Consider the following 111068-nt stretch of genomic DNA (forward strand, 5'->3'; position numbering starts at 1 on the left):
CGGCAACAGGCATGTGCGCGCCGGACGCGCCGGGCCGCGTGGCATCCTCTTCATCGTCGCAGCCATCGTGGCTAAGTTCGATCCACATCTCAAAGCGTTCGCTCAAAGGTTGCAACTGGCGGGAAAGCCCAAAATGCTCATCCGCATCGCGCTTGCCAGAAAACTTCTCGTCATCCTCAATGCAAAAGCACGCGACGCGAGAAGTGAGTTCGCAAATGCAACTTGACCCCCCAGATAGTCGCTCTCCCCTCGGGGAGAGGTCGGATTGCCCCGAATTGCCTTGGCAATTCGGTCTTGGCAATCCGGGTGAGGGGGCTTCGCTACCCCGCACTGTTCTGCGGATAACAAATAATCGACAAATACCGCATCGGCAGCTTTGTCAGCTGCTCCGGTCCATGCGGCGCGTCGGCGTCGAAGAACAGGCTGTCGCCCGGCTTCATCGGATAGAGGTTGCTGCCGTGGCGGTAAACCACTTCACCCTCCAGCATGTAGAGGAACTCCATGCCTTCATGCTGGAAGGTCGGGAACACATCCGAATCCTCGGTCAGGGTGATCAGATAGGGCTCGACGACCACACCGCTGGTGTTGGAACCGATATGTCCCAAGAGATTGTACTGGTGGCCGGCGCGCGTGCCACGGCGCTCGACATCGAGGCCTTCGCCGGCTTTGACGAAGACGGCGCTGCGCTCTTCCTCGAAGCGGCGGAAGAAGGCGGTGACGGGAACGCCAAGCGCTCTGGACAGCGCCTGCAGCGTTGTCAGCGACGGCGAGGTGATGCCGTTTTCGATCTTCGACAGCATGCCCAGCGAAATGTCGGTGGCAACGGCGAGATCGGCGACAGTGATGCCGAGCTTCTTGCGGAAAGCGCGCACCTCGCGGCCGATCGCCACCTCCAGCACCTTCTCGCGCGTGTCGCGGATGGCGTGCGGGTTCTGCGTCAGCGGCGTACGGATGGTCTTCCCGTCCCCCGAGACCTTCGGCAACGGCTTGGCCTTGGCCGGACCGGCGCCGGGCTTGAGATCGGATGCTGTCTTCGCCATGTCGCCGCTCCCAAGAATCGCAGATTTATTTCACTCAAGGTGAACATATTCGCTGCCGATACAGAAACGCAACCGCGACAGCAAGCCCTTAAGTCGAATGGTGTCGGGTCCGGATTTGCGCTGTCATCGGTTTTTGCGGAAAATCCGCTGGGACGAAACGCGGTTTCACCACAAGCCCTGTTGACAGCATCGAAGGGGCAATTACTGTCACTGTGAGTGAAATTTGTTTCGTAAGAGCAATCCTGGGAAAAGCGTGAAACGGTTTTCCCACAGGAATTGCGTCAAAGTTGAAATGAGACCGGGAGGCCTGCCATGAACACTCGCGTTGCCGTCATTGGAGCCGGGCCGTCCGGCCTGGCCCAGCTCAGGGCCTTCAAAGCGGCCGAAGACAAGGGCGCCACCATTCCTGAAATCGTCTGCTTCGAAAAGCAGTCGGACTGGGGCGGCCTGTGGAACTACACCTGGCGCACCGGCCTCGACGAACACGGCGATCCCGTCCACGGCTCGATGTACCGCTACCTCTGGTCGAACGGACCGAAGGAATGCCTCGAATTCGCCGACTACACATTCGAAGAGCATTTCGGCCGCCCGATCGGCTCCTATCCGCCGCGCGCCGTTTTGTGGGACTACATCAAGGGCCGTGTCGAGAAATCGGGCTTGCGCAAATGGGTGCGCTTCAACAGCCCGGTGCGCATGGTGACCTTCTCGGATGTGACGAAGAAATTCACCGTCACCGCGCATGACCGCACCAACGACGTCACCTACTCCGAGGAATTCGACAATGTCGTCGTCGCGTCCGGCCACTTCTCCGTGCCCAACGTTCCCTATTTCGAGGGCTTCTCCACTTTCAACGGCCGCATCCTGCACAGCCATGATTTCCGCGACGCGATGGAGTTCAAGGGCAAGGATATCCTGATCATCGGCCGCTCTTACTCGGCCGAGGACATCGGCTCGCAATGCTACAAATACGGCGCCAAATCGATCACCTCCAGCTACCGCTCCAAGCCGATGGGCTTCAAATGGCCGGAGAACTGGAAGGAGGTGCCGCTGCTGCAAAAGGTCGTTGGCAAGACGGCGCATTTCAAGGACGGCACCACCAAGGATGTGGACGCCATCATCCTGTGCACCGGCTATCTGCATTCCTTCCCCTTCCTCACCGACGATTTGAAGCTCAAGACCGCCAACCGCATGTGGCCGCTCGATCTTTATGAGGGCGTCGTATGGGAGAAGAACCCGAAGCTGTCCTATATCGGCATGCAGGACCAGTTCTACACTTTCAACATGTTCGACGCGCAGGCGTGGTTTGCCCGCGACGTCATCATGGGTCGCATCAAGCTGCCGTCGTCGCAAGCGATGGCCGAGCACAGCGCGAAGTGGCGTGCCCGCGAGGAGACGCTCGAAGACGCCGAACAGATGATCTGGTTCCAGGGCGACTACACTAAGGAATTGATGGACCAGACCGACTATCCCGGCTTCGACGTCGAGGCTGTCAACCAGACCTTCATGGAGTGGGAGCACCACAAGGCGGAAGACATTATGAGCTTCCGCGACCACGCCTACCGCTCGCTGATGACCGGCACCATGGCGCCGCTGCATCATACGCCTTGGCTGCAGGCGCTGGATGATTCCATGGAGAGCTATCTCGAGGTGAAAGGTGTGGCGGCGGAGTAGCATCCACAAGCCAAGGACGAGCCTGCCGTCACGCCGGCACCGCGACCCAACTGTGGCGGCGCTTGTCATAGACTGACTTTGTCGGCGCCGGGAAGGACGGATCGGCGAAACAGCCGACGGCCACTGCGACCGCCTCCAGTTTTCGTGACGGATACCAGAACACGGTCGACCCGCACGTTCCGCAGAAATGAAAGCTGATCGGGAAGCCGCTGTCGGAAACGCGTTGGAATGTCTTCGATGTGCCCCGGATATCGGTCGCGGCGGCGTCGAAGAAGGCCGCGATGCCAAACGGGCTGCCGGTCCGCCGCTGACAGTCGAGGCAATGGCAAAGCGACACCATGGTCGGCTCTTGCGGGCAATGTATCTGCAATTGTCCGCAGGTGCAGTTGGCCACCCTGCTGCTCATTCTCTTCTCTCCTTTTGGTGGTATTGGCGGTTGAGTTTTACCCCAGCCTCGCCCGTGCCTTCGCGGTCCAGGCATTGAACAGCCGGTCGGCGACGATGCCGATGAAGGCGATGGCCAGGCCCGCGACGATGCCGCGCCCGGAATCGGCCTTGGACAGAGCGATGAACACCTCCTGGCCGAGATCGCGCGTGCCGACCATGGCGCAGATGATGATCATCGCCAGCGCCATCAGGATGGTCTGGTTGACCCCCAGCATGATCTCTGGCAGCGCCAGCGGCAGCTGCACGCGAAAGAAGGCCTGGCGCGGTGTGCAGCCCGAAACCTTCGCCGCCTCGATTAGTGCCGGCGGCACCTGGCGGATGCCGTGATTGGTGTAGCGGATCGCCGGCACCACGGCGAAGGCGATCGTTGCGATCATGGCGGTGACGTCGCCGACCCGAAACAGCATCACCACCGGAATGATGAAGCAGAAGGACGGCAGCACCTGTAGCGTGTCGATGATGGGCGTGACGATCTTTTCGAAGCGGTCGCTGCGCGCGGCCATCAGGCCAATCGGAATGCCGATCAGGCAAGCGATGAAGGCCGAGATGCCGCAGAGATAGACCGTCGCCATGGTCTTTTCCCAGAGACCGGTGATGGCGCAGAAAGCGGTCAGCGCAGCGACCAGTGCCGCCAGCCGCAGGCCGCCGAGCTGATAGCCGGCGAGGCCGAGCAGCGCCACAGCACCCATCCACGGAAAGCCTTCGCAGAAGGCGCGCAGCGGGTTCAGCACATTGAGGATCAGCGCGACGCGAAAAGCTTCGATCACGTCGAAGAAGTTGATCGTTATCCAGTTCACCGCCGCCTTCCACAAAGGTGCGGTGGTGAAGGTGATCGCCTTCGGCACCGCCGCGAAGGCCGGCACGTAGAGGCTGAGCAATGTGGTGACGGCAAGGATGGCGAGGGCGAGCGTCAGATTGGGATAGCGGCGCCATAAGGCCGGTTGCAAAACCTGATGCGTCTGGCCTTTCGCCTGCTTGTGGGCGATGGCCTGGCTCAGCCGGTCGAGCGCGATAGCCAAAGCCACGATGGCAAGGCCGGCTTCCATCGCTTCGCCGACCTTCAGCGCGCGCAGCGCGAGCAGCACGTCGTAGCCGAGGCCGCCGGCGCCGATCATCGAGGCGATGATGACCATATTCAGCGCCAGCATGATCACCTGGTTGACGCCGACCATCAGTGTCGGCCGCGCCGAGGGCAGCAGCACCCGCCACAATTTCTGCCGCGCCGTGCAACCGGCCATCTCACTGAAATCATCGATCTCGGACGGTACGCGCGACAGACCCAGCATCGTCGCCCGCACCATCGGCGGCGTGGCGAAAATGGCGGTGGCGATCATTGCCGACACCGGGCTGTTGCCGAACAGGAGCAGCATCGGGATGAGGTATGCAAAGGTCGGGATGGTCTGCATCAGATCGAGGGCAGGGGAGACGATCAGCCTCTCGGCCCACGGCTTGCGCCAGGCCCAGATGCCGGCAAACAAGCCGGTGACGATGCAGAACGGCACCGCGATGGAAATCAGCGCCAGCGTCAGCATGGCGCTCGTCCACTGGCCGAACAACGCAATGTAGAGGAAACAGCCGCCGACCAGAATGCCGAGCTTGCGGCCGCCGACGGCATGGCCGGCGATGAAGGCGACAGCGCAGACACCGACCCAGGACAACCGCGGCAGCACAGAGGCGTCGGCGCCGTGGCCGATCTTGAAGCTCTTGGCGAGCAGATTGAGCGCGAAATCGAGGGGAACGCCGAGCACCGCGGTGATCGAGCGGGTCAGCCACGACAAGTGCGATTTGATCCAGCGCATCAGCGCGCTGACCCAGTCGGCGACGGGGACGACCGCCTCGGCCGGATAGTTGACCGCCCAGGGCAGCCTGTCCTGCAGCAGGAACACCACCAGTACGGCGGTCAGTGCCAGCGCCCAGATCACAAGCCAGCGCTGAGCCGGCGGTCTTGTCTCGCTGGCGCTTGCCGTCACCGTCATGCGCCGGCTCTTGGCTTGTCCAGGCCGGCCAGCAGTCCGATCACCGCTTGCGGCGTCACTTCGCCGATCGGCTTGCCGGTGCCGTTGACCACCGCGAACGGTTTTCCTGAGGCAACGATGCTGGCGGAGAAACTGGCGATCTTGGCATCGGGCGAAACCGTGCCGCCATGCTCCGAGCCATCGCAGGCGCGCATCAGGCTGCGCGCCGAAATCACCTTGGCGCGGTCGACGTCGCGGGTGAATTCGGCGACATAGTCGGTCGCCGGATTGACCACGAGCTGTTCCGGCGTGCCGATCTGGATGACCTCGCCATCCTTCATGATGGCGATGCGGTCGGCGAGCCTGATTGCCTCGTCGAAATCATGGGTGATGAAGACGATGGTCTTGTGCAGCATCGTTTGCAGCCGCATCAGCTCATCCTGCATCTCGCGGCGGATCAGCGGGTCGAGCGCCGAGAACGGTTCGTCGAGGAACCAGATCTCCGGCTTGGTGGCAAGGCTGCGGGCGATGCCGACACGTTGCTGCTGGCCGCCGGAAAGCTCGCGTGGATAGAAATGCTCGCGGCCACGCAGGCCGACCAGTTCGATAACCTCGCGCGCCCGCGCTTCTCGCGTCGGCCGATCCTGGCCCTGAATACTCAAGGGGAAAGCGATGTTCTCCAGCACATTGAGATGCGGCAGCAGCGCGAAATTCTGGAACACCATGCCCATGCGATGGCGCCGCAGTTCAATCAGCGCGGCATCGGAAATCTTGAGCAGATCGTTGCCTTCGAACTCGACCTTGCCGTGGGTCGGCTCGACCAGCCTGGACATGCAGCGCACCAGCGTCGACTTGCCGGAGCCCGACAGCCCCATGATGATGAAGATCTCGCCCTGGCGTATTTCGAGATCGACGGCGCGGACCGCGCCGACCAGTCCGGCGGCAGTGACATCGGCCATGCTGGCCTTGCCGTCGCGCTCGCGAATGAAGTTCGCGGCGTTCGATCCGAACAGCTTCCAGACATTGCGGCAGGCAAGCTTTATCGGCCGCGCATCCTTTGGCGTGCCAACTGCCTGCGGTTCAGTCGCTTCCGTCATCCAATGGTCCTTCTGGAAAATAGGGAAATAGACCCGGCCGCTACGGCCGGGTCTGGCTTCCAGTCGGAACGATCACTGCGCCCAGGCTTTCCAGTCGGCTTCGTGGGCGGCGATCCAGGCGGCAGCGACTTCTTCAGGCGTCTTGCCGCCGAGGTCGATCTCGCCGCTCATCTTGTTGAGCTCGTCGGTGTCGACCGTGTAGGCTTTGGCCACCTTGTAGGCGAGCGGCCATTTGTCCTTCATGCCGGACCAGGAGTATTTCCAGATCTCGCCATGCGGCTTGCCGCAATCATATTTGGCGTCGGGGTTGGTGCCCCATTTCGGGTCGGTGTAGCACTCGGGCGTGTATTCGGGGAATTGCACCCATTCGCCCTTGTACTTGGCCGGCGCCCAGTGCGGCGAATAGATCCACAGCATGATCGGCGCCTTGCGCTGATAGGCCGAGTCCAGTTCGGCGAACATCGCCGCGTCGGTGCCGGCATGGATGACGGTGAAGGGCAGCTTCAGCGCCTCGACGCGCTCGTCGTCAAAGCCTTCCCAGGTCACCGGGCCGCCGAGATAGCGCCCCTTCGGTGCGGTCTCCGCTGTCGAAAAGGCTTCGGCGCATTTCGGGTCCTTCAACGCTTCCCAATTCGGCAGGCCCGGGCATTTCTCCTTCATGTATTCGGGAAACCACCATTCTTCCTTGGCCTTCGGTCCGAGCTTGCCGAGCCGCTCGGTCTGGCCGGTGGCGTCGGAGGCCTTCATCGCTTCGCCGGCCGTCGTGTCCCAGAATTCCAGGCCGACATCGATGTCGCCATTGGTGAGGCCGGTGGTCAGGCTGGAGAGGTAGTCGGCGGTCGGATATTCGACGGTGTAGCCGAGTTTTTCCAAAATGCCGCCAAGGATCTTGGCGTTGAGGTTGACGCTGGTCCAGTCGAACAGCGCGATCTTGATCGGGTCGTTGGATTCAGGCGCGGCCGCTTGCGCCGCCGGTGTCAGTACACTTGCCGAGGCAAGTGCGAAGGCTCCCATTGATAGGTTCGAAATCACACTGCGAAATGACATGCTTGTTCTCCTGTCAAACCATGTGGAAGTTCTTAGTCGTTCCCTTCTTGCGTCTTTTCTTGATTGTGTTGGAAAGGCGGGTCGTTACGCAAGCTCGTTCGCGCCATACCATCTCCATGGCCGCAACCGGCGCAGGGAGATGGTGCTCAATCTGGTGGTGGTATGGTGCTGGATAGGCCCGCGTCATGGCATCGCATGGATTGCTGCGCGAGCAATCGTCAACAAATCGATCGCCGCTCCGGCGGCGCTCTGTGACTTCAGAGCCATCAAGGTCCCATGATCTCGGCCGGCGAGCCCCATCCCCACCAAGGCCGTTTCATGGGATGAAATTATATATACCAACGTTCATGCGGCGCAACGGCTGACGGCTCGTGCACTGCGGAATTTCAGACTGGTCGATTGCCAACCGCCAGAGCGGACTTCACGACATGATCAGGCCGCCATCGACATTGATCGTCTGGCCGGTGATGTAGGTGGCGTCGTTGCTGGCGAGGAAGCTGACCAGGCCGGAGACATCCTCGCCGCTGCCGGCGCGGCCCATGGGGATGTTCTTCACCCATTCGGCCATCAGCTCGCCGGGCTTGTAGTCGCCCATCAGCTTGCCCCAGGCGGCGTCGTTATAGGCCCACATGTCGGTGTCGATGATGCCGGGGCAGATCGCGTTGACGGTGATTTTCTCCTTGGCCACTTCCTTGGCCAGGCTCTGGGTGATGCCGACGACGCCGAACTTCGACGCCGCATAATGCGGCGTGTAGATGAAGCCTTGCCGCGCCTGGCCCGACGCCGTGTTGATCAGCCGGCCGCCATCGCCATGCTTGCGGATGCGGGCGATTGCTTCCTGGCAGCACAGGAACACGCCCTTGGTATTGACCGCCATCACCTTGTCCCACTCGGCCTCGGTCATCGCCTCGATCCGGGCGATGGTGATGACACCGGCATTCTGCACCGAAATGTCGACACGGCCGAACTCACTTTCGGCGAGGTCGTAAAGAGCGGTGACCTCATCCTTCCTGGTCACGTCCATGCGCATCGAAGCGACCTTGGCGCCCGCTGCTTTCAGGCTGGCGGCGACCTCTTCGACGCGGGCATCGATGGCGCTGACCACGACCGCAGCACCTTCCTTGGCAAAGCGTTTCGCCATTGCCGCGCCGATGCCGCCGCTGGCCCCGGTGATGACAGCCGTCTTGCCTTCGAAACGCTTCGGCACTTTTGTTCTCCTACCAGCAGACAAAACCGCCATCGACGATCAGGTCGATGCCGGTGACAAAACTCGCGGCGCGGCTGGCCAGGAACACGGTCGGGCCGACCATCTCTTCCGGTGTCGCCATACGCCCCATCGGCGTATCGCGCTTGAATATCTTGATCTGTTCGGCGACTTCCGGCCGCTTGTTCATCGGCGTCAGCGTGTAGCCGGGGCTCACCACATTGACGCGCAGGCCGCGATCGGCCCACTCCATGGCAAGGCTTTTCGACATGTGGATGACGGCGGCCTTCGACGAATTGTAATGCGCCTGGGTGAGCCCGCGATTGACGATCGAGCCGGACATCGAGGCAATGTTGATGATCGAGCCCTTGCGCCGGGTCAGCATGGCGCGCGCCTCCGCCTGGCAGGACAGGAACACGCCGCTGACATTGACGTCGTAGATTTTCTGCCATGTCTGCAGCGGCAGCGTTTCGGCCGGTTCGGCTCCAGCGATGCCGGCATTGTTGACGGCAATGGTCAGCGCGCCGAGTTCTCTCTCCGTGCGCGCGACCGCCAACGCCAGGTCTTCCTCCGACGTCACCGTGCCGGTCAGCACCAGCGCCTTGCGGCCAAGTGCTGAAATCTTGTGTGCCGTCTCGTCGAGCCCGCCCTTGGATGTGTGACCGAAACAGACGACATCGGCGCCGGCTTCAGCCAGACCAATTGCGATCGCTTGCCCGATGCCGCTGCCGGCTCCGGTCACCAGCGCCACGTCCCCGTGAAGATCGAATAGTTTCATTCGTCGGTCCCTCTGCTCCAACCACCGGCCGTCTGAAATGAAGGGGCGCCAGTCCTTGCTGGCGCCCCGCGCGGTCGATCCTTGGGAGGATATCACCTGCTGCGCGTTATTCTAGCTCGTGGCGAGTTCCATCACCGCGACATTGCTGGCGTCGCTGCGGTCGAGAATGCCGCGCTGGCGGCCGCGGCTCAGCACCAGCACGCGGTGCGACAGCCCCAGCACTTCCTCGAGATCGGAACTCACCACCACCACCGCCATGCCCGAGCGCGCGAGGTCGGCAATGACGTCGTAGATCGCCGCACGCGCGCCGACATCGATGCCGCGCGTCGGCTCATCGAGAATGAACACCTTTGGTGGCCGCGACACCCATTTGGCGATGATCACCTTCTGCTGGTTGCCGCCGGAAAGTTTTGAAACCGCCTGGCCAGGCTTGCCTTTGACACCGAGCCTTGAGATGCCGGCCTCGGCAAATTTCTGCACCGCTTTGGGAAACACCCAGCCCTTCGGCGCGACATGATCGAAATTGCCGAACGCCAGATTCTCGCCGATGGTCTGGTCCAGCACCACGCCTTGCGCCTTGCGGTCTTCCGGCACCAGCACGACGCCGGCCTTGATCGCCGCCGCCGGTCCGCTGAGATGCACCGGCTTCCCGGCAACGCGTACCGCGCCGGAGGAAATCGGATCGGCGCCGGCGATCGCCCGCACCAGTTCCGTGCGGCCGGCGCCAATTAGCCCGGCGATGCCGAGAATCTCACCAGCTTTGACCGTGAAGGAGACGTTATTGAAACTTCTCTCCGGCGAGGACAGATTCTCGACCTCGAGCAGCGTCTCCTCGCGCGGCGGCGACAGATGCGGAAACATCCGCTCGACCGAGCGGCCGACCATCTGCTCGACCACGGTGCGCACGGGAATGTCGGAGCGTTCGTGGCGGGCGACGATGCGTCCGTCGCGCATCACCACAACGCGGTCGGCAATCTGCGCGATCTCGTCGAGACGGTGGCTGATATAGATGAAGGACATGCCTTCGGCCTTGAGCTTGCGGATCTGCTGGAACAAAAGCTCCGTTTCCTCACCGCCAAGCGCTGCGGTCGGCTCATCGAAGATCAGCAATTCGGCGTTCAGCGTCAGCGCCTTGGCGATCTCGACCTGCTGCTGGGCGGCGATGCGCAGCGTGCGCACTTTGCGCTCGGGCGAGACATCGAGGCCGAGCCGCTTCAACTGTGCCGAGGCGTTGGCATTCATCGCCGCACGGTCGATGCGGCCGCCGCGCATCGGCAGGCGCCCGACATAGACGTTTTCCGCCACCGACAGGTCCGGCAGCAGCTTCAGTTCCTGGTGGATCATGCCGACGCCGGCATCAATTGCCGCGGCAGGCGAGGCGGGGGAGTAGTGCTTCCCCCGCCAGACGATGGTGCCGGCATCGGGTCTGGTCGAGCCGGCGATGATATTGGACACCGTCGACTTCCCGGCGCCGTTTTCGCCGAGCAGCGCCACGACCTCGCCCGGCCGCACCTCGAAGCTCGCATCGGCCAGGACCTGGACCGGTCCGTAGCTCTTGCAGAGGCCGTTGACGAAGAGTCCGTTATGCGGGCTTTCGCTGTGGCGTGGGGCAGTGGACATCGTGGCGCTCTCTTGACCGGTGCGAGCTGTTACGGGTGCTTGGCGATGAACTGCTCGACATTGTCCTTCGTGGTCAGCGTCGCATCCTGCAGCTGTTCGGCCGGAATGCTTTCGCCGGCCACCAGCTTGATCGCCGCATCGACGGCGAGCCTGCCCATGCCTTGCGTCTGCTGCGTCGCGGTGACGTCGAACACGCCGTCCTTCAGCGCCTTCAGCGCCGCCACGTCACCGTCGAAGCCGGCAACCCAGACCTTGTGGCCGGGATTGGCGACCTTGACCGCCTGTGCTGCGCCAAGCGCCAGCGCATCGGCCTGGCCGATGACGATGGAGACATCGGGATGCGACTGCAAAAGATCCTGCGTCAGCTTGAAACCTTCGTCCTGGTGCCAGCCTTCGCTCCAGAGCTCACCGACCACCTTGATGCCGGGATAGGCCTTGAGCGCTTCGCCGCAGCCCTTCGAGCGGTCGACCTCGGGCGTCGTGCCCTTCTGGCCATGGATGATGATCAGCTCGCCCTTGCCGCCGGCCTGCTTGGCGATGTAGTCGCACACGGCCTGCGCCGAGGCGACGCTGTTGGTGGCAATGAAGGTGTCGCCCGGCGCGCCGTCGGCGTTGCGGTCGACATTGATCACCGGGATGCCGGCGGCCTTGGCGGTCTTGGTCGGCACGGTGGCGGCGGTGGCGCCGGCCGGGATGTAGATCAGCGCGTCGATGTTCTGGGTGATCAAATCCTGCACCTGGCTGACCTGCGTTGCCGAATCGCCCTTGGCGTCGACGGTGACGATCTCGATGCCCTTCTCCTTGCCGTAGGCTTCGACCGACTGCTTGATCTGGTTGAAGAAGTCGGCCTGCAGATTGGCGACAGCGAGGCCGAGTTTCTTGGCCTCTTTGGCCGAGGCCATGTCGGTCAGGCCGAGCAGCGGAATGATTGCGGCCGCGGCAAGCAGCAGTGAACGTTTGGTCAGCATGTGTTTCCTCCGTTGATAGTCAAACTGTCCCGCCTGCGCATCGCGCTCCTTGGAACATCCCAGTTTCGGATCGACCGATCCGTCTATCGCCCGGACGCTCCGGGCGAATTCCTCATTGAGCTCGCCGACGCCAGGTGTCGGTCGCGACGGCAAGCGCGATCACGACGCCGATCACCACCTGTTGGATGAAGGGCGAGACGCCGAGCAAATTCAGCCCGTTGCGCAGCACGCCGATGATGAGCACGCCGACCGCTGTGCCACCGATCGAGCCGACGCCGCCCGAGAGACTCGCGCCGCCGATCACCACCGCTGCGATGGTGTCGAGCTCATAGCCGAGGCCGGAACTGGGCTGCACCGAATCGAGCCGCGCCGCCAGCACGATGCCGGCAAGCCCGGCGAGCACGCCGCAGATCGCGTAGACCCAGTTGGTCAGCGACTTCACCGGAATGCCGGAGAGCCGCGCCACCTCGGCGCTGCCGCCGATGGCGTAAAGGCTGCGGCCGGTGGCGCGGTAGTTGAGGAAGATGGCGAAGATGATGGCCAGCACCATCATCAGCCCGACGGTGACCGACAGGAAGCCGAAATGGCGGATGATCGACAGGTTGGTGAACCAGTCGGGGAAGCCGACGATCTGCGAGCCGTCGGTGATCATGTTGGCAAGACCGCGCGCCACCGACATCATCGCCAGCGTGGCGATGAAGGGCGGCAGCCGGGTGACGGTCACCAGCAGGCCGGACACCAGTCCGCAAAGGCCGGCGACGACCAGTCCGGCGATGACGCCGGCCGCAAGGCCGAGATTGAGATAGTCGGGGTGGGCGACAAAGCCCATCACCATGGCGGCCAGCGCCAGCACCGAGCCGACCGAGAGATCGATGCCGCCGATCAGGATGACCAGCGTCATACCGATCGCCATGATGCCGAGCACGGTGATCTGGTCGAGCACATTGAGGATGTTGCGAACGGTGAGGAATGTGTCGGTGGTTAGCGTCAACGCCAGGCAAAGCAGTGCGAGTCCGATCAACGGTCCCATGGTTCCGGCGAACAGCGCGGAAAGCTTTGTACCCGTCGCGCCTCGAGCGCCGGGCGCGGCTTTCAACTCGCCAGCTTTCGAGTCGCTTGCATCATTGCTCACGGCCACTTCGTCTCCTCCGTCAGCGAAACGGCGATGGCCTGCCGCCCGCTCTTGTTCACCAGGCACCTCCCTGTGAACAATTTATCTTTGATATGCAATTTTGTTCAGCTAAACTGTTCGTTAGAAAATTGTCAAGTGCCGTCGCGCCATGCAGACGGTTTGCGCCACCTGGGGGTTTGTCCTAGGGAAGGCCAGGGGCGGCGCTCTGCGGAAAAGATTCCGAATCTGCCGTGGGAGGGCAAAAAGATGGCAACCGTCGAAAACGAGAAGGCCTCGCGCTTCCCCGATGCCGAACTGAAGGCTCGCGCTGCCTGGCACTACTATGTCGAGGGCCTGACGCAGGAACGGATATCCGAGATCCTAGGCGTCGGCCGCATCAAGGTGCATCGCATCCTCTCCGCCGCCCGCGAGGAGGGCATTGTACAGTTCCGCATTCGCGACAGTGTCGTCGAATGCGTGCAGCTTGAGGAAAGCCTTAAGCAGCGCTTTGGACTCAGCCAGGCCGTCGTGGTGCCGTCGGCCGCCGACCGCAGCAACGCGCCGCTGATGATCGGCCACGCCGCCGCCGCCTATCTCGCCGACAACGTCAATGCCGGCGATGTCATTGCGCTGGGCTGGGGCCGCACGCTGAAATTCGCCATCAACGAGTTGCCGAGGCGACCGATTGCCAGAACCACCGTCGTCTCGATGCTCGGCGGCCTCACCCATGCACAGCCGCTCAACCCGACCGAAAGCGCCTGGGAATTCGCCGAGAAGATCGGTGCCGAATGTTTCCTGCTGCCGGTGCCGGTCTATGCCGACAGGCCCGAGCAGCGCGATGCCTTCATGAGCCAGCGCAGTGTCCAGGACGTCGTCTTCCGGGCGCGGCGGGCCAACATCGCCGTGCTCAGCGTCGGCTCGTTCTCCACCGACAGCCCGATCGCCAATTACGGTTTCATCAAGCCGAGCGAGCTCGAGGAATTGCAGGCGGCGGGTGCTGTCGGTGACATCCTCTGTCACTTCATCGACGCCGAGGGCCGCCCGGTCGACCATGAGGTCAACCGCCGTGTCTGCGCCTATCCGCTGCAGGAACTGTCGGACATCCCGAACATCATCCTGGTCTCGGGGGGGCAGGAAAAGGTGGCCATCATGCGCGCCGCGCTGGCCAACACCAAGATCGCGGTGCTGATCACCGACGAGGACGCCGCCAAGGGCCTGCTCAATCGCTGATCCTCGATGCCCGGAACAGTGGCAGCGATTTTCCGTCAGGAACCTGAGAAAAAAGTCTTTTCAGAATTCGCAAGCCTTGGGGCGCTTCTCGTAGGACCAGTCCTTCAAGGGCACCGGTTTGAACTTGCCCTTGATCGGCCGGCCGGCCTCCAGGTCCTTGGAGACGGTGGCCTTGCCGGTGAGATAGTTGATGTCGCAGCCGCCGAGCGTGGTCTCGACGGTCCCGTCGGCTTTGTGCTCGCCCCAGTCCCAGCTGCGGCTGTAGCCGCCGACCAGGAACTTGCCGCGGCGATAAACGACGGTCAGCGTCTCTTCCGTCGATTTGCTGGCGCCGCAGCCGAAGCAGGAGGTGATGACAAGCGATCCCTTGCCTTTGCTTTCGAGCGCAAGAATCCGGTCCTCCGTCAGCGCCTTCTTGACGAAGCTCGGCTTGCGCGAAGGGTCGAGCCTACCGTCACCGGCGGCAAGATAGATCGAGAGGTCCGCTTGCCCGCTGTTGGTATCTTGCGCGAGGACGGCCCGATCCGTACGGCCGTCATTGTCCAGGTCGACGGAGACCTCAAGAGACGGTTCGTCTTGCGCGCGCGCCGCCGTTGGAGCTGTCGCAACAGCGACGATCCAGGGCAGGGCCGCGAGGTGGAACGCTGCTTTCATGAGCCCGCTGAGCTTAGCACTGGCCAGACAAGACGCAAATCCGGTAGCTTCAGGCCGGAAGCGACAGGTCGACCTCAAATCGCGCCAAGCCGCGCATGAATATCGCGCGTCGCGTGATAAAGGTCGCGATAGATCGCCCTGCGCGCCCGGTAAGCCGGCACCAGCGCCATGTCCGGATCGACACGTCTGGCGGGCGCCGCCGCCATCGCCTTGGCCGCGTCTTCCGGCGAGGCGAACCAGCCGATCGCCGAAGCCGCCAGCATGGCCGCGCCAAGTGCGGCCGCCTCGTTGACCGGGGACACGAGAAGCGGCCGCTCGAGCACGCTGGAGATGATCTTCATCAGCAGCGCCGAATTGGTGCCGCCGCCGGCGGCAATCATCTCCGTCGGGCTGCCGCCGCTCTCTCCTTCCATCGCCTCGCTTGCGATGGCTTGCTCGAAAGCGATGCCTTCCAGCGTCGCGCGGAAGAGATGCCTGGGCTCATGGTTGAGCGACAGGCCGACGACAGCGCCTCGCGCGGCGCTATCCCAATAGGGGCTCATCACGCCGGCCCAATAGGGCATGACCAGCAGCCCATCGCTGCCGGCCGCGACATCGACCGCAAGCTTCTCCAGTTCTGCTGCGGAGGTCGCGCCGGTGATGCGCACGATCCAGTCGACCAGTTGCATTCCCGAGCGCAGCACGGTCTCCAGCATGAAGCCGGAACCGGTCGGCGAGACCAGCGTGCGAAACGCGTCCGATGTGGTGACCGTGCCGGAATAGCAGCCGCTGACGACGCCGGAGCCGAGCGAGAGATAGCTCTTGCCTGCCCCGTAGACGCCCATGCCGAGACCCATCGCCTGGCCATCACCGGCGCCGGCAACAATGGGCGTGCCCGTCTTCAGCCCGGTCAGCTGCGCAATGCTTTCGGCAAGTCCACCACAGATCTCACCTGGACCGACCAGCGCCGGCAGCTGTCGTGGCTGCAGCCCGGCAGCCGCGACGAGGTCAGCGTGCCATTCGCCTGTCGCGACATCGAGCAGGCCCAGCGGATCGGCGCTTGCCGTGCTGGTAACGAGACGGCCGGTGAGACGGTGGACGAAGAAGCCGTGAACATCGACGAGGGCCGCAGCCTCGGCCAGCACCTGCGGCTGGTGCTCGGCCAGCCAGGCGATGGCGTACAGCGCCGGTGTGGGATCCGGCGGCTTGCCGCTCCAGTCGCGGATCGCTTCGCGGCCGAGCTCGGCCGACAGTCGAGCGACCTGCGGCCGGGCGCGCTCGTCCAGCCACAGGATCGCCGGAATGAGCGGCTTGCCGCCCTGATCGATCAGGGTGAAGCTCTCGCGCTGATGGGCGATGGCGATTGCCGCCACGCGCGCGGCGCCGACCTTGTCGGCAACCTGCTGCAGCGCACTGATGAGGGCTGCCCACCAATGTTCGGCATCCTGTTCGAAATGGCCGGGCTTCGGATTTGAAAGCGGATAGGTTTCGCGCGCCTGGAAAAGCTCGGCGCCATTGCGGGTGAAAGCAATCGCCTTCACGGCCGTCGTCGAGGCGTCGATCCCGATAACGACATCGTCCATCACAGCTATTCCCGAAGGTTCAGGCAGCGTTGGTCACGAACCGTCCGTCCGACTGGTCGAGACGACGGCGGATCTGCGTTATCACCATCGAATCGTCGGGTACACAATTTTCATAGGTGAGGAAGTCGCCTTTTCTGATCGGCTTGACCACCTTGGCGCGTTCGGCAAGCCCGAGCGGCAGCGCACCCTTGGCGCGCGCGTCCTCCCAGGTCATGGCGAAGCCGCGATAGTCCGTCTCGCCGATCATGCCAAGCGATTGGCCCGTGCCGAGATCGCTCTTGGCCACCGCCACCGCTTCGGCAACCGGATGGTCGAGCGGTTCCATATCCGCGCGCTTGTAGACCACGGCGCGCGCCGCCGACAGCGGCACTTCCAGGCTGGTCAGGTGATAGGGCCGAAAGATCGTGAAATAGGGGCCCTTGCCGACCTTGAGGTCGATCATCCGCTCCATGACGCGCGGATGCCGGGTCTCGATGACGCAGAACACGCCGGGCGCCACGCCCTTGCCGATGGAATAGTCGACCACGCCCTTGCGGTGCAGCACGCCGCCATCTTCGCGCGGGCAAAGCACGCTGGCCAGTTCCTCCAGCGTTGCCGTCGGGCCATGCATGCCCGGCACGTCGGGCACTAGCCCCGTGGCGTTGGCGATCGCCACCATCTCGATCGCCGTCTTGGAGCCGTCGACGAACTCGACCAGCATGCGCGCGTTCATGTTGCGCTCGGCTGCTTCCTTGGCGTAGTCGGCCGGCATGGCGTCGAACTTCAGCGGGTTGTTCTTGCCCTTGCCGGCGGCGATGATGTTGAAGCCGAGGCTGCGGGCAAAGCCGATGATCTCCAGCGTGCAGGCAGGTTCGTCGCCGGCCGCACCCGTGTAGACGACGCCGGCCTTGCGCGCCTCTTCCTTGAGGAAGCGCCCGATGGTGATGTCGGCTTCGACATTGAGCATGACGATATGCTTGCCGTTCTTCATCACCTCAAGCGCAAACAGCGTGCCGATGTTGGGATTGCCGGTGGCGTCGATGATGACGTCGATGCGGCCGGCCGCGGCCAGTGCGTGCAAATCCTCGGTGACAGCGATCTTGCCGGCCTCGATGGCGCGGTCGATGGCGGACGCATTGGCGGCCTGGACGATGTCGGAGCGGTCATGGCCGGCAAGCAGGGCGGCATCGATCGCCGCTTGTGGTCGAACCTCGGAAATGGCACCGATCCGCATGCCCGGCATCAATGCCACCTGGACGACGATATCGGTACCCATCTGCCCGGCGCCGGCGAGACCGATGGTGATCGGGCCTTGAGCTTCAGCGCGCTGCAGAAGTTCCGCTGCAAATTGCGGATGGGCCATATCGCTTCCTCCAGTCATGACGCGCCGCAGCGTCAAATCATCATTTTGAACATTCCTATTTCCATTTGAAAAATATTTCAACCGAGAAAGGGGTGAGGCGGGAGGATTTCAAGTTGGAGGCGAAGCGATAGTTGTGATGAGAGCCTGCTGATGCTGGTGGGATAGCGCCCCCCTTTGTCCTGCCGGACGTTCGTCGGAGCCATCTGCTTTTTACTCGCTCGTCCCGCGCGCTCGTCACATCTGCGGGCTTCTCTTGTTGTATCCGTCTCTTGTCGGCTTGTGTGATCACTCCTCGTTGTTTTGACGCAATTGCGGACCGAAAACGGCCTAGTTAAGCGGCAGCCGGCGATAGGTGCCGGGTCTTTCCGGATCATGATATTTGTTGCATGGCCCATTCTCGACGAAGTCGCGATGGCAGGCGGCAAGCCTGTCCTGCGACAGCGTGACGCCGAGGCCGTGGCCCTCCGGCACCGGCACGACATTGTTCCTGGGCGAAAACGGTCCCTCCTCGATAATGTCCATCGGCTGCATGCGAAACAGCGACTGGTTGGGTTCCCGTATCCAGCCGAGTGCAGCGCAGAGATGCAGATAGCAGGCACTGCCGACGCCGGTGTCGCCGCTGTAGCACCAGTAGTCGATGCCGGCATGCTCGCAGGCGCCGACGAAGCGCTGCATGCGGCCGATGCCGCCATGCGCCGTCGGGTTACCGACAAAGGCGTCCGGCACCTTCAGCTCCATGGCGCGGGCAATGTCGATGTTGTGGGTCGAGAACGGGATGGAGCAATGACGGCGCAATTCGCGCATCTCTTCGATGCTCGCCACCGGATCCTCCCAGTTGCGCACGCCAAGCTCCTCCAGCGGCCGCACCAGGCGCCTGGCGGTCGCCAGCGAATAGGCCTGGTTGGAATCGATGCGGATCATCGCCTCGTCGCCGAGCTCTTTGCGGATCAGCTCGACCATCTTCAGCGAGATTTTCGGATCAGCCGTTGAGAATTTGCCTTCGAAGAAGGTTGTGCCGAAGCGCTCGTTGAGTTCGACGCAATAGTCGGCGACTTCCTCGGGTGTCTTCTCGCCTTTCACCTCAGCCCCATCGCCGCGCAGCGAAAAATAGTCGGTGAAAGGGATGTCCTTGCGCACGGCGCTGCCGAGCAGTTGGTAGAGCGGCTGCTTCCACGCCTTGCCGCGCAGGTCCCACAGCGCCACCTCGATGGCGCCGAAGGCCATGATGCGGGTACGGTCGTTGATCGACTGCACGCCGCTCCAGAAGGGCAGACAGACTTCCTCGGCGCCAGCGATGTCGAAAGCGTCGCGGCCGACAAGCCGTGACGCCAGCGCATCGTTGATGACGGCCGCGGCGGCCGGCGTCGGCGCCTCGCCGAGGCCGACCAATCCATCCTCGGTCTCGACCTCGACGATTGTCGGCGAGAAACCGTCGAGTTCGCCGAACACCCAGACATAAGGGGCTTCGAGCCGGTAATTGATCGGCGTCGCCTTGACGCGCTTGATCTTCATCTCAGCCGATCTCGAAGAATGGTTTGCCAAGCAGGCTCGGGTCGACATCGATGCCGAGGCCGGGTCCGTCGGGAATGCCCATATGACTGCCGGTGACTGGCGGGGCGTTTTTTGCTGTGCGCACCGTCACCCATTCGTGGAAGGCAATGGCGTGCAGCCGGCGTTCCTCCGGCGTCGACAGCGACAGATGTGCCATCGCCGCGGTATCGATCTCGGCGCCGCCCGTATCCTCGACGGTGATCATGAAGCCCAGATCGACGGCGACGTCGCGGATCTGCCGGGTCCTGGTCACGCCGCCCAGCCGCGAGATCTTCAGCGTCAGCCCGTCGGCCGCGCCCAGGCGGTGAATCTCCAGCATCGCTTCCAGCGAGATGACGGATTCATCCAGCACCATCGGCTTGTCGAGCATGCGGCGCACCGACATGTTTTCCTCGATCGTCGTGCAGGGCTGCTCGAACGTGTAGTCGATGCCGCGCGTGGCGTCGGCGAACTGGCGCGCCTGATAGGGCGTCCAGCCGGCATTGGCGTCGCAGAAAATGACCGTGCCTTTCGGCACGGCAGAAGCGACGGCCGTCACCCGGTCGATGTCGTCATGCACGTTACCGCCGACCTTGACCTGCAGGCGGCGGCAACCCTCGGCGATGATCCTCTTGGCCAGCGCCGCCATCTGGTCGAGCGTGCCATGGGTGACGACGCGGTAGGTCTCCACCATGTCGCTCTCGCGGCCGCCAAGCATGGTCACCAGCGGCACGTCGGCGGCGCGCGCGGCCAGGTCCCAGCAGGCCATGTCGAGCGCCGACTTGATGTAGGGATGGCCCTTGAACACCGTGTCCATCAGCCGGCCGATGCCGGCGAGGCCACGCGGATCCTGGCCAATCAGATGTGGCGCGATCTCCACCACGCCGGCGCGCGTTCCCGCGGGAAACGCGGCCGAGTAGAAATTGCCGAGCGGCGCCATCTCGCCCCAGCCGGTCACGCCGCTGTCGGAGGTGATGGCGACGATCACCGCGTCGAAGCAGTCGGCCTCCCGCCCTTTCGACATGCGGTAGGGTCCGTCCACGAAGGGCTGGACGACACGATAAGCCTTGATGGTTTTGATCTGCACTTGTGTCTGTCCGTTGTCGCTTGGTGTTAAGGAGGAGGATCAGCCCTTCGATGTCCGCTGTTCGAGGCCGCGCGCATAGGCAAGCAGCTCTTCGAAATCGAGGTCGATATGCTCGCGGGCATGGCGCTGGGCGGCGCGCATGTCGGCGCCTTTCAAGAGCCGCACATAGGTCTCGTGGACATCTTCCGCCGGCACCGGCTCGTTGCGGGCGCGCTGGTGCAGGGCAAAGTACATTTGCAGCCGGCTGGTCAGCCGTTGCCATGTTTCCAAGAGCACCGAATTGTCGGCCCATTCATAAATCAGCCCGTGCAATTGCAGCGCGGTTTCGATCTGGCGGGTGGTGTCGAGCGCGCGCGTCGCCTGCTTCACCGCGTCGTGGCGGCGGTCGAGTTCGTCGAAGAAGCGCTGGTCGCGCAGCTTCCAGGTCCGCTCGATGGCGAACTCGTCGAGCACCTTGTTCAGGGAATAGGCGTCGTCGATGTCCTTGGCGGTGACATCGATCACAAACGTGCCGGCATAGGGGATGCTGGTCAGGATGCCTTCCTGCACCAGCTCGCGCATCGCCTCGCGCAATGGCGCGCGGCTGACCCGCATCTGTTCGGCAATCCTGAGCTCGTTGAGCTTTTGCCCGGGTTCCAGCTGGCCGGTCAGGATCGCGCGCCTGAGCAGCGCGACGATCTCGGCCCGCCGTGTCGTATCCGCGATCGGACTGAAATCCAGCTTGGCCATGTCGCCACTCCAGTGAGAGCCGGAAACAAGACAAGCAGATTGTCGACAATCCTACAACAGGCTTTTCCGGATTCTTGTAGCGGGTGGCGTGTCAGCCTTTCGGCCTCATGCTGCGCGGCCGTAGAAGCCGACCCGCTCTTCGGGGCTGAACATGACGCCCGGCTTCTCATAGTAGGAAAACACCGCGATCATCCGCTCGCGCTCGCCCTGGACGGTGGTGACGCGATGCGCGGTGTTCTTGCCGCGGAAGACGTTCAGCGTCCCAGGCTTCAGGCGCAGGATCTTGGCCTCGGGATCGCGTCCTTCGAGCAGTTTTGCGACGCCGTCATAGTTGGGGTTGTCGTCCGACCGCAGATCGGTGCGGTACTCGAAATCGCCCCCGCGCTCCGGCGCCTGCAGCAGCAGCGTGGTGGTGAATTCCGAACGGTCGAAATGCCAGTTCAGCGCTTCGCCGGAGCGGTAGGCCATGACATTGGTGCGGGCCAGCGGATCCTGCATGACATGCAGCCTGGCCTTGCCCATCGCCGCCGCCAGGAAGCGCAGCAGCGGCTCATATTCATAGATGGCAAGCACTGTGCTGCCGGGAATCTGGTCGGCGCACACCGTGTGGCTGATGGTCTCGACCTTGCGCAGCGCTGGATGATCCGGAGCAAGTTCGGGAAGGTCAGGCTTGAAGTAGATGTTGTGCATGCGCTTGTGGACATGCGAGCGCGCCGCCATCACCGGCTGGATTTCGCCGACCGCCTTCTCGGCGACGCCAGGGCGCAAAAAGCCTTCGAGGTTGAACATGCCGTCGGTTTCCAGCCCAGCAATGGAGGCGTCCACGAGCCGTTGCCATTCAGGGCTGCCTTCGCGGTCGAGCGGGTAGCGGTAAAGGTCGAGAATGTCTTTCATCGTCAAATGCTCCGGTTTCGAAAGCAGAAGACGACAAAAAAATCTTTCTCTCAACGCGGAAAATAATTAGGCTTGCACAAGAAAATATTGAGGAAGCGAAATGGAGAAGCTCCCGCCCTTGAACGCCGTGCGGGCCTTCGAGGTTGCCGCGCGCGCCGGCTCCTTCACGCTTGCAGCCACCGAACTTGGCGTCTCCTCGGCCGCGGTCAGCCAGCAGATCCGAAACCTTGAAAGCTGGTTCGGCAAGCAGCTTTTCGTGCGCAACGGCAACCGCATCACGCTGACCGATGCCGGCCACGCCATCTACCCGCAGACGGCCCGCGCCCTGGGCGACATCGCGGCGGTCGGCCGGCGCATGCTGGAAGGCGGCGTGCGGCCGCGTCTGGTCATCAGCGTGCCGTTCTCGCTGGCCGAATTGTGGCTGGCGCCGCGACTGGCGGAGCTGCTCGACGGCTTCCCGCAAATGGCGATCGATATCCGCGTCGAGGACGATCCGGTCGATGTCGTGCGCCAGAACATCGACCTGCGCATCTCCTATGGCGATTATCACTATCCGGCGCTGCGGATGGTGCGGCTGGTGCATGACGAGGTGCTGCCGGTCGCGTCGCCCGAATTTCTCAAGCGCCACGGCAACGTCCTGGCGGATATGCATGAAAGCCAGTTCATCCACACCAACTGGGGGCCGAACTATGCCTCGCATCCAAGCTGGGCGGACTGGTTCGCGGCCGCAGGCGGCATTCGCGCGCCCGACCCCTCGCACGGCCGTCGCGTCGGCCTTTCCAGCTTGGCGATATCGGCGGCGAGGCTGGGGCTGGGGATAGCGCTTGGCCAGAGGACAATGGCTGATGCCGATCTCGAAGCCGGCCGCCTGATAGCGCTCTCCTCGGTTTCCGTCCGGCTCGGGCAACCCTATTGCGCCTTCATGCTGCCGGCGAAAGCCGAGCGCGCCGACATTGCCTGCCTCGTCGCGCTGCTCGGAGTAATTCCAGGAAAAGTGCACGGCGCTTCATAAAAAACGGCGCCCTCGGCGTGGGTGCCGAGGGCGCCACAGAACCGGGGCTGATGGGGGTTATCAGCTGGCCGGTTTTTCCTGAGGCAATGGCGAGATCGGCATTCCTGGTCCGATCTTCTGCAGATTGCCCGTTATCACCTGGTCGCCTTCGGCAACGCCGGTCAGCACGGCCACCAGATCGCCGCTGTTCGCGCCAAGCGTGACGATGCGCTGGTCGACCGTGTTGCCCTTGCCGACGACATAGACATATTTGCCGAGCTGGCTCGAACCCAGCGCCACCTGCGGCACCATCAGTGCATCGGGCTGCTGCCTGATGTGCAGCCGCACGCGGACATACTGGCCCGGCAGCAGCGAGAACTTCGCATTGCCGATGGTGGCGCGCGCCGTGATCGTGCCGGTCGAGTGGTCGACCGTGTTGTCGATGAAGGTGAGTTCGCCTTTCTGGCTGGCCTCGGTCTCGCCCGGCAGCAGCACCTCGACCTCGATCGGGCCGGCCGCGCGGGCCTGCTCGATTTCGGCCAGGTCCGTCTCGCTCGGATTGAAGGTGACGTAGATCGGGTCGAGCTGCACCAGCGTGTTCAACACCGTGCCGGCAACGCTGACCAGCGTGCCGACGGATGCCTGGTTGCGGCCGACGCGGCCGGCGAACGGGGCGTGGATTTCGGCGTAGCTCAAATTGAGCTCGGCGGTCCGCACCGCCGCCTGGTTGACGGCAAGCGACGCCTCGGCCTGGCGCAACGTGCTGGTGCGCTGGTCGAACCCGTCCTTGGCCAGATAACCGCTCTTGGCGAGTTCTGAACCGCGGCCGAGATTGGAGCGCGCATAGTCGAGGCTCGCCTGGTCGCGCTGCACTGCGGCCTTGGCCTGGTCGAGAGCCGCCTGGAAGTCGTCGGGCGAGATCTTGTAGAGCAGGTCGCCCTGACGCACATCGGCGCCGTCTTCAGCCGTCTGCTCCTCGAGATAGCCGGGCACGCGGGCCTGCAGCGTGACGCTGTGGATCGCCTCGATGCGGGCGGCGTAGTCGAGATAGATCGGGATGGTCTTCTTGACCACGCTCGCAACCGGCACCGGCATGACGAATGCCGCTGGCGCCGGCGTCGCTGCCGCCGTGCCGGCATTGAGGCTGAGATTGGCCATGTCGAGGAAATGAACGCTTGCCACCGAGATCGCCCCCAGGGCGACGGCCGTTCCCAAAGCTATTTTCCATTTACGCATTTTGGTCTCCAATTCTATTCGGCCGCTTCGGCCAGTCGCACGAGCGCTGGGTCGGCAGTCGGTTCATTGTTGTCCTGGTCACTGTGGTCCTGGTCATGTGCGGCGGGTTCGCTGCGCTCGCGGCCTTCGCGCAGCCGTTCGATGACTGCGTAGAAGACCGGCACGAACACCAGCGACAGGATGGTCGCGGCGACCATGCCGCCGAAGACGGTGGTGCCGATCGACTGCCGGCTTGCTGCACCAGCACCCGTCGCAAACATCAGCGGCAGCACGCCGAGGATGAAGGCGAAGGCCGTCATCAGGATCGGCCGCAGCCTGAGCCGCGCGGCTTCCATCGCCGCGTCGACGATGCTCAGGCCATCTTCGCGCCGCCGCCTTGCGAACTCGACGATCAGGATCGCGTTCTTGGCCGCCAGGCCAATCAGCATGACGAAGCCGATCTGTGAGTAGACGTCGATCTGCATGCCGCGCAGGAACAGGGCTGCGAAGGCGCCGAACAGGGCCAGTGGCACCGCCAGCAGCACCATGAACGGCATCGCCCAGCTCTCATACTGCATCGCCAGGATCAGGAAGACGAAGACGATGGCGAGGCCGAAGACGACCGACGCGATCGATCCCGCCTTGAGCTCCTGGAAGGTGATGCCGGTCCATTCGAAACCGAAATCCCTGGGCAGCGCTGTGGCCGCGGCCCGCTCCATCGCGGCGACCGCCTGGCCCGACGAGAAGCCGGGGGCTGCGCCGCCATTGATCGTGGCCGAGGCGTTGTTGTTGTAGTGCGGCACGGTTTCCGGGCCGACGAACGGCACCAGCTTGCCCAGTGTCGAGAGCGGCACCATGCCGCCGGATGCATTGCGCACATAGAGCCGCGAAATGTCGGCCGCACCCGCACGCGCATCCTTGTCGGCCTGGATGGTCACCCGGAAGGTGCGGCCGAACAGGTTGAAGTCGTTGACGTAGAGCGAGCCGAGATAGATCTGCAACGTGTTGAAGACATCGGGCAGATTGAGGCCGAGCAGTTTGGCCTTGCTGCGGTCGAGGTCGTAGTTGAACTGCGGCGTCGAGGTCGAGAACGGCGAGAACAGCTGTTGCGGATTGATTTCCGGCTGCTTGCGCGCCTCGGCGATCACGGCTTGCGTCGCGTCGTTGAGGGCCATGCTACCACGGCCGGTAAGGTCTTCGACGACGAATTCGAAGCCGCCCGTGGTGCCGATACCCGGGATCGAAGGCGGATCGAAAGACAGCGCGAAGGCTTCCGGAATCTGCATCAGCTTGCCGCGCACGTCGGCGACCAGCTTCGACGCACTCTGGTCGGGGCCGCGCTCCTCCCAGGGCTTCAGGATGGCGAACTCGACTGCCGAGTTCGACTGCGCTGCACTGGTGAGGAAGTTCAGGCCACTGATCGAGCCGACAATGTCGACGCCAGGCGTCGCTTGCAATATGTCGCGCGCCTTCTGCGCCACCGCGTCGGTGCGCTCCAGCGAAGCGCCGTCGGGCAGCTGGATGACGACGAAGAAGTAGCCCTGGTCCTCGACCGGAAGGAAGGTCGAAGGCAGCTTCTGCCAGACAAAGTAGGTGGCGACCAGTCCGGCCGCGAACAGGCCGAGCATGATCCAGCGCAGCCGGATGAGGATGCGCACACCGTGAGCGTAGGCATGCGAGAGCTTGTCGAAGCCCGTGTTGAACCAGCGGAACGGCGCGAACTGCGTCTCGCCGCGATGGCGCAGGAAGGCGGCACTCAGCGCCGGGCTGAGCGTCAGCGAGTTGAAGGCTGAGATGCCGACAGAAATCGCCACCGTCAGTGCGAACTGGTTATAGAGTTTGCCGGAGACGCCGGGAATGAAGGCGACGGGCACGAAGACAGCCATCAGCACCGCGGTGGTGGCGATGATCGGTCCGGTGACTTCGGCCATCGCGGCCTTGGTCGCTGCCAGCGGTTTCAATCCGGCTTCCAATTGTCGCTCGACATTTTCCACCACCACGATGGCGTCGTCGACGACAAGGCCGATGGCCAGCACCATGCCGAGCAGAGAGAGCATGTTGAGCGAGAAGCCCATCATCTCCATGACGACCATCGTCGCCACCAGCGACACCGGAATGGCGATGGTCGGGATGATCGTCGTGCGCCAGCTTTGCAGGAAGATGAAGACAACGGCCACGACCAGCACCAGGGCTTCGCCGAGCGTGATCAGCACGTCATGCATCGAGGCCGACACGAAGCGCGTCGTGTCGTAATGCATGGCGTAGGAGACGCCCTTGGGGAAACGCGCCGACAGCTCCTGCATCTTGTCCTTGACGCGCTGCTGCAGATCGAGCGCGTTGGAACCCGGCATCTGGTAGACGGCGAGCACCACGGTCGGGTCCTTGCCGAAGAAGGCCGACGACGAATATTGCAGCGCGCCAAGTTCGATGCGGGCGACGTCGCGCAGCCGCACCAGCGAACCGGTGTCCGTATTGGCGCGCACGACGATGTCGCCGAATTCCTTGGGGTCGCTCAGGCGTCCGACGGCGTTGACCTGCATTTCGAAGGCGGTGCCGGCGGGCGCCGGCGACTGGCCGATCTTGCCGGCTGCCACCTGGACGTTCTGTTCCGAAATAGCGTTCTGGACGTCGACCGCGGTGATGCCGAGATTGGCGAGTTTGTCGGGATCGAGCCAGACGCGCATCGAATAGCGCCGTTCGCCGAAGATTTGCACATCGCCGACGCCGGGCAGGCGCTTGAGCGGATCGACAACCTGCAGATAGGCCAGGTTGCTCAGCGCCACCGGGTCGACCGATTTGTCGGGCGAGGTTAGGTTGACGATGAGGACGAAATTCGGATTCTGTTTCTTGATCGTCACGCCGCCCTGGTTGACGATCGCCGGCAGCGACGAGGCGGCCTGCGAGACGCGGTTCTGCACGTCGACGGCCGCGGTGCTCAGCGGATAGCCGACATCGAAGGTGATAGTGATGGTCGAGGAGCCGTCATTGGAGCTCGACGACGACATGTAGGTCATGCCTTCGACGCCGTTGATCTGCTGCTCCAGCGGCGTCGTCACCGTATCGGCGACCACTTGCGCGCTGGCGCCCGGATAGTGGGCGCTGACCACCACCTGCGGCGGCGTGATGTCGGGAAACTGCGAGACCGGCAAAAGGAAATAACAAATCGTCCCGGCGAGCACCATGATGATGGCGATCGCCGAGGCGAAGATCGGACGATGGATGAAAAAGTTTACCACGACACGCATGCCTCTTTAAATGAATGGGCGGACCGGGACAGCCGCCGGCTGCGCGCCGAACCCGGGTCCTGCAAAAAATACGAAGACGGCGCGGCGCCGCTGAGGCCCTGCTCATCGGCCACTGTCCTCAGCATCGCCTCGAAGGCGCGCGGGTTGACGCGGTCGGCCTTCATCACCAGCCGGATCATCGGATCCCGGATGGCTTCATCGATGGTCAAATCCTTGCGCTGCGACATTGGAGCGTCTCCATTCCAGCGATTCGCATCGGATGATCGCGAACCGGTTTTCATCTCTTCACCGGCCGGAGCCGCATGAACCGCAATTTTCGCCCTTTGTGATCTGGCAGGACCAGTTCACGGCCTTGTTATTGACGGAAGGCTACATAGGTGTTACCAGTAAGTAACATTCTGATAGTTACAGACCGGTAACACCCTAGTCAAGAGGTGGGCCGAAAATTTAGGGAGACAAGGAGACTGCGATGGCAGACGGCATTACGGATCGCGTGCGTCCCCGAGATCGAATCCTGGAGACGGCGCAAGACATGTTTCACAAACATGGCATCAAGGGCGTCGGCGTCGACGCCATTACGGAAGCCGCCGGCACCAACAAGATGACGCTCTACCGTCATTTCGAGTCCAAGGACGAACTCATCATCCAGTGCCTTCGCGCTTCTGCGGCCAAGGGCGCCGCGATATGGGATGAGTTCGAGGCGGAGCACCCCGGCGACAAGCTGGCGCAATTGCATGCCTGGGTCCGCAAGGTCGCCGACATGCTCGCCGCCGACGGTCGTGGCTGCGACATGGCCAACGCCGCCGTCGAACTGACCGAGCCGAACCATCCGGCGAGGAGCGTGATCAAGGAGCTCAAGAGCGCCCAGCGCGATCGCCTCGTTGCGCTGTGCCGCGATGCTGGCATCGGTCAGGCCGAGCTTCTCGCCGATACGCTGTCGCTGCTGTTCGAAGGCGCGCGTGTCAGCGTGCAGACCATGGGCTGCCAGGGCCCCAGCACGCAGTTCGTGCGCATGGCGGAAGGCCTGATCAGCTCTTTCAGGGCGCGTTGAGCTCCAGCGCACTGAGCTTGGACTAAGAACCCCCTCATCCGGCCGCTTCGCGGCCACCGCCCTTCGGGCGTTCGTTGCTCGAAAAGCCAAGCAATTGGCTTTTCGTCCGCTACGCGGACCGCGCCCCGCTCCCGCTGGGGAAAAGAGGAAGCGTCGGCGCCAATCACCTCCTCTCCCCTCGGGGAGAGGTCGGATTGTCCCGAATTGCCCTTCGCAATTCGGTTGGCAATCCGGGTGAGGAGGCTTGCCATCCGGCCCGGCTAGCGAGGCCTTGGCCATCCTCTTGGAATCCATGCAAAAAAGAAAAAGCCCGCTGCCGGGAGGAGGTGGCAGCGGGCTTGATTTCGAATACGGCGCGGGAGGAGGTGCGCCGCACTCAACGCCGGCATCGCATCTGGGAGGAGTAGATGGCCGACCACCAATACCTACGAGTTGCTTAATGATTCGGCAACCATAAAAGATGCATAGCTGCTGTGCAGATTTGCGGCAGCTACCCCGACTTGTCGGACAAATAGACAAGCCGCCACGGCGCAAAATTCACTGCACCGGCACGTTTTCCTTGAAGATCAGCCGCGGCTCGATGAACTTCTTTGTCAGATAGGGCGCGGAAGACGCGATCGAGCCGAGCAGGCGGATCACCGATTGCTCCGCGATCAGCCGCGCATTCTGGTCGATGACGACATCGGCGAGATCGTCGACGAGATAGCCGCGCGTTTCCCTGGTCAGGTCGTGGCAGATGAACACCGGCTTCTTCTTTGGTCTGACTTCAAGCAGGGCGCGCGCCACGCCCGAGCGTCCGGCGCCGACGCAATAGATGCCGAGCAGGTCCGGCTCGTTGTGCAGCGCCTGCATCGTGGCGGCATAGCTGCCCTCCGGCTCGTCATTGATCTCGACGGCGCTGGTGACGGTCAAATTGGGAAACTCTTCCGACAGCACCGAGCGGAAGCCCATTTCGCGCTCCTCATGCCCGCGATAGGAGCGCGAGCCGACCACCATCGCCAGATGGCCCTTATGGCCGTTGAGGAAGCGCCCCATCAGCAGCGCCGCGGTACGCCCGGCGACCCGGTTGTCGATGCCGACATAGGCCGAGCGCGGAGCCGCCGGAACGTCGGAGACCAGCGTGACGAGGCGGATGCCGGCCTCGACCACATCGCGCAATATGTTGCGCGTGCGCGGATGGTCGACGGCGATGACGCCGACGCCGTTCACCTTCAGCGAGATATTTTCGATCGCCGCCTGGAGCGCGTTGGGCGAGATGCCTGCAAGGTTATGGATGCGGCAGGAGGCGACCAGCGGCAGCCGCGCCGCATAGTCCTCGATGTGGCCGGCAAGGTCGATCATGAAGCCGTTGGCGCCGAGCGGCAGGAAGAATTCCAGATGCGCCGGCCGCGACGGCAGCGTCACCTGGTCGACCACCGGCAGATAGCCGAGCTGCTTGGCCGCCTCCATCACCCGTTGTCGGTTGGCCGCACTTGCGCCGGCGCGGTTGTTCAGCACTCGGTCGACGGTCGCGGTCGACAGGCCGCAGCTTCTGGCTATGTCCGAAACGGTGGCTTTCATGGTCATAGTCATAGAGCATGATCCCGAAAAGTGGGAACCGGTTTTCGGAAAAGATCATGCTCCACAACGAGTTAGAGCGGATGCGTTTCCGTGCCAGACGGCGCGAAGACGGTTCAGCCGTGCGATGGCTTGCCTTCGACGATGGCGTCGCGGATTTCCTTATCCGACATGCCGGTGATGATACGCTCCACCTCGGCGACCGTGGTCTTCTTCGGGTCGATGTCGTCGGCCACCACCTTGCCCCGGCGCATGACGACGATACGGTCGACCACCTGGAAGACGTGGTGGATGTTGTGGGCGATGAATATGCAGGAATGCCCGGAATCGCGCGCGTTGCGCACGAAGCTCAGCACGCCTTGCGTCTCGGCGACGCCGAGATTGTTAGTCGGCTCGTCGAGTATGATCAGGTCGCTGTCGAAATGCATGGCGCGGGCGATGGCGACCGCCTGCCGCTCGCCGCCCGACAGCGAGCCGATCGGCGTGGTCGGCGGGATGTTCTTGGAGATGCCGACCTGCTTCAGCAGATCGCGGGCGACCACGTTCATCGCCTCCTGATCCATGCGGTTCAAGAAGCGCGGTGGCTTGATGGGCTCGCGGCCGAGGAACAAGTTTCGGGCGATCGACAGTTGCGTCACCAGCGCCGAGTCCTGGTAGATCGTCTCGATGCCCTGCGCGATGGCGTCGCTGGTCGAGCGCAGATTGACCTTCTTGCCGCGGATGAAGATATCGCCGCTGGTCAGCGGCACGGCACCCGACAGCACCTTGATCAGCGTCGACTTCCCCGCGCCATTGTCGCCGAGCAGGCCGACAATCTCCCTTTCGTTGACGTGGAAATTGGCGTCCTCGAGTGCCTGCACGCGCCCGTAGGACTTTTTGATGTTGGTCATGCGGATGAGCGGTTCAGCCATGGTTCACGTCCCTGCCTGATGCCGGCGTTCCAGCCATGAATGCAGCGCCATCATGCCGAGGATGATCGCGCCGATGAAGATGTTGTAGGCAAGGCCGGGCACGCCGATCAGCACGATGCCGTTGCGCATGACGCGCAGGATCAGGATGCCGAGCACGGTGCCGATGATGGTGCCGCGTCCGCCGGTCAGCGCCGTGCCGCCGATCACCACCATGGCGATTACTTCGAGCTCATAGCCGGTGCCGCTGTTGGGGTTGGCGGCCGATGTGCGCAGCGAGGAGATGACACCGGCCAGCGACGCCATCAGCGAGGACAGGATGAACAGGCCGATCTTGACGCCGTTGACGTTGACGCCGCGGGCGCGGGCGGCATTAGGGTTCCCGCCCGAGGCCTGGATCCAGTTGCCGGTGCGGCTCTGCGTCAGCACGTAGCCGAGTATTGCGGCCGCCGCGATGAACCAGAACAGCGACATGTAGATGCGGAACGGCCCGATGAAGAAATCGCCGACCAGCGCTTCGGCAAGCCAGCTGCCTTCCGCGCTCCAGGTGCGTTGCGGAAAGCCGTCGGTGACGAACAGCGCCGTGCCGCGCACCACCAGCAGCATGCCGAGCGTTACCAGGAAGGACGGGATCTTGAGCTGAGTGACGAACCAGCCATTGACCAGGCCGATGAAGGCGGCGACGACCAGAGCGACGACGAGGCCCATCTCCAGCGAGGTGACGCCGCTGTTGAACAGTGTCCACATCAGCACCGGCGAGAAGCCGAACAGCGAGCCGACCGACAGGTCGAATTCGCCCGATGTCATCAGCAGCGTCATCGCCAGCGCGATCAGCCCGAGTTCGACCGTGAAGGCGAGGATGTTGGAGATGTTCTGCGGCGACAGGAAGTCATGGTTGATGCTCCAGAACACGGCGAGTTCGATGATGAGCAGCACCAGGGGGCCGAATTCCGGCCTCGCGATCAGGCGTTGGGGGAGCGAACGGTTTTCCACTGATGACCCGTGACAGGAAGGGAAGGGCTGAACCTCGCACATACTGCGAACAGTTCGGCGAAAGGACGGTCGCGACCGCCGATGCGGCCGCGACTGTTAGGCACCCAGGTTATTTGCCGGACAGGATGTCGTCGTAGACCTGCGCGGTGTCCTTTTCGTAGAGCGCGCCGGTGATGACGTTGAAGCCCGGAGGAATGCCCGACGCTGCCATGTTGGCGAGCGACAGTGCGACATAGCTGGTCGCCTGCGGGTCCTGCCATTGGCCGGCATTGACGTAGCCGGTCAGCACTTCCTGCGTGGTGTCGAGCGAGTTGCCCCAGCCGACGACCGGGATTTCGCCCGGCTTGATACCGGCCTGGTCGAACACCCGCTTGATCGAGCCGGTGACCAGGTCGCCGAGGCCGATGATCGCCTTGACCTTGGCCTTGTTGGCGGTGAGGTAATCGACCATGCGGTTGATCACTTCGGCCTGGTCGAGCGTCGCCTCGGTGATTTCATAGGTGATCCCGAGCGGTTCGAAGACGCTCTTGATGCCTTCTTCTTCCTGAACGCCATAGGTGGCGCCCGGGACTTCAACCGGCATCCAGACGAAGTCGCCCTTCTTCACCAGGCCCTTGTCGACCAGATACTGCGCCCAATGCTTGCCGAAGGTGACGTTGTCGCCACCGACATAGGCATTGAAGTTCGCCTTCGGATCGGGCGTGTTGAAATTGATGATCGGGATTTTCGCCGTCCGTGCTTCCTTGACGATCTCGACAAGGCTGCCCGGATCGGGGCTGGTGGTGACGATGCCGTCGGCCTTGGCCGAGATCGCGGCGCGCACGGCCTCCTGCTGCGAGGCAACATCGCCATTGTGGAACGAGGTGTTAACGGTGTTGCCGGTGTCCTTCGCCCATTGCTTTGCACCGGCCAGGAAGTAGGTCCAGACCGGGTCGGCCGGGCCGCCATGCGAAATCCAGTAGAACGTCTTGGCCTGTGCCGCCGCCGGAATGGCCAGCGCCACAATCAAGCCAAGCACGAGTAATCGTAGCCTCGTCAGCATTTGCTTTCCTCCCATGTTGAAAAACGACCTCCACGTCCGGCGATGATCCGGGCCATGCCCGATCATTTCCTCCTGCCAGCGCCGACCCGGATGCACAGAGCATCTTCTTTTGCGGCCGATGGCAAGCCTCCATCCGCCCAATGGATGGTGACGCGGTGCAACACGCCATCAGCGATCCCATCAGATCGCATCAGTTCGAGCAATTCCAGGAAAAGTATGAAACGGTTTTCCCGGGAAAAGCGCGCAGCGCTTTCCCTTGGGAATTGCGTCAAATCAAGAGATACAGATATTTCCGAGCAGGCAGGCGGTGCCGGAACTAAGGCGTGCATATTTTCCGGAATGCGCTCGGCCCGGCGGTTGCGCAGCAGCTTGACCAGGCGGTCGAGCGCGAGCGCCAGCATGCGATTCGGCCCCCTCAGACCGTGCCCCGATCTTGGAGCGAATTCCGAAAACAGTCACCGGGATTTCGCCAACAAACGGCTTTCGGATCCCGGACAGGAACGTTTGCTGGCAGTCCGTTCGTCCAGACGGTCGTGAAATTAAATCAGATCGGCTTTGGCGAGGTCGCGCATGAGATGGCTGGCGCCGTAGGTCCAGTGCGGGCAATCGGGCGACAGAAGCACGCGATTGACCAGCGCGCCGAATTTCTCCGACGAAATGGTGACGATGTCGCCGACCTTGTGGGTGAAGCCCTTGCCCTTTTCGCCGCGGTCCTTCGACGGCACGAACATGGTGCCGAGATAAAGCGCCAGCCCGTCGGGATATTGGTGGTGTGGCCCCATCGCGGCCGCGACCAGCTCTTCCGGCGAACGGCTGATCTCGGCCATCGAACTCGCGCCCTCCAGCGAGAACCCGTCCTCGCCCTCGACTTTCAGCCGCACAATGGCCTGCTTCACGTCGTCGATGGCGAAGGTGTCGTCGAACAGCCGGATGAACGGGCCGAGCGAAGCTGAGGCATTGTTGTCCTTGGCCTTGCCGAGCAGCAGCGCCGAGCGTCCCTCGACATCCCTGAGATTGACGTCGTTGCCGATGGTGGCGCCAACGATCCTGCCGGTGCTCGCCGCGATCATTGCGATCTCCGGCTCGGGGTTGTTCCAGGTCGACACCGGATGCAGGCCGACATCGGCGCCAAAGCCCACGGACGCCATCGGCTGGCACTTGGTGAAGATCTCGGCATCGGGCCCGATGCCGACTTCCAGATATTGCGACCAGGCGCCGCGCTGGATCAGCTTCGCCTTGATCTCCATCGCTTCGGGCGAACCGGGCTTCAGCTTTGACAGATCATGGCCGATCAGCCCGGCAATGTCGGCGCGGATGGCGTCGGCCTTTTCGGCCGAGCCGCGCGCCTGCTCCTCGATGACGCGCTCGAGCAGGCTGACCACGAAGGTGACGCCCGACGCCTTCACCGCCTGCAGGTCGACGGGCGCAAGGAGATATGGCTGCGCCGGATCGCGTGTGGCCTGAAAGCTGTTGGCGGCAATCGCCTCGAGAGCGCCGATCGGCTTGCCCTTGGCGGAGCGCACATATCCCGCCGGATCGGTCATCTCGCAGATATCGCGCACGGTTGGCGCGGCGCTTGAGGTGATGTCGAAGACAGTGCCGTCGCGCACCGTGACCACCAGCGGATGCGCGGCATCGCTCGCTTTGGCGCGGCCGATAAAGAGCCCGTCGGCGGGAAGCTGCGTTGGGTTCGTCATGGCTTACGGTCCTTTGAATGATCGCGAATGGGAGCTGGCCTGAAGGGCGCGGCACTTTCACTGGATTCACGCCAAAGGTCTATCCCGTGGCGCAGCCAATTGTCAGTGCTGACATGAAGCCATCTCTTTCAAAAAAATGAAACTAGCACTAGGATTTTCATTTTACGCCATACTCCAGGTGAAGCCTTGCCCACGCCGTTTTCCGTCCCGATCTGGCAAAAGCCGCAGACCGCATCCACCTTTCAGTCGCTCGTCCCGGATGGCATGCTGGTGGATGTCGTCATCGTCGGCGGCGGCTTCATGGGCCTGTCGACGGCCTTGCATGCCGCCCGGCTTGGTCTCGGCGTTCAGGTGCTGGATGCCGGCGAGATCGGCCAGGGCGCCTCGGGCCTCAATGGCGGCCAGGTCATTCCCGGACTGAAATATGATCCCGAATGGCTGCTGGAGCATTTCGGCCCCGAGCGTGGCCAGGCATTGGTCGATTTCGCCGCCTCGACGGCAGATACGGTGTTCAATGTCATCCGTGACGAAAAACTGGCGGTACCGTTCACGCGCAATGGCTGGATCCAGGCTGCGCACACCGAAACCGCTTTGACAGCGGCAGCGAACCGGGATCGCCAATGGCGGGCACGTGGCGCCGATGTCCGGCTTCTCAGCCAAAGCGAGATCGCTGCGATGACCGGCGCGCAAGGCTATCTCGGCGGCTGGCTCGACCGCCGCGCCGGCATCATCGATCCGCTCGCTTATACGCTGGAACTGGCGCGCATAGCTGCCGCGGCCGGCGCCAGCATTGCCGAACGGCAGAAGGTGGTGAAGCTGACCAGGGACGCCGGCGTTTGGCGTGTTTCGAGCGCAAACGGCGCCGAAGTGCGGGCCAAGGCGGTTGTCCTGGCGACCAATGCCTATTCCGATGGACTGCTGCCTGGTCTCGCCGAGACGATCGTGCCGTTGCATTCCTTCCAGATCGCGACCGCGCCACTGTCATCCAACCTTGCAGCGGCGATCTTGCCGGAAGGGCAAGCGGTGTCCGACTCCAGGCGCATCCTCGTCTACTATCGCAGGACAGCCAACGGCCGGCTGGTGCTTGGTGGGCGCGGCCGCATGGCGCTGCCCTCCAGCGAAGCGGACTGGGCGCATCTGCAGCGTGCACTTGTGAGGCTCTATCCGGCATTGGCCGATACCCCGATCGAGAGGCGCTGGTTCGGCCGCGTGGCGATGACGCCGGATCATCTGCCGCACATCCACGAACCTGAAAAAGGCTTGCTCGCCGTGGTCGGTTGCCAGGGCAGGGGCGTCGGCCTGATGAGCGCGCTGGGAAAACGCATGGCGGGCTACCTGGCGAACGGTGATGCGGCACAATTGCCGTTCCCGCTGTCGCCGATCCGGCCGATCCCGTTTCATGCCTTCCGGCAGGTCGGCGTGGCAGCGACCATTGCCTGGTACCGGATGCTGGACGCCTTCGAGCGCTGATTGTGCGCCGGCCGTTCAGGCTCCGCGGATTCAGCTTGACAGTTTCAGGAATATGAAAAAAGTTAAGTCGATTTCATATTTCCATTGAGCAGTCCGATGTCGAGCATCGTTGCGTCTGAAGCGCCAGCAGGGTCCGGGTCGTCCCGAGGCTTCCGCTTTGCCATGTTGCTGCCGGGCGGACTGGTCACCTTCTTCCTGATCCTGTTTGCCCTCGGCCTGGTGCTGTTCCTCGCCTTGCGCGGCAATGACGGTTCGCTGCTCGGCGTCGGGTTCACGGCGAGCAATTTCATCACCGTGATCTCCGATCCGCTGTACTGGACGGTGACGCTGCGCTCGCTGGTGATTGCCGGCCTGGTGACGCTGGCAACTGTCGTCACCGCCTATCCCGTCGCCTACTATCTCGCGTTCCATGCCGGCCGCAGGCGTGGACTGCTGCTGTTCCTGGTGACCCTGCCGTTCTGGACCAGCTATCTCCTCCGCGTCTTCGCCTGGAAGATCGTGCTGGCCTACAACGGCGTGTTGAACTCGGCGCTGATCGAAAGCGGCATCTGGTCGGAACCGACGCTGGCCTTCCTCAACACGCCCGCTGCGGTCGTCGTCACCTTGGCGCACGCCTACGCGCCCTTTGCCATCCTGCCGATCTATGTGGCACTCGACACCATTCCGAAATCGCTGCTCGAAGCCGCGTCCGATCTTGGCGCCAGACCCTTCACTACCTTCCGCCGCGTTGTCTTGCCCAATTCCATGCCGGGCGTGCTGGCGGCGGCTCTCGTCGTCTTCGTGCCGACGGTCGGCGACTATGTCACGCCGGCCATGGTCGGCGGCCCGGCCAGCACCATGATCGGCACGCTGATCCAGTCTCAGTTCGGCAAGGCCAATGACTGGCCGTTCGGCGCTGCACTCTCGGTCTGCGTGATGCTGGTCATCCTTTGCGTGGTGCTGGTCGCGCGCGGCGCCGACCGCAAATTCGGCAGCCGCACATGAGCGCGGCGCGCACGGAAGGCGGTCGCTGGCTTGGCGTCTATGTCATCGCCTATCTCGTCTTTCTCTACCTGCCGGTCCTTTTGATCCCGCTGTTTTCCTTCAACAACTCGATCCAGGCAGCGTTTCCGCTGCAGGGCTTCACGCTCGAATGGTATGCCACGCTCTATGGCAATCCGGCGCTGTCCGGCGCGCTTTTGAACAGCCTCGTCATCGGCGTCGTGGCCGCCGCCGGCGCCACGCTCTGCGGCATCACCGTCTCCTACATGGACCTCTATGGCCGCTCGCCGCTGGCTGCCACCATCAGCGCCATCTCTAGGCTGCCGATCCTGATCCCCGGCGTCATCGTCGGCATATCGCTGCTCATCCTCGTCAACCTCATCGGCCTCGGCCCGTCGCGCATCGCCATCGTTCTCGGCCATATACTGGTGGCGCTGCCGACGACGGTGGTGATCATGCGCAGCCGCTTTGCCGCCATCCCGAAAACCATTCGCGAGGCAGCGCTCGATCTCGGCGCGTCCGACTGGACCACGTTCCGGCGGGTGATGCTGCCGCTCTCCCTGCCAGCGATCATTTCGGCCTTCATGCTGGCGTTTCTGATTTCCTTCGACGAGTTCATCGTCGTCTTCTTCCTCGCCGGCACCGAGCCGACGCTGCCGCTCTACATCTGGAGCCAGTTGCGCTTCCCGCGTTCGCTGCCGACCGTCATGGCGCTGGGGACAGCGATCCTGGCGGCGTCCTTCATCATTGCCGGCACAGCCGAATTGCTGCGCCATCGCGGGCTCAGCGCGAAACCATCCTGATGACAACAAAACAAGAGAGGAGAACTGAAATGGCATTCGACCTGACATCTGGCCTGAAATCGATCACCGGAAAGGCAGCTCGTACCGGGCTTGCCGCCCTTGCAATCGTCCTGTCGTCGACCGTCGCCTTCGCCGCCGACAAGCTGCAATATTTCACCTGGTCGGGCTACGAACTGCCCGACTTCAACAAGAGCTTCCTCGCCGCGCATCCGGACGGCGTCGAAGCCTCGATCTTCGGCGACGACGACGATGCCTTCACCAAGGTCAAGGCCGGCTTCCGGCCGGACATCGCGCATCCCTGCTACGACAAGGTGGCGCGCTGGAACAAGGAAGGTCTGCTGCAGCCGATCGACACCAAGCGCATCAAGAACTGGGATTCGATTTTCCCGGTGTTCAAGAACCTGCCCGACATCCAGGCCGGCGACGGCAAGGTCTGGATGGTGCCGTGGGACTGGGGCAACACCTCGATCCTTTACCGCACCGATCTGGTCAAGAACCCGGAAGCAAGCTGGAACCTTCTGTGGGACAAGCAGTATGCCGGCCGCATGGCGACCATCGATGCCGTACATGACACGCCGATCGTTGCCGCGCTGCTCGCCGGCGTCAATCCGTTCGACATGACGCCTGAGCAAATGGACAAGGTGGCGGAAAAACTGCGAGAGCAGCGCCCGCTGCTGTCCAGCTACACCACCGACATGACCTCGGTCGAACAGGCGCTTGCCAGCGGCCAGCTGGTCGCCGCCATGACCTGGAACGCGTCGGCCACTTCGCTGAAGAAGCAAGGTGTGCCGGTCGAGTTCATGAAGCCTAGGGAAGGCATGCTGACCTGGGCCTGCGGCTTCGTCATGCTGAAGGACGCCAAGAATGTCGACCTCGCCTACGACTTCATCAACAGCCGGCTCGACGCCGACTCGGGTAAGTACCTGATCCAGTCCTACGGCTATGGCAGCTCGCTGAGCACCGCCTTCGCCGGCGTGGCGAAGGACGAACTGGACAAGCTGCAATTGCCGGCGGATCCGGAAGTGATGCTGAAGTCGACCATCTTCACCGGCCCGATGAAGCAGAATGACGACGTGGCGAAGATGTTCGAGAAGGTGAAGGCGGGCGGTTGAGCATTCAATTGTCGACGTTTGGGCTGCCCCTCACCTGCCTGACAGCATCCTCTCCCCGTATAGTGACGGGGAGAGGGGCGCTGTCATCGATCGGTTCGCCAATCTCCAGCGTTGCAGGAAGCGGCACCTGGACTGAAGCCGCCCGTTTCTCCCCGTCACTATACGGGGAGAAATGTCCGGCAGGACAATGAGGGGCGGCGCCGACGGCCGGTAAATTGCGATTAATTTCTTGAAGCCGGCCCATCTCGCCGCGCCCGTAAGACTGCAACAAGGACCCACGCATGGACATGCTTGACGAGACAACCGAGAAGCCCAAAGATGCCGACATCCGCGTCGGCCGCCGTGTGCGGGCGCTGCGGCTGGAGCGCAATCTGTCGCTAGCCGAGCTTGCGGCCAAGGCCGGCGTGTCGATCGGGGCGCTGAGCCAGATCGAGCGCGGCCTGTCCTCTTTGCGCGTCAAGGTGATATGGCCGCTCGCTGCCGCACTCGACATCGAGCCCTCGGCGCTGATCACGGACGGCAAGGATGCCGGCAACGATCTCTATTGCGTGCGTGCCGACAAAAGGCGGCAGCTCCCGGTCAAGTCGGAAGGCATTGCCAAGGCGCTGCTGTCGCCGCCGGGCGCGACGCTGACCGGGCTCCTGGTGACAGTAGAGGCCGATGGTGGCACAGCGGAAGCCTATGCGCATATCGGCCACGAGTTCGGCTACGTCCTGTCGGGCGAGGCCGAGCTGGTGGTGGATTCGACAAAATATGTGCTGAAGAGCGGCGACTCCTTTGCCTTCAAGAGCACGCTTCTGCACGCCTTCCGCAATCCCGGCACCGAGCGCTGCCAGATCCTCTGGGTTAACACCACCAAGCCGTCCGAGGTTCGCGATGGCGCTTGATGCTCTGGTACGTTTGGACAAGGTCTCGAAGGTGTTTCCCGGCGGCATTGTCGGGCTCGATGCCGTCGATCTCGACATCATCAGCGGCGAGTTCATCACGCTGCTCGGACCGTCGGGCTGTGGCAAGACCACCAGCCTGCGTGTCATCGCCGGCTTCGAGAGTCCGTCCAGCGGCAAGGTTCTGCTCGACGGCCGCGACATCACCGCGCTCCGGCCCTTCGACCGTCCGGTCAACACCGTGTTCCAGGACTATGCGCTGTTCCCGCATATGAACGTCGCCGAAAATGTCGGCTTCGGCCTGTCATTGCGCAAACTGTCCGGCAGCGAACAGGCCAAGCGCGTCCGTGAAGCGCTCGACATGGTCGGCCTCGCCGACAAGCTCGGCGCCCGCGTCTCCGAACTGTCGGGCGGCCAGCGCCAGCGGGTCGCGCTCGCCCGCGCCATTGTCTGCGAGCCGCGCGTGCTGTTGCTCGACGAGCCGCTGTCGGCGCTCGACGCGCATCTGCGCGAACAGATGCAGGTCGAGCTGAAACGGCTGCAGTCGCGCCTCGGCACCACCTTCGTCATGGTCACCCACGACCAGACCGAAGCGCTGTCGATCTCCGACCGCATCGTCGTCATGAACAAGGGCCGCATCGAGCAGATCGCGCCGCCGGCCACGCTCTACGACCGGCCGGCGACGAAATTTGTGGCGAGCTTCATCGGCACGATGAACCTGTTGCAGTCGCGCTTCCTCGGCCGCGATGGCGACCGCCTGCGCTTCGCCGCCGGCGGGCTCTCCCTGGAAGCAACATCCGAGACCGGCGATACACCCGCCGAGGGCGCCGAACGCACCATCGGCGTCCGTCCCGAGGATCTGCTGGCCACCACCGATGCCGCTGCCGGCACGGCGCCGGCGCGCGTCAACAGCATCGTCTTCCACGGCCGCACGCTGCGCCTGCATGCCGAACTCGGCCAGGGATTGCCGGTGGTGATCGACGCCCCGCGCCAGGCCGAAGGTTTTCAATTCAGCGTCGGCGATGTGGCGCATATCAGTCTGCGCCGTGGCGCCAACTGCCCTATGCTGCCAAGCTGATCCGCCCCAAGATTCAGCGGCTGATCGGGGCCGGCATCAAGGAAGGCGCGACGCTCGTCACCGGTGACCCCGGCCGGCCGGAGCATCTCAACCGCGGCTATTATGTGCGCCCGACTGTCTTCGGTCACGTCACCCCCGGGCATGACCATCGAGAAGGAAGAGATCTTTGGGCCGGTGCTGTCGGTCATCTCCTACAAGGGTGACGAAGACGCGGTGAAGATCGCCAACGACACCGTTCTATGGTCTCGCCGCCTATGTGCAGTCCGGCGACATCGAGCAGGTCCGCAAGGTGGCCAGACAGCTGCGGCCGCGAATACGCCGACTGGGCGATCCACGACTTCCTCGAGGTCAAGGGCATCATCGGCTACGGGGCGTAGCAGGCCTTAGGTCAAGTTCACCACGGCGGTTGGTCTGCCTTTGCGTCCAACCGCCGGCGGTGAAAAAGGAAGATGGAATTAGGTATGAATTGACTCGACAAGGAACATATTCCTACCTTGTCTTATGCCCGAACTGAGCACCCGACCGCGCCGAAATGTGCAAACCCTGTGCCTGGCGCACGAGGTCGGGCAGCTAATTAGTATCCGATGCCGGCACTGCAACATTACTCGACACTATCTCCCTGGCGACCTCGCAAAGCTGGTCGGTGATATACCTTTTTGGGACGTGGAACGGCACATGCGGTGTGAGCGCTGCAAAGGTCGCGAGCTTGACGCCAGCATCATCCTGCCTAGCGCAGCCGAGCGTTTGAAAATTCGTGTTAGGCGTCTTGTCGAAATCCGCATGGTTCGCCGGGTGATCTGGCGAGACGAGGACTGAGCAAAGGGTTGTCAACCGATCCTGCAGTCGACAGTAGTTCGGTTTGAAATTTTGGTCCGCTTTCACGGTGCCTTTCGCGTCACCACGGCAGCGACTATATCTATCCGATGGCCTATGATCGATATACCGTCACTTATCATCTGACGCCGAATGGATGGGTGACATCTGACGACGCACCTGCCGATCGAGTCCTGACGCGTGTTCTCCGCGTAGAGCAAGCATCGGGATGGTCCGATCGTGAACACCGAACTTGGTCCACAGAATGGGAAGCGCCTGATGAGCTAAAGGCTGACCGCGAGCGCCTAGAAAAGCAGTTTGGAGCCAAACCATGACTACGCCCTCGCGCACGCGCGATCTCAATTAACTCGACAAATTGATCGCAGATATTGCTACTTGCGCTGCAAGTGATAACGTTCTCTCGAAAAGTCCAATGACCTCGTTGACAAAGTCTGGAGGACTTAAGGGGGGCAACGCAGAGGCCGACTGTTTGTCGCTTGAGCGCCGCCAAGAAATTACGAAGCAGGCGGCGTCCATTAAATGGCGAAAAATCCGGCGGTAATAGTCTACCCACAAGCGGTGCCAGTCAAAGCTATGGCCTGTGGCGTGGCTGACCTCAAAAGCCAAGACGCAAACGAAATTTGCTTTTGCGGTGATGACGGCGGGTTCGTCATCAAAAAGAACGATAAGTACCCAGCTCTGCCTCACATTGAATGGTTTTGCTCGTCGCTTGCGCGATCGGTAGGTGTCCCCCAAGTTGACTTCAGCGTGGTCGAGCACACGGACGGCAATTTTTGGTTTGGCTCTAGCTGGAAGACCGGCCAAGTCAAGGATTGGTGGACCCTTGCGGCAAACGGAACCATAGATTTTACGCATTTATCGGAAGACATATCGCGCATTTATGCACTTGACTTATTTATCAATAACGACGACCGCCATCTGAATAACTACTTCGTTGTAAATGAAAACGGCAGGTCTAAGATATACTCTTTTGATTACTCTCGATCGTGGCTCAACAAACCATTCCCGTTAGTTGGGCTGGTGACCGACCCTGCGACCAACACAGTTAAGGTTAGAGAATATCTAAAAGCGAATTTTGGAAATTACATAAATGTTGGCGCAATGACCGAAGTATTGGATAATATAGCATCAATACAGCAACCAAGAGTTTCTGATATAATCGCTGCTCATCCAAACAATTGGTTGACACGGGCGGACACAGATGCTATATTGAACTGGTGGAATTCAGGCGCAGTTCTAACTCGCGTGAACGAAATAAAGGCCGGTATTCAGAATGGCGCACTCTTATAAATTTTCCCTTATTCGCGCTTGCCCAAGCAGTGTGCGTGGTGAGCAGGTGAATGTCGGGATAGTGGTCGCCGGGCCGAACGGTTTGGACGTGCGCCTGCCAGAGATGCGCAAGCTGCAGCATCTTACTGGTCATAAATGGGACGACGTTGCGAGTGCCTACGCGAACGTGTTGGCAAAGCAAGAAAGCCGGGGCGTGCCGCTGGAAACGGCATTGGGGTCGCTGGCCTCTTACAGCGAGGTCTTTCAGATTGGACGGCCGGGGGAGCTGATTGCCAATACGACTGATGAATACGAGGCAGCCATAAAAAAGCTGTTGAACTTCTTTGTAGACAAGCCATCGCTCTCTCGTCGGGAAAAACAGCAGAAGATTAATTCCGAGATATCTTTAATGCTCAGGAGGGGTGGCCTTCTAGGTGATAAGAATAGTCGTATCGAAGACGGAAAGGTTATCCCGAGGTTCGTCATCTCCGAAGAAAAAGAGATAGTTGCCGACTTTGCGTACAAACCGAACGGCCTCAAGGTGGTGTCCACTCTGGACCTCCGAGGTCTTAAGAATGCTGCCCACGGGAAGGCGTGTGAGAAGGGTGCGACCCTATATTTCGCGAGAGAGCAGTTCGGGAAAAACGTAAAGCCCTTGGGGGTCTATGCGGCCGATCCTGCGGAGGCAGTATTGCATAGCAGCGAAATCGAGATATTGAGCAGCTTTGCTGAAGGGAACGCGTATAACTGGCTGGTCCCGAAAGATCGGCAGAAATTTCAGCACGACCTATATTGAACCTTGGTTTCATGTTTGGCCGATGGATGTCCCTGATTGCGGACATGACAAGCTCGCCTCAACTCGTCACATAGCCGCGCTATATCAATCGTCCTGACACCAGTTGTCAGCTACCGAGCGTCCTAACGGTGGCAGGCCGGCGTGCGGCCCCCTACTTGGGATGCGTCTGAACAGGAGGAACATCATGACCACTGCGGAACTTGCCAAGGATTTCACCGAACTCCTCAAGCAGGGCGACAGCCACAACGCTGCCGCGAAATACAATGCCGACGACATCGTCAGCTATGAGGCGATGGAAGGGCCGATGGCTGTCTGCAACGGCAAGGAAGCCGTTAAGCAGAAGGGCGAATGGTGGGAAGCGAACCATGAGGTCCATGGCGGCTCGATCGATGGCCCCTATGTCAATGGCGATCAGTTCGCGCTGCGCTTCAAGTTTGACATAACGCCCAAGGCTACCGGCGAGCGGGCCACGATGGATGAAGTTGGCCTGTACACGGTCAAGAACGGCAAGATCACCGAAGAGCGCTTCTACTACTGAGGGCCGGAATGCCGCCGGCTCCCGGTTCGCTTGCGTGATTTAAGAATGGCGGCCGGGACACTGCCTGGCCGCCAGGCAAATGCGCTGGTAGCGGTCGGGATGCTGGCAAAGCGGGAAGGGCGGTTTTAGGCTGTTGGCGGATTCGACTGTCAGCCCAAGGGGAGCGCGTTTTGACCATCACCATGTACGGCATCACCACCTGCGACACGATCAGGAAGGCGCGCACCTGGCTGGAGGGCCACGACGTGCCCTACCGTTTTCACGACTACCGGGCCGAGGGGATCGACGCGGGCAAGCTGGACGGCTGGATCGGCAAGGTCGGCTGGGAAAAGCTGCTCAACAAGGGCAGCACGACGTTTCGCGAGCTCCCGGACAAGGACAAGGCCGGCCTCGACGAGAAGAAGGCCAAGAAGCTGATGCTGGCCAAGCCGACCATGATCAAGCGTCCGGTGCTGGAATTGGGAGATCGGATTTTGGTTGGGTTCAAGGCCGATGTTTATGAGGCGGAAGTGGGGAAGTAGATCTTCACCGCCGCGATCCTTCGCGCCCCCCTCTGTCCTGCCGGACATCTCCCCCACGAGGGGGGAGATTGGCGGTATTGGCGCCTCGCTTATCCTGCAACGCTGGTGATTGGCGAAAGCTCGCGTGACGTCTGATCTCCCCCCATGTGGGGGAGATGTCCGGCAGGACAGAGGGGGGCGCTGTCCCGCCGGCTTCTGAATTCCGATCGGCTCAGCCTGTCCCGTGCAAATACCCCGCCAGCGCCACCGCATTGTTGTGCGCTTCATCATGCGCGCCGTAGAGCAGCGTCGCAGGCCACGGAGTTGCGCCGTCGCCTCACCGTTCCCGTCCAGCTCGACCGCATACCGCTTCCGAAACTCCGCCCACCGAGCCGGCTCATGCCCGAACCATTTGCGCAATTCGTCGCTCGGCGCGATGTCCTTCAGCCACAGCGTCAGCGCGGCATCCGCCTTGCTGATACCACGTGGCCAGATGCGGTCGACCAGCACACGCTGCCCGTCGTCGGGCGCGGGTGGCTCGTAGATGCGCTTGACCGTCAGGGCGAAGCCCATCCGACCCTCCGCAAGCTCAGGCCCATTCGCCCTTGCGCATCACCGGCACATTGCGGCCATCCTTGTGGACGCCGTCGATGTCGATCTTGTCCGAGCCGATCATCCAGTCGATGTGGATGAAGCTCTTGTTGCCGCCGCGCTGGGCGATCTCGTCCTGGCTGAGCGAGGCGCCGTTGACGAAGCATTTCGAGTAGCACTGCCCGAGCGCGATGTGGCAGGCGGCGTTCTCGTCGAACAGCGTGTTGAAGAACAACAGCCCGCTGGCCGAGATCGGCGAGGAATGCGGCACCAGCGCCACTTCGCCGAGCCGGCGCGAACCCTCGTCGGTGTCGAGCACCTTCTTCAACACGTCCTCGCCCTTCGACGCCTTGGCCTCGACGATCCTGCCGTCCTCGAAGCGTACCGAAATCTCGTCGATCAGCGTGCCCTGGTAGGACAGCGGCTTGGTCGAGGAGACATGTCCGGAGACGCGCCGTGCATGCGGCGTGGTGAAGACTTCCTCGGTCGGGATGTTGGGATTGCAGGTGATGCCGTTCTTGGCCGTCGAGGCGCCGCCCATCCATTCATGGCCGTCCGCCAGCCCGACGGTGAGGTCGGTGCCCGGCCCGGTGAAATGCAGCGCATGGAAATTGTGGCCGTTCAGCCATTCGGTGCGGCCGCGCAGCGCTGCATTGTGCGCCGTCCAGTTTGCGATCGGATCTTCTACGTCGACCCGCGATGCCGAAAAGATGGCATCGGCGAGCTTGACCACGGCGACATCGTCGGCATCGCCGGGGAAGACCTGCTTGGCCCAGGCGAGATCGGGGTAGGCGACGATGTTCCAGTTGATGTCGAAGCCGGTGATCTTCTCCAGCGCCGGCTGGTAGGCCATCGAGTTCGCCTTGTTGGCGCGCGCCACTTTGGCTGGGTCCTGCGCCGACAGAAGCGACGGGTCTTCGCCGCGCACGGCTAGCCGAGCCGCATTGTTGGAAAAGGCTTTCGCCATGCCCTCATACATCCAGCCGGCGGCGCGGTCGAAGCCGGCATCCGCCCCGTAGCGGAAGCGCGCAAGCGTGATCTCGTCGTCGTTGAAGATCGGCGTCACCAGACCGGCGCCGGCCTTGTAGGCGTGCTCGACGATGCGCCGGGTCAGCGGCAGGGCCGCAATCGACGAGGTCAGCACCAGGTCCTGCCCCGGCTGCAACTGCAGCCCGACCTTGATGGCGACTTCGGCCAGCCTGTCGAGCTTCACCGGGTCGATCGTTGCGGAAACGCCGCGCGAATGTGTGGTCATGATCCTGCCTGCCGTGCTGTTTGATCTGACTTTACATAGACCGGGGCCGGCATCCTTTCCACCGCCATTGCGCTGGGCCAGAGTCTAGGCAGCACTCTCCAGCGCACTGAACTGCGCCATGGTCTGCGCGATCTCGTCGCGGATCCAGACCTTGAAATCCCGCACCTTGCGGCTTTCGGCCTTGCTGGTCGAGGTCACCATCCAGTAGCCGAGCCCGCTGTCCACGCGAACGCCGAAAGGCGCGACCAGCCGGCCATCGGCCAATGCGTCAGCGGCCAGCAACTGCCACGCAAGCATCACGCCATGCCCGGCGATCGCCGATTCCAGGCACAGCATCGGGTCGGTAAAACGCGCGCCCTTGCGGAAGGTGACCGGTTCGGCGCCGGCAGCTTCAAACCAGCTCTCCCAGTTGATCATCGTCCGCTCGTCGGTGATGGCGCAGGTCTTCGCCAGATCCTCGATCGCGTGGAGCCTGCTGGCGATCGACGGCGCGCACACCGGGAACACTTCCTGCGCCAGCAGAAGTTCGGCCCTTCCGGCCGGCCAGGTGCCATCACCCATCCGGATGGCGATGTCGACGTCGGAATGGTCAAGATCAGCCAGCTGAGCCGAGGCGTCGATGCGCAGCAGCACGTTGGGATGCCGATCGAAATGCCGCGACAGCCTGGGCAGCAGCCATTTCGAGGCGAAGGCCGGCGCTACCGAAACCACCAGCGTGCACTGGTTTGCCTCGTCGGCAAGCGCCACCGCCTGCGCAAGTTCGCGAAAACCGGCGCCCAGCCTGGCGGAAAACACCCTGCCGAATTCGGTCAGCACCAGACCGCTTGCGGTTCGTTCGAACAGCGCCTGTCCGAGCTGCTTTTCGGTGCGGTTGATCTGCTGGCTGACGGCGCTGACAGAGACGTTGAGTTCGCCGGCAGCCGCCGCGAGCGAGCCGAGGCGGGCAACGGTTTCGACGGCGCGCAAGCCGTTGAGATGGACGCGGTTCAGCATAGCCATTTCAGTTTTTCTAAACCGCTACGGCTGAAATCTCAATTGAAAGACAGCCCGACAAGGCAGATTTTAGCGGGACAGTCAGACCGAGGAGGCGAGGATGGTGACGATCGTATCATTGCTCAAGATCTTTGCGGCCGTGGGCGCGCGGCGAGCCCCGCGCCAAAATGGCGATGCCGTCAATTGGGCGACCGATCCGCTGTCTCATCCGGTGCTCGACACCATGTCGGCGCGCGAACTCGGCGACATTCCGTTCCGCTTAACGGCACGCCGCACCGCTTATGAGACGGCGCAAGCAGGCTGCAGCTGAAAATCGCGGACGCGGTAGAGAAAGAGACGATACCGTTGACATCGGCGCCGCCCCTCATTGCCCTGCCGGGCATTTCTCCCCGTATAGTGACGGGGAGAAAAAGCGTGCGCTGAAGGTTTCGCCAACCACCAGCGCTGCCGGAAAGGGCGCCGAGGCGCACGATTAGCCACCTTCTCCCCGTTCTACGGGGAGAAGGTGCCGGCAGGCGGATGAGGGGCGGCGCTGACGCAGAAGTTTTCGCGCCAATCTGTGCAACCGGGCGTTTCACCAAAGCTCTGCCCTGGCCCAATTCAAGCGCATTGTCTCCCCACCGGGCACCCTTATTGTGCACCGCAATGAATGCCGCGCCGTCACCCCTTCGCCTTGCTCTCGCCGGCATGATTGCCATGGCCGTCGCCATGGGCGTCGGCCGCTTCGTCTACACGTCGATCCTGCCCGGCATGATGGAGGAACTCCATCTGTCGCCGGCCGATGCCGGCTGGATCGCGTCGGCCAACTATCTCGGCTACCTCATCGGCGCGCTTGCGGCAGCCGGTGGCTGGGCGCATGGGCGCGAGCGCCTGCTGATGTTTGGCGGCCTTGCCGCAAGTGCTGCGCTCGCCGCCCTGATGGGGCTGACCGAGACGATGACCGCCTTCATCGTCATCCGTTTCCTCGCCGGTCTCGCCAGCGCCTTCGTCATGGTGTTCATGGCCAGCATCGTCTTCGGTCATCTGGCTGCCGCCAATAGAAGCGATCTGCAGGCGCTGCATTTCGGCGGCGTCGGCCTCGGCATCGCGGCGTCCTCGGCGCTGATGGCGATCCTGGTCACCGAACATGCCGGCTGGCCGGCGGGCTGGCTGTGGTCGGGCGCGATTTCGGCTGGCGGCTTGGCGCTCGTCGCCTGGCTCGCTGGCGGCACCGCGCCCGTCAATGGCGTGGCCGGCCGCGAACCGGCGCTGCCCAAGGACCGGTCGCTGGTGAAGGTCATCATCGCCTATGGCCTGTTCGGCTTCGGCTATGTGGTTACGGCAACCTTCCTCGTCGCCATCGTCCGCCAGGGTGGCGGCGGCCGCGTCTTCGAGGCTACGGTCTGGATGGTCACCGGCCTTGCCGGCTTTCCCTCGGTCTGGCTCTGGCAGAAGATACCGGCACGGATCGGGCTCTACGCAGCCTATGCCGTGGGCTGCCTGGTCGAAGTGGTCGGCGTCACCGCCAGCGTCGCCATGGGCGGCACCGTCGGGCCGCTGCTGGCAGGCGTCCTGCTCGGCGGCACCTTCATCGCCATCACCGCGCTCGGCCTGCAGACGGCAAGGCTGCTCGTGCCACAGGCGCCGCGCCGCATCTTCGCGCTGATGACTGCGTCCTTCGGCATCGGCCAGATCGTCGGCCCGATCGTCGCTGGCCTGCTGGCGCAGGCCTCGGGCAACTTCTTCCTCGCCTCGATCGTAGCTGCTGCCGTATTGCTGGTATCTGCTGGGATAACCTGGTCGGCTGCGCCAAAATCGCCATGATTGTAGTCTTGCTCGATGCCGGGCATCGGGCACGGGCATTTGCTTTCCACCTAATGTGTGACTTTATGCCCGCTGAACCCCGCTGATTTGCGCATCGACCGAGGATTTCACCACAGTGTTCGTATCCTTCTTCCCGCAGCCGAAGTTGTTCTTCTCTTCGGTCGCCATCTGGAGCCTTGCGGCAATTCTGTTCTGGTTCTTTGGAGGTGAGCAGTTGGGCGCGGTCTTCGGCCTGCCGCCGGCAGCCGCCGACGCGCCGCCCATCATCGGCATCGCCATCCTCGTGTCGAAGCCATTCCTTTGGTTCTATCTCTATTTCGCGTTCTGCGTGCTCGTGTTCTACGCGTTCTGGAGCTGGTATTCGCCGCATCCATGGCAGCGCTGGTCGATCCTGATGACGTCGGTCATCCTGTTCTTCATCTATTTCAATGTGCAGGTCAGCGTCGCCGTCAACGCCTGGTACGGCCCCTTCTTTGATTATGTGCAAGGGTTGATGTCGGGGACGGGAAAGTCGACCAATGGCGAATTCTACATAGGATTGGCCGACTTTTCATGGCTCGCGCTGGTTGGCATGAATGTGCAGGTGGTCAACGCCTTCATCGTCAGCCACTGGATCTTCCGCTGGCGCACGGCGATGAACAGTTATTTCGTCGAGAACTGGGGCAGACTTCGCCATATCGAAGGCGCCTCGCAGCGTATCCAGGAAGACACGATGCGCTTCTCGCAGATCATGGAGGATCTCGGCGCTACCTTCGTCCAGTCGATCATGACCTTGATTGCATTCCTGCCGGTGATGATCCAATTGCAGTCCCACATCAGTGAGTTGCCGATTGTCGGTGCGATCCCTCAGCCATTGGTGGTCGCAGCACTGGCCTGGTGTCTGTTCGGAACGATCTCGGTCATGGTCGCCGGTCTGAAGCTTCCGGGACTACAATTCCGTAACCAGCGCGTTGAAGCTGCTTACCGCAAGGAACTGGTCTATGGCGAGGACCATGCGGACAGAGCCCAGCCAGCCACCACTGCCGAGCTGTTCGCGAATGTTCGTCACAACTATTTCAGGCTTTATTTCCACTACATCTATTTCAACGTTGTCCGTTACACCTACCTGCAGGCCGACAACATTTTCTCACTGCTGATCCTGGGGCCGTCACTGGTTGCGCACAAGATCACCTTTGGCGCGCTGAACCAGATCTCGAACGCCTTCGGCAAGGTTACCGGGTCTCTGCAGTTTCTGCTCACCTCCTGGTCGACGATCGTTGAACTTCAGTCGGTTCACAAACGCTTGCGCGCGTTCGAAGCGACACTGCAAGGGGAGCCGTTGCCGCCCATCGATCAGCGTTACCTGGAGCGGCAGAGCGCCGAAGATCCGGCCTAAAGACCGAGGTTTGGAGATCGAACCGGTGGGCGGCTCAGCCGCCCACCGACGCTTGTCTTTCGACGCCACCCTGCCTCTGCACATAATCGCGAAAACTGATGCACTCGACATCGGCTTTGACGCAGGTCTCGCCGGCAAAGCGTTCCAGCGCGTTCCAGTAGGCGCCGTCATTCATCAGCGTGAAGTGGAAGCTGAGCACCAGCGGAATGCGCCTGCCCTGGTATTGCTTGTCGAACGCAGCGCGGAAGGCCTGGTAGGTCCGCTCGCTGAACTCGACCGCCTGGCTCGGTCGCTCGAAGCCGCCGGAATGCCGGACATAGAGATTGTAGTCCATGGCGATCACCGGCCTGCCGCTCGGGCCTTCCGGAATCTGCGGCAATGAAAAGCGGGTCAGGCCGCCACCGGTCGGTGGCTCGACCGGACCTTTCGAAACGCCACTGGCGTCATAGTGGTAGCCGGCTTCAGGCAGGGCCTGATAGAGCCCTTTGCTGGTCGAGAGGTACGGCGCGCGAAAGCCGACCACGGCATGGGCAACATCGTGCCAGCCCTTGGGTTCGGACGTGATGCCGTTGATCGAATAGGCGTTCTCCAGAATGCGCTCGAACGACGCGAATTCCTTCAGCCAGTCGGCCTTGCTCCAGTCCTTGCCGTCGAAATGGCCGCAGCCATGGCTGGCGATGTCATGACCCTCCGCGGCCGCGAGGCCAATCTGGTCGAGGCGGTCCGCGACCTCCTGCTTCGAGACGGCAAAGCCGATGTTGGATTTGCCCGCGGACTTTCCGGGCGGCGTGTATTCGGCGCGCGTCTGCTGCGACAAGAGAAAGACGCAGGACAGAAAGTAGGTGAAATGCGCGCCGGTGCGTTTCGCCAGCGCCCGGCTGCGCTGCCATTGCGAAATCTCGCGGGCGCTGTCGAACGAGATGATGACCACTTGCTTCGGCTTGGCCGGGACGGGCGCGGCCGGCGGGTCGGCGAAAACTGCGCCCGCCGTGGCAAGCATGGCTGTGGAAAACGCAACAACGCGGGACAGAAGAGGCATCGGCAATCTGGGCTTGATCCGGAGGCAGTCAAAGCCGGCTATCGGCAAAATGTGGCGTGGGTACGGTCGGTGCCCGGAGCATGATCCCGAAAAGTGGAGACCGGTTTTCGGAAAAGATCATGCTCAAAAAGGAAGTGGAGCCCCATCCCGACCCCGTCGGGATGGAACAGGCTCCAGCCGCCTGCCAGGCGATTAGCCGATTTTCCTGCCCAACCCCTTCCATGCCGACAAAATTTCGCTAAAACGCGGGCTCAAGAAGCGCCCCTTCCGGGGCAGCAATGGTTTTGATTGATGTCCGACGACAGTTTTATCCGCGAAGTCAACGACGAGATCCGTCGCGAGCAGGCGCAGGCGCTGTGGGACCGTTTCGGTCCGGCGATCCTCGGCCTTGCCATCCTGGTGGTGCTCGGCACGGCTGCCTTCGTCGGCTACCGCTATTGGGACGAGAGCCGCGCCAACCGCTCCGGCGATGCCTTTTCGCAGGCGCTGAAGCTTGCCAATGACGGCAAGAGCGACGATGCGCTGGCAGCCCTTCAGCAGCTGGAAAAGGATGGCTACGGCGCCTATCCGCTGCTCGCCCGCATGCGCGCGGCAACCGTCAAGGCCGACAAGGGCGACTTTGCCGCCGCCGTTGCGGATTTCGATGGCGTCGCCGCCGACACCGCCATTCCCCAGGGCATTCGCGACATGGCGCGCCTGCGGGCAGCCCTGCTGCTGGTCGATCACGGATCCTTCGCCGACGTCTCCAGCCGCGTCGAGGCGCTGACCGCCGACAACAACACGCTGCGCCACACGGCGCGCGAAGCGCTCGGCCTTGCCGCCTGGAAGGAAGGCAAGACCCAGGATGCGCTGAAACTGTTCGACCAGATCGCCGCCGATGACGGCGCCCCGCGCAATGCGCGCCAGCGGGCGACGCTGATGTCGGAACTGATCCGCGGCTCGGGCGCGTCATGATACGCGTCGCCCAAAATGCGCTGCGGTTTTGGGCGATGGATGACGGATTGTAGGGCCGGATGAGCTTCAAAGTCGCCATTATCGGCCGTCCCAATGTCGGCAAATCGACGCTTTTCAACCGGCTGGTGGGAAGGAAGCTGGCGCTTGTCGACGATACGCCGGGCGTCACCCGCGACCGTCGCGTCCACGCGGCCAAACTCTATGACCTGCATTTCGACGTCATCGACACCGCCGGTTTCGAGGACGCGGCCGCCTCGACACTGCCCGGTCGCATGCGGGCGCAGACCGAGGTCGCCATCCGCGAAGCCGACCTGATTTTCTTCACCATCGACGCCAAGTCCGGCCTGTTGCCCGACGACCGCACCTTTGCCGAGATCGTGCGCAGGTCCGGCAAGCCGGTCGTGCTGGTCGCCAACAAGGCCGAGGCCAAGGGCGCCCAGGGTGGCATGCTGGAGGCTTGGGAACTTGGCCTCGGCGAGCCGATCCCGGTCTCGGCCGAGCATGGCCAGGGCATGCCCGACCTCCGCGACGCTGTCATCGATGCCCTTGGCGAGAAGCGCGCTTTCGACGAGGAAGAGAACGACGCCGAGGAAGAGGTCGCCGCCAGCGAGGTGCTGATCGGCGAGGACATCACCGATCCGGACGCCGAACCCGCCTATGACGACACCAAGCCGATGCGCATCGCCGTCGTCGGCCGCCCCAATGCCGGCAAGTCGACGCTGATCAACGCGCTGATCGGCGAGGAGCGGCTGCTGACCGGCCCGGAAGCCGGCATCACCCGCGATTCCATCTCCGTCGACTGGGACTGGCATGGCCGCCGGCTAAAGCTGTTCGACACTGCCGGCATGCGCCGCAAGGCCAGGATCCACGAAAAGCTGGAAGTGATGTCGGTGCAGGACGGCCTGCGCGCCATCCGCTTCGCCGAGATCGTCATCATCGTGCTCGACGCCACCATCCCCTTCGAGAAGCAGGACCTGCAGATCGCCGACCTGATCATCCGCGAGGGCAGGGCGCCGGTCATCGCCTTCAACAAATGGGACCTGATCGACAATCCGCAGGAGTTGCTGGCCGAACTGCGCGAGAAAACCGGGCGGCTCTTGCCGCAGGTGCGCGGCATCCAGGCGGTGACGGTTTCGGCCGAGACCGGCCGCGGCCTCGACAAGCTGATGGATGCCGTCATCAAGACGCACAAGGTGTGGAACAGCCGCGTTTCCACCGGCAAGCTCAACCGCTGGCTGGAAAGCATACTGGCGCATCATCCGCCGCCCGCCGTTGCGGGCCGCCGGCTCAAGGTCAAATATGTCACGCAAGCCAAGACGCGGCCGCCGGGTTTTGTCGTCCAGTGCTCGCGGCCCGACGCGATGCCGCAATCCTACGTCCGCTATCTCTCCAACAGCCTGCGCGAGGCCTTCGACATGCCGGGCGTGCCGATCCGTATAGCGCTGCGGACTTCGGACAATCCGTTCGCGGGGAGAGCGAACAAGCGCAAGTGAGGCAGCCGGCCTTTGGGCACGCCTTCGCTTCTGGGAATCCTCTGCAATGTTTGCGGGACAGCACCCCCCTCTGGCCTGCCGGCCATCTCCCCCGCAAGGAGGGAGATCAGCAGTTCGTTCTAACGGCGCCTTTCTTGCGGGATTGAAGATTCGCGAGAGCACTCGCGCCATGCAATCTCCCCCCTTTCGGGGGAGATGTCCGGCAGGACAGAGGGGGGTGTGCGGGAACTCGACGCCGGATGATCATCGCGTCTAAGCAACCGCCCTCAGCCTCTCATCCATCCTCGCACCCTCCGGCAGCGCCTCTATCGCCGCCTGCAACAATATGTCGGCCAGCCGCGCCGCAACCGGATCCAGTTCGGCGTCCTTCTGGTGCAGCACCAGCGCCATGGTCGGCAGTGCGGGCAAACCGAGCAGCTGCGGTGCCATCGCCCTGACATTGGCCGGCAGGCCGATATCGGTGCGGATCGTCAGGCCGAGCCCGGCGGCGACCGCCGCCCATATGCCGCCAAGGCTGGGGCTGGAGAAGGCCATCCGCCACGGCAGACCGGCGCGGTCCAGCGTTTCCGTCGTCACCGTGCGCAACAGGCAGGGCGCTTCGAGCGCCACCAGCGGCAGCGCTTCACCTTCGCGCAGGCTGGTCTCGATCAGCTTGGCCGGGCCGATCCAGCGCAGCTGCGCATCGCCGACATGTCGGCTGTAGGGCAGCGCCTGGCCGCTGTCCCAGGCCAGCGCAATGTCGAGATTGCCTGATGTGATCCTCTCGGCAAGTTCGTAGCTGCGCCCAATCCTGGCCTCGATTTTGACCTTGGGGTGCGCGCGGGCGAAGCGCCCGAGCACCTCCGGCAACACCGCCTCGCCGAAATCCTCCTGCAGGCCAAGCCTGACCCAGCCTTCCAGTTCGACGTCGTGGATGGCCGAGGCCGCCTCGTCATTCAACTCGAGCAGCCGTCTGGCGTAGCCAAGCATGGTCTCGCCGGCTTCGGTCAGCGCCAGGCCGCGGCCTGACTTGCGGAAGATCGGCGTCGCCGCCTGCTCCTCCAGCTTCTTCAGTTGCGCGCTGACCGCCGAGGTCGAGCGTCCGAGCCGGTCGGCGGCCTTGGCGAAGCTGCCGAGTTCCATGCCAGTGACGAAGCTTCTGAGGACATCAAGGTCGAAGGTTACGCGCCGCATGGAAACAATCCTGATTTCCGGGAATAATAGTCAAAAACTTCCCGATATTCGGGATGAAGTTATGGCGGTAGAGACAAGGCGTCAAGGGTCCGGAAGGGCCATTACAGGAGTTCCGCCATGTCGATTGCCGACGCAAATTGTGAGCAACGCCGGGTTGGTCGAGCCGCCGCCGCCACCGCCATTTCCAAGGCCGAACGATTTCGCGCCAATCATCGCTGGAAGGTGCTCGGCATCGGCGTTGCCGCCAATGCCAGTTTCTCCGCCACCTTCGCCGGCATACCGGCGGCGGCGGTGTTTCTGCGCTCGGGCTATCAGCTCTCCAACGGCAATCTCGGCCTCGTCCTCGGCCTCCTCGGCCTGGGGGTGGCCTTGAGCGAACTGCCCTGGGGCCTGCTCACCGACCGCTGGGGCGATCGCGGCGTGCTGTTGACCGGTCTCGGCGCGACGGCGTCCTGGCTTGCGCTGATGGCGTTTTTCATCGTGCCGTCGGCGACCTATGTGCCTGGCGTTGCCATGCTGGCCGCATGCCTTTTGGCCACCGGCCTGCTCGGCGGCAGCGTCAACGGTTCCAGCGGCCGCGCCATCATGGCCTGGTTCCATGAGGGCGAGCGTGGTTTTGCGATGAGCATCAGGCAGACGGCGGTGCCGCTCGGCGGGGGGCTCGGCGCACTGGTCCTGCCGTCGCTGGCATCGGCGCATGGCTTCGCGGCAGTCTTCGGGCTGCTGGCCGCCGTGAACGCTGTCTCGGCGCTGTTTGCCTGGCGCTGGCTGCATCAACCGCCCGAAACCGACCCGGAGATCGACAATGCCGGAGGCATTGCGACGACAAGGCCGGCCGGCCCGGCGCCGCTGCGCAATGTCGAGGTCTGGCGCATCGCCACCGCCATCGGCCTGCTTTGCTTTCCGCAGGTGGCGGTGCTGACCTTCGCCTCCGTCTTCCTGCACGATTTCGCCGGCATGGGCACGCTGACGATCAGCGCCAGCCTTGCCGCGGTGCAGACCGGCGCCATGATCATGCGCGTCTGGAGCGGCCGCTTCACCGACCGCCATGGCAACCGCCGCTGGTTCCTGCGCCTCTGCAGCGTGACGAGCGCGCTTGGCTTTGCGGCTCTCGGCCTGCTGGTCCTGGCGGCAGGAGCCACGCCGGGCGCGCACGCCGCGCTGATGCCGGCGATCGCGGTGCTGCTGGTCGTTGCCGGCATCTCGGTCTCGGCCTGGCATGGCGTCGCCTACACCGAGCTCGCCACGCTGGCCGGCGCCAGCCGCGCCGGAACCGCGCTCGGCCTTGCCAACAGCTTCGTCTTCATCGCCTTCTTCGTGGTGCCGATGGCCATTCCGGCATTGCTGCTCGTCTGGTCGTGGCCAGGCGTCTGGCTGGTCGGGGCGCTCTGCGCACTCATCGCCTGGCCGATCTTGCTGCGGCCCAACTGACCAATTTGACGGACCCGCGAACGGCGTTCCATTCCGGAGCAGTTTGAAAAAACACCATCGTTAACGTTAACCCCGCATCAAGGTTAATGCTTCATTTTGGCTCTCCAGTGGCTCAGTGGCGTTTCTGGAGAGTTCCCCGTGCATCGACGTGTCTTGAAGCGGCTGGCTGCCGCCGCCGGTGAGAAAAAACGTTCCTTCGTATCGCCACTGGTCATCGGGCTCGGCATCTGGATCGGCTTTCCGACCGTCGTCGCCTACCAGGACATGGGCAGCCTGATTTCCGGCCTCGAAGCGTCGGGCACCCGCTGGAATTCCTATGTCGAGCGCTCCGTCGCCGGTTCGGTCCATGCCGCTGAGATGCCTTTCATCGATTCCGTCACCACCGGTTCGCTTTCGGGCTCGGGCGTGCGCCTGCCCGGCGTTGGCAAGGTCTCGTTTCGCGGCAAGGGCAATGTCGCAGGCGTCACGCCCGACGAGGACCGCATCATGCGCGCCGACAAGAAAGGCCGCATCATCCAGGTCTCGCCGGTTGCGCCGCCGAAGAACTTCAATGCCGGCTCGATCTTCCAGCGCACCTCTTCGCTGCTGCGGCCGAGCATGGACAGCGGCCTGAAGCTGGCCTTCGCCAAGCCCGGCATCAAGGGCAAGGAAATCCAGATCGCCCAGGCCTTCCATACCAATGTGGACAAGAAGCCCGATCCCGGCGTGCCGGCCATGCTTGCCGCCCTCGTCAACAATGACAAGCCGGACGTGCTGGCCACCGCCTATGCCCAGGCCGAACCCGACTATGCCAAGGCCTCGCCCTTCGAGGCGTTGCTGCAGGACGAGGAGCCGAACAGCGGGCGCTTCATTCCGCCGATGGCCAAGGGCGATCACTCGTGGATCCAGAACCCGCTGCCGGCCAGCGTCTTCTCCAAGAAGGAGCAGGCCTGCCTTGCCAACGGCATCTATTTCGAGGCGCGCGGCGAATCCGTGCGCGGCCAGGCCGCCGTCGCGCAGGTCATCCTCAACCGCGTCCGCAATCCGGCCTATCCGAACTCGATCTGCGGCGTCGTCTACCAGAACGACAACTGGCTGAACCGCTGCCAGTTCTCCTTCGCCTGCGACGGCCGCAAGAAGCGCATCGAGAGCCCCGCCAACTACAAGGTGGCGCAGGATGTCGCCATGGCGGTCACCGCCGGCAAGATCTTCATTCCGGAAGTCGGCTCATCGACCCATTACTACGCCAACTATGTCCATCCGGGTTGGGCCCGCACGATGCAGAAGATGACCAAGATCGGCCTGCATATCTTCTACCGCACCTATGGCGGCGGCTGGAGCTGAGCCCTCTGGGCTGCCGTCTGTTACGAGCCGCAAAAGCCCCCGGGCGCCGAAATCGGACGCCGGTCGCCGGAGGGATTCGGGGCATGTGCCGACCCCATAGTGCCGGGCACGATGTCGCACCTCGGCAAGAGATTGATTTCATTAGAAAAAATACATGACTTTGAAGTCCCGCCCGTGGCTTGACGGGCGCGGACCCTCTAACTATGTTGCCGGCGACTTTAGAAGCGGACGGACGGTAACGGTCTGACCGGGCAGGGGGGTTCGATGGCCGACAAGAATGGGCCACACGGAACCGGAGAAACCGGCCGCGGCGGCAAGCACGAACCTGACATCCGCGATGAAGACCTTGAGCGCCGCCGGCGTGAGCTTGGAGCATCGCTTGCGACAAGACGGCCGGATCGGCTAGAGGGGAATGACGGCGCGAAGGCGACGGCCGGATATGGCCAGGCGCTCAAGCTGTCCAGCGAGTTTATCGCCGGGATAGTGGTGGGTGTGGGCCTTGGCTGGTTTCTGGATCGTGTGGCGGGAACCTCGCCATGGGGTCTGGTCGTCGGCTTGCTGCTGGGCTTTGGCGCCGGCGTGCTCAATGTCCTGCGTTCGGCAGGTGTTGTGGCGGAATTCGGAAAAAGCGAGAAGTCGCGCGATCCGAAAGAATGAACTGGCGCCGTCAACGGCGCATAAGGACACTGAGGCCGTTCGCGGCTTTGACGGGGATGCAAATGGCTGCTGACAAGGTCGATCCGATCCACCAGTTCCATATCGTCAAGCTGATTCCGATCAACATCGGCGGCTATGACCTGTCCTTCACCAATTCGTCCCTGTTCATGGTTGCGACCGTGCTCGTCGCATCGGCGTTTCTTTACCTCTCTACCTCGAGCCGCAGCCTTATTCCCGGGCGCCTGCAGTCGGTCTCGGAAATGGGCTACGAGTTTGTTTCCAACATGCTGCGCGACGCCGCCGGAACGCAAGGGATGAAGTTCTTCCCCTTCGTGTTCTCGCTGTTCATGTTTGTCCTTGTCGCCAATCTGCTTGGCCTTTTCCCCTACTTCTTCACCGTCACCAGCCACATCATCGTCACCTTCGGTCTCGCCGCCCTTGTGATCGGAACCGTCGTTGTCTACGGCTTCACGAAACACGGCCTGGGCTTCCTCAAGCTGTTCGTGCCGCATGGCGTTCCGGTCTTCCTGCTGCCGCTGGTGGTGCTGATCGAAGTGATTTCCTTCGTCTCGCGCCCGGTCAGCCTTTCGGTGCGTCTGTTCGCCAACATGCTCGCCGGTCACATCACGCTGAAGGTGTTTTCGGGCTTTGTCGTCAGCCTCAGCGCGCTGGGCGCCGTCGGCGTCGCTGGTTCGGTGCTGCCGCTGGCCATGGCGGTCGCGCTGACGGCCCTTGAATTGCTGGTCGCCTTCCTGCAGGCCTACGTCTTTGCCGTGCTGACCTGCATGTATCTGAACGACGCCCTGCATCCCGGGCACTAATCGAGAGTTTCCGGCATCGGTCGCCGGATGGAATTGCAACGAATTACAGATCCAAAGGAGTTTTAAAAATGGACGCAGAAGCAGCAAAGTACATCGGCGCCGGTATCGCTTGCCTGGGCATGGGCGGCGCGGGCATTGGCCTCGGCAACATCTTCGGCAGCTACCTGGCGGGCGCCCTGCGCAATCCGTCGGCCGCCGATGGCCAGTTCGGCCGCCTGATTTTCGGCTTCGCCGTGACCGAAGCTCTGGGCATTTTCTCGCTTCTCATCGCGCTTCTCGCCCTGTTCGGCTGAGCACTCGAGAAGATTGGACAGGCCGGCCGCTACCCTGCGGCCATGCCTGATATCAGGGGATAGTCCATGTTCGTGACATCTGCCTTTGCGCAAGAGTCCGCACCCGCCGCCGAAGGCGCTCATACCGGCACGGAAGGCGAAACGCATTCCGGCACCGGCGTGCCAGCCGAGGCGCACGGCACGTTCCCGCCATTCGATCCGGCGACGTTCCCGTCGCAGCTTCTGTGGCTGGCGATCACGTTTGGGCTGTTCTACCTGTTCTTGAAGAAGGTGGTGATGCCGCGCCTCGGCGGCATCCTCGACGTGCGCAGCGATCGCATCACCCAGGACCTCGACCAGGCCGCCAGGCTGAAGGGCGAGGCTGACGCCGCCGTTGCCGCCTACGAGCAGGAATTGACGGAAGCCAAGGCCAAGGCCAACGCGATCGGCCAGCAGGCCAACGACGCGGCCAAGGCCGAAGCCGAAGCTGCCCGCAAGAAGGTCGAGGCCGCGCTCGACAAGAAGCTCGGCGAGGCCGAGGCCAGCATTGCTTCCATCAAGGCCAACGCCATGAAGGAAGTCGGCACGATCGCCGAGGACACCGCTTCGGCCATCGTAGAAGCGCTTGTCGGCGGCAAGACCGGCAAGGCCGAGATCGCGGCGGCCGTCAAATCCGTGGCCCGCTGAGGAGCACATCATGGACGCCACATCGCTCGCGACGCTCTGGGCCACCGTCGCCCTTATCATTTTCCTCGGCATCGCCGTCTACATCAAGGTACCGGGGCTGATGGCCAAGGCGCTCGACGCCCGTGCCGCCAAGATCAGCAACGAGCTTGATGAAGCCCGCAAGCTGCGCGAAGAGGCCCAGCAGCTGCTCGGCCAGTACCAGAAGAAGCGCAAGGAAGCCGAGCAGGAGGCCGCGGCAATCGTCGCCGCCGCCAAGCGCGAGGCAGACATGCTTGCCGCCGAAGCGCACAAGAAGACCGAGGACTATGTTGTCAGGCGCACCGCGCTTGCCGAGCAAAAGATCGGCCAGGCCGAGCGCGAGGCAGTCGCCGAGGTGCGCGCCAGCGCCGTCGACATCGCCGTCGAGGCAGCCCGCACGCTGCTTGCGGCCAAGGTCGATGCCAAGGCCGGCGCCGACCTGTTCAAGTCCGCGCTGCAGGACGTGAAGGCCAAGCTGAACTGAGTGGGTTTGAAGCCGCAAGCATGAAGCCGCCCGGGCAACCTGGCGGCTTTTTTGTTGAGCGCGGATAATCTCCCCCCTCGAGGGGGAGATGTCGCCGAAGGCGACAGAGGGGGTCGGTTCGACCGGGCGCGACGCTCTTTCTGCGGCCAAGAAAGGTCAGCGCTTCATGCGCGGCGACCCCTCTGGCCTACCGGACGTTCGTCGCTCGGAAAGCCAAGCAATGGCTTTCCGTCCGCTTCGCGGACCGCTCCTCAACCCCCACAAGGGGGGAGATCAGCAGTGCCGCCGCCGGCTCACTCCAACCCGGCAAAACCCTCTTCTTCCGCCACCTCAACCCCGCCCAGCCTGAACGGCGCGAACGACGCCCGGTGCAGCCTTGCCACCGGCCCATGCGCTTCGATCGCCGTCCGATGCCGGACCGTGGCGTAACCCATATGGACTTCGAACCCGTAGCGCTCGTGGTGGCTGCCGCAACCGCACATCATGCGGTCGCGCATCACCTTGGCGACGATCGAGGCGGCGGCGATCGACTGCGAGCGCTGGTCGCCCTTGATCAGCGCGCGCCCCTCGCAAATGAGACCCGGCGGTACGTCGCGGCCGTCGGCCAGCGCCAGCTTCGCCTGTATCGGCAGGCCGGCGAGGGCACGGCGCATCGCCTCCAGGCTCGCCTTGAGGATGTTGCTGCCGTCGATGCCTTCGGCGCTCACCGAGGCCATCGACACGCCGAGCGCGGAGCCGAGGATTTTCAGGAACAGCGCCTCGCGCTGCAAATGGTTGAGCCGCTTGGAATCGTCGAGGCCGTCGGGAATGTTGGCGGGATCGAGGATCACGGCTGCCGCAACCACCGGCCCGGCGAGCGGACCGCGGCCGGCTTCATCCATGCCTGCGACAGGCCACAGACCTTCGGCCATCGCCTTCGTCTCGAAGGAGAAGTCGGGCTTCTCGACGATTTCGAAAAGAAGCGGAGAATCGGAACGCGCGCGAGCCATGTTGCGGCGAGGTTCGCATCGGCTCCGATTCTCCGCAAGTCCCTCCAGGGTCGAGTGGGGCAAGACCGGGAGGGCACCGTCTGCAGGCCGGGGGACAGGCCGGACGGGATTTCTTCGCCTGCCCAGCCAACGATGGCGGGGCAGGGATGGTCTTCACAGCAGCATCAGCTGCTCGGTCGCATTGGCGGCGGCGACGAACTGGTCGGTCCTGAGCGTCCGCCGCTCGGCATTGAGGCCGAGCCGCTTGGCAGTAATCTCGAAACGTCGGCCGATCTGCCAGGCATAGGGTCCGGCGCCTTTCATGCGCTTGCCCCACTCCGAATCGTAATCCTTGCCGTCGCGCATCGAACGGATCAGCGACATCACGTGCCGGTAGCGGTCGGGATAGTGGCGCAGCAGCCAGTCCTTGAAGATCGGCGCCACTTCCAGCGGCAGGCGCAAGATGACATAGCCGGCTTCACGGGCGCCGGCAGCACGAGCCGAATCGAGGATGCGCTCCATCTCCTGATCGGTCAGGCCGGGGATGATCGGCGCCACCATGACCGAGGCCGGAATGCCTGCATCCGAAAGCTGCCTTATCGCCTCCAGCCGCTTGGTCGGCGTTGACGCGCGCGGCTCCATGGTGCGCGCCAGCATGCGGTCCATCGTCGTCACCGACAGCGCCACCTTGGCAAGCCCGCGTTCGGCCATCCGCGACAATATGTCGATGTCGCGCGTCACCAAGGCGGACTTGGTGACGATGCCGACCGGATGGCCGCGCGCCTCCAGCACTTCGAGGATCTCGCGCATGATCCGGTATTGCTTCTCGATCGGCTGGTAGGGATCGGTGTTGGTGCCGATGGCGATGGTGCGCGGCTGGTAGCCGTCCTTCGACAGTTCCTTGTCGAGCAGCCGCGCCGCATCCGGCTTGGCAAACAGCTTCGATTCGAAATCCAGCCCCGGCGACAGGCCCATGAAGGAATGGGTCGGCCGCGCGAAACAATAGACGCAGCCATGCTCACAGCCGCGATAGGGATTGATCGAACGGTCGAAGGAGATGTCGGGCGATTCGTTGCGGGTGATGATGGTGCGCGGCTTCTCGACCTGCACCTCGGTCTTGAACGGCGGCAGTTCCTCCAGCGAATTCCAGCCATCGTCGAACACATGCCGGCTGACGGGCTCGAAGCGACCGGATGGATTGATGCCGGCCGAACGGCCGCGGTTGCGGTCCGGACGGACGCGCATGCCGCTCTGTTCGATCATCGCATTGGCCATTTCGGCTCTTCCTGCCCCGAAGGCTGCAATGTCCGCACGCACGATATGTTCCATTTTCGCCCTCTCCCAGGGACTGTCGGCTGGCTGTCGATTCGGTCTGTTCATGAAAATAATCCTATTTTGCCGACGAGAACAAAGCAAGAACTTTTTTGTTGTGCAATGCAAAACTGGCGCTGCGCCAGGCTTTCCGCTATTCGGCTAAATATGCTCAGCGTTCTTATCGAAACCCGAGATGACGAAGAGGGCCTTGCCCGCACGCTCGCCTCGCTGATCGGCGGCGCGGTCGAGGGCGTGGTGCGCGATGTCATCGTGTGCGACACCGGCTCGACCGACCAGACGCATCGTGTCGCCGATCACGCCGGCTGCCATTTCGTCGCCGGCGGCATTGCCGCCGGGATCCGGCAGGCGAAAGGCGACTGGCTGCTGTTTCTGGAACCTGGCGCGCGGCTTTCGGAAGGCTGGATCGATGACGTTGTCGCCCACACGGCGCGGCAAACCATGCCGGCGCGCTTTTCCCGTTCGCGCGGCAGCCGCGCACCGTTCCTGGCGCGGGTGCTCCGGGGAAACCGGGCGCTGGCCGAAGGGCTGGTCATCAGCAAGCGCCAAGCTTCGTCCCTGGCTAAAAGCGCCCGTAGCGCCGAGGCCATCGCTCGTGGCCTGGCGACGAAGAGGCTCAATGCCGAGATCTGGGTGGCGCCGCCGAAGTAAGGTGCTTTTGCTCGGCCGTTCGCGGGCGCCCGAAGCTTTGCCCGTTCATTAGCTCGCGTGAATTTTGCAGGTGCGTTGTCTGTTGTGCATTGCACAAAATATGACACGGGGGTAGCATTCCCCTCAGTGCGGGACAATTGGGTTTGGGTATTGCCGGAGCGGTGAGCAACCGACGCTGTGTCGGCTGCCGTTCATACCTGAGGACCCCGATGAACCTTTCGACCGCTGACAAATCCGGCGCCGCCAGCCTGGAAGCCATCGCTCGCAATGGCAGCCTGCTCCGCCGCATCGCTGTGCGCATCCCGACCTATCTCAAGGATATGCGCGAGAACCCGGCCTGGCTGCCAATGTTCATGCTTGCCCGCACCATGCCGGCGCGCAAGCTGCACTGGCTGGGCGCCAAAGCCGCGCGCCCGGCGCAGAGTTTTGGAGCTACGATGTTCAAGGACGTCGAGCTCAACTCGATCGTCGAAACGCTGCGCAGCGATGGGTTGTTCTCTGGTCTGGTGCTGCCGCAGGCGATCCATGAGGAGATCGCCAGCTTCGCGCAAAGCACGCCATGCTTCGGCAATTTCGATCGCCGGCTCGAATTCATGCCTGGGGATCATGCCGAGGCAGAGAAGCGTTTCGGCCGTTCCTTGCTCAGCGGCCACTATTTCGAGCGCATCCTCGGCTGCAAGGCGGCGCTCGCCATCCAGAACGATCCGCTTCTGCTCGACATCGCCCAGCACTATCTCGGCGGGCAGGCAAAGCTGATCACCACGCGCGTCTGGTGGAGCTTTCCGACTGGCGAGGCCTCCGATGCCGACAAGAACCTTGCCTCCCTCGGCAAATACCATTTCGATCTCGACGACTGGCGGATGCTGAAATTCTTCTTCTACCTGAAGCCTTGCGATGCCGGCACTGGCCCGCATGTGTACGTCAGGGGCAGTCACAACATGCGCAGCCTCAAGCACCAGCTGACGCTGCTGGTCGGCCATCCGGCGGAAGAGGTGCTCAAGGTCTATGGCGACGATAGCCCGGTCACGCTGACCGGCGAGGCCGGTCTCGGCTTTGTCGAGGATCCGTTCGGCTTCCACATGGGCACCGTGCCGTCACGCACGCCGCGGCTGATGATGGAGGTCGGCTTCGGTGTGTCGCCGCCCTCGCGCCGCCGCTTCCACGGCGAACCGGTCATCCGCTGACCTTGATCTCCACCGGCATCCAGCGCGCCTGCCGTCGGGCGATGCGGCCCTCGCGGCTCTCGGCATCATAGTCCATTGGAACCGGCTCGCGGCTGAACCGCAGTCGGTCGTCCAGCGCATTGACGATGACGATCGCCCTGGGGTTGCCACCATCGGTGGTCACTGCCGCGACATAGACGCCGCAGTCGCGGCAGATGAGATAGTCGGCGGTGCGCAATCCGAACCGGTATCGGTGCAGTCGGGCTTCATCCTCGACGGAGACGATCAATCGTCCCTGCGGGTCAGCGGCAGCGCGCGAGCCATGCCTGACGCAGAACGCGCATTGGCAGGCGCGGATCTCCATGTCGGATGGTTCGATGCCAGTTTCGAATGTCAGGTGGATGGCGCCGCAATGGCAGCCGCCGCGATACGTTCTCATCGGATCATTCCGCCTTGAGTGACTTGGCCGCAGACTACGCCTTAGGCAACTCGCAGGAAATGACCTCTCGAAGGCGTAGCTGCCATTCCGCCTGACAAAGGCAGCGCTGAACGGCTATCCGCCTTGCTTTACGAGCCGGCCTTGCCGCGGCGCAAATGCTCGTCCAGGCGCGGCATGATCTCGACGAAGTTGCAGGGCATGTGGCGGTAGTCGAGCTGCGGCTTCAAGATGCCATCCCAGGCGTCCTTGCAGGCGCCGGGCGAGCCCGGCAGCACGAAGACGAAGGTGGCGTTGACGACGCCGCCGGTCGCCCGGCTCTGGACGGTGGAGGTGCCGATCTTGTCGTAGGAAATGCGATGAAACACTTCGGAAAAGCCGTCCATGCGCTTTTCGAAGATCGGCTCCAGCGCCTCCGGCGTCACGTCGCGGCCGGTGAAGCCGGTGCCGCCGGTGGTGATGACGACATCGATCTCCTTGTCCCGGGACCATGCCAGGACCGTACCGCGGATCTTTTCACGATCGTCGGTGACGATATCGCGGGCTGCCAGCACATGGCCGGCCTCGGCGATGCGGTCGGCCAGAGTCTGGCCGGATTTGTCGTCGGCGAGGCTGCGTGTATCGGAAACCGTCAGCACCGCGATGCGCACCGGGATGAACGGGCGGCTCTCGTCAATTTTGGCCATCGGCCCCCTCCGATGCGATGCTGCGCGTCGCTGCGACAAACCAGTCCGGTTCGCGGCTGCGGATTTCGGCCGCGGCGCGCTTGGCGACATTGCCGGTCTCGAACAGGCCGAAGCATGTCGCGCCGGATCCCGACATGCGCGAGAATCCCGCCCCGGCCCGGTTCAACAGGGAAAGCGCCCTGCCGATGGGCGGCTGTATCGCCTGCGCCGGGGCCTCGAGATCGTTGCGGGTGATCTCCAGCCAGTTGCGCATGCTGTGGAAGTCGAAGCCGCGCGGCAGCGGAGGCAGCCCTTCATTGTCCCGCTTCCCAAGTGCGTTGAACACGTCGGGCGTGGAAACGGCGACGCCGGGATTGACCAGCACCAAGGCGAGTGCGGGAAAATCCGGCACCAGTGACAGCTCGTCGCCGACACCGCGCGCGACAAGCGGTTTTGCGGAAAGACACATCGGCACATCAGCGCCGAGCGTGAGACCAATCCGCACCAGTTCGGCCTCGCCGATGTCGAGTTCCCAGGTCCGGACGAGACCGCGCAGCACCGCCGCGGCGTCACTCGAACCGCCGCCGACGCCGGAGGCGACCGGCAGGTTCTTTTCCAGCCGGATGGCAACCGGCGGCGTGCTCTGCTGGCCTGCCCGGCTGCGCAGCGCCTCGCGCGCCCTCACCACCAGATTGCTGTCGTCTATCGGCACGGAAGTCGCGTAGCGGCCCGCTGCGGAGAACCGATCGCTGTCGGCAGGTTCGATCTCGACCCTGTCGCCGAAGCGGGTGAAAACGACCAGGCTCTCAAGCAGATGATAGCCGTCGGCACGCCTGCCGGTGACATGCAGCGCCAGATTTATCTTGGCGGGTGCCAGCCATGTCCTGGCTGCGGCATCCACAGTGTCGGCTGTTGACGGGATGATGCTCAGTCCTTGGCCAGGCGGTATTCGCCGGTCTTGGGATCCTTGACCAGCGTGCCGTTGGCGCCGTTGGCCGCCTGCTTTTCGGTGCGCCGGACCTTGGCGGTCACGCGCTCGGCCTCGCGGATGAAGGTGCGGTAGCCGAAATAGGCGGCGGCGCCGACAATCGCGAAGAAAATGATCTGCGGCATCTCAAAACTCCTCCCTCGCAAGGCGGCAAGGCAGACTGTCAAGCCTTCATGCTAGACGCTTTCCCTGCTTTTTCAAAGCCCGAAGCGAGCCCACAATGCGCGCTCTTCCGCCGCATCGATCATGCCGCTGGCCGCAGCGGCAGCAATATCGGGCGCCGAAAAGTTCGAGCCGAACAGGCCGATGCGGCCGAACAGGCCGCGCGGGGCCGTGATCAGCCGAAGCTGGGTTTTCGCCCCGAAACGGGTCTTGAGCACGGTTCGCATATCGTTCAACGCATCGACAAGGCCAAGCTCCAGCCCCTTCTTGCCGGTCCAGAACAGGCCGGTGAACAGGTCCGGATCGTCCTTCAGCTTGGAGCCGCGGCGCTCCTTGACCAGGTCGATGAAGGTCTCGTGCACTTCGAGCTGCAGCGCCTTCAGGCGCTCGACATCTTCCTTCTTCTCCGGCTTGAACGGATCGAGCACTGCCTTGTTCTGGCCGGCGGTGTGGACACGGCGCTCGACGCCGATCTTCTTCATCAGCTCGGGAAAACCGAACGACGCCGAAACGACACCGATCGAACCGACGATGGAGGACGGATCGGCAAAGATCTCGTCGCCGGCGACCGCGATCATATAGCCGCCCGAGGCCGCCACATCCTCGACGAAGACCAGCACCTTCTTGTTCTTCTCAACCGCGAGATCACGGATGCGCTTGAAGATCAGCCGCGACTGCACCGGCGAGCCGCCGGGCGAATTGATCGAGATGGCGACCGCGGGCGCGTCGAACAGGAACGCCTTTTCGATAAGGGCGGCCGTGGAGGCGAGCGACAGGCTCGGCCGGAACTGGCCGCCGCCGGGCATGATGGTGCCGTGCAGCCTGATGACGGGAATGGTGACGACGCTGGAGCGCCAGGATTTCGGCAGCAGGCGGTTGAAAAGGCGTTTCACGAGGTGGCTGTCTCCAGTGGCAAAAGAGCAAGATAGATCAGTTTTGGAAGAAATTCCTCGGGCGGCGCGGATCTTGCTCTGGGCATGTAGGGATTTGCTGGCCAACGGCAATGCCGCGGTTTTGGGGCGAATGCATGTCGCGCTGCCGCTTTGCGGCAACGGAATGCTCAGCCCCAAATCAATCGCTGAACAGCGATGCCAGTCCGTTGTTGATCATCTCGGTCCGTTCCGACGGGCCGTCGCCCGTCTTGGCATGCAGCATCAAAGGCGGGCGGATCGACAATTTTCCACGCGCGCCGAGTGCTGCCCGCACGACAATGCGGATTGCTGCTGCTTCCGGGCGTGGGTGGACGGCCAGCATCTCGGCGTCGCCGAAGCGGCCCGCCAGCGCCTCGAGGAGATCGCCAAGCTGTTCAGGCCGCGCGATGACGGCCAGGCCACCGCGCGGCTTGGCGACCGCGGCCGCACTTCTGATCCAGCTTTCGAACAGGCCGTCTTCCATGACATGCGCCTGCCTGCGCAGCGGGTCAGGTGTGGCGCGGTCCTCGGAGGCGTTGAAGGGCGGGTTCATGATGACGAAATCGAAGGAATTGTCGGCAAGGCCGGCCTGCGTTCGCGCCCGGCCCGACAGCGTGACATCGGCTGTCAGCACCGAGGCGCGGTTGCCGAGATGCGCATTGCCGGGATGGGCGAGTGTCGTCGCGGCGAATCCCGCCATCTCGGTCGAGCGTTCGACAAGCACGACCTCAGCCGCTGGGCAGCGAGACAGCACGGCCAGGCCCGCCGCACCCGCGCCGGCGCCGAAATCGGCCAACCGCCCCGCAAAGGCGGACGGCACCGCCGCCGCCAGCATCATGGCATCCATGCCGGCGCGATGGCCGGTCGTGGGCTGCACCAGCCAGAAGCGCCCGCGATGGAAGGCATCGACCGTGTGTGCCGGCGTGTCACCGGCGAGGGCGCTCGCTTCAGCCATTATTTCTGGCGGATTTCGTTCTCGATGCCGGCGTCTTTCAGGATCCGCCGCGCCTGATCGGCCTGGTCGGCGTCGACCATGACGCGCTTCTGCAAAAGACCGATCGACCCTTCGAGTATGCTCATATTCTGATCGGCGACGAAGCAGGCAATCCCGGCATCGCGCATCAGCGATTCGACAAAGGAGATGATCACGGCATCGTTAGTGCGGACGAGTTCTATCATCGGACGAAGTTCGCAGGTTGCATCGTTGATGTAAACGCTGGAGCATGGTGCCGAAAAGTGTGAAGCGGTTTTCGGGCAACGCCATGCTCTATCTCGAATGTTGACACGTCGTCACCGCAGCCGCGCCAATTCGCCTCTTGCCGTGCCGGTATGTGCCGCCCTAGAGTCCGGGGTGGGACCAGGGTGCCGTCGCACACGTGATCAAGACGGGAGTGTTTGTTGGTGGGTGTCGTTCTCAACATCGAAAACGGGAAGCGGGAACCCGCTTCCATCAAGGATATCATCGAGCTGACATCAGCCGATATGGGCCGCGTCAACGAATTGATCCTGTCCAAGGCCGGCTCCGACGTCGAGATGATTCCGGAGGTCGCCAACCATCTGATCTCGTCGGGTGGCAAAAGGCTGCGCCCCATGCTCACGCTCGCCGCCGCCCAGATGTTCGGCTATTCCGGCGAGGGCCACGTCAAGCTCGCCACCTCGGTCGAGTTCATGCACACCGCCACGCTGCTCCATGACGATGTCGTCGACGAGAGCGGCATGCGCCGCGGCAAGAAGACCGCCCGCATGATCTGGGGCAACCAGGCCAGCGTGCTGGTCGGTGATTTCCTGCTCGGCCAGGCTTTCCGCATGATGGTCGATGTCGGCTCGCTCGAAGCGCTCGACATCCTGTCCAGCGCCGCCTCCATCATCGCCGAGGGCGAGGTGATGCAGCTGGCCGCCGCCAAGAACCTCGACACCACCGAGGACGAGCATTTCGCCGTCATCAAAGCCAAGACCGCCGCACTGTTCTCGGCCGCCGCCGAGGTTGGCCCAGTCATCGCGCTGGCGACGCGCAACGATCGCGCCGCACTACGCTCCTACGGCATGAATCTCGGCCTTGCCTTCCAGCTTATCGACGATGCGCTGGATTATGGCGGCTCCAGCCTGGATCTGGGCAAGAATGTCGGCGACGATTTCCGCGAGGGCAAGGTGACGCTGCCGGTGATCCTCGCCTACCGGCGTGGCACCAAGGCGGAACGTAGCTTCTGGAAGCGCGCCATCGAGGACAATGTCACCGACGATGCCGGGCTGGAAAAGGCGATCGGCCTGATGACCCGCCATGGCGCGATTGCCGACACGATCGGGCGAGCCCGCCATTTCGGCGAGATCGCCCGCGACGCGCTGGCGCCGCTTGAAGCGACGCCGCAGAAATCGGCGCTGATCGACGTCATCGACTTCTGCATCAGCCGGGTGAACTGACCGGCGCCTGGCGCGCCGAGCGATTTGCCGCGAAATCGCACAGCGGCCGGCTCGACAAAGCGGCAAGGGTCAAACTATCTATAAAACATGGCAAAGACCGCAGACGACACCATCGCCGTGCGCATCAGCAAGGTGCTCGCCGACCGCATCATATCGGGCGCGATCGAGCCGGGGGCCCGGCTGCGGCAGGATCACATCGCCGAGGAATTCCAGACCAGCCATGTCCCGGTGCGCGAGGCCTTCCGGCGCCTGGAGGCGCAAGGGCTGGCGATCGGCGAGCCCAGGCGCGGCGTGCGCGTCGCCTCCTTCGATCTCGGCGAGGTCAGGGAAGTCGCCGAAATGCGGGCGGCGCTCGAAGTTCTGGCGCTGCGCAACGCCGCGCCGCACCTGACGGCGGCCATTCTCAACCTTGCCGAAGAAGCCACAAAGGCCGGCGACAAATCCCGCGATGTCCGCTCCTGGGAGGAGGCCAACCGCACGTTCCACCGGCTGATCCTGGCGCCCTGCGGCATGCCGCGGCTCATCGCCACCATCGACGATTTGCATGCGGCAAGCGCGCGCTTCCTGTTCGCCGCCTGGCGTTCGGAATGGGAAATCCGCACCGACCAGGATCACCGCGCAATTCTCAGCGCACTCAGGCAAGGCAATATCGAATCGGCCGCTGCCACCCTTGGCCGGCACGTGCAGTGGATCGGCCAGAAGCCGGTCAAGACCGCCTCCGGCAAGATGCGCGAAGCCTTCGCCATCGTCGGCTAGGAACGCGAGACGCGGACCTACGATCATCGCTATTTCGGATGGCTCCCGACCTTTTTCAGGGCGAGGGGTTGCCTTCGCATCGTAAATATGGATTCGATAATAGATCGAACAACAAAACTATCTATAATTTCAAACCAGCAGGAAAGCCGCCATGACCGACATCGCCTTTTCGCCCTCCAAGCCCTCCTTCAGCCCGTTGCGCCTGCAGACCCGCTCGCTTGGCTGGCAGGTCGGAGCTGTCGTCCTCGGCACGCTGTTTCTGGCGCTGTCCTCCTACATCGAAGTGCCGATGGTGCCGGTCCCGGTAACCATGCAGACCTTCGCCGTGACGCTGATCGGCGCCCTCTATGGCTGGCGGCTCGGCGCCATCACCATCGCCGCATGGCTCGTCGAGGGCGCTGTCGGCTTCCCGGTTCTGGCCGGCGGCGCAGCCGGTATCCAGCATTTCGTTGGGCCGACGGGTGGTTATCTCTTCGCCTTTCCGCTTGTCGGGGCGCTTGTCGGCTGGCTGGCCGAGCGTGGCTGGAATGGCAGCCGCGTGCTGCTCGCCTTCGCCGCCATGGTCCTCGGCAACCTCGCCTGTCTGGTTCTCGGCACCGCCTGGCTCGCCGTCATGATCGGCCTCGAACAGGCCATCACCTTCGGCTTCCTGCCCTTCCTGGTCGGCGGCTTGCTGAAATCGGCGCTCGGCGCCGCGACACTCAAGCTCTTCTCCGGCAATAAGACCGAACCGGCTGGGAAGGCATCATAAGGACCGATGACCGTCAGACTGCGCTCCCATCATCTGCTTTGCCTGCTGACCTATGTCGGCAAAGGGTACAGCGCAGCTTTCATCGCCAACTATGACGCGATCGCGAAACGTCTTGGCCGGGGCGAGGATGTTCTGATCGTCTCCGGCCCAGACGACATCTGCCAGCCGATGCTCGGCGACGCCGAAGCCCACTGTTCGGGGGAAAGCGCCGCCGGCCGGGACGAGCTGGCGGCACGCGACGTCGGCAAACTGCTGGCCCGGCCGATCCAGCCCGGCGCCCGCTTCAGCCTCGACGCGGCAACGCTCGCCAGCCTGCGCGCGGCCTTTTCAACCGGCGTGACGCGTGACGCCTGCCAGGGTTGCGAGTGGGCCGGCCTGTGCAGCACTGTCGCGGCGGGCGGATATCGCGATGTCAGGCTGTAGCTCCCAACCCCGATCTGCTATTATCCCGAACCGACAGTGTGTGCGTCGCCATGGTTTGTTAATCGGGTGACCCGATTGTGAATTCGGCCCGGATTGAAGCCTGACCCCAAAAAGGCCATGCTTTGTCCGGAAACATCGAGTCTATGGCGGTCCCGCCTGTGTGCGGGTCGCGTCTGGCTGAAAGGGATACGATGCGGCAAGGACGTGCGCGCTGGCTCGCGGGGCTGGCAATTGTGGCAGGGATGGCGATTTCTCCGTTGCCCGCCTACGCCAAGGAATCGACCGACCCGGTCAAGATCACATCCTTCTCGGGCGCCTATCTCGCCGCCCGCATCGCCGAAGGCGACAACGACCTCGACAATGCCATCGCCTATTACAAGCAGGCGCTGGCTTTCAATCCCGGCGACACCTCGCTGCAGCAGAGCCTGATGCTGTCGCTGATCGCGCAGGGGCGCTTCGAGGAATCGCTTGTCTATGCCGACAAGCTCAAGGAAGTTCCCGATGTCGAGCGCTTCTCGCGGCTGGCGCTGGCGGTCGATTCCTTCCACAAGAAGGATTTCACCAAGGCGCAGTACTGGCTCAAGCTGTCGCTCGAATCCGATCTCGACCGGTTGATTTCCGGCGTCATGTCCGGCTGGGCACAAGAGGGCGCCGGCAATGCCACCGAGGCGATGGCCTCCATCGACAAACTGCAGGGGCCTGACTGGTTCGGCCTGTTCAAGTCCTTCCACCGCGCGCTGATCGCCGATGCCTCAGGCATGTCGGACAAGGCCGATGCGCTCTATGACGCGACCCTGACCGACACCACGGCCGGAGGTGCCGCGCCCGAGACATGGATGCGCAGCGCCCAGGCCTATGCGTCTTTCCTGGCCCGCAAGGGCGACAAGAACAAGGCGCTCTACGTGCTCGACAAGGCCGAGGCGTTCGCGCCGGGCAAGCTGGACATCCAGGCGCTTCGCGACAGGATCAGCAAGGGCGACAAGATCGAGCCCTTCGTCTCCAGCCCGTCGGAAGGCGCCTCCGAAATCCTGCTTGACCTCGCCATCGCGCTCAATCGCGGCGGCGGCGAGCCGTTCGTGCGCCTTTATCTGCAATATGCGCTGGCGCTGAAGCCCGACAGCGACGCCGCTTTGGTACAGCTTGCCGCCGTTGCGGAGCAGCTGAAGGACGGCGAAGGCGCCATTGCGCTTTACCGCCGCATTCCGGCCTCCTCGCCGCTGAAGGAGCTTTCCGACCTGCAGCTCGGCCTCAACCTTGCCGATCTCAACCGTCACGATGAGGCGATCGCCCATCTGAAGGCCTTCGTCGACGCCCACCCCGACGACATGCGCGCCTATCTGGCGCTGGGCGGGGTCTATGCCTCGAAGGAGGATTTCCGCTCCGCCGCCACCCTCTACGACAAGGCGGTTGAGGTGCTGAAGACGCCGACCAATGCCAACTGGAACATCTACTACCAGCGCGGCATCGCCTATGAGCGGCTGAAGGAATGGCCGAAGGCCGAACCGAATTTCCGCAAGGCGCTGGAACTGTTCCCCGACCAGCCGCAGGTGTTGAACTATCTCGGCTATTCCTGGGTCGACATGAACATGAACCTCAAGGAAGGCCTGGCGATGATCCAGAAGGCCGTCGATATCAGGCCGAGCGATGGCTACATCGTCGATTCGCTGGGCTGGGCCTATTTCCGCATGGGCCGGTTCGACGACGCTGTGCGTGAAATGGAGCGCGCCGTGTCGCTGAAGCCGGAAGATCCGGTGCTGAACGATCATCTCGGCGATGCCTACTGGCGCGTCGGCCGCAAGCTCGAAGCCACCTTCCAGTGGAACCAGGCGCGCGACCTGAAGCCCGATCCCGATGTGCTTGCCACCTTGCAGCAGAAGCTGATGAAGGGGCTGCCGCCGATCGAATCCAACACCGCGCAGGAAACCCCGAAGGTCAAGCCGGTCGCGCCGGCGCCCGCGCCGAAGGGGTGAGGCAAGTCATACGTCTGATTAAACGGGGCTCGCTGGGCCCCGTTTTTATTTTCAGAACATTTTTCGATAGACGACAAACCCCGAAAGCTCCCCGATCTTGTCGTAAAGCTTCATCGCCGTGTGATTGGTCTCGTGCGTCAGCCAGTAGACGCGGCCCGAGCCTGCGGCTTGCGCCCGCTCGTACACACCTTCGATCAGCGCCCGGCCAACGCCTTTGCCGCGCGACGCTTCGGTGGTGAAAAGGTCCTGCAGATAGCAGTTCGGCGAAATCGCCGTGGTGGTGCGGTGGTATAGATAGTGCACAAGGCCGAGAAGCTTGCCTTCGCTCTCGGCCACCAGCGCATGCATTGGCTCATAGGCATCGAAGAAGCGCGACCAGGTCATTGCGGTGATGTCGCCGGGCAGGGCGGTTTCTCCCGAGCGGCCGTAAAAAGCGTTGTATCCGTCCCACAGCGGCAGCCATTGTTCGTAATCCTGCCGCGTGACGGGGCGCACGATGGATTGGCCTTGCATGGCTGAACCTTTGTCGGTGGAACTGAGCTTAGCAGAAGGCCGCCGGCGCCGTCCGGCAATGGGCCAGCCGGAAGCAAAGCGTTCAACCTCTCGGGCAAGGCGGCGTAAGGCGCTGCCTTGACGCTTGCCGGCCCGGCAACTGGATCGGGCCGACGTTCGGTTGAATCGTCGACCTGATCCAGTTGCTTTTTAGAGCATGATCTCTGGACAAAACGTTTCCCGTTTTGTCCGAGAAAACCGGTTTCCACTTTTCGGGATCATGCTTTAAGGGAATGTCTTCTTTTTCGCGCTTTGCGAGGCCGCCGTGACGTCAGACCATATGCATCCCAGCCGCTCGTTCCAGGGGCTGATCCTGACCCTGCACAATTACTGGGCCGCCTATGGTTGCGTCATCCTGCAGCCCTACGACATGGAGGTCGGCGCCGGCACCTTCCATCCGGCAACCACGCTGCGCGCGCTCGGACCCCGCGGCTGGAACGCCGCCTATGTCCAACCCTCGCGCCGGCCCAAGGACGGACGCTATGGTGAAAACCCCAACCGGCTGCAGCATTATTACCAGTATCAGGTGATCCTGAAGCCCAACCCGCCGAATCTGCAGGAGCTCTATCTCGGCTCGCTCGAGGCGATCGGCGTCGATCCGCTGCTGCACGACATCCGCTTCGTCGAGGACGACTGGGCAAGCCCGACGCTGGGCGCCTGGGGACTTGGCTGGGAGTGCTGGTGCGACGGCATGGAAGTATCGCAATTCACCTATTTCCAGCAGGTCTGCGGCATCGAATGCGCGCCGGTGGCCGGAGAACTGACCTACGGTCTGGAGCGGCTGGCCATGTATGTGCAGGGCGTCGACAATGTCTACGACCTCAATTTCAACGGTCGCGAAGGTGCTGAAAAAGTCACCTATGGCGAGGTCTTCCTGCAGGCCGAACAGGAATATTCCAGGCACAATTTCGAATATGCCAACACCGCGATGCTGCTCAGGCATTTCGAGGACGCCGAAGCCGAATGCAAGGCGCTGCTCGCGGCCGGCGCTCCGGCCTCGAACGACAATCTGCCGATGCACCGCATGGTCTTCCCGGCCTATGACCAGTGCATCAAGGCCAGCCATGTCTTCAACCTGCTCGATGCGCGCGGCGTGATTTCCGTGACCGAGCGGCAGAGTTACATCCTGCGCGTACGCAATCTCGCGAAAGCCTGCGGCGAGGCGTTTTTGCTGACTCAAGCCGGCGGACTGGCGGCCTAGCTCAAGCCTGCGATTTGGATGGTGGCGGCGCTCGGCTTTGCGCCTTGAGCGCTTGCGCTATCGATCGTCCGCATGGCCTGTCGCACGCCCGGCATCGAGAAGGCGCCATGGGCCTGCGCGGTGAAACAGGCGCTGAGCGCGATGATCTGAAGAAGTCTCGATGCCGTTTTCATGGTCGTTCAGCCAATAGGTCCCTGCCTGAGCGTTGGTCGCTTCAGCGCTGCGTTTGGTTCATGGAAATCTTTGATCCAAGGACGGGCGGGGTCGGCACGTCCCGACAGGGTGCTGAGAATTTCTGGAAATTTGACGGTGCTTACGCCGATTGGGCGATTATGGGGTAGAGGGTGACAGCGGCCAGCCGAGTTGCTATGCCCCGCCGACCATTGTCGTGCGAGCTCCATCCATGCCTGACTTGCTCTTAGAACTTCGCTCCGAGGAAATACCGGCCCGCATGCAGCGCAAAGCGGCGGGCGATCTCAGGAAGATGCTGACCGACGGTTTGGTCGAGGCGGGCCTGACCTATGACGCGGCGCGCGAATACTGGACGCCACGGCGCCTCACGCTCGACATCAGGGGTCTGACCGCGCGTTCGAAGGATATCCACGAGGAGATCAAGGGGCCGTCGACGACGGCGCCGGAACAGGCAGTGCAGGGCTTTTTGCGTAAGGCAGGCCTTGCCTCGGTTGCTGAAGCGCATGTCCATTCCGACCCGAAGAAGGGCGATTTCTACGTCGCCCATATTTCGAAGCCGGGCAGGGCGGCGGAAGCGATCATCGCCGAACTGGTGCCGGCCATCATCCGCAGCTTCCCCTGGCCGACATCGATGCGCTGGGGGCCGGCTTCGGCCAAGCCCGGCTCGCTGCGCTGGGTGCGGCCGCTGCAGACGATCCTGTGCACTTTCGGCCCCGAGACCGAGGAGCCGGTGGTGGTCGATTTCGAGATCGACGGCATCCGTTCCGGCAACGTTACCTACGGCCATCGCTTCATGGCGCCCGGCGAAATCACCGTGCGCCGCTTCGACGATTACGTGACCAAGCTGGAAGCGGCCAAGGTCGTGCTCGATGGCGACCGCCGCAAGGAGATCATCCTGGCGGACGCGCGCAACCTCGCCTTTGCCAACGGGCTCGATCTGGTCGAAGACGAGGGGCTGCTGGAAGAAGTGTCGGGCCTTGTCGAATGGCCGGTGGTCCTGATGGGCGAATTCGAGCAGGCCTTTCTCGCCATTCCGCCTGAAGTTGTCCGGCTGACCATCCGCGCCAACCAGAAATGCTTTGTCACCCACCCGCAAGGCGATGGCGAAAACCTCTCCAACCGCTTCATTCTCACCGCCAACATCGAGGCGAAGGATGGCGGCAAGGAGATCGCGCATGGCAATGGCAAGGTGGTGCGCGCGCGCCTGTCGGACGCGCTCTATTTCTGGAAGACCGACCAGGGCGACCTGCCGGATCTGGAGCAGCTCGAGGCATCGGCGAAGAAGTTCGGGCTCGATCTGAAAAAGCCGCTCGACCAGCGCATGGCCCGCCTCGACCATCTCAATGTCACCTTCCACGCCAAGCTCGGTACGCAAGGCGAGAGGGTGGAGCGGATCAAGCGGCTGGCGCAAGAGATCGCGCCGACAGTGGCGCAGTCGATCTCCCCCCTTGAGGGGGAGATGGCCGGCAGGCCAGAGGGGGTCGCTTCGGCTGCCGCGACGCTATCTGGCCTCTCGAAGAAAGAGGGAGTCAGCGCTTCACGCGAGACGACCCCCTCTGTCGGCTTCGCCGACATCTCCCCCTCGAGGGGGGAGATTACCGCGCTCGCCGGGCGTGCCTCCGTGCTGGCCAAGGCAGATCTAACAACTGAAGCAGTAGGTGAGTTCCCCGAACTACAAGGCGCCATGGGCCGCAAGTACGCGCTGCTGCAGGGCGAACATCCGTCCGTCGCCGCAGCAATCGAGGAACACTACAAGCCGCAAGGTCCGTCCGATCGCGTGCCGACCGATCCGGTGTCGATTGCGGTCGCGCTGGCCGACAAGCTCGACACGCTGGTCGGCTTCTGGGCGATCGATGAAAAGCCGACGGGGTCGAAGGATCCTTATGCGCTACGGAGAGCGGCTTTGGGTGTGGTGAGGATGCTGGTCGAGAACGGCATCCGTCTGGCCCTGTCGTCCATTTTCGATCGCGCTGCCGCCAATTTCAAGGACAGCGGTGCAGGCCAGTCGACCGATCTCCTCGCTTTCTTCCACGACCGCCTGAAAGTCTACCTGCGCGATCAGGGCGCCCGCCACGATCTTATCGACGCGGTCATCACGCCGCAGTCGGACGACCTCTTGCAGATCGTCCGCCGCGTCGAAGCGCTGGGCTCCTTCCTCGACACCGAGGACGGCAAGAACCTGCTCGCCGGCACCAAGCGCGCGGCCAACATTCTGGCCGCCGAGGAGAAGAAGAAAACGGCCATCGCCGAGACTGTTGAGCCGGCGCTGTTTCGTGAAGACGCCGAGAAATCGCTGTTTGCGGCGGTGAATCAGGCTGAGAAGCAAGCCGGCGAAGCGATTCAAAACGAAGACTTTTCCGCCGCCATGCTGGCGCTTAGCGTGTTGCGTGAACCGGTTGATTCATTCTTTGAACGCGTTCTCGTGAATGATGAAGACCAGGCCGTGCGCGCCAACCGCCTGGCGTTGCTGGCCCGCATCCGCGCGGCAACCGACCAGGTCGCGGACTTCTCCAGAATAGCTGGCTAAAGGGCGAGCGAAACGCCAAAAAAATTCTGCCCGGCCGGCCGTTCGAGCCGGCTTACAGTCATATGGCGATGATCTCTCCGTGGCAAAAAGGACATGTTCCCAACCCCACGGAGGCTTCCATGAATTCCGCTCACGACATCGAAGTGACAGAAGAAACCTCGGGCACTCCCGAGGCGCTTGAATCCGCTTCCGACAATAGTCTCGACCGTGCCGCCGCCACGGCGGTCGAGGCCGCCGACCTGTCGGATGACGAGGAAGGCGATGACGAAGACAGTGACGAATCGGGCGATGAAGAAGGCGAGGAAACCACGGCCTCTTCGGACGACGATGAGGACGAGGAAGACGACGAAGACGAAGATGAAGATGACGACAGCGTGAAGGCCGAAGCCGGCGGCGCTGACGAGACCGAGGAATCCGACGACGAGGACGACGACAAGGAAGAGTCCGAAGACGGCGACGACAAGGAAGAAGCGGCCTGAGCTTTCAGGCGACTGACATCAAACGAGAAGGGCGGCGTTCACACGCCGCCCTTCTTGTTCTCGAGGCCAACCTTGTCGGTCCTTTTGAAACTGACTTTGTCAGTCCTCCAAAATGCTCACGTGCACGCTGTCTGAATAGACATCGACCTGGATCAGCGGCTCGCCGTTGACGATGGCGTTCCGTGTCGAGGAACTCATGGCACCACTGCGCTTCAGCATGCGCTCCAGATACGCGCGGTCTTCATTGCTCCCGAACCAGTCGTCGCCCTGGTCGTCGGCGTCGCGGCGGTGGAACTTGTGCCAGTTGGCGCGGTCCTGCCGCACCATCTGCGCCGCGCTGCTCAGCTCGTAGCCGTCGCTGGCATGGTGGTCGCGATCGGAAATACGCGCGACATAGGACCCCAGCATGTCGTCACCGGCCTGCGCGCTGCCGACGCCCAGAAATGACGCCAGCAACAGGCCGGCCACGGTCGATAATTTCGCCTTGTTCATGATACCCCCTTGCTCACTCGAAACCCGGCGCGCTCGTGCCAAAACCGATTGGCGAAATTGGGGCCGCCGCCGACAGCCGATCGTGCGCCGGGGCGTCGATCGGCGTCAAGCGGACTGGCCGACTGTTTCGGCCGAATGGCTTACTCGGCTTTGCCGACGCCCTGGATCGGCTGCTGCGGCGTTGCCGCCGGCTGTGGCGCCGCCGGCTGCGACTCGGGCTTGCCGTTCGACGCCGTCGCCGTCCCGGCGGGTGCGGTCTCTGCCGCGGGCTTCGTATCCGCTGTGGGTGCCGCGGTAGCGGTGGCGGTTGCCTTGGCCGGTGCCGGTGCGGCGAACGCGCCGCCGACGATGCCGCCGCGAATGATCATCGGGGCCTGGCCATGCCTGGGCTTTTCGGGAATCGCCGCGACCTTTTCATATGTGACGTCGGGTTGCGGATCGCCGAGCGCGACGATCGATGGCGACGAGGCGATCTTGACCGGTTCGGGTGTGCCGACCTTGATGACCGATGGCGTGGATTTCGAGACGCCGAGAAAGACGATCGACGAGGCTTGTGCCCCACCGGTCATCGCCGCCAGGGTGAAACCAAGCGCTCCAAGCACACGCATCGACATCGAAACCATCCCCTTGCCCAACAAGCTGGTAGCCTTACCCCCAGTGGATTGATGCCGGCTTGCAGGGAAACATAACATTTTAGGCATTGATAATTCGCCAACGCCGGCTTGCCCGAAGATCACTGCCGTATTAGGTCCGGCGCCTGTGAGGTGATGCAAGTGGCTGAGATACTACCCGTCGGCGAAGCGATGGAACGGGCGCTGGCGCTGCTTGAAGGCGGCGACGTCGTCGCCATTCCGACGGAGACCGTCTACGGACTGGCCGGCGATGCCACCAATGGCGTTGGCGTCGCCCGCATCTTCGAAGCCAAGGGCCGGCCGCGCTTCAACCCGCTGATCGCCCATGTCGCCGATCTGGCGATGGCCGAGCGCATTGCGACCTTCGACCCGCTGTCGAAGCGGCTGGCCGAGGCGTTCTGGCCGGGACCGCTGACGCTGGTGCTGCCGCTACGGCCCGGCAACGGCATCCATCCGCTGGTCACCGCCGGGCTGGATACGATCGCGCTGCGCATGCCCAGGGGGTTCGGCGGCGAGCTGATCGCAAGACTCGGCCGGCCACTGGCCGCGCCCAGCGCGAACTCTTCGGGCAAGATCAGCGCCACCACGGCGCAAGCCGTAGCGGCCGATCTCGGTGCGAAAATCCAGCTTGTCGTCGATGGCGGCGCCACTCCGGTCGGGCTGGAATCGACCATCGTCAAAGTCGAAGGCGATACAGTGCGGCTGCTGAGGCCGGGCGGCATTGCCGCGGCCGACATCGAGGCGGCCGTCGGTACCAAGTTGCTGCGCGGCGCCACGGCCGGCATCGAGGCGCCAGGCATGCTGGCGTCGCATTATGCCCCGGGCGCGTCGGTGCGGCTCAATGCGCAAAGCGTGGCCGAAGGCGAGGCCTTGCTGGCCTTTGGCGGTGACCGCGCCGAGGGCTGGCAAGCGGCCGTCGCCTTGCGCAACCTGTCCGCATCAGGCGACCTGCGCGAAGCCGCAAGCAATCTCTTCGCCCATCTGCAGGAGCTCGACCGCAGTGGTACGGCGACGATCGCCGTCGAGCCGATCCCGGTCGATGGGCTGGGCGAGGCGATCAACGATCGGCTGTTTCGTGCCGCTGCCCCACGTGACAAGGTCGGCTGAGCGCCATAGTTTCTGCCCATGAACGACGCACCCTTCGATCTCGATCCCGCCCTCATCGACCGCTTCGCCGCAATCGTCGGCGACAAATATGCGCTCCGCGACCAGGCCGGTATCGCGCCCTACCTCACCGAGCGTCGCGGCCTGTGGCACGGCAAGACAGGGCTGGTGCTGCGGCCCGGCAGCGTCGACGAGGTCAGCCAGATCATGCGGCTGGCGAGCGAGACGGGAACGCCTGTCGTGCCGCAGAGCGGCAACACCGGGCTGGTCGGCGCCCAGGTGCCCGACGCGTCCGGCCGCGAGATCGTGCTGTCGCTGTCGAGGCTGAACCGCATCCGCGAGATCGACGTCTTCTCCAACACGGTGACCGTCGAGGCCGGCGTCATCCTGCAGACGCTGCAGGAAGCGGCTGATGCCGCCGATCGTCTGTTTCCGCTGTCGCTTGCCGCGCAGGGCTCTTGCCAGATCGGCGGCAATCTGTCCTCCAACGCCGGCGGCACCGGGGTGCTTGCCTATGGCAATGCGCGCGAACTCTGCCTCGGCGTTGAAGTGGTGCTGCCGACCGGCGAGGTGTTCGACGATCTGCGCAAATTGAAGAAGGACAACACCGGCTACGATCTGAAGAACCTGTTCGTCGGCGCCGAAGGCACGCTCGGCATCATCACCGCGGCGGTGCTGAAACTGTTTCCCAAGCCGAAAGGCCGCGAGGTGGCTTTTGCCGGCCTGTCGTCGCCGGAGGCGGCGCTTTCATTGTTCAGCCTGGCCATGGACCGGGCAGGGGCCGCGCTGACCGCCTTCGAACTGATCGGCCAGCGTCCTTATGATTTCACGCTGCGTCACGCGCAGGGCGTCACCCGGTCGCTGGCCCAGGACTGGCCCTGGTACGTGCTGATGCAGGTCTCATCGGGCCGCTCGGCCGAGGACGCCAGGGGGCTGATCGAGGAGGTGTTGTCGCAAGGCCTCGAGCAAGGCATTGTCGGCGACGCGGTGATCGCCGCAAGCCTGGCGCAGGGCGACGCCTTCTGGAATTTTCGCGAGGTGCTGCCGGATTCGCAAAAGCCCGAAGGCGCTTCGATCAAGCATGACATTTCGGTACCGGTGGCATCCATACCGGCGTTCATCGCCAAGGCTGCCGGCGCTGTCGCCTCGGTCAGCCCGCAGGCGCGCGTCGTCTGCTTCGGCCACATGGGCGATGGCAATCTCCACTACAACATCTCCCGGCCGGAGGGTGGTGACGATGAGGCGTTTCTCGGCCTCTATCACGCCATGAACCATGCCGTGCACGATGTCGTGCGTTCCTTCCACGGCTCGATCTCGGCCGAGCACGGCATCGGCCAGTTGAAGCGCGACGAACTGATCGCCACCGCACCGCCAATGGCGATCGATCTGATGCGCCGGGTGAAGGCCGCCTTCGACCCGGCCGGGATCATGAATCCCGGTAAGGTTATCTGATCCTTTCAGCATCTTGTGGCTGGTCTCATTCCGATAACCATCCCCTGAGATCAGCAAAATTTAACCGACTTTCTTAAGCGCAGCGGTAAGGAGCCGGCGCTACTGTTTCGCATAACGAGGCCGGGAAAACTGGCCCGGTGGGATCCGTGAAAACGGGCTCTCAGGAGAAACACAGGAAGGCAGTAGATGAACAGTGTACTGAAGCCCGTCTGGGCCGGGCGCAACATGCGTCTTGACCCATTCCGCCTGCCGCAAGTGGTGAGTTATGCCACGCGCGACGACTATGGCGACGTTACCTTCACCATCGACCAACGAGGCGCCGTCATTCGCCGCACGCTCGAGATGAGCGGCGTGCCGGCGATCATCGCACTGCCCGCCAATGCGTTTCGCGGCGTCGCCGCCCGCGCGATGGAGGATCCGGAAGGCAATGTCACGGTAACCCTGGAACTCCTGCACAACGACCCGATGCTGTCGGTGCCGCTGCTGGTGGCCGACGATCTCGACGACGTCGCCGCCGACTGGCGCGCCTGGGCCGATGCCTATCGGCTGCAGATGCTGCTGATCGAATCCGACGGCATTGCCCGCACACTCGAAGAATCGCTCGGCGCCGCCATCAAGGCGTTGCCGGCCAAGGATCGCCGCAAGGGCCGGGTCTCGACCACGCGCCGTCCGCGCTTCCTCGCCCGCCGCAGGGCCGGCGATCTCGGCCTGCGACTGGTCATCGACGGCGAAGAGATTATCGCGAGGGAGTAGTTTCTCTTAACACGCGCCGGCGATTGGCGAAAACCGCCAATGACAGCCTTCTTCTCCCCGTCACTATACGGGAGTTGAGGAGCGGTCCGCGAAGCGGACGAAAAGCCAATTGCTTGGCTTTTCGAGTGACGAACGCCCGGCAGGGCGATGAGGGCAGCGCTGACCAAGCTGGTTTTCTACCTCAACGAATTTCACCTTGCCTCGAAGGTTGGCGCTGCCCCTCATCCGGCTGCCGCCACCTTCTCCCCGTATAGTGACGGGGAGAAGGGAGACTAAACCAGCGGCTTCAGCGCCACCCACAGCGATCCGCCGATCAGGCCCAGGAAGATCAGCCAGCCGACCTGGTTGTTCGATTTGAACAGCCGCAGACACTGGTCGGGATCGTTGATATCCAGAACCGCGATCTGCCGCGCCATATGCGCGCCGGCGGCGATTAGCCCGGCCAGCGCCACCACCGGCGCCTGCGCCGCGGCAAAGGCGATGGCAAAGCAGACCAGCGTGCCGCCATAAAGCCCGACCAGCCAGGTCTTGGTGTTGTCGCCGAACAGCCGCGCCGTCGAGCGTACGCCGACAATGGCGTCGTCTTCCTTGTCCTGGTGCGCGTAGATGGTGTCGTAGCCGATCACCCACAGGATCGAGCCGATATAGAGCATGATGGCCGGGCCATCGAGATCGCCGAACTCGACCGCCCAGCCCATCAGTGCGCCCCAGGAGAAGGCCAGGCCAAGCACGAATTGCGGCCAGTTGGTGAAGCGCTTCATGAAGGGATAGACGGCAACGATGACCAGCGAGACGATGCCGAGCGGAATGGCGAAGTCGTTGAATTGCAACAGCACGACGAGACCCAACAACGCCTGGATGACCAGGAACGCCCAGGCCTGGCGGCGCGTCACCTTGCCGGCAGGCAACGGCCGCGAGCGGGTGCGCTCGACCTTGTTGTCGATGTCCTGGTCGACAATGTCGTTGTAGGTGCAGCCGGCGCCGCGCATGGCGACGGCGCCGACAAAGAACAGGAACAGATACCAGGGCGCCGGCAGCAGCGTCAGCAGCGGGTCGGTGGGGCGGGGATAGGCGCTGGCCGCAAGCGCTGCCGACCACCAGCAGGGCCATAGCAGCAATTGCCAGCCGATTGGCCGGTCCCAGCGGGCCAGCTGCGCATAAGGCCACAGCCAGCGCGGCAGTATCTTGTAGACCCAATGGCCGCTCGGCGCGTCGGCGACACGGCCCTGAGCCGCTTTCGACTGGATGGTTTCCATCGTGCTGGAGTGGCAGCAGCAGCGAGCGCCGTCAAGCGCTCGCATTGTCGCTCAGGCGGTGAAAACATCGTGCGTGGCGAACCATTCCTTCGCCACCTCGATGAAGGCCAGCGCCGCCTTCGACAGCCTTTGGCTTGTGTCATGGGTGAGGATGATGCGCTGCATCGGCAGCGGGTCGGACAGCGGCTTGCACACCAGCGGCAGGCCGTCATAACTCCTGTCGCCATAGGGCCTTGTGTAGCTCACCGCGACGCCGAAGCCGTTGGCGACCATGCTGCGCTGCAGTTCGAATGAACTCGTCGTCGATTGCGAGACCGGCGACAGGCCGCGGCTGAGGAACAGGTCCAGCATATGCTGCCAGCTGTGCGGCTGGTCGGTGGTGACAAGCGGATGGGCCGCCAGCTCCGCCAGGCTGACGCTCGCCTGGCTGGCCAACGCGTGGCCCTGCGGCAGAAGCGCGTGCGGCCGCAGCTCATGCAGCAGGATGCGGGCGAAGTGCGAGGGCAGGCCGAGATCGTAGGTCAGGCCGAGATCGATGGCGGAATCGCCGAGCCGCCGGCCCAGCGTCTCGAAGGTCTCGTCGCGCACGATGACAGCGACCGCCGGGCAGCGTTGCGAAAACGCGCGGATCAGCACCGGCGCGAAATAGGGCGCGAGGTCCTCGAAACAGCCGAGCACCAACTCGCCGCCGACATCGGCGTCACGCGTCCCCAGCCCAACCAGTTCGTCCGCCTCGGCCAGCACCTGCTTCGCCTTCGCCACCGCGCCGCGGCCGAACGAGGTGAGCGCGATGCCGCTGCCGCGCTGGCGCACGAACAGTTTCTGGCCGAGCGTCGCTTCGACATTGTCGATCGCCACCGAAATCGAAGGCTGTGAGACGTTCAGCATCCGGGCGGCAGCGGTGACGCTGCCGTGGCGGGCGACGGCAACGAGATAGCGCAGCTGGGTGAGGGTCAGGTTCATAGGTTGAAGCTATAAGAGAGATGAGAAGTTATTATTTTACGCGATGTGCGGCGGCTGCGATAGTCGGCAATCCAACAGGGGAGACATGAGATGGCCGCCAGATATATCGATGCCGCAGCGATTGCCGATTACCAGCGCGATGGCGCGGTCTGCATACGCGGCGCCTTCAAGGACTGGGTCGGCACCATCGCCGCCGGCATCGAGCGCAACATGCAGAACCGCAGCGCCACGGCGTCTGACATCGCCAATGGCAAGGGCAGCTTCTTCGACGATTATTGCAACTGGGAGCGCATTCCGGAATTCGTCGATGTGGTGCGCAATTCACCCGCCGCAGAGCTGGCGGCGGCGGCGATGCAGTCGCGCAGCGCCCAGTTCTTCCACGACCACGTGCTGGTCAAGGAACCCGGCACGCAGAAGCCGACGCCCTGGCACCAGGACATCCCGTATTATTTCGTCGACGGCAGCCAGACCGTCAGCTTCTGGATCCCGATCGACCCGGTCAAGGAAGCGACGCTGCGGCTGATCGCCGGCTCGCACAAATGGGAAAAGATGGTTCTGCCGGTGCGCTGGCTGAACGATGACAATTTCTACGCCGGCGAGGGCGACTATCGGCCGGTGCCCGACCCCGACAAGGACCCGTCGCTGAAGGTGCTGGAATGGCAGATGGAGCCGGGCGACGCCATTCTGTTCGACTTCCGCACCGCGCATGGCGCGCGCGGCAATCTGACGGCGGCACGGCGCCGGGCGCTGTCGCTGCGCTGGGTCGGCGATGACGCGCGCTATGTCGAGCGCCCCGGCCGCACCTCGCCGCCCTATCCCGGCCATGACATGAAGCCCGGCCAGAAACTGCGTGAGGACTGGTTCCCCGTCATCTACCAGAGCTGATCCGGCCGGGAGCGTTGTGCCCTCCGCGCGACGTTCCCGTGCGCAACCGGCATCGCGCAAGGTAAAACTCTTGACCCGCTGCGCTTGGCGCAATAGCGCAGTCCCTGTCGTGAAATGACAAGGGACATCGGCATGCGCGTTTTGTTGATCGGCTCCGGCGGCCGCGAACATGCCCTGGCCTGGAAGCTCGCGGCCTCGCCGCTCTTGACCAAGCTCTATGCCGCGCCCGGCAATCCGGGCATTGCCCGCGAGGCCGAACTGGTCAAACTCGACATCGCCGATCATGCCGCTGCCGCAACCTTCTGCAAGAACAACGCGATCGACCTCGTCGTCGTCGGGCCGGAAGGGCCGCTGGTCGCCGGCATTGCCGACGATCTGCGCGATCAGGGCATTCGCGTCTTCGGCCCGTCGAAGCGGGCAGCGCGGCTCGAAGGCTCGAAAGGCTTCACCAAGGACCTCTGCGCGAAATACGATATCCCGACCGCTGCCTATGGCCGCTTCACCGATCTGACCGCAGCCAAGGCCTATGTCGAAAAGGTCGGTGCGCCGATCGTCATCAAGGCCGATGGGCTCGCCGCCGGCAAGGGCGTCACCATCGCCATGACGCTGGACGAGGCCCGCGCCGCGCTCGATGCCTGTTTTGACGGCGCCTTTGGCGACGCTGGCGCCGAAGTGGTGGTCGAGGAATTCATGACCGGCGAAGAAGCGAGTTTCTTCTGCCTGTGCGACGGCACCACAGCATTGCCCTTCGGCACCGCGCAGGACCACAAGCGCGTCGGCGACGGCGACATCGGCCCCAACACCGGCGGAATGGGCGCCTATTCGCCGGCGCCGGTGATGACGCCTGAGATGGTCGAGCGCACCATGCGCGAGATCGTCGAGCCGACCATGCGCGGCATGGCCGAGCTTGGCGCACCGTTTGCCGGTATTCTCTTCGCCGGGCTGATGATCACCGACAAAGGGCCGAAGCTGATCGAATACAACACCCGCTTCGGCGATCCAGAATGCCAGGTGCTGATGATGCGGCTGAAGGACGACCTTTTGGTGCTGCTCAACGCCGCCGTCGACGGCCAGCTTGCGCACAGTTCTGTGCGCTGGCGCGACGAGGCGGCGCTCACCGTGGTGATGGCGGCGCGGGGTTATCCCGGCACGCCGGAGAAAGGTTCGGTCATCCATGGCCTCGACGAAGCCGCCGGCGCTGGCGTTGAGATCTTCCACGCCGGCACCGCCATCAATGGCGGCGCGCTGGTCGCCAATGGCGGCCGCGTGCTCAACATCACCGCGTCAGGCAAGACGGTCGGTGAAGCGCAAAGCCGCGCCTACGCCGCGCTCGACCGCATCGACTGGCCGCAGGGCTTTTGCCGCCGCGACATAGGCTGGCAGGCGGTGGCGCGGGAAAAGGCCGGCGCGGTCGAATAATCTCAGCGCTCGCGAACGAGTTCCGTCGATGCGGTGCTGACCGGGTCGGCGGCTTGGGGGAAGGCGGCCTCGAGCAGGGTCTCCGAGCGATACGCGGTCCGCTTCCAGGCGACATACTCGGCAATGCCGAAGCGCGCGCGGCGCGGCACCGTCTTGACCACTGGCATGCGGAACGCGGCGCGGAATGTCTGCCAGCGCGCGCCGAGCACCGCCACCATCTCCTCGACAGTCGGCGGCATCGCTACATCGGCATACGTGATGGTGACTTTGCCGGCCAGCCCTGCCGCGCGCGAAACCGGCACCGGGATCGAGGCGAGATAGTCCGGCGGCACGTTGATCAGGCCGCCGAACGGCCATTGCTGGCGCAGCGTGGCTGCATCCATCGGCGCGACGTTGACATCGATGTCGTTGGGCGTGCCGGCGACCCGGTAGGGACAGCGCAGGCGGCCGCAATTGGCCTGCGCCGAAAACTGCCACAGCGCATAGCCCTGCCAGTTGCCCATCGGAAAATGCACGTCGATGTCGGGTTTGTAGCGCGCATACCAGAGCGGCAGCCGCGACAAGAGCCGATACTGATAGCGGTTGTCGGCGATGTACTGGGCGGTCTTGCCATTGGCATAGAGTATCGGGAAACGGCCGATACGCCGATGCACCTGGCGCACGAATTCCTCGGCATCCTCCAGCGACATCCACTGTGTCGGATCATTGCCTTCGAGGTCGAGGGCCAAGAGATCGTCCGGCGTCGGTTCGGCGAAATCGATGAAATTGTTGGCCTGCTCGACCGGATTGCCGGGGCGGGCAAGATGATAGGCGCCCCATTTCAGGCCGAGCGCCTTGGCCACCACCTTGCGCGTCTGGAACAACTCGCGCGTCACCGCATAGCGTTTCCACAATGTCTTGCAGAGTTTGATCGCAATCTCGTCGCCATAGCAGAAATAGGGCGGTGGCAGTCCATCGGAGGCCTTGTTGATGAAGCCGACAATGCGCTTGTCGGTGGCAAGCTGCGACCAGTCGATGGAATTGTATTCATAGGCGTCGACGACCAGCGCGCGGTCGCCGTCCCGCCACGGCTCGGAAAAGTCCGAGGCTTTTGCCGCCGATCCCAGCGCCATCATCGCCGCGAGAGCGATCGCTGAGCGGCGAAGAAGATGCGCCGGCGTTTTCAAACAGGGAATCCCCGCTGACCAAACACCGATGGTGAACTGCTATGGTTAAGGAAGTGCTTTCGGGATTGCGTTGGCGAAAGCCTCCGCGACATCCGATCCTCGTGGGGGAGATGTCCGGTAGGACAGAGGGGGGCGCTGTCCCTCTGACCTCTCAATCGATCGCAGTGCAACCAGAGGCTTGTCCCGGCTGGTTGAGAAGTGAAAAAGGTTAGCGTTCCGTCGCGCCCCCCTCTGCCCTGCCGGGCATCTCCCCCTCGAGGGGGGAGATGGCCGCTCCGCCGCTCACCACGCGATTCCGCCATAGAATGACGAAGTCGCGAAAGCTTCAGCCAAGGTGACGAAGGTCAGTGCAAAATCCGCGTGACAAAGTTTGACGTTTACGTAAAAAGAAGGCCGGAGGCCGCCCAAAGGCGGATGGTTTTGCGTCGTCCCGGGTCCTAGGATCGAGGAGGGCGAGCAGCGGAGGAGAAAGCGGCATGTACAAGGCGCCCGTCGACGACATTTCGTTCACGCTGAAGCATGTCGCCGGCCTCAAACCGGCGCTCGACAGCGGCGCGTTCGGCGATCTCGGCGAAGACCTTGTCGACGCCATCCTGGCCGAGGCCGGCCGTTTCGCCAGCGAAGAGGTCGCGCCGCTCTACAAGATCGGCGACGAGCACGGCGCGGTGCTGAAGGATGCCACCGTCACCACGCCGCCCGGCTGGAAGGCGCTCTACCGCAGCTGGATCGACGGCGGCTGGAACGCGCTGTCGGGACCGGAAGAATTCGGCGGCCAAGGCCTGCCGACCATGCTTGGCGTCGCCGCGCTCGAAATGTGGAACTCCGCCGCCATGGCCTTCGGCATCGGCCCGACGCTGACCATGGGCGCCGTCGAGGCGCTCGACAAGCATGCCTCCGAAGCGCTCAAGGCCAAATATCTGGCAAAGCTCGTCTCCGGTGAATGGATGGGGACGATGAACCTGACCGAGCCGCAGGCCGGTTCCGATCTCGCTGCCTTGCGTACCCGCGCCGAACCTGCCGGCGACGGCACCTACCGCATCTTCGGCCAAAAAATCTTCATCACCTATGGCGAGCACGATTTCACCGACAACATCCTCCATCTGGTGCTGGCGCGGCTGCCGGATGCGCCGGCCGGCACGCGCGGCATTTCGTTGTTCCTGGTGCCGAAATTCCTGGTCAATGACGATGGGTCGCTCGGCGCCCGCAACGACGTCTTCTGTTCGGGCCTCGAGCACAAGCTCGGCATCCATGCCTCGCCGACCTGCACCATGATCTATGGCGACGGTTTTGGCGGCGCGACGCCCGGCGCCATAGGCTGGCTGATCGGCGAGGAGAACAAGGGGCTCGCCTGCATGTTCACCATGATGAACAACGCCAGGCTGTGCGTCGGCATGCAGGGCGTGGCAGTGGCCGAAGCCGCGACGCAGAAGGCGATCGCCTATGCCAATGAGCGCCGCCAGGGCAAGGCGTCGGACTATGCCGGCGCCGGCATGGCGCCGATCGTCCATCACCCGGACGTGCAGCGCAATCTTCTCACCATGAAGGCGCTGACCCAGATCGCGCGCGCCATCTCCTATTCCTGCGCGCATGCCATCGACCTGGCGCGGATCTCATCGGGCGAGGAGGCAGGGCATTGGCGCGACCGCGCCAATCTGCTGACGCCGTTAGCCAAGGCCTTTTCCACCGATGTCGGCGTCGATGTCGCTTCGCTCGGCGTCCAGGTGCATGGCGGCATGGGTTTTATCGAGGAGACCGGCGCCGCAGCCCTTTATCGCGACGCCCGCATCGCGCCGATCTATGAAGGCACCAACGGCATCCAGGCGATCGACCTGGTGGCGCGCAAACTGCCGCTCGGCGGCGGCGAGCATGTGCATGGCTACATCGCCGAACTGAAGCGAATAGCCGATGAAGTGCGGACCTCGAACCTGCAAGGGTTCGGCCGCACCGCCGAGGCTCTCGATCGCGCACTCGACGATCTGACCGAGGCGACGCGCTTCCTGCAGAAGTTGCTGGTCGAAGGCCGCCTCGACGAAGCGCAGGCGGGTGCGACGCCCTATCTCAGGTTGATCTCGCTTGCCGCCGGCGGCGCCTATCTGGCGCGTGGCGGACTTGCCGAGCAAAACCGCATCGCCCTTTGCCGCTTCTTTGCCGAAAACCTGCTTGGCGAAGTCAGCGCCTTGAAGGACCGCGTCATCGATGGCGCCGAAAGCCTCGCCGCCGCCGGCAAGACGCTGATATCAGCCTGAATACTTAAAGCGCTCACCAGGGAAAAATGACCGTGACAGACCATATTCTCGTCGAGCGCCAGGGCGCCATTCAGATCATCCGCATGAACCGCCCGGACAAGAAGAACGCGCTCACGCGCGCCATGTACGCGATAATGTCCGAGGCGCTGGCCGAAGGCGACGCCGATCCGGCGGTCCGCGTCCACGTCTTCCTCGGCGTGCCCGGCGCCTTCTCGGCCGGCAACGATCTCGCCGATTTCCTGGTCATCGCCACCGGCGGCGAGGGCGGCAACGAAGTCTGGGACTTCCTGATGGCGCTGGCCAAAACCGAGAAGCCGTTGGTCTCGGGCGTCGATGGCATTGCGGTCGGCATCGGCACCACGCTCAATCTGCATTGCGACCTGACCTTTGCCACGCCGCGCACCGTGTTCCGCACGCCCTTCGTCGATCTCGGCCTGGTGCCGGAGGCAGGTTCCAGCCTACTTGCGCCGCAAATCCTCGGCCGTCAGGGCGCTTTCGCGCTGCTCGGCCTCGGCGAAGGCTTTTCAGCCGAACGCGCCAAGGCTGCCGGCCTGATCTACGAGGTGGTCGAGGAGAGTGCGCTCGAAACCACGGTGCTGGCGGCGGCCGGCGCAATCGCCGCCAAGCCGCCTGAGGCACTGAAGATCGCCCGCGATCTGATGCGCGCCCCGCGCGATGAGCTTCTCGCCCGCATCAAGGTGGAGAGCGGGCATTTCTTCGAACGGTTGAAGTCCGATGAAGCGCGCGCTGCGCTGACCGCGTTCATGACGCGCAAGAAAGCAAGCTGATCTCACGGCACTGTCAGCTTGTGGCAGCTTCGAGCGAAACGCGCGTCAGACGCGATTTTTTGATCTGTACACTGCGGTTTTCACGCCCTATCTCACAAATCCGGCGGGCGGGGGTCCAGAGCAATTCCAGGAAAAGTGTGAAGCGGTTTTCCGTCCGGAATTGCGTCAAAGCTAAGAAAATAGAGCGGTTTGCCGTTTCCGCGAAACGGTAAACAGCTCTAGTCAGTGGAGAGGACATGGCCCGCAACGTCGCTGCCAGCAATGCAACCTTCGAGATACCAAGAGGCCTGCATTGACGGATTGAGCGTCCAATGCTTGCCGATGTTGTGAAGCCGCTCGGCCTGACGTTCAGGCTCTGGTGGCGCTTCTGGCCGCAACTGGTCGCCATGGTGCTGCTGGGCATTGTCGGCAGCGATCTGTTCATGCAGATCGCCGCGCGCACCGCCTTCCTCAACCATATGGCCGGGCTGGCGCTGCTGACGCTTGTAGCGCTCACGCAGCTCATCGTCACTGTCGCTATGTTCCAGACGCTGCTTCCCGGCCTGCCGGCGATCCGTGCCGCGCAACAGGCGGCTAGTGGACAGGCGTCCGGCGAGACAGGTGCCGAAACGAGCACCGGCACCACGCGGTTGGCACGCATGGTCAGCGTCGCGCTCTTGCCCTTCTTCGCCTACTACGCCGCCTGGGGCTTTCTGGGCGATACGGTGCGGCAATATTCGCGCGTCACCCTCGACATGGCGCCATTCGGCGAGGGCGCGGGCAATGTGCTCGACGTGCTGGATTCCCGCTGGCTGGTGTTTTCCGTCGTCATCTCCTGGCTGGTCAGGCGTCTGGCCCAGGCGATGCAGAAACGCGGCGGGGCAAAGTCCTTCTGGCAGATCGTCGTGGTGATCTGCGAGACCAACTGGATCTTCGTCGGTCTCTACGTCATCTCGCGCTGGAAGGACGACATTGTCGGCTGGATCATGAGCCGCAACATTTTTTCCGCACTTCAGGCGGCGGCCGATGGCCTGGCCAATCCTGTTTCCACCGCGCTGGCCAAGCCGATGGTGCCTGTCGAGGTCACCTCCATCGACACGACAACGAAGCTCATCGCGCTGTTCTTCTTCATGCTGCTGCCGGTGATCTGGCTGGTCATGACGGCGCTGATCTATGGCTATGACGTGCGCGACGACAAGGAGTTCTTGCGCACGCACGAACGGGTCGAGCGCCTGGGCGCCCGCTATCGCACCATTCCGAAATTCATGCGCGACTTCGTCGAGCACTTCATCTCAGGCTATCGCTCGCGCTATCTGCCGATCGCCAATGGCGTGCGCCTGACGTTGAGCTCCGGCCTCGTGCTCATCGTCACGCTTATCGTCGGCTACCGTCTCATCGACTGGTTGGCGGCCTGGGCGTGGCTGGGCGCGACCCGCCTCATCGGCCCGCACGACCTCGATACCTGGCAGGTGCTGTCCGAGGGCGTCTCGCTGCTGTTCGGCAGCGCCTTCCAGGATTCTTCGACCGGCATTCTGGTCGAGCCGCTGCGCATATGCTTCCTCGCCGCGATCCTCGAAACGGCCTTCGCGCTGCCCAAGCGCCAGACCGGCGAGATGGCGCAACCGGCCGGGCCGGCGGGAGCGGCGCAAGATGCTTGAGACCGCCCGCTCCAAGCTGAAAGCATGGCTCGCCGCCGGCATCGGCACGGCGGCGGCGATTGCGTTTGCCGGCGTGCTGGGCGCCTTCGGGGCAAGGCATGCGCAAGTACCGGTTCTGGCTCCTGCCGGCCCGATCGAAACCGGGCAATGGCTGCTGCGGCCGGTGAAGGCCTATGTCAGCGCAGAAAAATATGTCTATGGCACCTTGCGAAAGCCGGGGACGAAGGCGCTGGTCTTCGAGGTCGACATGACCAACCGCACGGCCCAATCGACGAAGGATTATTTCGAGCTCCTCCAGGCAACCCGGCCGCTGCTCGACCCGGCAACAAAACCCTACATCGTTCTGACGCGCGACGAGACACTGTCGCCGGAACTGCATCCCGGCATGCCGGAGCGCATGGCCTATATCTGGGAGCTGCCGGATGGTGCGGCAGCCCCGGCAAGCCTCGGCCTGACGGTCATCCGCAAGACCTACAAACAGCGCGACAACCTTTACGGCCTGCCCGGCTGGTTCAATCCGAGCCCGGTCGGCACGCTGACGATTCCTGTCGCACCCGATACTGGAGGCCAGCCATGATGCGCAGACTGGCCAATCTCGTTTTGCTGCTTGTCGCCGTGGCGTTCTGCTACGGCTTGCAGATATCGAAGCCGCATTATGGCGATCTGATCGGTCCTATCCCTGTGCGGGGCAAGCTGGGCGATACCATCATCGGCCGCAGCTTCGAGGTTCGCGCCGAAAAGCTGGAGTTTGCACGCAAGCTCAAGACGGACCGGTTCGGCGAGACGAAGGTGCTGACCACCGGCGGCGTCTGGGCGGTGGTGACGGTGGCGTTCGCGGCCAGAGCCGAATCGACATCAGTTGCGGTTGCCTCCTGGCGCGGACCAACGGGGCTGACTTACGACCACACCGAGCGGCTGTCCTTCATCAACAACGGCTTTCTCCCGGCCACTGTCGATCCCGGTCTGCCGACGAAGGCAAGGCTGGTCTTCGAGGTGAGGCCGGAGGAGGTCGGCAACGCGACGGTACTCATCTCGAGCAAGCTGATGGCGGCCCTCGATTCGCAGGCCGAGATTTCGATTGGGCCGGTCGCTGCCTTGTCCGACGGCATGCCAGCAGCAACCGTCGACACGCTCGATCTGACCCAGCCGATTGACGGACAAGCGAAATGACCGCGCAGGATATGGTTCAGGACAATGGCCTCGGCGAGCGGAAATGGCGCCGCCGCAGCCTTTGGGCGCTGCTTGTGCTCATCCCTCTGACCTTGGCTGTCGAAGCCTATGACAGCGTCAAGGCGCTGCTGGCCGACAATGATCTCTATCCGCGCCGCGTCGCCTGGGGCCAGAGCGCGCATTTCGGCGGCAGCGATTGGAAATTGACCGATCTGCGCGGCGCCTTCGGCATGAAGAACCTGCCGCCCGATTCCGTACCGGTGCTGGCCGATTTTTCGGTGACCGTGGGCGATCCCGACCTGCAGAAGCTATGGCTTGGCTGCAAGGTGATGCTGATCGATGCCGAGGGACGGCGCTGGTCGCCGACGTCCATTGTCTCGCTGAGAACGCCGGACAATGTGCAGACCTGCATTTCGGCGATCTTCTCCGGCGCCAAGACCGGCGATACGCTCAATCTGCGCGAGACGTTCCTGGTGCCGAAGGAGGCGACCAAGTCGATCAGGCCGGCGCTCGGCGTTGCCAGCGAGCGGCCGCATTTCCTGCTGTTCCGGCTGGAAAAGGATTGATCTCCCACGCTGTCGCCGGGATTCCCGGATCATCGCACCATTCAACCCACCGCAGATGGCGGCATGGTCATGGCGTCTGATGCCGCCTGGACGGATGAGCCGCTACCGGTGTTCGGTCGCGATGCGGATGCCCAAGCCGACCAGCACAATTCCGGTCACGCCTTCGATGGTGCGGCGGATCGATGGCCGGCGCAGGAAATCCCCCGCTTTGGCGACGACCGTTGCATAGAGCGCCAGCCAGGTGAAGGTCATGACGGCGAACACCACGCCGAGACCGAGCAGCGCCGCGAAGCTTTCCCCGCCGGGCGGTACGAATTGCGGCAGCAGGCTGGCGAAGAACACTGCCATTTTGGGATTGCCGAGATCGCTGATTAGCCCCTGGCGGTAGGCGGTCGCCGCCGTCAGCCGCCGTGCCGGCCTCGTGACTTCAGCCATGTCCTGCTGGCGGGAGGGCCAAAGCGCCTCCTGCAGCGCCCTGAAGCCGAGATAGACGAGATAGGCGGCACCCGCATATTTGACCGCAAGGAATAGCGGCTCCGAGGCGACCAGCAGGGCGACGATACCGGCGCTGGTGGCCAGCGCCCAGATCGTTTGGCCGCTGGAGATGCCGAGCGCGGTGAAGACGCCGGCCGCACGGCCGCCAAGCAGCGTGTTGCGGATGGTGATGGCGGTGTCGGGACCGGGCGTCGCAAGCACGATGAAAGAGACACCGAGAAAGGCCAGGAACAGGCTCATTGGATTCTCCCTTTGCAGCCAGATCAGCTTAGGATCGCTGCGCCATTTCACAAGCGTCAGGGGTAAAGCCGCGTCTTGTCCCAGCCGCCTTCGGCATTGCGCGAAAAGACCAGGCGGTCGTGCAGCCGGAACGGCCGGTCGTGCCAGAACTCGATCGCCTGCGGCACGATGCGGAAGCCCGACCAGTACTTTGGCCGCGGGATCTCACCGATAGGGTAGCGCGCCGTGTATTCGGCCACCGCTTTCTCCAGCGCAAAGCGGCTTTCCAGCGGCCGCGACTGTTTCGAAGCCCAGGCGCCGATGCGGCTGCCGCGCGGCCGCGTCGCATAATAGGCGTCCGCCTCCGCGTCGCTGACGATCTCCACCGGACCGCGGATGCGCACCTGGCGCCGCAGCGATTTCCAGTGAAAGCACATCGCCGCCTTCATGCTGCCAAGAAGCTCGCGGCCCTTGGCGCTCTCGAAATTCGTGTAGAAGACAAAACCGCTTTCATCGAACCCCTTGAGCAGCACCATACGCACATCCGGCATGCCGTCGGCATCGACGGTTGCCAGCGCGACGCCGTTGGCGTCGTTGATTTCGCTTTTTTTGGCGTCCTCCAGCCAGGCGGCAAAGAGCCGGAACGGCTCGGCGGCCTCGGTAAAGTCACCAGTTGTTAACTCGGTGTCACTCATAGTTTTTCTCAAATTGTCTCGAATCTCAGGAGGTTGCCGATTGTCGCGTATCGCGCAAGCTTTTGACAGCAGGCAATGGAGCGCTTTCGCTTCGGCCAGTTCGAAAGCCGTGATCGTGATCGTCGCCTTGCCGCTTGCCGCCTGCGGCGCCGGCGGCTTCAGCCTGGAAAAAGCCGAGGTCGACCGCTCCATCGTCACCTCGAGCGCGCCGGCGCAGGCGACATCGACGGACGCCGATAACGCTTCCGACCAGACCACCATCGGCAATGCGGTCTCTTCAGCCGACATAGAGGAGCTTCGCGGCCAGGCCGTGCCGTGGGCGAATGCCGGTACCGGCTCGCGCGGCTCCATCACGGAACTCGCCGAGTTGCAGGACAATGGCCAGACCTGCCGCAGCTTCACCGCCTCGCGCGAAAGCTTCGACGGCGTCGCTTTGTTCAAGGGTGAATTGTGCATGGCCGGCGCCGGCGGCTGGCACATGCAGGACTTTAAGCCCCTCTGATTCTCAAGCCATCGCAGGCGCCGCAATTTCAGCCGTCGATAAGCCTTTGCGCTACTGGAATTTCTTCCTATGCGAGCGCATATAGGGGGCAACATGGATTCACTCTTTTTCCAGGGCAGGACGTATGCGCGACCCCTATGAGGTGCTGGGCGTTGCCAAGAACGCATCGGCCAAGGACATAAAATCGGCCTACCGCAAACTCGCCAAGAAGCATCATCCGGACCAGAATCCGAATGATCCCAAGGCGAAGGACCGGTTTGCGGCGGCCAACCAGGCCTATGAGGTCATTGGCGACGAGAAGAATCGTGCGGCGTTCGACCGCGGCGAGATCGACGCCGACGGCAAGCCGAAATTCCAGGGTTTTGAGGGCGCAGCCGGTGGCGGCGATCCGTTTGGCGGCTTTCGCCGCCAGCAGGGCGCCGGCGGCTCGCGCTTCGAATTCCGCTCGGGCCGTCCGGGTGGCGATCCGTTCGACGGCAACAGCGACATCTTCAGCCAGATCTTTGGCGACGCTTTTTCCGGCGCGCGCGGCGCCGGCGACCGCCGTCAGCCGTTGCAGGCAGCGGACCTCAACGTGACGCTCGACGTCACCATCGAGGAGATGGCGACCGCCGAAAAGGTGACGGCCATGTTCCCAGACGGCCGCAAGATCGCGGTCAAGCTGCCGGTCTATGTCGAGGAGGGCCAGACCATCCGGCTGAAGGGCCAGGGCGAGCAAGGACCGGGACAGCCGGGCGATGCACTGGTCAAGATCCACATCCGCAGGCATTCGCGCTACCGCATCGAAGGTCGCGACCTGCATGCCGATCTGGAGGTAGCGTTGGCCGATGCGGTGCTGGGCGCCAAGGTGCCGGTCGACACGCCGACCGGCAGGCTGGCGGTCAATGTCCCGGCCTGGTCGAGTTCGGACAAGGTTCTGCGGCTGAAGGGCAGGGGCTTGCCGGAAAAGACCGGCGGCCATGGCGATCTCTACGCCCATGTCCGCATCATGCTGCCGGAAGGTGGCGACAGCGAGCTCGAAGCGCTGATGCGCGGCCGTAAGGGCTGACGCGGCTGCATTTCGCCTGCCAGGGCAATTCCAGGATCCGGCACCCGATCTATGTCGGCTTTCTCCTGGCCTTCTGGGCGACGCCGTCCATGACATCGGGCCATCTTCTATTTGCTGCAGGCAGCACCGGCTACATCCTGCTCGGCATCTTCCTCGAGGAACGCGATCTCGTCGCGATGTTCGGCGATCAGTACCGCCTCTACCGCAAGCAGGTGGGCATGCTCATTCCCTGGCGCAAAGTGACGGAATAGGGCCGCATCCGGTGCCAACCAGCCGATTCGGCTGGTCGGTCGCGGCCTGGGCCGTCGAGGCGCGCTGGCCGCAGTGAGGCATTGAAGCTCACAAACACGTTACACACCCCCAATCGCTGTTTGCCGAGTGTCTGAATTGAACGCGCGGCCCGTCTGCGCTTGATGCGCCTTTCTGCCTGTGCGATAGGCACTCCAAAGCAGAAAATCTTTCGGAGAGCGCTGACATGGCGGGTGGACAGGGCCTTATGGCCGGCAAGCGCGGGCTTATACTGGGCGTCGCCAACAACAGATCGATCGCCTACGGCATCGCCAAGGCCTGCGTCGACCACGGCGCCGAGATCGCGCTGACCTATCAGGGCGAGGCGTTCAAGAAGCGCGTCGAGCCGCTGGCGGCGGAATTGGGCGCCTTTGTCGCCGGCCATTGCGATGTCACCGACCCGGCGAGCCTCGACGAGGTTTTCGCCAATGTCGCCAAGCATTGGGGTGGCAAGCTCGACTTCCTCGTCCATGCCATCGCCTTTTCCGACAAGGACGAGCTGACCGGCCGCTATGTCGAGACGACTCGCGACAATTTCCTGCGCACCATGGACATTTCGGTCTATTCCTTCACCACCATCGCCAAGCGTGCCGAAGCGCTGATGACCGATGGCGGGTCGCTGCTGACGCTGACCTATTACGGCGCCGAAAAAGTGATGCCGCATTACAACGTCATGGGTGTCGCCAAGGCCGCGCTCGAAGCCAGCGTTCGCTATCTCGCCGTCGATCTCGGCGGCAAGAAGATCCGCGTCAACGCCATCTCGGCTGGTCCGATCAAGACCTTGGCCGCTTCCGGCATCGGCGACTTCCGCTATATCCTGAAGTGGAACGAATACAATTCACCGCTGAAGCAGACCGTCACCCAGGAAGAAGTCGGCGATTCCGGCGTCTACTTCCTGTCCGACCTGTCGCGTGGCGTCACCGGCGAAGTGCACCATGTCGATTCCGGCTACCATGTCGTCGGCATGAAAGCGGTCGACGCGCCGGATATTTCGACCGTCAAGGAATAGTCCTGCCACAATCTCTGCCCGTCTGTCCTGCTTTCCGGAAGACCTGATGGTTCCGCTCGTCTATATCGTGCGCCACGGCCAGACGCAGTGGAATGCCGAGTTCCGGCTGCAAGGTCAGGCCGACACCGATCTCAATGAACTCGGCCGCGAGCAGGCGACCCGCAACGGACGACGCCTGGCCGAACTGATCCAGAAGCCCGAAGATTTCGACTTTGTCGCCAGCCCGATGAAGCGGACGCGCGAGACGATGCAGCGGCTACGCTTGGCAATGCAGCTCGATCCCGACGCCTTTCGTACCGACCCGCGCCTGGTCGAGGTGCATTTCGGCGATTGGCAGGGGTTCACCTTTGCCGAACTCGAGGCGCGCAGCCCCGGCTCGGTCAAGCCGCGCCGGCGCAACAAATGGAATTTCCAGCCGCCGGGCGAGGGCGCCGAAAGCTACCAGATGCTGCTCGAACGGGTGAAGCCGTGGTTCGAAGCGCTGGATCGCCAGACGGTCTGCGTCACGCATGGCGGCGTCGTGCGGACCCTGTTTCGGATGGTGGAAGGCGTTTCCGAAGACGAAGCGGCGAGGCTGGAGGTGCCGCAGGACCGCGTGCTCAGGCTGCAAGACGGGCGCCTGGAGTGGCTTTAGGCTAAGCAATTCCAGAAAAAGTGTGAAACGGTTTTCCGTCCGGAATTGCATGAATCAAAGAGATAGCCGGAGCATCGAGCGGCGAACAAACAGGACGTCTATCCTGTTTTGTCCGCAGGTCGAAAACCCTGTTCGATGCTGGTCCTATTCGGTGCCGGCCTTGCTCGGTGCCGGCCTTACTCAGTATCAGGCAGTTCCATGTCGGTGACGACGTTCTCGCCATTCGTCACGTCATAGGCGATCACGATATCCATGCCGGGCTTTAGCGAGTCGAGATCGGTTTCGGCATTGAGCTTGTAGGACTTGCCGTCCTCCAGCGTCAGCGTCAGTGCGTCCTTGTCGACCTTTTTGATCAGGCCTTCGGTCTGGCCGGCATAGGCGGCAGTGGAAATCAGCAACATGGCGGCAGCAGCGCCAATCAGGGTACGCATCGTCGTCCTCTTTGTCATTGCGCCTGCACAGGTAGCGGCGAGCTTTCAACGGGCGGATGGAAGAGAGCAGAAACCAACCGAATGTGTCAAAACTAAAACCGCCAGATCACAGTTTGACCCCTGTGGAAAACGCCAATAGAAGGCAGGCTTAAGCCGGCTCTCATGCCGGGCAGGGCTAAAATCCATGTCTCACAACACGTTCGGCCATCTCTTCCGCGTCACCACCTGGGGCGAAAGCCATGGCCCGTCGCTCGGCTGCGTCGTCGACGGCTGCCCGCCCGGCATCCGCTTCACGCGGGCCGAAATCCAGGCCGAACTCGACAAGCGCCGTCCCGGCCAGTCACGTTTTGTGACGCAGCGCCGCGAACCGGATGAAGTCAAGGTGCTGTCCGGCTTCATCCTCGACGAGGATGGCGAGACGATGATCACCACCGGCACGCCGGTCTCGATGCTGATCGAGAATGTCGACCAGCGCTCCAAGGACTATGGCGAGATCGCCCGCCAGTACCGGCCGGGCCATGCCGACTACACCTATGACGTCAAATACGGCGTGCGCGATCATCGCGGCGGCGGTCGTTCCTCGGCGCGCGAGACGGCAGCGCGCGTGGCTGCCGGCGCGCTTGCCCGCAAGGTGGTGCCCGGCATGGTGGTGCGCGGCGCGCTGGTCTCGATGGGCGAGAAATCCATCGACCGCGCCAACTGGAACTGGAATTTTATTGGCGACGCAGAAAACCCGTTCTTCACCCCGGATCCGGCCTCGGTTCCGGTCTTCACCAGCTATCTCGACGGCATCCGCAAATCCGGCTCCTCGGTGGGCGCGGTGATCGAAATCGTCGCCGACGGCGTGCCGGCCGGCCTCGGCGCGCCGATCTACGCCAAGCTCGACCAGGACATTGCGTCCGGCCTGATGTCGATCAACGCCGTCAAGGGCGTCGAGATCGGCAATGGTTTCGAAGCCGCCCGCATCACCGGCGAACAGAACGCCGACGAGATGCGCATGGGCAATGACGGCAAGCCTGTCTTCCTGTCCAACAATGCCGGCGGCATTTTGGGCGGCATCTCGACCGGCCAGGCGATTATCGCCCGTTTCGCCGTCAAGCCGACCTCGTCGATCCTGACGCCACGCAAATCCATCGACAAGGACGGCAACGACGTCGATGTCATGACCAAGGGCCGCCACGACCCCTGCGTCGGCATCCGCGCCGTGCCGATCGGCGAGGCCATGGTTGCCTGCGCGATCGCCGATCATTATCTGCGGCATCGAGGACAGACGGGAAAGGGAGGGGAATAGGGCAGTAAGGCAGTAGGGCAATATGCAACGCAGCCCGCCGAACACAGCCAGATTTTTCTTTTCCCTACTGCCTTACTGCCCTATTCCCCTACTGCCCTGCGAGCGAAGCGAGCGTCCATGCCTTACGATCAGAAGAAAATCGTCGAAGCCCTCCGCGCTTTCGAGCGCGGTGAGATCGTTGTCGTCATGGACGATGACGGACGCGAGAATGAGGGTGACCTGATCGTTGCCGCCGTGCATTGCACGCCGGAGAAGATGGCCTTCATCATCCGCCACACCTCCGGCATCGTCTGCACGCCGATGCCGCGCGAGGAGGCGAAGCGCCTGAACCTGTCGCCGATGGTCGCCGACAATGATTCCGCCCACACCACCGCCTTTACCGTCAGCGTCGATTTCAAACATGGCACCACGACCGGCATTTCGGCCGACGACCGCACGCTGACCGTGCGCAACCTCGCCAACGGCAATGTCGGCGGTTCGGATTTCGTCCGTCCCGGCCACATCTTTCCGCTGATCGCCCGCGAAGGCGGCGTGCTGATGCGCTCGGGCCATACCGAAGCCGCGGTCGACCTGTGCAAGCTCGCCGGCCTGCCGCCGGTCGGCGTGATTTCGGAACTGGTCAACGACGACGGCACCGTCAAGCGCGGCCCGCAGGTGGCAAGCTTTGCCGAAGAACATGGCCTTAAGCAGGTTTCGGTTGCCGACCTCATCGCCTACCGGCAGCGCAAGGAAACGCTGGTCGAGCGCGTCGCCTGCTCCGAAATCGACACGCTCGGCGGCAAGGCGCAGGTCTTCACCTACACATTGCCCTGGGATTCCATGCACCACGTCGCGATCGTCTTCGGCGATATCCGCGACGGCGAGGACGTCCCGGTGCGGCTGCATTCCGAGGATGTGGTGACCGACGTCTTCGGCACCAGCCATCGGCTCGACGGCATCATGAAGGCGATGGGCGAGCGCAAGCGCGGCGTCATCGTCTACCTCAGAGAAGGCTCCGTCGGCGTCGCCCATCAGGAGCGCAAGCGGCCGCAGAGCGGCGACCGCGAGGACCATGAAGAGGCGCGCCGCCGCGAGAACGAATGGCGCGAAATCGGCCTCGGCGCCCAGATCCTGAAGGATCTCGGCATTTCCTCGATCAATCTGATCGCCTCGCGCGAACGCCACTATGTCGGTCTCGAAGGCTTTGGCATACACATCGCAAAGACGGAGATTATCTAATCCCAAGCTTCGGGTTGGCGGATCGGAACCAGCCGCACCTAGCAATCGCATGCTTTGGAGATTGGCGTAAAACACCCTCTCTTCGTCATCCACGGGCGAAGCAAGGAGCGTAGCGACGCGGCGCAGACCCGAGGATCCATGCCGCGACTTCCACGTGCCGCCACGGTGCAGGATACTGTTCCGTTGTACCCTTCGCCTTTGGTCGCGGCATGGATCCCAGGGTCTCCGCGACGGAGCTTCGCTCCTGCTTCGCCCTGGGATGACGACCGCGTAGAGGCTTCAGCCAATCGCGAACGTCGTCACTATCGAAAACAAACGGCTGGATGCTTGTCCACGTCACTCCGCGGGAACGGCGGCAGCCTCGCATCCATCCAGGTCGCATTCATGGGTGGCCAGGCTGCGCTGGCCGGCGAGCACCGTGACCAGAGCGATAGTGCCGGCAGCGACCGAAACCCAGAACCCGTTCCGGGCGCCGAACTCATCCACCACCGCGCCGGCGGCAAACGAGCCCAGCGCCATGCCGATGCCGATGCCGGTCATGACCCAGGTGATGCCCTCGGTCAGCATCGCTTCCGGCACGTGCCGCTCGATCAGGCCGAAAGCGGTGATGAAGGTCGGCGAAATCGCCACGCCGCTGACGAACACGGTCAGCGCCAGCAGCGGCACGGTGCCGGCGGTAAGCGGCAGCAGCGTGCCGAGCGCGACGAGGGCGACCGCGATGGCCAGCTGGCGTTGCAGCGGCGCCTTCAGGTTGAGCGCGCCGACGACGAGGCCGAGCACGAACGATCCCAGCGCATAGACGCCGATGACGAGGCTGGCGGCGCCGGGCTGGCCGAGTTCCTTGGTGATCGCCACCGTGCTCACTTCCGTCGTCGCGAAGGTGGCGCCGACGAAGACCAGGGCAAAGGTGATGATCTGCACCGGCCGCAGCCGGATTGCCGAGCCGCTTGTGACACGATCCACCGGCCGCACTTGCGGCTCGGTCGAGCGCTGCAGGATGAAGGCTGTCGAGCCGATGGCGAGGAACAGCGTGCTCACCAGAACACCAGCTTCGGGGAAGAGGGCGGCGCTTAGGCCCACCGACAGCGATGCGCCTGCGATGTAGACGAGTTCGTCCGCAGCCGACTCGAAGGCGAAAGCGGTGTTCATCTGCGGCCGGCCGCGGAAAATCTCGGTCCAGCGCGCGCGCACCATGGCCGGCATGCTGGGCATGGCGGCAGCCGCCAATGCCGACACGAACAATGTCCATAGCGGCCAGTCCTGATTGGCCGCCGCAATCAGCACGGCGAAGGCGAGCACGGTGACGATGGTGGTGGGAACAACGATGCGCGTCTGGCCGAGCCGGTCGACCAGCCGTGAGATTTGCGGTGCAACGAAAGCATTGCTCAGCGCGAAGGTCGCCGCGACGGCGCCGGCCAGCCAGTATTCGCCATGCGTTTGCGACAGCATCGCCACAATGCCGATCGGCGCCATGGCGATCGGCAGGCGCGCCAGGAAGCCGGCGCTGGCAAAGCCCTTGGCTCCGGGGGCACGAAAGATTTCGGCGTAGGGGTTTTGCATTGCGGGCTCCTCGACAAAGGCCAATTCAACAATTACATACGATGCGTATGACTGTAAGATAATGCATACGCGACGTATGTCAATTGGCATACGATGCGTATGTGAATAAGGCCAGAACCATGCACAGACCCCGCAAGGAGATGATCGCCGAGACGCGCGCCAAGCTGATCACGGCGGCCCGCCATGCTTTCGGTACGATCGGCTATGCCGAGGCGTCGATGGACGATTTCACCGCCTCGGCCGGGCTGACGCGCGGCGCGCTCTACCATCATTTCGGCGACAAGAAGGGGCTGCTGCAGGCGGTCATCGCCGAGATCGACGGCGAGATGGCGGTTCGCATAAATGAGATCGCGTCGAAAGCGCCGACCCGCTGGCAGCATTTCGTCGACGAATGCACGACCTATATCGAAATGGCGCTGGAGCCCGAAATCCAGCGCATCATGTTCAGGGATGGCCCGGCCGTGCTGGGGGATCCCGCGCAATGGCCGAATGCCAATGCCTGCGTCGGTTCAATGACCGATCATCTGACCAGACTGCAGGAAGAGGGGACGGTCGTGCCCGGCGTCGACCCCGAAACCGCCGCGCGCCTGATCAACGGCGCCAGCAGCCAGGCGGCGCAGCGCATCGCCAATTCGAACGACCCCGAAGCGACATCGAAGACGGTGGTGGCGGCCTTCAAACAGCTGCTCGAAGGGTTGCTGAAGAAGCAGGGTCCGCAGCCGGTCTGAAATCTCACCGCCGAGACCCGGCATTTGCCGAGATTGACAATTCTCGGCCCGGGTTCATCCTCGCCGTCCATCTCTGAGGGGAGATTCGGGCGCATGTGGGACTTTGATATCGGCAGGTCGGTGTCCATCATGATCAGGACATGGCCGTTCATCGTCTTTCGCATGATCGTCTATTTCGGCATCACGCTGGCCTATATCGTGGCGACCGGCAGCGGCGCCTCCGTCGGCTATGGTGTCGGCCACATCTCCACCGATCCTGACGGGCCGCTGTCCTTTGCACTCTGGGGCGGCATCGTCGGCATTGGCGTCGTTTCTATCGCGCTCTACTGGATCCGCGAATACATCCTCTACGTCGTCAAGGCCGGCCATATCGCCGTCATGGTCCATCTGATTGACGGCCGCGACGTCCCCAATGGCCAGGACCAGATCGCCTACGCCAAGGATGTGGTGAAGGAGCGTTTCGCCGAGGCCAACATCCTTTTCGTGCTCGATCAGCTGGTCAAGGGCGCCATCCGCGCCATCACGGGTCTGATCGGCGGCATCGCTGCCTTCCTGCCCATTCCGGGTCTCGGCGGCCTGGTCGCTTTCATCAACACGGTCATCCGCCTGTCGCTGACCTATGTCGACGAGATCATCCTCGGCTACAACATCCGCATCAACTCGTCCTCGCCCTTCGAGACGGCGCGGCAAGGCGTCGTGCTCTATGCCCAGAACGGCAAGACCATGGTCAAGAACGCCGTCTGGCTGGCGGTGATCATGTGGGGCGTGTCCTTCGTCATCTTCCTGCTTATGCTGGCGCCGGCCGCCGCCATCATGTGGTTCATTCCGGGGCAGCTCGGCGGCTGGGCCTTCGTGCTGGCGATCCTGCTGGCCTGGGCCTTCAAGGCGGCATTCATCGAACCCTTCGCCATCGCCTGCCTGATGCAGGTCTATTTCAAGACCATTGAAGGCCAGGTGCCGAACGCCGAATGGGACCAGCGGCTGGCCGAGGCGTCGTCCAAGTTCCGGGAGCTCAGGGACAAGGCGCTGGCCTCATTCGGCGGCTCGCGCTGGACGCAGCCGAGCACCTAAACCCTGTTGAACGTCGGGGCGGCGCGGCGTCAAACCATGGTCAAAGCGGCCGGGCGCGCCTATATCGGGTCATGGTCACAAGGCTCTACACCCATCCGATCTTCCTCGAACATCTGACGCCGCCCGGTCATCCGGAGCGACCCGACCGCTTGCGCGCCATCGAGCGCGTGCTCGACGACGAGGCCTTTGCGGCGCTCGACCGGGTCACGGCGCCGCAAGGCGACGAGGCCACCATTCTCTATGCCCACCCCGAGGATTTCGTCGCCCGCGTCCGCGCCGCGATCCCCGAGAGTGGCATTGCCCCGATCGACGCCGACACCAGCGCCAGCCCGAAAAGTTGGCAGGCGGTGGTCACTGCCATCGGTGCGGCCAATGCCGCCGTCGACGACGTCTTCGAGGGTCGTGTCGCCAACGCCTTCGTCGCCGCCCGACCGCCCGGCCACCACGCCGAAAAGACCACGGCAATGGGCTTTTGCCTGTTCAACACCGCGGCGATCGCGGCGCGCTATGCGCAGAAGAAACATGGCGCCGAACGCGTCGCCATCGTCGACTGGGATGTGCACCACGGCAACGGCACGCAGGACATTTTCTGGGACGATCCGTCAGTGCTTTACTGCTCTACGCACCAGATGCCGCTCTATCCTGGCACGGGCGCCAAGACCGAAACCGGCGCCGGCAATATCGTCAACGCACCGCTGCCGCCACAGACCGGCTCAGACATGTTCCGCGATGCCTTGCTGTCGCGTGTCCTGCCGGCGCTCGACAATTTTGCGCCTGACCTGATCATTATTTCCGCCGGCTTCGACGCCCACCATCGCGACCCGCTGGCCGAGATCAACCTCAGCGAGGACGATTTCGACTGGGCGACCGGCCAGTTGCTGGAACGCGCCGGGCGCCACAGCGGCAACCGGCTCGTCAGCCTGCTCGAGGGCGGCTACGATCTGCAGGGATTGGCATTTTCGGTCGCCGCCCATGTCGGGCGGCTGATGAAGGGATAGAGTATGGCTGGCGAAGCAAACGAAGACGTCAAGGCGATGAGCTTCGAGCAGGCACTCGACGCGCTCGAAAAGATCGTCGATGATCTCGAACGCGGCGACGTGCCGCTCGATCAGTCGATCAGGATCTATGAACGCGGCGAGGCGCTGAAGGCCCATTGCGACCGGCTGCTGAAGTCGGCCGAAGACAAGGTCGAGAAGATCAGGCTGTCGCGTGACGGCAAGCCGGTGGGAACCGAGCCGCTCGACGCGGAGTAACTTGTCAAACGGGGCGGGCAGAGAAAGCAGGTAAGGAGTTCAAGCATGTGCAGAAACATCAAGACCCTGTTCAACTTCGATCCGCCGGCAACCCATGACGAGATCCGCGACGCCGCCCTCCAGTTCGTGCGCAAATTGAGCGGAACGACGCGGCCCTCGCAACGCAACCAGGCGGCCTTCGACCGCGCCGTCGAGGCGATCGCTGAATCGGCGCATGAATTGCTGCATTCGCTCGAAACCAACCATCATCCGCGCAATCGCGAAGAGGTGGCGGCCAAGGCAAAAGCCAAATCGGCGCTGCGCTTCGCCTGAGGATATCCAGATGAGTTTTTTCCCCGGCCGGGACCCTGAGCCTGGCGACGCCTTCGCCAGCGACCAGATTGAGCTGATGGTCATTCCGAACGCCAAGGACATTGACGGTTTTCAGGTTCGCCGCGCTCTGCCGACGGCAAGGCGGCGCCTGGTCGGTCCCTTCATCTTCTTCGATCGCATGGGTCCGGCCATATTGCGCGCCGGCCAGGCGCTCGATGTCCGGCCGCACCCGCATATCGGGCTTTCCACCGTCACCTATCTGTTCGACGGCAAGATCAGGCACCGCGACTCGCTCGGCACCGAGATGGTCATCCAGCCCGGCGACGTGAATTTGATGACCGCCGGCCGCGGCATCGTTCATTCCGAGCGCACGCCCGACGAACTGCGCGGCGCGCCGATGTCGGTCTCCGGCCTGCAGACCTGGCTGGCGCTGCCCGACGGCAAGGAGGAGGTGGCGCCGGTGTTCGAGAACACCGCGGCGCTGCATCTGCCCGAAATCGACGCCGAAGGCGTCAGCGGTCGCGTGGTGATCGGCGATTTCCAGGGTTTGCGCTCGCCGGTAAGAGCCGACACCGAGACGCTCTACGCCGATCTGCGCCTCGCGCCCGGCGCCAGCGTGAAAATTCCAGCCGACGCCGAGGAACGCGCCATCTACACGCTGGACGGCGATGTCTCGATATCGGGGGACCGCTTTCCGGCCGAGCGTCTGCTGGTGTTCCGGCCCGGCGACGAACTCGTCGTCTCATCCGAACGCGGCGCCCATTTCATGCTGTTTGGCGGCGCCTCGCTCGGCTCCCCACGCCACATCTGGTGGAATTTCGTCTCGTCGTCGAAGGAGCGTATCGAACAGGCCAAACAGGAATGGAAGACGGGCCGCTTCGATATCGTTCCTGGAGATGAGGAAGAGTTCATTCCGTTACCGGACAATTAACGTCACCAACACCCGCGTCACTGACACGCATTTACATTCGGCGGGCGGAGGCATATTTCGCCCATGATCAACGCGCATGAACGAAAATAGCTGGGCAGGCTCCTAAACAGTGAACGCAACGCTGCACACGCCGCTTCTCGACAAGGTCCGCATTCCAGCCGACCTGAAGAAGCTTGACGAAAGCGAGCTGCCGCAGCTGGCCTCGGAGCTGCGTGCCGAGCTGATCGATGCCGTCTCGCATACGGGCGGGCATCTCGGCGCCGGACTCGGTGTCGTCGAACTGACCGTGGCGCTGCACTATGTTTTCAACACGCCGGAAGACCGGGTGATCTGGGATGTCGGCCACCAGGCCTATCCTCACAAGATCCTGACCGGCCGCCGCGACCGCATCCGCACGTTGCGCCAGGAGGGCGGCCTGTCCGGCTTCACCCGCCGTGCCGAGAGCGAATACGATCCGTTCGGCGCCGCGCACTCCTCGACCTCGATTTCCGCCGGCCTCGGCATGGCCATGGCGCGCGACCTCTCAGGCGGCAACAACAATGTCATTGCCGTCATCGGCGACGGCGCCATGTCGGCCGGCATGGCATTTGAAGCATTGAACAACGCCGGCGCGCTCGATGCCCGGCTGATCGTCATCCTCAACGACAACGACATGTCGATCGCCCCGCCGACCGGCGCCATGAGCGCCTATCTGGCGCGGCTCGCTTCAGGGAAGACCTATCTTGGCCTGCGCGATTTCGGCAAGAAACTGACCTCCTATCTCGGCAAGCGCGCCGATCGCGCCATCACGCGGGCGGTCGAACATGCGCGCGGCTACGTCACCGGCGGCACGCTGTTCGAGGAGCTTGGCTTCTACCATATCGGGCCGATCGACGGGCACAATCTCGAACATCTGATCCCGGTCTTGAAGAATGTCCGCGACCATGCCGACGGCCCGGTGCTGATCCATGTCGTGACCCAGAAGGGCAAGGGCTACGGCCCGGCCGAGGCCGCGCCCGACAAATATCATG

109 protein-coding genes and 4 pseudogenes (1 of these 113 running past the window's edge) are annotated in these 111068 nt (G+C 63.3%); 63 read left to right on the plus strand and 50 right to left on the minus strand.

The features are described from left to right. Positions 1-226, plus strand: a pseudogene (locus AC1D1L_RS14325) (IS110 family transposase); the annotation flags it as partial. A gap of 94 nt (positions 227-320) precedes the next feature. Here the strand turns inward: AC1D1L_RS14325 and AC1D1L_RS14330 are convergent. Then, positions 321-1040, minus strand: a complete 720-nt coding sequence (locus tag AC1D1L_RS14330; RefSeq protein ID WP_477342200.1) for a helix-turn-helix domain-containing protein — start codon at positions 1038-1040, stop codon at positions 321-323. Positions 1041-1352: 312 nt separating this feature from the next. Here AC1D1L_RS14330 and AC1D1L_RS14335 point away from each other — a divergent pair, with 312 nt between their 5' ends. Continuing rightward, positions 1353-2711: an NAD(P)-binding domain-containing protein gene (locus AC1D1L_RS14335; RefSeq protein WP_477342202.1), complete on the plus strand. Its 1359-nt coding sequence runs from the start codon at positions 1353-1355 to the stop codon at positions 2709-2711. Positions 2712-2739: 28 nt separating this feature from the next. Here the strand turns inward: AC1D1L_RS14335 and AC1D1L_RS14340 are convergent, their stop codons facing one another. From AC1D1L_RS14340 to AC1D1L_RS14380, 9 genes are all read right to left on the minus strand, one after another. After that, positions 2740-3117 (minus strand): GFA family protein, encoded by a 378-nt coding sequence (locus AC1D1L_RS14340; RefSeq protein WP_477342204.1) that lies wholly within the window; start codon positions 3115-3117, stop codon positions 2740-2742. Between the two features lie 37 nt (positions 3118-3154). Then, entirely contained in the window at positions 3155-5134 is a 1980-nt protein-coding gene (locus AC1D1L_RS14345) for an ABC transporter permease (RefSeq protein ID WP_477342206.1), read from the minus strand. Next, entirely contained in the window at positions 5131-6210 is a 1080-nt protein-coding gene (locus AC1D1L_RS14350) for a quaternary amine ABC transporter ATP-binding protein (RefSeq protein ID WP_477342208.1), read from the minus strand. The genes AC1D1L_RS14345 and AC1D1L_RS14350 overlap by 4 nt, the downstream gene beginning before the upstream one ends. A gap of 72 nt (positions 6211-6282) precedes the next feature. Continuing rightward, the gene (locus AC1D1L_RS14355) at positions 6283-7257 is read right to left on the minus strand and encodes an ABC transporter substrate-binding protein (protein ID WP_477342210.1); all 975 of its coding nucleotides are present in this window, start codon (positions 7255-7257) and stop codon (positions 6283-6285) included. Positions 7258-7678: 421 nt separating this feature from the next. Beyond that, positions 7679-8464: an SDR family oxidoreductase gene (locus tag AC1D1L_RS14360; RefSeq protein ID WP_477342212.1), complete on the minus strand. Its 786-nt coding sequence runs from the start codon at positions 8462-8464 to the stop codon at positions 7679-7681. 10 nt (positions 8465-8474) lie between these two features. Next, positions 8475-9260, minus strand: a complete 786-nt coding sequence (locus AC1D1L_RS14365; protein ID WP_477342214.1) for an SDR family oxidoreductase — start codon at positions 9258-9260, stop codon at positions 8475-8477. 90 nt (positions 9261-9350) lie between these two features. Beyond that, positions 9351-10859 carry a sugar ABC transporter ATP-binding protein gene (locus tag AC1D1L_RS14370; protein ID WP_477342216.1) on the minus strand — a complete coding sequence of 503 codons (1509 nt, stop codon included), beginning with the start codon at positions 10857-10859 and terminating at the stop codon, positions 9351-9353. A gap of 29 nt (positions 10860-10888) precedes the next feature. After that, on the minus strand, positions 10889-11827 hold the full coding sequence (locus tag AC1D1L_RS14375) for a substrate-binding domain-containing protein (RefSeq protein ID WP_477342218.1): 939 nt from the start codon (positions 11825-11827) through the stop codon (positions 10889-10891). 112 nt (positions 11828-11939) lie between these two features. Next, on the minus strand, positions 11940-12923 hold the full coding sequence (locus AC1D1L_RS14380) for an ABC transporter permease (RefSeq protein ID WP_477342560.1): 984 nt from the start codon (positions 12921-12923) through the stop codon (positions 11940-11942). Between the two features lie 282 nt (positions 12924-13205). On the opposite strand from AC1D1L_RS14380, the gene AC1D1L_RS14385 reads away from it, so the two are divergent. After that, entirely contained in the window at positions 13206-14168 is a 963-nt protein-coding gene (locus AC1D1L_RS14385) for a sugar-binding transcriptional regulator (RefSeq protein ID WP_477342220.1), read from the plus strand. 60 nt (positions 14169-14228) lie between these two features. Here AC1D1L_RS14385 and AC1D1L_RS14390 read toward each other — a convergent pair whose 3' ends face one another. The 7 genes from AC1D1L_RS14390 to AC1D1L_RS14420 form a co-directional block, all read right to left on the minus strand. Next, complete coding sequence (locus AC1D1L_RS14390) at positions 14229-14822, minus strand: hypothetical protein (protein ID WP_477342222.1); 594 nt, start codon at positions 14820-14822, stop codon at positions 14229-14231. Between the two features lie 74 nt (positions 14823-14896). Beyond that, on the minus strand, positions 14897-16384 hold the full coding sequence (locus tag AC1D1L_RS14395; RefSeq protein ID WP_477342224.1) for a xylulokinase: 1488 nt from the start codon (positions 16382-16384) through the stop codon (positions 14897-14899). 19 nt (positions 16385-16403) lie between these two features. Next, positions 16404-17726 (minus strand): NAD(P)H-dependent oxidoreductase, encoded by a 1323-nt coding sequence (locus AC1D1L_RS14400; RefSeq protein WP_203279050.1) that lies wholly within the window; start codon positions 17724-17726, stop codon positions 16404-16406. A 327-nt stretch (positions 17727-18053) separates the two neighbouring features. After that, entirely contained in the window at positions 18054-19238 is a 1185-nt protein-coding gene (locus AC1D1L_RS14405) for a mandelate racemase/muconate lactonizing enzyme family protein (RefSeq protein ID WP_477342227.1), read from the minus strand. Between the two features lies 1 nt (position 19239). After that, positions 19240-20343, minus strand: a complete 1104-nt coding sequence (locus tag AC1D1L_RS14410; RefSeq protein ID WP_477342229.1) for a mandelate racemase/muconate lactonizing enzyme family protein — start codon at positions 20341-20343, stop codon at positions 19240-19242. A gap of 39 nt (positions 20344-20382) precedes the next feature. Continuing rightward, positions 20383-21072, minus strand: a complete 690-nt coding sequence (locus tag AC1D1L_RS14415) for a GntR family transcriptional regulator (protein WP_477342231.1) — start codon at positions 21070-21072, stop codon at positions 20383-20385. 105 nt (positions 21073-21177) lie between these two features. Then, on the minus strand, positions 21178-21966 hold the full coding sequence (locus AC1D1L_RS14420; RefSeq protein ID WP_477342233.1) for a HalD/BesD family halogenase: 789 nt from the start codon (positions 21964-21966) through the stop codon (positions 21178-21180). Positions 21967-22066: 100 nt separating this feature from the next. Between AC1D1L_RS14420 and AC1D1L_RS14425 the strand changes: the two genes are divergently transcribed. Beyond that, complete coding sequence (locus AC1D1L_RS14425; protein ID WP_477342235.1) at positions 22067-22978, plus strand: LysR substrate-binding domain-containing protein; 912 nt, start codon at positions 22067-22069, stop codon at positions 22976-22978. A 60-nt stretch (positions 22979-23038) separates the two neighbouring features. Here AC1D1L_RS14425 and AC1D1L_RS14430 read toward each other — a convergent pair whose 3' ends face one another. Genes AC1D1L_RS14430 through AC1D1L_RS14440 form a run of 3 tightly spaced genes read right to left on the minus strand, consistent with a single transcriptional unit; the run spans position 23039 to position 27644 of the window. Continuing rightward, on the minus strand, positions 23039-24193 hold the full coding sequence (locus AC1D1L_RS14430; protein WP_112565692.1) for an efflux RND transporter periplasmic adaptor subunit: 1155 nt from the start codon (positions 24191-24193) through the stop codon (positions 23039-23041). Positions 24194-24207: 14 nt separating this feature from the next. Beyond that, the gene (locus AC1D1L_RS14435) at positions 24208-27408 is read right to left on the minus strand and encodes an efflux RND transporter permease subunit (protein ID WP_477342236.1); all 3201 of its coding nucleotides are present in this window, start codon (positions 27406-27408) and stop codon (positions 24208-24210) included. Beyond that, on the minus strand, positions 27402-27644 hold the full coding sequence (locus tag AC1D1L_RS14440) for a hypothetical protein (protein WP_192256158.1): 243 nt from the start codon (positions 27642-27644) through the stop codon (positions 27402-27404). Before AC1D1L_RS14440 ends, AC1D1L_RS14435 begins: the two co-directional genes overlap by 7 nt. Positions 27645-27886: 242 nt before the next feature. Here AC1D1L_RS14440 and AC1D1L_RS14445 point away from each other — a divergent pair, with 242 nt between their 5' ends. Next, the gene (locus tag AC1D1L_RS14445; protein WP_436258799.1) at positions 27887-28468 is read left to right on the plus strand and encodes a TetR/AcrR family transcriptional regulator; all 582 of its coding nucleotides are present in this window, start codon (positions 27887-27889) and stop codon (positions 28466-28468) included. Between the two features lie 537 nt (positions 28469-29005). Here AC1D1L_RS14445 and AC1D1L_RS14450 read toward each other — a convergent pair. From AC1D1L_RS14450 to AC1D1L_RS14475, 6 genes are all read right to left on the minus strand, one after another. Continuing rightward, the gene (locus tag AC1D1L_RS14450) at positions 29006-30028 is read right to left on the minus strand and encodes a LacI family DNA-binding transcriptional regulator (RefSeq protein ID WP_477342238.1); all 1023 of its coding nucleotides are present in this window, start codon (positions 30026-30028) and stop codon (positions 29006-29008) included. A 113-nt stretch (positions 30029-30141) separates the two neighbouring features. Continuing rightward, positions 30142-30936 carry an ATP-binding cassette domain-containing protein gene (locus AC1D1L_RS14455; RefSeq protein ID WP_112565680.1) on the minus strand — a complete coding sequence of 265 codons (795 nt, stop codon included), beginning with the start codon at positions 30934-30936 and terminating at the stop codon, positions 30142-30144. 3 nt (positions 30937-30939) lie between these two features. Next, positions 30940-31926: an ABC transporter permease gene (locus tag AC1D1L_RS14460; RefSeq protein ID WP_112565677.1), complete on the minus strand. Its 987-nt coding sequence runs from the start codon at positions 31924-31926 to the stop codon at positions 30940-30942. A gap of 109 nt (positions 31927-32035) precedes the next feature. Further along, positions 32036-32968, minus strand: coding sequence for a sugar ABC transporter substrate-binding protein (locus tag AC1D1L_RS14465; protein WP_477342241.1), 933 nt, complete (start codon positions 32966-32968; stop codon positions 32036-32038). A 62-nt stretch (positions 32969-33030) separates the two neighbouring features. Beyond that, positions 33031-33369, minus strand: a complete 339-nt coding sequence (locus tag AC1D1L_RS14470) for a hypothetical protein (RefSeq protein ID WP_477342243.1) — start codon at positions 33367-33369, stop codon at positions 33031-33033. 138 nt (positions 33370-33507) lie between these two features. Next, positions 33508-34665, minus strand: coding sequence for a fumarylacetoacetate hydrolase family protein (locus AC1D1L_RS14475; RefSeq protein ID WP_477342245.1), 1158 nt, complete (start codon positions 34663-34665; stop codon positions 33508-33510). Between the two features lie 186 nt (positions 34666-34851). On the opposite strand from AC1D1L_RS14475, the gene AC1D1L_RS14480 reads away from it, so the two are divergent. The 11 genes and pseudogenes from AC1D1L_RS14480 to AC1D1L_RS14530 all read left to right on the plus strand — a co-directional run bounded on the left by AC1D1L_RS14480 (position 34852) and on the right by AC1D1L_RS14530 (position 44951). After that, positions 34852-36135 (plus strand): NAD(P)/FAD-dependent oxidoreductase, encoded by a 1284-nt coding sequence (locus AC1D1L_RS14480; RefSeq protein ID WP_477342247.1) that lies wholly within the window; start codon positions 34852-34854, stop codon positions 36133-36135. 96 nt (positions 36136-36231) lie between these two features. Continuing rightward, positions 36232-37119 carry an ABC transporter permease gene (locus tag AC1D1L_RS14485; RefSeq protein WP_477342249.1) on the plus strand — a complete coding sequence of 296 codons (888 nt, stop codon included), beginning with the start codon at positions 36232-36234 and terminating at the stop codon, positions 37117-37119. Then, complete coding sequence (locus AC1D1L_RS14490; RefSeq protein ID WP_477342251.1) at positions 37116-37919, plus strand: ABC transporter permease; 804 nt, start codon at positions 37116-37118, stop codon at positions 37917-37919. The genes AC1D1L_RS14485 and AC1D1L_RS14490 overlap by 4 nt, the downstream gene beginning before the upstream one ends. Before the next feature lie 29 nt (positions 37920-37948). Continuing rightward, entirely contained in the window at positions 37949-39031 is a 1083-nt protein-coding gene (locus tag AC1D1L_RS14495; RefSeq protein ID WP_477342253.1) for an ABC transporter substrate-binding protein, read from the plus strand. Between the two features lie 281 nt (positions 39032-39312). Further along, on the plus strand, positions 39313-39918 hold the full coding sequence (locus AC1D1L_RS14500; RefSeq protein ID WP_477342255.1) for a helix-turn-helix domain-containing protein: 606 nt from the start codon (positions 39313-39315) through the stop codon (positions 39916-39918). Further along, complete coding sequence (locus tag AC1D1L_RS14505) at positions 39908-40993, plus strand: ABC transporter ATP-binding protein (protein ID WP_477342257.1); 1086 nt, start codon at positions 39908-39910, stop codon at positions 40991-40993. Before AC1D1L_RS14500 ends, AC1D1L_RS14505 begins: the two co-directional genes overlap by 11 nt. Continuing rightward, positions 40975-41370: pseudogene (locus tag AC1D1L_RS14510) on the plus strand (aldehyde dehydrogenase family protein); the annotation flags it as partial. The gene AC1D1L_RS14505 and the pseudogene AC1D1L_RS14510, both read left to right, overlap by 19 nt. 976 nt (positions 41371-42346) lie before the next feature. Beyond that, on the plus strand, positions 42347-43117 hold the full coding sequence (locus AC1D1L_RS14515; RefSeq protein ID WP_477342259.1) for a hypothetical protein: 771 nt from the start codon (positions 42347-42349) through the stop codon (positions 43115-43117). Next, positions 43101-43892, plus strand: coding sequence for a hypothetical protein (locus AC1D1L_RS14520; RefSeq protein WP_477342261.1), 792 nt, complete (start codon positions 43101-43103; stop codon positions 43890-43892). The genes AC1D1L_RS14515 and AC1D1L_RS14520 overlap by 17 nt, the downstream gene beginning before the upstream one ends. A 184-nt stretch (positions 43893-44076) precedes the next feature. Continuing rightward, on the plus strand, positions 44077-44430 hold the full coding sequence (locus AC1D1L_RS14525; protein WP_477342262.1) for a SnoaL-like domain-containing protein: 354 nt from the start codon (positions 44077-44079) through the stop codon (positions 44428-44430). A 170-nt stretch (positions 44431-44600) separates the two neighbouring features. Continuing rightward, entirely contained in the window at positions 44601-44951 is a 351-nt protein-coding gene (locus tag AC1D1L_RS14530; RefSeq protein ID WP_477342264.1) for an ArsC family reductase, read from the plus strand. A 211-nt stretch (positions 44952-45162) separates the two neighbouring features. On the opposite strand, the pseudogene AC1D1L_RS14535 reads toward AC1D1L_RS14530, so the two are convergent. From AC1D1L_RS14535 to AC1D1L_RS14545, 3 genes and pseudogenes are all read right to left on the minus strand, one after another. Next, positions 45163-45503, minus strand: a pseudogene (locus tag AC1D1L_RS14535) (DUF488 domain-containing protein). A gap of 16 nt (positions 45504-45519) precedes the next feature. After that, positions 45520-46776, minus strand: a complete 1257-nt coding sequence (locus tag AC1D1L_RS14540) for an aminopeptidase (protein WP_477342266.1) — start codon at positions 46774-46776, stop codon at positions 45520-45522. Between the two features lie 84 nt (positions 46777-46860). Then, a complete protein-coding gene (locus AC1D1L_RS14545; RefSeq protein ID WP_477342268.1) occupies positions 46861-47775 on the minus strand; it encodes a LysR substrate-binding domain-containing protein in 915 nt (304 codons plus the stop codon). Between the two features lie 94 nt (positions 47776-47869). Here AC1D1L_RS14545 and AC1D1L_RS14550 point away from each other — a divergent pair, with 94 nt between their 5' ends. The 3 genes from AC1D1L_RS14550 to sbmA all read left to right on the plus strand — a co-directional run bounded on the left by AC1D1L_RS14550 (position 47870) and on the right by sbmA (position 50947). Beyond that, on the plus strand, positions 47870-48079 hold the full coding sequence (locus tag AC1D1L_RS14550; protein WP_477342270.1) for a hypothetical protein: 210 nt from the start codon (positions 47870-47872) through the stop codon (positions 48077-48079). A 335-nt stretch (positions 48080-48414) separates the two neighbouring features. Beyond that, positions 48415-49572, plus strand: a complete 1158-nt coding sequence (locus AC1D1L_RS14555) for a YbfB/YjiJ family MFS transporter (protein ID WP_477342272.1) — start codon at positions 48415-48417, stop codon at positions 49570-49572. Between the two features lie 115 nt (positions 49573-49687). Next, positions 49688-50947, plus strand: coding sequence for a peptide antibiotic transporter SbmA (gene sbmA / locus AC1D1L_RS14560; RefSeq protein WP_477342274.1), 1260 nt, complete (start codon positions 49688-49690; stop codon positions 50945-50947). A 34-nt stretch (positions 50948-50981) separates the two neighbouring features. Here sbmA and AC1D1L_RS14565 read toward each other — a convergent pair whose 3' ends face one another. Continuing rightward, complete coding sequence (locus tag AC1D1L_RS14565) at positions 50982-51986, minus strand: polysaccharide deacetylase family protein (RefSeq protein ID WP_477342276.1); 1005 nt, start codon at positions 51984-51986, stop codon at positions 50982-50984. Positions 51987-52277: 291 nt separating this feature from the next. Between AC1D1L_RS14565 and AC1D1L_RS14570 the strand changes: the two genes are divergently transcribed. Next, on the plus strand, positions 52278-52940 hold the full coding sequence (locus tag AC1D1L_RS14570) for a tetratricopeptide repeat protein (protein WP_436258820.1): 663 nt from the start codon (positions 52278-52280) through the stop codon (positions 52938-52940). A gap of 59 nt (positions 52941-52999) precedes the next feature. Further along, positions 53000-54433, plus strand: coding sequence for a ribosome biogenesis GTPase Der (gene der / locus AC1D1L_RS14575; protein ID WP_477342279.1), 1434 nt, complete (start codon positions 53000-53002; stop codon positions 54431-54433). A 252-nt stretch (positions 54434-54685) separates the two neighbouring features. On the opposite strand, the gene AC1D1L_RS14580 is transcribed toward der, so the two are convergent. Continuing rightward, a complete protein-coding gene (locus AC1D1L_RS14580; RefSeq protein ID WP_477342281.1) occupies positions 54686-55606 on the minus strand; it encodes a LysR substrate-binding domain-containing protein in 921 nt (306 codons plus the stop codon). A 117-nt stretch (positions 55607-55723) separates the two neighbouring features. Between AC1D1L_RS14580 and AC1D1L_RS14585 the strand changes: the two genes are divergently transcribed. The 7 genes from AC1D1L_RS14585 (at position 55724) to AC1D1L_RS14615 (ending at position 61299) form a co-directional block, all read left to right on the plus strand. Next, the gene (locus AC1D1L_RS14585) at positions 55724-57037 is read left to right on the plus strand and encodes an MFS transporter (RefSeq protein ID WP_477342283.1); all 1314 of its coding nucleotides are present in this window, start codon (positions 55724-55726) and stop codon (positions 57035-57037) included. 138 nt (positions 57038-57175) lie between these two features. Then, positions 57176-58360, plus strand: a complete 1185-nt coding sequence (locus tag AC1D1L_RS14590) for a cell wall hydrolase (RefSeq protein ID WP_352584505.1) — start codon at positions 57176-57178, stop codon at positions 58358-58360. 264 nt (positions 58361-58624) lie between these two features. Further along, positions 58625-59017 (plus strand): AtpZ/AtpI family protein, encoded by a 393-nt coding sequence (locus AC1D1L_RS14595; RefSeq protein WP_477342285.1) that lies wholly within the window; start codon positions 58625-58627, stop codon positions 59015-59017. Positions 59018-59079: 62 nt separating this feature from the next. Continuing rightward, entirely contained in the window at positions 59080-59838 is a 759-nt protein-coding gene (locus tag AC1D1L_RS14600) for a F0F1 ATP synthase subunit A (protein ID WP_112567034.1), read from the plus strand. A gap of 68 nt (positions 59839-59906) precedes the next feature. Continuing rightward, the gene (locus AC1D1L_RS14605; RefSeq protein ID WP_006206606.1) at positions 59907-60131 is read left to right on the plus strand and encodes a F0F1 ATP synthase subunit C; all 225 of its coding nucleotides are present in this window, start codon (positions 59907-59909) and stop codon (positions 60129-60131) included. Between the two features lie 66 nt (positions 60132-60197). Beyond that, entirely contained in the window at positions 60198-60797 is a 600-nt protein-coding gene (locus AC1D1L_RS14610) for a F0F1 ATP synthase subunit B (protein ID WP_477342287.1), read from the plus strand. A 10-nt stretch (positions 60798-60807) separates the two neighbouring features. Then, positions 60808-61299, plus strand: coding sequence for a F0F1 ATP synthase subunit B (locus AC1D1L_RS14615; protein WP_477342289.1), 492 nt, complete (start codon positions 60808-60810; stop codon positions 61297-61299). A gap of 293 nt (positions 61300-61592) precedes the next feature. Here the strand turns inward: AC1D1L_RS14615 and AC1D1L_RS14620 are convergent, their stop codons facing one another. Both AC1D1L_RS14620 and AC1D1L_RS14625 read right to left on the minus strand, forming a co-directional pair. After that, positions 61593-62288: a ribonuclease HII gene (locus tag AC1D1L_RS14620; protein ID WP_477342291.1), complete on the minus strand. Its 696-nt coding sequence runs from the start codon at positions 62286-62288 to the stop codon at positions 61593-61595. Positions 62289-62441: 153 nt separating this feature from the next. Continuing rightward, positions 62442-63596 (minus strand): PA0069 family radical SAM protein, encoded by a 1155-nt coding sequence (locus AC1D1L_RS14625; protein ID WP_112567023.1) that lies wholly within the window; start codon positions 63594-63596, stop codon positions 62442-62444. Between the two features lie 150 nt (positions 63597-63746). Between AC1D1L_RS14625 and AC1D1L_RS14630 the strand changes: the two genes are divergently transcribed. Further along, positions 63747-64250, plus strand: coding sequence for a glycosyltransferase (locus AC1D1L_RS14630; RefSeq protein ID WP_352584516.1), 504 nt, complete (start codon positions 63747-63749; stop codon positions 64248-64250). A gap of 209 nt (positions 64251-64459) precedes the next feature. Further along, on the plus strand, positions 64460-65434 hold the full coding sequence (locus AC1D1L_RS14635) for a hypothetical protein (protein ID WP_477342293.1): 975 nt from the start codon (positions 64460-64462) through the stop codon (positions 65432-65434). Here the strand turns inward: AC1D1L_RS14635 and AC1D1L_RS14640 are convergent. The 7 genes from AC1D1L_RS14640 to AC1D1L_RS14670 all read right to left on the minus strand — a co-directional run bounded on the left by AC1D1L_RS14640 (position 65424) and on the right by AC1D1L_RS14670 (position 69754). Next, on the minus strand, positions 65424-65852 hold the full coding sequence (locus tag AC1D1L_RS14640) for a GFA family protein (RefSeq protein ID WP_477342295.1): 429 nt from the start codon (positions 65850-65852) through the stop codon (positions 65424-65426). The two genes, AC1D1L_RS14635 and AC1D1L_RS14640, sit on opposite strands and share 11 nt — an antisense overlap. A gap of 128 nt (positions 65853-65980) precedes the next feature. After that, entirely contained in the window at positions 65981-66535 is a 555-nt protein-coding gene (gene moaB, locus AC1D1L_RS14645) for a molybdenum cofactor biosynthesis protein B (protein WP_477342297.1), read from the minus strand. Continuing rightward, positions 66522-67415 carry a 4-(cytidine 5'-diphospho)-2-C-methyl-D-erythritol kinase gene (locus tag AC1D1L_RS14650; protein WP_477342299.1) on the minus strand — a complete coding sequence of 298 codons (894 nt, stop codon included), beginning with the start codon at positions 67413-67415 and terminating at the stop codon, positions 66522-66524. Before AC1D1L_RS14650 ends, moaB begins: the two co-directional genes overlap by 14 nt. Positions 67416-67441: 26 nt before the next feature. Next, positions 67442-67627 (minus strand): hypothetical protein, encoded by a 186-nt coding sequence (locus AC1D1L_RS14655; RefSeq protein ID WP_112567004.1) that lies wholly within the window; start codon positions 67625-67627, stop codon positions 67442-67444. A gap of 72 nt (positions 67628-67699) precedes the next feature. Next, the gene (locus tag AC1D1L_RS14660) at positions 67700-68557 is read right to left on the minus strand and encodes a S49 family peptidase (protein ID WP_477342302.1); all 858 of its coding nucleotides are present in this window, start codon (positions 68555-68557) and stop codon (positions 67700-67702) included. 178 nt (positions 68558-68735) lie between these two features. Then, on the minus strand, positions 68736-69530 hold the full coding sequence (locus tag AC1D1L_RS14665) for a tRNA1(Val) (adenine(37)-N6)-methyltransferase (protein WP_477342304.1): 795 nt from the start codon (positions 69528-69530) through the stop codon (positions 68736-68738). Then, positions 69530-69754 carry a putative signal transducing protein gene (locus AC1D1L_RS14670; protein ID WP_112567065.1) on the minus strand — a complete coding sequence of 75 codons (225 nt, stop codon included), beginning with the start codon at positions 69752-69754 and terminating at the stop codon, positions 69530-69532. Before AC1D1L_RS14670 ends, AC1D1L_RS14665 begins: the two co-directional genes overlap by 1 nt. Positions 69755-69976: 222 nt before the next feature. Between AC1D1L_RS14670 and AC1D1L_RS14675 the strand changes: the two genes are divergently transcribed. The 5 genes from AC1D1L_RS14675 (at position 69977) to AC1D1L_RS14695 (ending at position 74893) form a co-directional block, all read left to right on the plus strand. After that, the gene (locus AC1D1L_RS14675; RefSeq protein ID WP_477342561.1) at positions 69977-70993 is read left to right on the plus strand and encodes a polyprenyl synthetase family protein; all 1017 of its coding nucleotides are present in this window, start codon (positions 69977-69979) and stop codon (positions 70991-70993) included. 87 nt (positions 70994-71080) lie between these two features. Next, on the plus strand, positions 71081-71749 hold the full coding sequence (locus AC1D1L_RS14680) for a GntR family transcriptional regulator (protein WP_352584527.1): 669 nt from the start codon (positions 71081-71083) through the stop codon (positions 71747-71749). Positions 71750-71900: 151 nt separating this feature from the next. Beyond that, on the plus strand, positions 71901-72500 hold the full coding sequence (locus tag AC1D1L_RS14685; protein ID WP_477342306.1) for a biotin transporter BioY: 600 nt from the start codon (positions 71901-71903) through the stop codon (positions 72498-72500). A gap of 6 nt (positions 72501-72506) precedes the next feature. Beyond that, a complete protein-coding gene (locus AC1D1L_RS14690; RefSeq protein ID WP_477342308.1) occupies positions 72507-72923 on the plus strand; it encodes a DUF1284 domain-containing protein in 417 nt (138 codons plus the stop codon). Positions 72924-73114: 191 nt separating this feature from the next. Continuing rightward, the gene (locus AC1D1L_RS14695) at positions 73115-74893 is read left to right on the plus strand and encodes a tetratricopeptide repeat protein (protein ID WP_477342310.1); all 1779 of its coding nucleotides are present in this window, start codon (positions 73115-73117) and stop codon (positions 74891-74893) included. A gap of 51 nt (positions 74894-74944) precedes the next feature. Here the strand turns inward: AC1D1L_RS14695 and AC1D1L_RS14700 are convergent, their stop codons facing one another. Next, positions 74945-75406, minus strand: a complete 462-nt coding sequence (locus tag AC1D1L_RS14700; RefSeq protein ID WP_203279072.1) for a GNAT family N-acetyltransferase — start codon at positions 75404-75406, stop codon at positions 74945-74947. A gap of 319 nt (positions 75407-75725) precedes the next feature. Here AC1D1L_RS14700 and AC1D1L_RS14705 point away from each other — a divergent pair, with 319 nt between their 5' ends. The 3 genes from AC1D1L_RS14705 to AC1D1L_RS14715 all read left to right on the plus strand — a co-directional run bounded on the left by AC1D1L_RS14705 (position 75726) and on the right by AC1D1L_RS14715 (position 79844). Next, the gene (locus AC1D1L_RS14705) at positions 75726-76646 is read left to right on the plus strand and encodes a glycine--tRNA ligase subunit alpha (protein ID WP_192256837.1); all 921 of its coding nucleotides are present in this window, start codon (positions 75726-75728) and stop codon (positions 76644-76646) included. Between the two features lie 403 nt (positions 76647-77049). Then, positions 77050-79365: a glycine--tRNA ligase subunit beta gene (gene glyS, locus AC1D1L_RS14710; protein WP_477342312.1), complete on the plus strand. Its 2316-nt coding sequence runs from the start codon at positions 77050-77052 to the stop codon at positions 79363-79365. A 62-nt stretch (positions 79366-79427) separates the two neighbouring features. Beyond that, positions 79428-79844: a hypothetical protein gene (locus AC1D1L_RS14715; RefSeq protein WP_477342314.1), complete on the plus strand. Its 417-nt coding sequence runs from the start codon at positions 79428-79430 to the stop codon at positions 79842-79844. 99 nt (positions 79845-79943) lie between these two features. Here the strand turns inward: AC1D1L_RS14715 and AC1D1L_RS14720 are convergent, their stop codons facing one another. Together AC1D1L_RS14720 and AC1D1L_RS14725 are read right to left on the minus strand one after the other, a co-directional pair. Then, a complete protein-coding gene (locus AC1D1L_RS14720; protein ID WP_477342315.1) occupies positions 79944-80336 on the minus strand; it encodes a hypothetical protein in 393 nt (130 codons plus the stop codon). A 140-nt stretch (positions 80337-80476) separates the two neighbouring features. Further along, positions 80477-80950, minus strand: coding sequence for a hypothetical protein (locus tag AC1D1L_RS14725; RefSeq protein WP_477342317.1), 474 nt, complete (start codon positions 80948-80950; stop codon positions 80477-80479). 159 nt (positions 80951-81109) lie between these two features. Here AC1D1L_RS14725 and AC1D1L_RS14730 point away from each other — a divergent pair, with 159 nt between their 5' ends. The 3 genes from AC1D1L_RS14730 to AC1D1L_RS14740 all read left to right on the plus strand — a co-directional run bounded on the left by AC1D1L_RS14730 (position 81110) and on the right by AC1D1L_RS14740 (position 84277). Beyond that, the gene (locus tag AC1D1L_RS14730) at positions 81110-82075 is read left to right on the plus strand and encodes an L-threonylcarbamoyladenylate synthase (RefSeq protein WP_477342319.1); all 966 of its coding nucleotides are present in this window, start codon (positions 81110-81112) and stop codon (positions 82073-82075) included. Positions 82076-82093: 18 nt separating this feature from the next. Beyond that, entirely contained in the window at positions 82094-83524 is a 1431-nt protein-coding gene (locus AC1D1L_RS14735) for an FAD-binding oxidoreductase (RefSeq protein ID WP_477342321.1), read from the plus strand. Positions 83525-83710: 186 nt separating this feature from the next. Further along, on the plus strand, positions 83711-84277 hold the full coding sequence (locus AC1D1L_RS14740; protein WP_142870122.1) for a DUF6101 family protein: 567 nt from the start codon (positions 83711-83713) through the stop codon (positions 84275-84277). 272 nt (positions 84278-84549) lie between these two features. Here the strand turns inward: AC1D1L_RS14740 and ubiA are convergent, their stop codons facing one another. Beyond that, on the minus strand, positions 84550-85533 hold the full coding sequence (gene ubiA, locus AC1D1L_RS14745; RefSeq protein ID WP_477342562.1) for a 4-hydroxybenzoate octaprenyltransferase: 984 nt from the start codon (positions 85531-85533) through the stop codon (positions 84550-84552). Between the two features lie 51 nt (positions 85534-85584). Then, a complete protein-coding gene (locus AC1D1L_RS14750; RefSeq protein WP_477342324.1) occupies positions 85585-86496 on the minus strand; it encodes a LysR family transcriptional regulator in 912 nt (303 codons plus the stop codon). Positions 86497-86586: 90 nt separating this feature from the next. Here AC1D1L_RS14750 and AC1D1L_RS14755 point away from each other — a divergent pair, with 90 nt between their 5' ends. Both AC1D1L_RS14755 and purD read left to right on the plus strand, forming a co-directional pair. Next, positions 86587-87381, plus strand: coding sequence for a phytanoyl-CoA dioxygenase family protein (locus AC1D1L_RS14755; RefSeq protein WP_477342326.1), 795 nt, complete (start codon positions 86587-86589; stop codon positions 87379-87381). 132 nt (positions 87382-87513) lie between these two features. Beyond that, positions 87514-88800 carry a phosphoribosylamine--glycine ligase gene (purD, locus tag AC1D1L_RS14760; protein WP_477342328.1) on the plus strand — a complete coding sequence of 429 codons (1287 nt, stop codon included), beginning with the start codon at positions 87514-87516 and terminating at the stop codon, positions 88798-88800. A 2-nt stretch (positions 88801-88802) separates the two neighbouring features. On the opposite strand, the gene AC1D1L_RS14765 is transcribed toward purD, so the two are convergent. Next, a complete protein-coding gene (locus AC1D1L_RS14765) occupies positions 88803-89915 on the minus strand; it encodes a glycoside hydrolase family 25 protein (protein WP_477342563.1) in 1113 nt (370 codons plus the stop codon). Positions 89916-90442: 527 nt separating this feature from the next. On the opposite strand from AC1D1L_RS14765, the gene AC1D1L_RS14770 reads away from it, so the two are divergent. The 6 genes from AC1D1L_RS14770 to AC1D1L_RS14795 all read left to right on the plus strand — a co-directional run bounded on the left by AC1D1L_RS14770 (position 90443) and on the right by AC1D1L_RS14795 (position 96373). Further along, positions 90443-92212, plus strand: coding sequence for an acyl-CoA dehydrogenase family protein (locus AC1D1L_RS14770; protein WP_477342330.1), 1770 nt, complete (start codon positions 90443-90445; stop codon positions 92210-92212). Between the two features lie 32 nt (positions 92213-92244). Then, positions 92245-93000 carry a crotonase/enoyl-CoA hydratase family protein gene (locus AC1D1L_RS14775; protein ID WP_477342332.1) on the plus strand — a complete coding sequence of 252 codons (756 nt, stop codon included), beginning with the start codon at positions 92245-92247 and terminating at the stop codon, positions 92998-93000. A 311-nt stretch (positions 93001-93311) separates the two neighbouring features. Beyond that, on the plus strand, positions 93312-94637 hold the full coding sequence (locus AC1D1L_RS14780; RefSeq protein ID WP_477342334.1) for a hypothetical protein: 1326 nt from the start codon (positions 93312-93314) through the stop codon (positions 94635-94637). After that, positions 94630-95214: a hypothetical protein gene (locus tag AC1D1L_RS14785; protein ID WP_477342336.1), complete on the plus strand. Its 585-nt coding sequence runs from the start codon at positions 94630-94632 to the stop codon at positions 95212-95214. The genes AC1D1L_RS14780 and AC1D1L_RS14785 overlap by 8 nt, the downstream gene beginning before the upstream one ends. Next, a complete protein-coding gene (locus AC1D1L_RS14790; RefSeq protein ID WP_477342338.1) occupies positions 95211-95807 on the plus strand; it encodes a hypothetical protein in 597 nt (198 codons plus the stop codon). Before AC1D1L_RS14785 ends, AC1D1L_RS14790 begins: the two co-directional genes overlap by 4 nt. Then, complete coding sequence (locus tag AC1D1L_RS14795; RefSeq protein WP_477342340.1) at positions 95804-96373, plus strand: hypothetical protein; 570 nt, start codon at positions 95804-95806, stop codon at positions 96371-96373. Before AC1D1L_RS14790 ends, AC1D1L_RS14795 begins: the two co-directional genes overlap by 4 nt. A 102-nt stretch (positions 96374-96475) precedes the next feature. Here AC1D1L_RS14795 and AC1D1L_RS14800 read toward each other — a convergent pair whose 3' ends face one another. Both AC1D1L_RS14800 and pdxH read right to left on the minus strand, forming a co-directional pair. Then, positions 96476-97108: a LysE family translocator gene (locus tag AC1D1L_RS14800; RefSeq protein WP_477342342.1), complete on the minus strand. Its 633-nt coding sequence runs from the start codon at positions 97106-97108 to the stop codon at positions 96476-96478. A 56-nt stretch (positions 97109-97164) separates the two neighbouring features. Further along, positions 97165-97782, minus strand: a complete 618-nt coding sequence (gene pdxH / locus AC1D1L_RS14805) for a pyridoxamine 5'-phosphate oxidase (RefSeq protein WP_352560118.1) — start codon at positions 97780-97782, stop codon at positions 97165-97167. A gap of 40 nt (positions 97783-97822) precedes the next feature. On the opposite strand from pdxH, the gene AC1D1L_RS14810 reads away from it, so the two are divergent. The 5 genes and pseudogenes from AC1D1L_RS14810 to AC1D1L_RS14830 all read left to right on the plus strand — a co-directional run bounded on the left by AC1D1L_RS14810 (position 97823) and on the right by AC1D1L_RS14830 (position 101263). Continuing rightward, the gene (locus AC1D1L_RS14810) at positions 97823-98284 is read left to right on the plus strand and encodes an RT0821/Lpp0805 family surface protein (protein ID WP_477342344.1); all 462 of its coding nucleotides are present in this window, start codon (positions 97823-97825) and stop codon (positions 98282-98284) included. Positions 98285-98408: 124 nt separating this feature from the next. Continuing rightward, positions 98409-99332: a DnaJ C-terminal domain-containing protein gene (locus AC1D1L_RS14815; protein ID WP_477342346.1), complete on the plus strand. Its 924-nt coding sequence runs from the start codon at positions 98409-98411 to the stop codon at positions 99330-99332. 35 nt (positions 99333-99367) lie between these two features. Further along, a pseudogene (locus tag AC1D1L_RS14820) lies at positions 99368-99583 on the plus strand (methyltransferase family protein); the annotation flags it as partial. A gap of 224 nt (positions 99584-99807) precedes the next feature. After that, positions 99808-100629: an enoyl-ACP reductase FabI gene (gene fabI / locus AC1D1L_RS14825; protein WP_352560112.1), complete on the plus strand. Its 822-nt coding sequence runs from the start codon at positions 99808-99810 to the stop codon at positions 100627-100629. 46 nt (positions 100630-100675) lie between these two features. Beyond that, positions 100676-101263: a histidine phosphatase family protein gene (locus AC1D1L_RS14830; RefSeq protein WP_203279086.1), complete on the plus strand. Its 588-nt coding sequence runs from the start codon at positions 100676-100678 to the stop codon at positions 101261-101263. Between the two features lie 176 nt (positions 101264-101439). On the opposite strand, the gene AC1D1L_RS14835 is transcribed toward AC1D1L_RS14830, so the two are convergent. After that, positions 101440-101694: a DUF1344 domain-containing protein gene (locus AC1D1L_RS14835; protein ID WP_023747552.1), complete on the minus strand. Its 255-nt coding sequence runs from the start codon at positions 101692-101694 to the stop codon at positions 101440-101442. Between the two features lie 184 nt (positions 101695-101878). Here AC1D1L_RS14835 and aroC point away from each other — a divergent pair, with 184 nt between their 5' ends. Both aroC and ribB read left to right on the plus strand, forming a co-directional pair. Further along, positions 101879-102985, plus strand: coding sequence for a chorismate synthase (gene aroC, locus AC1D1L_RS14840; protein ID WP_477342349.1), 1107 nt, complete (start codon positions 101879-101881; stop codon positions 102983-102985). A gap of 117 nt (positions 102986-103102) precedes the next feature. Further along, complete coding sequence (gene ribB, locus AC1D1L_RS14845; RefSeq protein ID WP_352560106.1) at positions 103103-104203, plus strand: 3,4-dihydroxy-2-butanone-4-phosphate synthase; 1101 nt, start codon at positions 103103-103105, stop codon at positions 104201-104203. Between the two features lie 336 nt (positions 104204-104539). On the opposite strand, the gene AC1D1L_RS14850 is transcribed toward ribB, so the two are convergent. Then, positions 104540-105763: an MFS transporter gene (locus AC1D1L_RS14850; RefSeq protein WP_477342351.1), complete on the minus strand. Its 1224-nt coding sequence runs from the start codon at positions 105761-105763 to the stop codon at positions 104540-104542. A 119-nt stretch (positions 105764-105882) separates the two neighbouring features. Between AC1D1L_RS14850 and AC1D1L_RS14855 the strand changes: the two genes are divergently transcribed. The 7 genes from AC1D1L_RS14855 to dxs form a co-directional block, all read left to right on the plus strand. Next, positions 105883-106491 carry a TetR/AcrR family transcriptional regulator gene (locus tag AC1D1L_RS14855; RefSeq protein WP_477342353.1) on the plus strand — a complete coding sequence of 203 codons (609 nt, stop codon included), beginning with the start codon at positions 105883-105885 and terminating at the stop codon, positions 106489-106491. Positions 106492-106584: 93 nt separating this feature from the next. After that, positions 106585-107562, plus strand: a complete 978-nt coding sequence (locus tag AC1D1L_RS14860; protein WP_477342355.1) for a hypothetical protein — start codon at positions 106585-106587, stop codon at positions 107560-107562. A gap of 71 nt (positions 107563-107633) precedes the next feature. Next, on the plus strand, positions 107634-108560 hold the full coding sequence (locus tag AC1D1L_RS14865; RefSeq protein WP_477342359.1) for a histone deacetylase family protein: 927 nt from the start codon (positions 107634-107636) through the stop codon (positions 108558-108560). Positions 108561-108563: 3 nt separating this feature from the next. After that, a complete protein-coding gene (locus tag AC1D1L_RS14870) occupies positions 108564-108815 on the plus strand; it encodes an exodeoxyribonuclease VII small subunit (RefSeq protein ID WP_142866766.1) in 252 nt (83 codons plus the stop codon). Between the two features lie 45 nt (positions 108816-108860). Further along, positions 108861-109127 (plus strand): DUF2277 domain-containing protein, encoded by a 267-nt coding sequence (locus tag AC1D1L_RS14875; protein ID WP_112563862.1) that lies wholly within the window; start codon positions 108861-108863, stop codon positions 109125-109127. Between the two features lie 10 nt (positions 109128-109137). Beyond that, complete coding sequence (locus AC1D1L_RS14880; RefSeq protein WP_112563864.1) at positions 109138-110058, plus strand: pirin family protein; 921 nt, start codon at positions 109138-109140, stop codon at positions 110056-110058. A 109-nt stretch (positions 110059-110167) separates the two neighbouring features. Then, positions 110168-111068, plus strand: partial view of a 1-deoxy-D-xylulose-5-phosphate synthase gene (gene dxs / locus AC1D1L_RS14885; RefSeq protein ID WP_477342361.1) — the beginning only. The gene runs 1013 nt beyond the window's last position; 901 of the gene's 1914 nt are visible here — the first part of the coding sequence; its start codon is at positions 110168-110170; the stop codon falls past the right edge of the window.

The organism is Mesorhizobium sp. P2_D6, assembly GCF_056404315.1.

Excerpts from the sequence above, each read along its gene's own strand:
- AC1D1L_RS14395 (WP_477342224.1), bottom strand. The coding sequence starts at position 16,384 with ATGGACGATGTCGTTATCGGGATCGACGCCTCGACGACGGCCGTGAAG.
- AC1D1L_RS14475 (WP_477342245.1), bottom strand. The coding sequence starts at position 34,665 with ATGACGAACCCAACGCAGCTTCCCGCCGACGGGCTCTTTATCGGCCGC.
- AC1D1L_RS14570 (WP_436258820.1), top strand. The coding sequence starts at position 52,278 with ATGTCCGACGACAGTTTTATCCGCGAAGTCAACGACGAGATCCGTCGC.
- AC1D1L_RS14695 (WP_477342310.1), top strand. The coding sequence starts at position 73,115 with ATGCGGCAAGGACGTGCGCGCTGGCTCGCGGGGCTGGCAATTGTGGCA.
- AC1D1L_RS14635 (WP_477342293.1), top strand. The coding sequence starts at position 64,460 with ATGAACCTTTCGACCGCTGACAAATCCGGCGCCGCCAGCCTGGAAGCC.
- AC1D1L_RS14440 (WP_192256158.1), bottom strand. The coding sequence starts at position 27,644 with ATGTCGCAGCGCAAGGATTTGACCATCGATGAAGCCATCCGGGATCCG.
- AC1D1L_RS14850 (WP_477342351.1), bottom strand. The coding sequence starts at position 105,763 with ATGCAAAACCCCTACGCCGAAATCTTTCGTGCCCCCGGAGCCAAGGGC.
- AC1D1L_RS14800 (WP_477342342.1), bottom strand. The coding sequence starts at position 97,108 with ATGAGCCTGTTCCTGGCCTTTCTCGGTGTCTCTTTCATCGTGCTTGCG.
- AC1D1L_RS14735 (WP_477342321.1), top strand. The coding sequence starts at position 82,094 with ATGAACGACGCACCCTTCGATCTCGATCCCGCCCTCATCGACCGCTTC.
- AC1D1L_RS14720 (WP_477342315.1), bottom strand. The coding sequence starts at position 80,336 with ATGAACAAGGCGAAATTATCGACCGTGGCCGGCCTGTTGCTGGCGTCA.
- AC1D1L_RS14725 (WP_477342317.1), bottom strand. The coding sequence starts at position 80,950 with ATGTCGATGCGTGTGCTTGGAGCGCTTGGTTTCACCCTGGCGGCGATG.
- AC1D1L_RS14525 (WP_477342262.1), top strand. The coding sequence starts at position 44,077 with ATGACCACTGCGGAACTTGCCAAGGATTTCACCGAACTCCTCAAGCAG.
- AC1D1L_RS14485 (WP_477342249.1), top strand. The coding sequence starts at position 36,232 with ATGTCGAGCATCGTTGCGTCTGAAGCGCCAGCAGGGTCCGGGTCGTCC.
- AC1D1L_RS14420 (WP_477342233.1), bottom strand. The coding sequence starts at position 21,966 with ATGAAAGACATTCTCGACCTTTACCGCTACCCGCTCGACCGCGAAGGC.
- AC1D1L_RS14490 (WP_477342251.1), top strand. The coding sequence starts at position 37,116 with ATGAGCGCGGCGCGCACGGAAGGCGGTCGCTGGCTTGGCGTCTATGTC.
- AC1D1L_RS14715 (WP_477342314.1), top strand. The coding sequence starts at position 79,428 with ATGGCGATGATCTCTCCGTGGCAAAAAGGACATGTTCCCAACCCCACG.
- AC1D1L_RS14550 (WP_477342270.1), top strand. The coding sequence starts at position 47,870 with ATGGTGACGATCGTATCATTGCTCAAGATCTTTGCGGCCGTGGGCGCG.
- glyS (WP_477342312.1), top strand. The coding sequence starts at position 77,050 with ATGCCTGACTTGCTCTTAGAACTTCGCTCCGAGGAAATACCGGCCCGC.
- AC1D1L_RS14335 (WP_477342202.1), top strand. The coding sequence starts at position 1,353 with ATGAACACTCGCGTTGCCGTCATTGGAGCCGGGCCGTCCGGCCTGGCC.
- AC1D1L_RS14565 (WP_477342276.1), bottom strand. The coding sequence starts at position 51,986 with ATGCCTCTTCTGTCCCGCGTTGTTGCGTTTTCCACAGCCATGCTTGCC.
- AC1D1L_RS14505 (WP_477342257.1), top strand. The coding sequence starts at position 39,908 with ATGGCGCTTGATGCTCTGGTACGTTTGGACAAGGTCTCGAAGGTGTTT.
- AC1D1L_RS14330 (WP_477342200.1), bottom strand. The coding sequence starts at position 1,040 with ATGGCGAAGACAGCATCCGATCTCAAGCCCGGCGCCGGTCCGGCCAAG.
- AC1D1L_RS14405 (WP_477342227.1), bottom strand. The coding sequence starts at position 19,238 with ATGAAGATCAAGCGCGTCAAGGCGACGCCGATCAATTACCGGCTCGAA.
- AC1D1L_RS14880 (WP_112563864.1), top strand. The coding sequence starts at position 109,138 with ATGAGTTTTTTCCCCGGCCGGGACCCTGAGCCTGGCGACGCCTTCGCC.
- AC1D1L_RS14615 (WP_477342289.1), top strand. The coding sequence starts at position 60,808 with ATGGACGCCACATCGCTCGCGACGCTCTGGGCCACCGTCGCCCTTATC.
- AC1D1L_RS14390 (WP_477342222.1), bottom strand. The coding sequence starts at position 14,822 with ATGAAAGCAGCGTTCCACCTCGCGGCCCTGCCCTGGATCGTCGCTGTT.
- AC1D1L_RS14690 (WP_477342308.1), top strand. The coding sequence starts at position 72,507 with ATGACCGTCAGACTGCGCTCCCATCATCTGCTTTGCCTGCTGACCTAT.
- AC1D1L_RS14465 (WP_477342241.1), bottom strand. The coding sequence starts at position 32,968 with ATGCTGACGAGGCTACGATTACTCGTGCTTGGCTTGATTGTGGCGCTG.
- AC1D1L_RS14865 (WP_477342359.1), top strand. The coding sequence starts at position 107,634 with ATGGTCACAAGGCTCTACACCCATCCGATCTTCCTCGAACATCTGACG.
- AC1D1L_RS14640 (WP_477342295.1), bottom strand. The coding sequence starts at position 65,852 with ATGAGAACGTATCGCGGCGGCTGCCATTGCGGCGCCATCCACCTGACA.
- AC1D1L_RS14580 (WP_477342281.1), bottom strand. The coding sequence starts at position 55,606 with ATGCGGCGCGTAACCTTCGACCTTGATGTCCTCAGAAGCTTCGTCACT.
- AC1D1L_RS14625 (WP_112567023.1), bottom strand. The coding sequence starts at position 63,596 with ATGGAACATATCGTGCGTGCGGACATTGCAGCCTTCGGGGCAGGAAGA.
- AC1D1L_RS14750 (WP_477342324.1), bottom strand. The coding sequence starts at position 86,496 with ATGAACCTGACCCTCACCCAGCTGCGCTATCTCGTTGCCGTCGCCCGC.
- purD (WP_477342328.1), top strand. The coding sequence starts at position 87,514 with ATGCGCGTTTTGTTGATCGGCTCCGGCGGCCGCGAACATGCCCTGGCC.
- AC1D1L_RS14855 (WP_477342353.1), top strand. The coding sequence starts at position 105,883 with ATGCACAGACCCCGCAAGGAGATGATCGCCGAGACGCGCGCCAAGCTG.
- der (WP_477342279.1), top strand. The coding sequence starts at position 53,000 with ATGAGCTTCAAAGTCGCCATTATCGGCCGTCCCAATGTCGGCAAATCG.
- AC1D1L_RS14600 (WP_112567034.1), top strand. The coding sequence starts at position 59,080 with ATGGCTGCTGACAAGGTCGATCCGATCCACCAGTTCCATATCGTCAAG.
- AC1D1L_RS14500 (WP_477342255.1), top strand. The coding sequence starts at position 39,313 with ATGGACATGCTTGACGAGACAACCGAGAAGCCCAAAGATGCCGACATC.
- moaB (WP_477342297.1), bottom strand. The coding sequence starts at position 66,535 with ATGGCCAAAATTGACGAGAGCCGCCCGTTCATCCCGGTGCGCATCGCG.
- AC1D1L_RS14875 (WP_112563862.1), top strand. The coding sequence starts at position 108,861 with ATGTGCAGAAACATCAAGACCCTGTTCAACTTCGATCCGCCGGCAACC.
- AC1D1L_RS14665 (WP_477342304.1), bottom strand. The coding sequence starts at position 69,530 with ATGGCTGAAGCGAGCGCCCTCGCCGGTGACACGCCGGCACACACGGTC.
- AC1D1L_RS14350 (WP_477342208.1), bottom strand. The coding sequence starts at position 6,210 with ATGACGGAAGCGACTGAACCGCAGGCAGTTGGCACGCCAAAGGATGCG.
- AC1D1L_RS14370 (WP_477342216.1), bottom strand. The coding sequence starts at position 10,859 with ATGTCCACTGCCCCACGCCACAGCGAAAGCCCGCATAACGGACTCTTC.
- AC1D1L_RS14630 (WP_352584516.1), top strand. The coding sequence starts at position 63,747 with ATGCTCAGCGTTCTTATCGAAACCCGAGATGACGAAGAGGGCCTTGCC.
- AC1D1L_RS14545 (WP_477342268.1), bottom strand. The coding sequence starts at position 47,775 with ATGGCTATGCTGAACCGCGTCCATCTCAACGGCTTGCGCGCCGTCGAA.
- AC1D1L_RS14355 (WP_477342210.1), bottom strand. The coding sequence starts at position 7,257 with ATGTCATTTCGCAGTGTGATTTCGAACCTATCAATGGGAGCCTTCGCA.
- AC1D1L_RS14835 (WP_023747552.1), bottom strand. The coding sequence starts at position 101,694 with ATGCGTACCCTGATTGGCGCTGCTGCCGCCATGTTGCTGATTTCCACT.
- AC1D1L_RS14870 (WP_142866766.1), top strand. The coding sequence starts at position 108,564 with ATGGCTGGCGAAGCAAACGAAGACGTCAAGGCGATGAGCTTCGAGCAG.
- AC1D1L_RS14595 (WP_477342285.1), top strand. The coding sequence starts at position 58,625 with ATGGCCGACAAGAATGGGCCACACGGAACCGGAGAAACCGGCCGCGGC.
- AC1D1L_RS14585 (WP_477342283.1), top strand. The coding sequence starts at position 55,724 with ATGTCGATTGCCGACGCAAATTGTGAGCAACGCCGGGTTGGTCGAGCC.
- AC1D1L_RS14455 (WP_112565680.1), bottom strand. The coding sequence starts at position 30,936 with ATGGCTGAACCGCTCATCCGCATGACCAACATCAAAAAGTCCTACGGG.
- aroC (WP_477342349.1), top strand. The coding sequence starts at position 101,879 with ATGTCTCACAACACGTTCGGCCATCTCTTCCGCGTCACCACCTGGGGC.
- AC1D1L_RS14540 (WP_477342266.1), bottom strand. The coding sequence starts at position 46,776 with ATGACCACACATTCGCGCGGCGTTTCCGCAACGATCGACCCGGTGAAG.
- ribB (WP_352560106.1), top strand. The coding sequence starts at position 103,103 with ATGCCTTACGATCAGAAGAAAATCGTCGAAGCCCTCCGCGCTTTCGAG.
- AC1D1L_RS14700 (WP_203279072.1), bottom strand. The coding sequence starts at position 75,406 with ATGCAAGGCCAATCCATCGTGCGCCCCGTCACGCGGCAGGATTACGAA.
- AC1D1L_RS14860 (WP_477342355.1), top strand. The coding sequence starts at position 106,585 with ATGTGGGACTTTGATATCGGCAGGTCGGTGTCCATCATGATCAGGACA.
- AC1D1L_RS14400 (WP_203279050.1), bottom strand. The coding sequence starts at position 17,726 with ATGGCCCATCCGCAATTTGCAGCGGAACTTCTGCAGCGCGCTGAAGCT.
- AC1D1L_RS14515 (WP_477342259.1), top strand. The coding sequence starts at position 42,347 with ATGGCGAAAAATCCGGCGGTAATAGTCTACCCACAAGCGGTGCCAGTC.
- AC1D1L_RS14685 (WP_477342306.1), top strand. The coding sequence starts at position 71,901 with ATGACCGACATCGCCTTTTCGCCCTCCAAGCCCTCCTTCAGCCCGTTG.
- AC1D1L_RS14815 (WP_477342346.1), top strand. The coding sequence starts at position 98,409 with ATGCGCGACCCCTATGAGGTGCTGGGCGTTGCCAAGAACGCATCGGCC.
- AC1D1L_RS14450 (WP_477342238.1), bottom strand. The coding sequence starts at position 30,028 with ATGAAAGCCACCGTTTCGGACATAGCCAGAAGCTGCGGCCTGTCGACC.
- AC1D1L_RS14520 (WP_477342261.1), top strand. The coding sequence starts at position 43,101 with ATGGCGCACTCTTATAAATTTTCCCTTATTCGCGCTTGCCCAAGCAGT.
- ubiA (WP_477342562.1), bottom strand. The coding sequence starts at position 85,533 with ATGGAAACCATCCAGTCGAAAGCGGCTCAGGGCCGTGTCGCCGACGCG.
- AC1D1L_RS14705 (WP_192256837.1), top strand. The coding sequence starts at position 75,726 with ATGCATCCCAGCCGCTCGTTCCAGGGGCTGATCCTGACCCTGCACAAT.
- AC1D1L_RS14765 (WP_477342563.1), bottom strand. The coding sequence starts at position 89,915 with ATGATGGCGCTGGGATCGGCGGCAAAAGCCTCGGACTTTTCCGAGCCG.
- AC1D1L_RS14345 (WP_477342206.1), bottom strand. The coding sequence starts at position 5,134 with ATGACGGTGACGGCAAGCGCCAGCGAGACAAGACCGCCGGCTCAGCGC.
- AC1D1L_RS14375 (WP_477342218.1), bottom strand. The coding sequence starts at position 11,827 with ATGCTGACCAAACGTTCACTGCTGCTTGCCGCGGCCGCAATCATTCCG.
- AC1D1L_RS14755 (WP_477342326.1), top strand. The coding sequence starts at position 86,587 with ATGGCCGCCAGATATATCGATGCCGCAGCGATTGCCGATTACCAGCGC.
- AC1D1L_RS14495 (WP_477342253.1), top strand. The coding sequence starts at position 37,949 with ATGGCATTCGACCTGACATCTGGCCTGAAATCGATCACCGGAAAGGCA.
- AC1D1L_RS14340 (WP_477342204.1), bottom strand. The coding sequence starts at position 3,117 with ATGAGCAGCAGGGTGGCCAACTGCACCTGCGGACAATTGCAGATACAT.
- AC1D1L_RS14740 (WP_142870122.1), top strand. The coding sequence starts at position 83,711 with ATGAACAGTGTACTGAAGCCCGTCTGGGCCGGGCGCAACATGCGTCTT.
- AC1D1L_RS14470 (WP_477342243.1), bottom strand. The coding sequence starts at position 33,369 with ATGCTGGCGCTCGCGCTCGACCGCCTGGTCAAGCTGCTGCGCAACCGC.
- AC1D1L_RS14425 (WP_477342235.1), top strand. The coding sequence starts at position 22,067 with ATGGAGAAGCTCCCGCCCTTGAACGCCGTGCGGGCCTTCGAGGTTGCC.
- AC1D1L_RS14830 (WP_203279086.1), top strand. The coding sequence starts at position 100,676 with ATGGTTCCGCTCGTCTATATCGTGCGCCACGGCCAGACGCAGTGGAAT.
- AC1D1L_RS14670 (WP_112567065.1), bottom strand. The coding sequence starts at position 69,754 with ATGATAGAACTCGTCCGCACTAACGATGCCGTGATCATCTCCTTTGTC.
- AC1D1L_RS14790 (WP_477342338.1), top strand. The coding sequence starts at position 95,211 with ATGATGCGCAGACTGGCCAATCTCGTTTTGCTGCTTGTCGCCGTGGCG.
- AC1D1L_RS14415 (WP_477342231.1), bottom strand. The coding sequence starts at position 21,072 with ATGGCCAAGCTGGATTTCAGTCCGATCGCGGATACGACACGGCGGGCC.
- AC1D1L_RS14610 (WP_477342287.1), top strand. The coding sequence starts at position 60,198 with ATGTTCGTGACATCTGCCTTTGCGCAAGAGTCCGCACCCGCCGCCGAA.
- AC1D1L_RS14430 (WP_112565692.1), bottom strand. The coding sequence starts at position 24,193 with ATGCGTAAATGGAAAATAGCTTTGGGAACGGCCGTCGCCCTGGGGGCG.
- fabI (WP_352560112.1), top strand. The coding sequence starts at position 99,808 with ATGGCGGGTGGACAGGGCCTTATGGCCGGCAAGCGCGGGCTTATACTG.
- AC1D1L_RS14785 (WP_477342336.1), top strand. The coding sequence starts at position 94,630 with ATGCTTGAGACCGCCCGCTCCAAGCTGAAAGCATGGCTCGCCGCCGGC.
- AC1D1L_RS14780 (WP_477342334.1), top strand. The coding sequence starts at position 93,312 with ATGCTTGCCGATGTTGTGAAGCCGCTCGGCCTGACGTTCAGGCTCTGG.
- AC1D1L_RS14385 (WP_477342220.1), top strand. The coding sequence starts at position 13,206 with ATGGCAACCGTCGAAAACGAGAAGGCCTCGCGCTTCCCCGATGCCGAA.
- AC1D1L_RS14445 (WP_436258799.1), top strand. The coding sequence starts at position 27,887 with ATGGCAGACGGCATTACGGATCGCGTGCGTCCCCGAGATCGAATCCTG.
- AC1D1L_RS14605 (WP_006206606.1), top strand. The coding sequence starts at position 59,907 with ATGGACGCAGAAGCAGCAAAGTACATCGGCGCCGGTATCGCTTGCCTG.
- pdxH (WP_352560118.1), bottom strand. The coding sequence starts at position 97,782 with ATGAGTGACACCGAGTTAACAACTGGTGACTTTACCGAGGCCGCCGAG.
- AC1D1L_RS14620 (WP_477342291.1), bottom strand. The coding sequence starts at position 62,288 with ATGGCTCGCGCGCGTTCCGATTCTCCGCTTCTTTTCGAAATCGTCGAG.
- AC1D1L_RS14795 (WP_477342340.1), top strand. The coding sequence starts at position 95,804 with ATGACCGCGCAGGATATGGTTCAGGACAATGGCCTCGGCGAGCGGAAA.
- AC1D1L_RS14680 (WP_352584527.1), top strand. The coding sequence starts at position 71,081 with ATGGCAAAGACCGCAGACGACACCATCGCCGTGCGCATCAGCAAGGTG.
- AC1D1L_RS14655 (WP_112567004.1), bottom strand. The coding sequence starts at position 67,627 with ATGCCGCAGATCATTTTCTTCGCGATTGTCGGCGCCGCCGCCTATTTC.
- AC1D1L_RS14770 (WP_477342330.1), top strand. The coding sequence starts at position 90,443 with ATGTACAAGGCGCCCGTCGACGACATTTCGTTCACGCTGAAGCATGTC.
- AC1D1L_RS14555 (WP_477342272.1), top strand. The coding sequence starts at position 48,415 with ATGAATGCCGCGCCGTCACCCCTTCGCCTTGCTCTCGCCGGCATGATT.